Consider the following 106,432-nt stretch of genomic DNA (forward strand, 5'->3'; position numbering starts at 1 on the left):
CGACTTCTCCGGCCTCGACTACCACCGCTGGGGCGAGTACGTGACCGGCCCGAACCGTCTCGTCGCCACCGACCACTACCTGATCCCCGAACATGACAGCGAAGTAGAGTGGCCCGCGCAGGTGGCGTTCGGCGCCGACGCCTCCCGCGGCCTCGCGGGCGGCTCGCCGTGGCTCCTCATGGAGCAGGCCGCGAACTCCTCGGCCTGGCGCCGCGGCTACTTCGCCAAGCGGCCCGGCGACCAGCTCCGGCACTCGCTGTCCTATGTGGCCCGCGGCTCCGAGGGCGCGATGTTCTTCCAGTGGCGCGCATCGAGGTACGGCGCCGAGCGGTACCACTCGGCGATGCTCCCGCACGGCGGCGCGGACTCGCGGGTGTTCCGCGAGGTGAAGCGCCTCGGCGCGCAGCTCAAGCGGCTCGCCGAGGTCAAGAGCTCCACTGTGGTCTCCCGGGCGGCGGTGCTCCTCGACTTCGCGTCGTCCTGGGCCGCCAAGACCCCGGGCCAGCCGTCCGCCGACATGGCCACGTACCGCGAACTCCGCCGCTGGCACGCGGCCCTGTGGCGCCGCGGGGTGACCACGGACCTGGTGAACCCCGCGTGGGACCTCTCCGCCTACGAGTTCGTGTTCGCCCCGCACCTGTACCTGCTCGACTCGGACGCGAACCTCCGCGCCTACGCCGAGGGCGGCGGCACGCTCGTCATCGGGCCGTACTCCGGTGTCGTGGACCGCAACGACCGCGTCCACCCCGGCCTCCCCGGGGCGATCCGCGACCTCACCGGCGTGCGGGTCGAGGAGTTCGTGCCGCTTCCCGAAGGCGCCGTGGCGCTCCTGGACGACGGCACCGAGGGCCGCACCTGGACCGAGGCCGCCCACGCCCTCGACGCCGAAGTCCTCGCCTCCTTCACCGGGTTCCCGTCCACGGGCGCGCTCTTCCGCCGCCGCGTCGGCGCGGGCGAGGTCTGGTACCTCGCGACCCGCCCCGTGGACCTGAACCCGCTCCTGGACCGCCTGGGCCTCACCGCCGACGTCCCCGAAGGACTCGAACTCGTGCGCCGCCGCCACGAGGACGGCCGCACGTACCTGTTCGCCATCAACCACACCGCCGCGCCGCAGCGGTTCGACTCCTCCGGCCACGACCTCCTCACCGGCAGGCCCTGGACCCCCGCCACCGCGCTCGCCCCCGGCGAGGCGGCCGTCATCCGAGAATGAGCTGCGGCCCGAACGCGATCACGATGAACCGGGCCGCGCGGCCGGTGAAGCACACGGTCGCGAACACCGGCGTGCGCATCGGCGTCCCGGCGATGTAGATGCTGGTCGCCAGCAGCGGCGGCAGGCCCACGAACGCGCTCAGCAGCAGGATCGGCAGCGTCAGCGCGGGCTTCTCCAAGAGCGCCGTCAGCATCGCCGCGGCCGTCCGCAGCGGTACCCCGAGCGCCCTGATCCGCTGCCGCAGTGCCGAGACGGGTTGGTCCGCGTTCACGACCCGCTTGCGGCGCCGGTGCTCCGAGACCCGCGCGACCCACCGCTGCACGCGGCCGGACCGGAACACCCCGCGGGCGCCCAGGAAGATCACGGTCTTCCCGGCGGTCTGCCCCACCGCGGCCGTCAGACCCAGGCCCACCGGGCCGTAGCCCGTGACCGCCGCGACTCCGATGAGGTACGGCTCGATCGGGGTGATCGGCACGAACGCCGACACGAACGCCGTCACCAGCGTCGAGAGGTACGCCGCGATCACGCGCGCGCCGACTCGACCGCGACCAGCCGCCCCACCGCGACGAGCGAGGCGACCTTGACGACCATGGCGGCCCCGGCGAACAGCGCCGGCCACAGCGGGGTCGGCGACAGCAGCACCAGCACCACCAGCCCGCTCGTGTTGAGCGCCTTGGCCGGCGGCGACCAGTTCCACCGGTACACGCCGCGGTGGACCTCGTGGAAGTAGTTGGGGCCGCGGATCGTCCAGAACAGGAAGCTCAGGCTCAGCATGCAGTCGACGACCATGAACTGCACCAGGAAGATCCCCACCGGGAGCGCCATCTCCGGCAGCAGCACCAGCAGCGCGGCCGCGCACAGCGAGGTGCACGCCCGGTCCGACACGATGTCGAACACCGCCCCGGCCCGCGTCTCCTGCCCGAGCCACCGCGCCGTCATCCCGTCCAGCACGTCCCCGACCCAGTACACGAGGTACGCCGCCACCGCGAGCCACACGCTCTCCAGCACGATCGCCGGCAGCGCCAGCCCCATCGCGACCACCGTGCGCACCAACGTGACCGCGTTCGGCACGTTCACAAGCCGCGTCCCCGCGACGACCCCGCCGTCGAAGCCGCGAGCGGCAGTTCGCGCGATCATGCCGTATCCGATTCACTCGAAGGGTCACAGCTGTACTACGAGAACCCTAACCCTTCACGGCAAACCCTTGTCCACCAAGCATTCACGCAACAGCAGCCACGAGCATGAACACCGCCGCCACCGCGAAGCACAGAATCGCCGCCTGGATCTTCCGGAATTTGGAGAGCGCCAGCGTGGACAGGAACGAAAGTTCCGCTGCCGCGGCCTCGAGCTGCCGGGCCGGGCTCGAGGAGGTCTCAAGCGTCCTGGCAACGATCTGCTGAGCGGATCTGTTCGCCCCGTTGCGGATCCCGCTGGTGCCGGCGAGTCTAGGCCAAACGACGGCTCCGAGCGACGTGATTGCGAGCAGCATGAATCCAATGCCGATCCAGGACATGGCGACTGAGAAACCGAAGTGCCCGTTTAACAAGGGAGATGTAACGAACAGCGCCGTGATCGGTATCGCGCCGGCCGCCAGCAGTGCCGCTTTCGTGTCGGCATGTGACACGTTGACACGGGCGTGGTCGATCTGCCGGTGCACCTCGCTGAGCGCTTGCTGGATCGCTTCCGGGGAGGGGGGTTTCATGTTGCACTCCAAGGGTCCGCCTGTTACCCAACAGCATCGCATAGTTGGACGTGTGGGCGATCCCCGCGAATGGGTTCCTGCGATGCTTCTCGATCGCCTCGCAGTCCATAAGGTCCTTCTCTCGACCTAGAAGGATCTTGTAGTCGACGATCGTCCGGAGCGGAAGGAACTTAAGTCCGGCGATCTCATCCGCTCCTAGCAGCAGTGCGCGGGTGTCGAGGTAGGGCGGCAGCCAGGTGTCAACCACCTCGATCGCGCCCCCGTAGAGGTGCGCGACGGTGTGCCCGGTCATAGGACTGAGCTGCAACGGCGTCGTGCCGTGCTGTTCGGCCTGGTCGAGCGCAAGGTCTACGGCGTTGTACCAGGTTCGGCTGCCTGGACGGACCAGGATGTCCAGATCAGAAATCTGGTCCTTGATCCCCTCAATGTGCAGGCGGGCGCTCCCCGCGATCAGAAACTCATTCGGGTCGAAGTCCTCCGGCACATGACGGAGAAGCAGTTCGAAGAGTTGGGGCACTTCGAGGCCGTGATTCTGGGGCTCGGATAGATGCTCGATCGGCACGAGTGCAGGTTACGCGATCACTGTACTCATTCGGGCGGTAACTGATCCGGCGGCTTGTATTCCACACTTTTCGGGTTTTCATGGTCCGCTCGGTGTGATGCCGCTTGACGTTTCGTGTTCTCCTGGTACCGCACGGCCATGTACCAGAACACGGCGCGGGCGGTCACGGCCACGGCCGAAACGGCGAGGGCTCCGGCGTACAGGTGGATCGGGTCGAGGCCTGTCACGATGGCCTCCTCACAGTGCCTTGTCGTTGCGTTGGGCGATGGCCTCGAACGGGGCGAGGTCATGGATCGTGATGCGCTGGCGGCCGATGCTCACCGCGTTCCGCCGCTTGAGGGGGCGCAGGATCGCCGAGACGGATTCGCGGGAGATGCCGGCGAGCGAGGCGAGGTCGCGCTGGTTGAAACCGGTCAAGTGGAGGCCGTCGTCCCGTTCGGTGCCGATGCCCGACCGGGCCAGCTCGATCACCGCTCGGGCCAACCGCTGCTCGGCGCTGGTGATCGACTCGACCCTGGCGCCGAGCTCCTGGACGCGTTCCGCCAGGCGCTCGGCGACCGCCAGGGCGAGGGGCCCGCCGTCGGTGATGAGTTTCGAGAAGGTGTCCGCGGGGATGAACAGGGCTTCGATGTCCGTGAGCGCCACCAGATCCGCCGAGCGCGGTCGGCGGGTGAGCGCGGCGAGTTCGCCCACCAGGCGGCCCGGGCGGTGGATGCCGAGAATGCACTCGGGATCGTGGCTCACCGATTTGGCGTAGCCCTCGATGATGAACAGGACGAAGTCAGTCCTGTCGCCGTCGCGGACGAGCAGCGTCCGCGACGGGTACGACAGGCGGTGGACCCCCGGGCCGAGCGAGTCGAAATCCGACTCGTCGATTAAGGGCTCGCGTCTCGAATCTGTAGCCAAGTCCATACAGTTGAGTGTATTTCTGCACTTACCTGCGGGATTGCTCGAGAACATCGAGTGTCCTCGATCAGACCGAATTCCGTTCTTCCAGGGGCGGAAGGGGATCAGGTTACGACGGCGTCTTCTCCGGCTCGATCGCCTCGGTCGGGATCACCGGGTGGCGCAGGCCCGGGTGGTCGGTCGGGAGGGTGGCCTTGATGACCCAGCCGCTGATGGCGAGGCAGAGGACGAGGAGGGGCCAGGAGAGGACGATCTGGGCCACGCCGCCGCCGATGACGGCGAAGTCGTCGCTGTCGGAGTTCCAGAACGGGGTGAGGACGGCCACGCGGAGGGCGTACATCGCCACCCAGGCCCACGACGCCAGCGAGTACGCCCGCAGCAGCGCCGGGTCGAGGCGCCACTGGGTGCGCTGGCCCAGGAGGCCACCGACGATGAGGCCCAGGAGCGGCCGACGGAAGACGATGAAGCCCGCCCAGACGAGGGCGCTCGCGGCGTTCGAGACGATCCGGGGGAGCAGGATGTCCTGCGCGCGTCCTGTGTAGAGGACGATCAGGGCCGCGACCGCGACGCTGAGGAGGCCGAGGACCACCGCCCGCGGCCGCTTGCGTTGCGCAAGTCTCACGGCCGCGATGGCCCCGGCCGCGACGAGCGAGGCCGATGCGGCCCATGCGATCGAGTTCCCGGTGAGGAGCCAGGTGAGGACGAACACCACAAGCGGGGCGGTGGCGTCGAAGGTGCCGCGCTTGCCGCCTAGTAGGCTGACGAGCGTGTCTTGCCGCACAGTATCGGACAACTCCCGACCCTCACCTCTCGACCCGGTATCTCAGGCAAGGCTACCCTAACCGCAGTGGCCAGCCGGGCTTCAGGCCCGCAGCCCCACCTACGGACGGATTGGCACGGTACCGGATGCTCGGCACACATCGGATCACGGAATCGCAGCTCGTCGACCTGCTCCGCCGGGCCCGAAAAACCGACTTCGGCAGGTGGAACAAGGGCGACCTGACGCGCGCCATGACCGACCTCGGCTGGCAGGTCCGCTCCGCCGAGGTCGACATCGGCATGTGGCGCGCCGAGACCGGCTACGACACCGGGAACGCCATCGCCGACTCCATCCCGCCCCAGACCCCCGTCACCGGCCGCGCCGACTTCTACTCCATCGAGGTCATGGTCCTGCGCTCCGCCGAACGCGGCCGCCAGGGCGAGAACCACCGCACCCTCATCTTCCGCGAGGTCCTGCGGACCATGATGTCCGAACTCGGCGCCCCCGAGATCCGCGGCGGCGACGGCGGCCCCTGGATCCGCTGGTACCGCGACGGCCTCATCTTCGAACTCCACCTGCGCCGCTTCCACGGCGGCGTCACCCTCCGCCTGCTCTCCCCGGACCTCTTCGAGCAGCTCGAAGCCCACGCCATCGGCAAGGGCGACATCTCCGGCTGGGCCGCCTACGCCCGCTCCGGCACCCGGCCCCCCGAGCCCGCCTGCCACGACATGGGCGAGTTCACCGAACGCCTCTCCTCCCTCCTCCAGGACATGGCCGCCGACGTCCCCGTCGTCGACACCTCCGGCACCGTCCTCCTGCGCACCGGCGACTGGTCCGCCCGGTACGTCGCCGCGTTCGTCGACGACGGCCTCCGCGTCGAGGCCAGCGCCGCCGTCTCCGGCTCCTGGCGCTCGGGCCTGTCCAACCTCCCGAGCATGGGCTTCCGCGCCCCCAGCGGCACCCAGCCGAACTGGTCGCGGACGTTCAACTCCACCGACCGCACCGCCACCAACCAGGCCGCCCACATGATGGTCGACGCCCTGCGGGCCTTCGGTATCCAGGACCTCTTCGACATCGTCTACGACGGCTTCACCGCCGACGGCGAGCGCATGTACCTGCCGGTCCTCGGCATCGGCAACGGCGAGAACCCCTACTAGCGCCGCCGCCCGCCTCCTAGCCGCGCGGCTAGAATCGGGGCATGATCGTCGACCTCCGCTCCGACACCGTGACCCGCCCGACTCCGGGCATGCTCGAAGCCATGACCAGCGCCGACGTCGGCGACGACGTCTACGGCGAGGACCCCGCCGTCAACGCCCTCGAAGCCGAAGCCGCCGCGCTGTTCGGCAAGGACGCCGCCGTGTTCACCCCCACCGGCTCCATGGCCAACCAGATCGGCCTGCAGCTCCTGGTCCGCCCCGGCGAAGAACTCCTCTGCGACGTCAAGGCCCACGTGGTCAACTTCGAGATGGGCGCCGCCGCCGCACTCGGCGGGATCTCCACCCGCACCTGGGCCGGCGCGAACGGCCGCGTCGACGCCGACCTGGTCGAACCCCTCATCAACCGGCCCAACCCCTACGTCACGGTCACCCGCGCCATCGCCGTCGAGAACACCCACAACATCGGCGGCGGCACCGTCCAGCCCCTCGCCGAACTTCGGCGCCTCAAGGACCTCGCCGACGCCTACGGCCTCGGCACCCACCTCGACGGCGCCCGCATCTGGAACGCCCACGCCGCGACCGGCGTCCCCTTCGACGAGTACGGGCGCCTGTTCGACACCGTCTCGGTCTGCCTCTCCAAGGGCCTCGGCGCCCCCGTCGGCTCGCTCCTCATCACCGACGCCGAGCGCGCCCAGCGCGCCCGCGTCATCCGCAAGCGCCTCGGCGGCGGCATGCGCCAGGCCGGGTTCCTCGCGGCGGCCGGCCGCTACGCGCTGGCGAACCACGTCGAGCGACTGGGGGAGGACCACGCCCGCGCGAAGCACCTCGCCCGCTCGCTGGAGCCGTTCGGGATCTGCGACGCCGCACAGGTGGAGACCAACATCGTGCTCGTGCGCATCCCCGAGATCGCCAAGGTCGCGGCCGCGGCGGCCGACCAGGGCGTGAAGATCTCGGTGCTCGGGGCCGACTGGGGCCGGATGCTGACGCACCTGGACGTGGACGACGCCGGGATCGAGCACGCGGTGAAGGTCCTGGGCACGCTGCTGGGGAAGTGACCGAAGGGACGGTTGCCGATCGTCCCGCCGTTGGGTAGGTTAGGCATGCCTTTATTAGTCCTGCCTAACCTGCCGGAGGTCGGTGCGTGTACGCCTGCATCTGCCACGCGGTCCACGAGAACGAGGTCCGCGCCTGCATCAGCGCGGGCGCGCACACCGAAGAGGCCATCGGCGAGGCGTGCGACGCCGGCACGAGCTGCGGGACCTGCCACGAGCGCTTGGTCGACATGATCGAGAGCTATTTCACCGACTCGGTCCCCGCGGTCGCCTGACACCACCGCTTTATCGGGATTTGCCCGTCCCTTTAGGATGTCCTCCGTTAGGATAGGTTGTCCTATTTTAGGTATTCCTGGCTGGATATAGTCCCCCTCTCCGTCCTACGCTGGGGTCACCGGTCGCCGGACCGGCGACACCTGAACGACCGGGAAGGACCAGCCATGCAGGGCGACAAGCAGGTCATCGAGTTCCTCAACGAGCAGCTGAGCGCGGAGCTGACCGCGATCAACCAGTACTTCCTGCACTACAAGCTCCAGGAGAACTGGGGCTACACGAAGCTGGCGAAGTACACGCGCGCCGAGTCGATGGACGAGATGCGCCACGCCGAGATCCTCACCGACCGCATCCTGTTCCTCGACGGCATGCCGAACTACCAGCGGCTGTTCCCGCTGCGCATCGGCACCACCGTCAAGGAGGTCTTCGAGTGCGACCGCCAGATCGAAGTCGAGGCGATCGACCGCCTCAAGCGCGGCATCGCGCACATGGAGTCGGTCAAGGACTTCACCTCGCGTGACCTCTTCGCCTCGATCCTCAAGGACGAGGAGCACCACATCGACTACCTGGACACCCAGCTGGAGATCCTGGAGAAGATCGGCGAGCCGCTGTACATCCAGTCGCTCATCGAGCAGCCCGAAGAGGCGTAGGCGCCGAGACTCTTGGCGGGGGCCGGCTTTCGCCGGCCCCCTTTCTTCTTGCGGCAGAGCCCCTCACATCTCCGCCACAGTGGTAGGTCGCCGCCTTGACAGCGCCGACGCAAGGATCGTAACATATCAATACTTTGAATGAAAGTTTCCGAGAGTTTCGGAAATCGTCGTTCGGAGACCCCAGTCGCGGGCCGGCACCTCACGACTCCCGGCCTCGGCGTCCCCTCACTCCGCAAAGGAAGCGTCCATGCCGACACCCTCCCCCCGCGCCTCTCGCCGCGCCCTCCTCGCGGGCGCGGCCGCCGCGGGCGGCGCCGCGGTCCTTCCGCTCGCGACCGCGGGCCCCGCGCACGCCGACGACCTGCTCCTGTCCACCGACTTCTCCTCCGGCACCACCGAGGGCTGGTACCCCCGCGGCGCCGTCGCCCTCTCCGTGAACGCCGAGGGGAACCTCCTCGTCGAGGGCCGCACCGCCACCTGGAACGGCCCCGCGATCGACATCACCGCCCACATCGAGGTCGGCGTCCGCTACCAGCTCCGGGTCCTGCTGCGCCTGCCCTCCGGTACCGACGCCGCCGACCTGCGCACCACCGTGCAGCGCGACGCCGCCGGATCGACCGCCTACGAGACGGTCAGGTGGAACACCGCCGTCACCCCCGACGCCTGGACCGAGTTCACCGGCACGTACTCGATCACCCAGCCCGCCGACCTGCTCCAGTTCTACGTCGAGTCCGACTCCAGCCTCACCCCCGTCCTCGTCGACGACTTCACCCTCACCCGCATCCAGGAGCCCGAGATCCAAGACCTCCTCCCGCTCAAGGACTTCCTCGAGTGCGACTTCCCGATCGGCTGCGCCGTCGAGCCGCCCGAGGTCGTCGGCAAGCCCGCCGAACTCCTCGCCAAGCACTTCGCGCAGGTGACCACCGGCAACCAGATGAAGCCCGACGCAATCCAGCCGACCGAAGGCGTCTTCACCTTCGATCGCGCCGACCAGATCGTGGCCTTCGCCGAGGCCAACGGCATGCGGATCTGGGGTCACACGCTCCTGTGGCACAACCAGACCCCCGCGTGGTGGTTCCTCGACGCCGCCGGGAACCCGCTCCAGCCCACCCGCGCCCACCGGGCGCTCCTGCTGGCCCGCTTCGAGGCCCACGTCACCGCGCTCGCCGAGCACTACGGCGACCGCGTCTGGGCCTGGGACGTGGTGAACGAGGTGGTCGACCCCGAGCAGGCCGACGGCCTGCGCCGCTCGCGCTGGTACGAGGTCTTCGGCGGCGGCGCCTACATCGGCGAGGTCTTCAAGATCGCGCGCCGCGTGCTGCCGCGCAAGGTGAAGCTCTTCATCAACGACTACAACACCGAGTTCCCCGACAAGCGCGAGGCGCTCTACAACCTGGTGCAGGACCTCAAGCGGGGGCGCGTCCCGGTCGACGGGGTCGGCCACCAGGCCCACGTCGACTACAAGCGCGACCCGCAGCTCCTCGGGGAGTCCATCGACGCGTTCCGGCGCCTGCGGGTGCTCCAGGCCGTCACCGAGCTCGACGTCTCGGTCTCGGACTACATGGAGGAGTCCCTGCCCTCGACCCCGCCCGAGCGCCTGGCCGCCCAGGGCCGGTACTACCAGGAGCTGTTCGCGGTCCTGCGCGCCCGCGCCCGCCACCTGGAGTCGGTGACGATGTGGGGCCTGTACGACGCGGTGTCGTGGCTGCGGACCTGGCCGGTCTCGCGCCCGCACGAGGCGCCGCTGTTCTTCGACGACCGCCTCCAGGCGAAGGCCGCCTACTGGGGCGTCGTCGACCCGGCGCAGCTGCCGCCGGAGTAGGGCCGTCCGGGAGCGGGGCATGCAGATCCGGGGCCCCGCTCCCGGACTCACTCGGCCGGGTGAACGCGGCAAACGCGGTCATGTCGGACCCCCTTCGTAGACTTGACTCCAGGGGTCCCTTTAGGGGGATATATCGGTTATTACGGATTCGTTCCCTTGCGCCGCATCATGACGTGCGGGATGCCGTCCTCCAGGTACTCCTCGCCGTACTCGGCGAAGCCGAACTTCCGGTAGAACCCGGTCGCGTAGGTCTGCGCGCCGAGCACCACGTCGACCTCCGGGCCGAGGTGGTCGAGCGCGGCCCGCATGAGCTTCGCGCTCAGGCCGGTCCCGCGGTCCGGCAGGGCCGCGCAGACCCGCCCGATCTTCCACACCCCGTCGCCGCGCAGCACCCGCAGGCACGCCGCCGCCCCGTCCGCGCCGTCCACCCAGAAGTGGACCGTCGCCGGATCGATGTCGGCGTCGTCCAGGTCCGGGTACGCGCACTCCTGCTCGACCACGAACACCGCCTGCCGCAGCCGCGCCAGGTCGTACACCGTCCGCCCGTCCAGCTCCGCGACGCGCCCGCTCCTGACCTCGCCCATGTCCGCCATCACGCTCTCCTCCCGCTACGCGTACTCTTCGGCGATCTCGCGCGCCCGGTCCCGGGCCGCCTCGATCGCGTCCGTCACCGCCGAGCGCGCCCGGTGGTTCTCCAGCTGCCGCACCGCGCTGATCGTCGTCCCCGCCGGGGACTCGACGGCCTCGCGCAGCGCCACGGGGGAGTCGCCGCTCTCGCGGAGCATCCGGGCCGCGCCGAGCGCCGTCTGCGTCACCAGCTCCTTGCTCACCTCGCGCGGCAGTCCCATGAGGACGCCCGCCTCGGTCATGGCCTCGGCCAGGTAGTAGAAGTACGCCGGGCCCGAGCCCGAGATCGCGGTGACCGCGTCCTGGTGCTTCTCGTCCACCACGAGCGTGCGGCCCAGCGGCGCGAACAGCTCCTCGACCGCTTCGAGGCACCGCGCGTCCGCGTGCGTGCCGGGGGACAGGACGGTCATCGCCTCGTCCACCAGCGCCGGCGTGTTCGGCATCGCCCGCACCACCGGGGTCGCGTCGGGCAGGCGCTTCTCGAAGAACGCCACCGGGAGCCCCGCGCAGATGCTCACCACCGGCGCGTCCGGCCGGAACGCGCCCGACAGCTCGTCGAGCAGCGCCGCCGCGTCCTGCGGCTTCACCGCCACCACGACCACGTCGGCCGCCGCGACCGCGACCGCGTTGGGCTCCACCCGGACCCCGTACTGCTCCCGCAGGGCCGCCGCGCGCTCGGCGCTGCGCGCCGTGGCGACCACGGCCTCGCGCGACCAGCCCGCGCGCAGCAGGCCCGACACGATGGCCTGCCCCATCTTCCCGGCGCCCAGCACCGCGACCTTCCGCATGGCCTCTCCTCACGCAATCGACTGCCCATCGATTGTGCCTCGCCGACGGGCAACGCGAAAAGTAGATGTATTGCGCGTTTCGTCCCCTCGGGAACACCCAAGCTGCCACGATAATCGGACTCAGGCACTCAACGGGCGATTGGGGCGTTATGGACGTTCTCGACTTGGCGCGGATCCAGTTCGGCGTCACGACCGTCTACCACTTCCTGTTCGTGCCCGTCACCATCGGCCTCTCGCTCGTCGTCGCGATCCTCCAGACCATGTGGCGCTCCACCGGCAAGACGGTCTACCTGCGCGCCACCAAGTTCTGGGGCAAGCTCTTCCTCATCAACATCGCCATGGGCGTGGTCACCGGCATCGTCCAGGAGTTCCAGTTCGGCATGAACTGGTCGGCGTACTCGCGCTTCGTCGGGGACGTCTTCGGCGCCCCGCTCGCCTTCGAGGCGCTGGTCGCGTTCTTCCTGGAGTCGACGTTCATCGGCATCTGGATCTTCGGCTGGGACCGCCTGCGGCCCGGCCTCCACCTCGCCTGCATCTGGCTGGTGGCCTTCGGGACCGTGGCCTCGGCCTACTTCATCCTCGCCGCCAACGCGTTCATGCAGAACCCGGTCGGGTACCAGCTCAACGAGACCGCCGGGCGCGCCGAGCTCACCGACTTCGGCGCCGTCCTCACCAACCCGGTCGCGCTCGCCGCGTTCCCGCACACCGTCTTCGCCTCCTGGCTCACCGCCGGCGTCGTGGTCGTCGCCGTCTCCGGCTACCACTTCATGCACCGCCGCGACCTCGACGTGCACCGCCCCGCGATGCGCCTGGGCGTGCTCACCACGCTCATCGGCGGCCTCGGGCTGGTCCTCTCGGGCGACTCCCTCGGCAAGGTCATGACCGCGACCCAGCCGATGAAGATGGCCGCCGCCGAAGCGCTCTACCAGACCACCTACAGCGCACCGTTCTCCGTGCTCACCATCGGCTCCCTCGACGGGCGCCACGGCACGCCGATCATCGAGATCCCCGGGCTCCTGTCGTTCCTCGCCACCGGCTCCTTCAGCGGCCGCGTCGAGGGCATCAACGACCTCAACGCCCAGTACAACGACCTCTTCGGGCCCGGCGACTACATCCCGTACATCCCGCTCACCTACTGGACGTTCCGCGCGATGATCGGCTTCGGGCTCCTCGCCATGGCGATGGCCGTCATCGTGTGGTGGTCCACCCGCCGCGGCCGCCTGCCCGCGCACCGCCTGTTCTGGCCCGTCGTGATGTGGATGGCACTGACCCCGTTCCTCGCCAACAGCTCCGGATGGATCTTCACCGAGATGGGACGCCAGCCGTGGGTGGTCTTCAGCCTGTACCAGACCAGCGAGGCCGTCTCGCCGCGCGTCGGCGCCGCCACCGTCCTCACCTCGCTCATCGGGTTCACCCTCGTCTACCTCATCCTCGCCGTCATCGCCCTGAAGCTGTTCTTCAAGTACGCGAAGGCGGGCCCGCCCGCCGAGGAGACCGCCCTGGCCTCCTCCAGCCCCTCCGACGACCCCGACAAGCCGATGGCCTTCGCCTACTAGCCGAGGACGCCCAATGGAACTGACGACCATCTGGTTCATCGCCATCGCCGTGCTCTTCACCGGCTACTTCGTCCTGGAGGGCTTCGACTTCGGCGTGGGGATGCTCCTGCCGGTGCTCGGCCGCGAGGAGCGCGAGCGCCGCGCCATGATCAACACCATCGGCCCGGTCTGGGACGGCAACGAGGTCTGGCTCATCACCGCCGGCGGCGCCATGTTCGCGGCGTTCCCGCACTGGTACGCGAGCCTCTTCTCCGGGTTCTACCTCCTGTTCTTCCTCATCCTCCTCGGGCTCATCGTCCGCGGGGTCGCCTTCGAGTACCGCGGCAAGGGCGACACCGCCCGGTGGCGCCGCCGCTGGGACGCGTGCCTCGTCGCCGGCTCGGCCCTCCCGGCGTTCCTGTGGGGCATGGTGGTCGCCAACATCGTGCGCGGCGTCCCCCTCGACGCGAACTTCGACTACACCGGCTCGTTCTGGGGCCTGCTCAACGGCTACGCCCTCCTCGGCGGCCTGACGATGCTGCTCCTGTTCGCCACCCACGGCGCCTACTTCCTGCACCTGCGCACCACCGGCGACCTCAGCGCCCGCGCCCGCGCGATCGGCCTGCGCCTCGGCGCGGCCACCGCGGTGCCCGCGCTCGCGTTCCTGGTCTGGACCCAGGCGGCCCACGGGAACGGCGCCTCGCTCGTCCTCGTCGTCGGCGCGGTCCTCGCCCTCGTGGCGGGCCTCGCGCTCGACTTCAAGGGCCGCGGCGGCTGGGCCTTCGCGGCCACCGCCCTGACGATCGCGCTCGCCTCGGCCGCCCTGTTCTGCGCGCTGTGGCCCGACGTGCTGCCGTCCACCGGCGACCCTGCCAACGGCCTGACCGCGCAGAACGCCGCCGCCACCGAGAAGACCCTCGGCATCATGACCTGGGCCGCGGTCGTCTTCCTGCCCATCGTCCTGCTGTACCAGGGATGGACCTACTGGGTCTTCCGCAAGCGGGTCTCGGTCGACCGCATCCCCGAGGAGAGGATCCCCGTCGCATGACGCAGCTCGCCCCGAAGCCCGCCGCCGGCGCGTTCGACCGCCGCCTGCTCCACCGCGCCCGCGGCGCGTCCGTCTACATCGGCGTGTGCGCGGCGCTCGGCCTGGCCCAGACCGCGTGCGTGGTCGCCGGGGCCTGGCTCATCGCCTCCCTCGTCGCCGGGGCGTTCGCCGGAGGCGAGGACCTGGCGGCCCTCGGGCCGCGGCTCGTCGCGCTCGCCGCCGTCCTCGCCGCCCGCGCGCTCCTCGCCTCGGTCCAGGAGGCCGCCGCGAACCGCGCCGCCGCCGGGGTCAAGTCCGACCTGCGCCGCCAGGCCCTCGCACGCCTCATGCGCCTGCCCTCCGGCACCCGCCACTCCGGCGAGACCGCGAACCTCCTGGTCCGCGGCATCGACGCCCTGGACGCCTACTTCGCGCGCTACCTGCCCCAGCTCGTGCTCGCCGCGATCGTGCCCGCCGGCGTCCTCGTCGTCATGCTCATCGCCTACCCGCCCGCCGCGCTCATCGTCCTCGTCACGCTCCCGCTCATCCCCCTGTTCGGGATCCTCATCGGCCACTACACGAAAGCCCGCGCCGACCGCCAGTGGGCGGTGACCTCCCGGCTCGCGCACCACTTCGCCGACCTCGTCGCCGGGCTCCCCACCCTGAAGGCGTTCGGCCGCGCCGCCAAGCAGACCGGGGCCATCGAGGTCACCACCGGCGAGTACCGGCGCCGCTCGATGTCGCTGCTGCGCGTCGCGTTCTGCTCCGCGCTCGTCCTCGAACTCGCCGCGTCCCTGTCCGTGGCCGTCGTCGCCGTCACCGTGGGCGTCCAGCTCGTGGACGGCGGCCTCGCCGGCCAGGCCGGGCTCCAGACCGCGCTCCTCGTCCTCATCCTCGCCCCCGAGGCGTACCTGCCGCTGCGCAATGCCGGGGCCCACTACCACGCCAGCGCCGAAGGGCTCGCCGCCGCCGAACGGGTCTTCGCGATCCTCGCCGAGCCCACCGAGGAGGGGACCGGACCCGCCGAAGCGGGCGAGCCCACCGACGCGCCCGCCCTCACCAGCGCCCCGCACATCGCGCCGCCGCTGCGCCGCGCGCCCACGATCATGTTCCGCCGCACCGTCTTCGCCTACCCCGGCCGCGACCCGCTGCCCGAACTCAGCCTCACCGTGCCCGCCGCGCAGACCACCGTCCTCACCGCCCGCTCCGGCGCGGGCAAGTCGACGCTCCTCGCTGCGCTCCTGGGCTTCCGGCAGCCGGTGGGCGGCTCGATCGCCTTCGACGGCACCGACCTCGCCCGCCTCGACCTGGAGGCCATCCGCCGCTCCGTCTCCTGGCTGCCCCAGAAGCCGGTCCTCATCGACGGCACCGTCGCCGACAACGTGCGCCTCTCGGTGCCGCACGACGCCTCCGACCCCGCCGTCGCCAAGGCCATCGCCGCCGCGCACGCCCCCGACGGGCGCCGCCGCGTCACCGCCGGCGGCGCCGGGCTCTCCGCCGGGGAGGCCGCCCGGGTCGGGCTCGCCCGGCTGCTGCTGCGCGCCGACCTCCTCGACACGCCGGTCCTGCTCCTGGACGAGCCGACCGCGCACCTCGACACCGACACCGAGCGCGCGGTCCTCGAATCCTTCGCGCCCTACCGCGAGAACCGGACCGTGCTCATCGCCTCGCACCGCGACGCGGTACGGGCCATCGCCGACCGAGAGGTGGACTGGTAGTGGTCAGTCGTCGTTCGTATTCGCAGTGGCGCAACACGATCGCCCTGCGGCTCGGCCTCGGCGCCGTCCTCGGCGCCCTCGCCCAGCTCAGCGCCCTCGGGCTCCTCGCGGTCTCGGCGTACCTCGTCTCCCGCGCCTGGGAGCAGCCGCCGATCCTGTACCTCATGGTTGCGATCACCTCGGTGCGCGCGCTCGGCATCGGCCGCGGCGTCCTGCGCTACGCCGAGCGCCTGACCTCCCATGACGCCGCCTTCCGCGGCCTCGAACGCCTCCGCGTCGCCGTGTGGCGCAAGCTGGTGCGCCTCGCGCCCGCCGGGATGCCGGTGTGGCGCTCGGGCGACCTCCAGGCCCGCCTGGTCGACGACGTCGACGGCACCGGCGACCGGTGGCTGCGCGGGACCCTCCCGCTCACCGCCGCGGTCATCACCGCCGTCGTGGCCGTGGTCCTCCAGACCGCGATCCTGCCCGCCGCCGGGGCCGTCCTGGCCCTGACGCTGCTCGCCGCGGGCCTCGCCGGGCCCGCACTCGCCTCCTGGTCCTCGCGGTTCGCCCTGCGCGCCACCGCGGCCGAGCGCGGCGAGCTCACCGAGAACGTCCGCGCCTGCCTCCACGGCCGCGAAGAGCTCGTCGCCGCCGGCACCGACGCCGTCGCGCTCGAACGCGCCCTCGACGGCGACGAGCGCCTGCGCCGCGCCCACGCCCGCATCGCCTGGTCCGCCGGGCTCGGCCAGTGCGCCGGCCTGCTCGCCATGGCCGCCGCCGTCGCCGGCGCACTGTGGACCGGCATCCCCGCCGTCGCGGCCGGGACCCTCGACGGGGTCCTCCTCGCCTGCCTCGCGCTCGTCCCGCTCGCCGCCTTCGAACCCGTCCTCGCCCTCCCCGCCGCGGCCCAGCAGACCGCTGCCGCCAAGGAGAGCGGGCGCCGCCTCGTCGAGATCACGCAGGCCCCCGACCCGCGCCCGGACCCCGTGGAGCCCATGGAGTTCGAGCCCAACCCGCTCGGGGGCCCGCCCTACATCGAGATCAAGCGGCTCTCGGTCGCCTGGCCCGGCGCCGACCGGCCCGCCATCGCGGGCTTCGACCTCAAGATCCAGCCCGGCGAGCGCGTCGCCGTCATGGGCCCCTCCGGCTCGGGCAAGTCCACGCTCGCCGCCGCCCTCATGGGCTTCCTGCCCTACGAGGGGTCGCTGCGCTTCGGGGGCGTCGAACTCGCCGAGTACGACGGCGACGACGTGCGCCGCACCGTCGGCCTGTGCTCCCAGGACGCCCACGTCTTCGACACCACCCTCGCCGAGAACCTGCGCCTCGCGCGCACCGGCGCCACCGACGACGAGCTCGTCCGGGCCCTGCGCTGGGCCGGCCTGCGCGACTGGTTCGACGGCCTGGACCTGGGCCTGGCCACCCGTCTCGGCGAGCACGGCCGGGCCGTCTCCGGCGGCGAGCGCGGCCGCATCGCCCTCGCCCGCTGCCTCATCGCCGACCGCGAAGTGCTCGTCCTCGACGAACCCGACGCGCATCTCGACGCCGCCACCGCAGAACGCGTACTCAGGACGGCCGCCGCCGCTCTTGAAGGGAAGACCGCGATCATCATCACCCACCGGCCGCTGCCCCCCGGGGTCGTCGACCGGACCGTCCACCTGCGGCCGCCCGTGCCGACACCGCGTGACGCGCCGCTCAGTTCGCTTCTGGACCTGGCCCCCCGTGGGTAGACTCCCGGAACGGTGCTACCGGCTCTCCCCGGTGGAAACGCCCAGACGGCCCCGCGCGGGGCCTTCCGACTCGCCTAAGGCATTGATGCAGCAGTGAACACGTCTGCTCCCACATCCGGACCGAAGCCTCCCAGCTCAGGGCAGCGCTGGCCGCAAGGATGGACCAAGCTCCACGTCTACCTGACCGATCTCGACGAGGTCAAGGCGGTGGCCGAGTCGTACCGGCCCGTCATCGACCTCGCCGCCGACAAGCCGGTCCCGCACGAATGGCTCCACGCGACCGTCGCCTCGGTCGAGTGCGACGCCGCCGGGATCGCCGACGACGTCCGCGACAAGCTCGTCGACCGCCTCCGGGAGCACGCCTCCCGGGTCCCCGCCTTCAAGCTCACGGTCGGGCCCGCGCTCGCCGCCACCGGCGGCGTCCTGCTCGACACGTTCCCCGGCACGCACTTCGACGCACTGGTCGCCACCTGCGTCGACGCCGTGAACGCGGTCGTCGAGGGCGGCGTCGGCCGCCCCTGCGGCGGACCGGGCCACGTCTCGCTGTCGTACCGCGCCGACACGGTCGGCGTCGACCCCCGCCGCGGCGCCATCCAGAACAGGCTCCGCGACGTCCGGCCGGGTCGGACGGAGATCACAGTCACGGGCGTCGAACTCGTCCGGGTCATCCAGAGCGAGGACGCCTCGTCCTACACCTGGGAGCACGTGGCACGGATTCCCTTGGGCGCGTAGGCATCCCATTTCCCGAACGGGCGTCGCCAGGAGGCGGCGCCCGTTCCGGTTGACGCTTGGGACGCGAATCTGACACCATTTTGTCACTGCCCTGTGGCCTACTGTTGAGGCACGTGTCAGAGACCGGCCACGTGACGTTCAGGCGTGGTCGACGCGGACCCGCCTCCCGCGCGCCGGCATGCAGTCCCGGTTGACCCCGGATCGGCGAAAGCCGCAAGTGTCAGGAGGTGTCGATTGTTCGCAGCCGATGACCGTCGTATCGCGACCCGAGCGACAGCATTCGTCCGACCGGTCGAGGAACTGGTGGAGCCCCGGCCGTTCGACCCGCTGACCAGGACCCGCACCGAGGTCACCGAACCGTACGGCTACTTCACCGACCTCGACTCCGGCCACGTCCTCCACGGCGGCGAGATCCGCCCGGCCTACGCCCTCGGCGCCCCGACCCCGCTGGAGGTGTGGCGCCGCAACCTGGAGATCGTCACCGCGATCCTCACCGCCGCGGGCGTCGACTTCTTCGCCGTCCCCGGCTTCAGCCTCACCCGGCCCGTCCTCGGCGCCGCCGCGGCCGACCGGCAGCGGGTGTGCACCGCGCTCGCGATGCTCTGCGAGTCCACCGGCGGGCGCCTCTCGGTGCCCGAGCCCGCGTTCCGCGAATCCGAACTCGGCCTGAGCAAGCCCGAGTGGGCCCGCCGCGCCGACATGGGCGACGTGCCGCTCGTGCGCGCCTCCTGGCTGTGGACCGACCCCGGCCGCGACCTCCTCTTCGGCCCCGACTACGGCTGCGACGTCGAGTTCTGGACCGAGACGGGCGATGGACACCTGCTGGCGCCCAGGCACAACCGCATCAGCCCCGTGGTCCGCCAGAGCGGCGCCCGGGTCTCCGCCCCCGGCCGCCTGTTCACGGCCCTCGCCGGCGGTGCCCACGCGGACCTGCCGCACCTGCCGACCCGCACCGAGTTCGCGCGCCCCGGCCCCGACCACGTCGGCTTCCCCGTCGACGTCGTCTACACCTGGGTCGACGGCGCCGACCACGCCTGGCGCCGCCGCCGCGCCGACGCCGACCATTCGCCGTACCACGCCGAGTCCGACAACGACGCGCGCTACGTCGACCGCGAGGAGCTGCGGTTCTCGCTGCGGTCGCTGCACCTGAACGCGCCCTGGGTGCGCCACGTCTACCTCATCACCGACCGCCAGCGCCCGCACTGGCTGGAGGAGGGCCCGGGGCTGACGGTGGTCGACCACCGCGACCTGTTCGACGACCCGGACGCGCTGCCCACCTTCAACTCCCACGCGATCGAGACGCAGCTGCACCGCATCGAGGGGCTGAGCGAGCACTTCCTGTACTTCAACGACGACATGTTCGTCGGCCGCCCGGTCGGCCCGCAGATGTTCTTCGAACCCAACGGCCTGGCCCGGTTCTTCCCGGCCCAGACGTTCATCGACATGGACCCCGTCAGCCGCGCCGACTCGCCGCCCAACGCGGCCTTCAAGAACGACCGGGCGCTCATCGACCGCGCCTTCGGCCGCACCGTGTCGCGCATGATGAAGCACGTGCCGTACCCGCTCCAGCGCAGCGTCCTCGCCGAGATGGAGAAGGAGTTCGACGAGGAGATGGAGCGGACCGCGCAGAGCGCCTTCCGCGACGTCACCGACGTCTCCGCGGTGACGCTCCAGCACTACTACGCGTACCTCTCGGGCCGCGCGGTCTCCGGGCAGGCCCAGGACGCCTACGTGGAGCTGGGGATGCCCGACGTGGCCGAGCGCCTGGAGCTGCTGCTGGAGCGGCGCGACCGGGAGACGTTCTGCATCAACGACGCCGGGCTCCCGCCCGAGCTGGTCGAGGAGCGCTCGGCGCTCATGCAGCGCTTCCTGGAGGCGTACTTCCCCGTGGCCTCGCCGTGGGAGAAGGGCCTGGCGCTCTAGGGGAGCGAGAAACCCGCACGACATCCGGGGATGTCGTGCGGGTATAAGGCCGCCTACTTGAGGCCGCGCCGCTCCAGGAGCGGTTCGATCTCGGCGTCGCGGCCGCGGAAGCGGCGGAAGGACTCCATCGGGTCGATGGACCCGCCCCTGCTCAGCAGCGTGGCGCGGAAGTGGTCGCCGTTGGCGCGGGTGAGGCCGCCGTGCTCCTTGAACCACTCGACGGTGTCGGCGTCGAGGATCTCCGACCAGATGTACGAGTAGTACCCGGCGGCGTAGCCGATCGAGATGTGCGCGAAGTACGTCGAGCGGTAGCGCGGGGCGATCTCGGGGAGGTGGATTCCGGCCGACTCCAGGGCCCGGCGCTCGAACGCCTCCACGACCGCGTACGGGTCGTCGCCGCCCTCGGGCACCTCCTCGGGGGCGAGGCGGTGCCACGCCTGGTCGAGGATCGCGGCGGCCAGGTACTCGGTGGAGGCGAAGCCCTCCCCGAACCCGCTGGCGGCCTTCCACTGCGCGATGAGCTCGGCCGGGGCGGCCTCGCCGGTCGCGTGGTGGCGCGCGTAGTTCGCCACGACCTCGGGCCAGTCCTCCCACATCTCGTTGACCTGCGAGGGGTACTCGACGAAGTCGCGCGGGGTCGAGGTCATGGAGGTCTTCGGGTAGCGGCAGGCCGACAGCAGCCCGTGGAGGGCGTGGCCGAACTCGTGGAACAGCGTGGTCACGTTGTCCACGGAGATGAGCGCCGGCTGGCCCTCGGAGGGCTTGACGATGTTCAGGTTGTTCACGACCACGGGCTTGTCGCCGGTGAGGTCGGACTGGACGACGAGCGGGTTCATCCACGCGCCGCCCTTCTTGGAGTCGCGGGTGAAGAAGTCGCCCACGAACAGGCCCAGCGGCTCGCCGCCGTCCAGCACCTCCCACACGCGGGCCTCGGGGTGGTACCCCTGGAGGTCCTCGCGCAGCGCGAAGGTGAGCCCGAACTCCAGCTCGGCGGCGTGGAAGACCCCGTCGACCAGGACGCGGTCGAGTTCGAGGTAGGGCTTGAACGCCTCGGCGTCGAAGCCGTACTTCGCCTGCCGCACCTGCTTGGCGTAGAACGACCAGTCCCAGGCGGCGAGGGCGAAGTCGCCGCCCTGCGCGTCGATGACCTCCTGGAGCTCGGCGGCCTCGCGGCGGGCGTTGCGCACCGACGCCTCGGCGAGCCCCGACAGCCGCTCGGCGATGATCTCGGCGTTCCCGGCGGTGCCGTCGGCGGCGATGTACGCGGCGAAGTGCTCGAAGCCGAGCAGCCGCGCCTTCTCGGCGCGCAGGCGGATCATCCGCAGGAGGGTCGCGGCGTTGCCCCGGCCGCGGCCGATGGTGGCCTTGTAGAGGCGCTCGCGCAGGTCCCGGTCGGTCAGGTCCTCCAGGAGGGGGTGGCGCGAGAAGTTCGACTGGGTGATGAGGAAGCCGTCGAGGCCGCGGTCCTTCGCGGCGGAGGCGGCGGCGCCGATCTGGTCCTCCCCGAGGCCGTCGAGCTCGGCGGCGTCGGTGACGTGGACGGCCGCGTCGTTGATGTCGGCGAGGATGACCTGGTTGAACGTGGAGGCGAGCTCCGCCAGCTCGGTGTTGATCGCCGCGAGGCGGTCCTTGCCCTCCCGGTCCAGGGCCGCGCCGCCGCGCACGAACTCGGTGCGGTACCGCTCCAGCAGCCGCTGGTCCTGCTCGTCCAGGCCCAGCTCGTCCCGGCGCTGCCACAGGGCGTCGATGCGCGCGTACAGCTCGGCGTTCAGCAGGATCTTGTCGGCGTGGGCCGCGAGCTTGGGGCTGATCTCCGTCTCGATCGCGTTGATCTCGTCGTCGGTGTCGGAGGAGTTCTTGTTGAAGAAGACGATGCTGACGCGCTTGAGCACGCCCAGCCCGGACCGCTCCAGGGCCACGACCGTGTTGTCGAAGGTCGGCTCGGCGGGGTCGGCGGCGATCGCGGCGACCCGCTCCAGCTGCTCGGCCATGCCGGCCTCGAACGCGGGCAGGTAGTGCTCCGCGCGGATCGCCGCGAACGGCGGAAGCTGGTACGGCAGGTCTGAGGGGGACAGGAACGGGTTGTCGGTCACGGAGGCTCCTCGCTCGTCGGACATGGCGGTGGGCCGAATCCTATTGCGGTCACCTGCCGCGCGGCAAGTGCATTGGCCGGGTGCACGAAGCAGCAGCCGACAACCTCACCGAACCGGCGCCGCCCGGATTAATATCGAGCCCATGCCTGATTCGAGCCCCCTGTACGTGGCCAGCGACGTCCACGGCCACTACGACGCGCTCGCCGAGGCGCTGCGCGGACGCGGGCTCGTCGACGGGGACGCGAAGTGGACCGGCGGCGACGCCCGCCTGTGGATCCTCGGCGACCTGTTCGACCGCGGCGAGGAGGGCGTGGCGGTGGTCCGGCTGCTGCGGCGCCTGGCCGGCCAGGCCGCGGCCGAGGGCGGCCACGTCGACACCCTCATCGGCAACCACGAGGTGCTGGTGCTCGGCTCCCGGCGCTTCGGCGACGTCGCGTTCACCGACGTCGACGGGATGGACCGGCAGTTCCTGCACTGGTGGGTCCTCAACGGCGGCTTCGAGGACGAGCTCGGCGACCTCACCGAGGACGAGGTGAAGTGGCTGGAGTCGCGCCGCGTCATGCACGTGGTCGACCGCTCGCTGCTCGTCCACTCCGACTCCGAGTCCTACCTCGCGTACGGGCGCAGCGAGGAGGCGGTGAACTCGGCCGTGCGCCGCATCCTCGCCTCCGACGAGCCCGAGGAGTGGTGGCAGCTGTTCCGGGAGCTGACGCGCCGCCACGAGTTCCTGGGGGAGGAGGGCCCCGCGCGCGTGCGCGGGATGCTGCGCTCCTTCGGCGGCGACGAGCTCGTCCACGGCCACTCCACGATCCCCGACACCACCGACCTCGAACCGTCCCAGGTCACCCAGGCCCGCCGCTACTGCGACGGCCTCGTGCTCAACGTCGACGGCGGCGTGTACCAGGGCGGCAAGTGCCTGGTGGTCCGCCTCAACTAACGGCCCCCTACGCCTTTCGCCACCGATCGTCACCCCCGCGGTGTCACCGCGCGGGCGACCCAGATCAGTCGTCGCTGGGCAGGCCCTCTCAGTCGTCGCTCGGCAGGCCCTTTCAGTCGTCGCTCGACGATGTGAAGAAGTACAGGCGCGGCACGGGCGGCGGCGTGGCCGCGCGGCCCGCCCGCGACTCCAGCCACAGGCTCACGGTCCCCGCCGCGGCGACGCCGAGCGCCGCCCATCCGGCCAGGGGCGAGTAGGCGACCGCGTACCCCAGCGCGGCGGCCAGCGCGGTCGCGATCGCGGCGGTCAGGAACGCCCTGCGGAAGGCGCGCCGGTGCTCACGGCGCGCGACGACTCGGTTGTGTCTCATATCCGACACAACGATCGAGACCCTTGAATCGACACGTTGCATGTGCAGGTTTCACGAGTTCGGGCGACCGAAACCACGCATAACCCCAGATAGAAGACAGTGGACCGGACCGCCCGAGCAAGACTGTAAGCACGCTCCACCAGAGCGTCACATTGGCAGTTCGCGGCCGTTGTGCCCGGACCCGAAAGACGGTAGACACATAGTGTCGGGGCGCCGCGTGCGACACGTTCCGGTGCCGCGACGGCGGAACCGAACCTCGTGCGGGTCAAGACAACCGAGCACTGCTGACGACGGCCGCACCGCGCCCCGGCCCGTCCCTCCGATCCGGGGGGCAGGCCGCGAAACCACAACCGCATACCGCACGCAACTGCGAGACATCGAAGTCCCGAAGCAACGTGTAACTCCTATATAGACGGTGGGGTCTGACATGGAGTCCGAAACGCAACCTATGGGGCGGCGCGTCGCCTATTGGCGACAGCGCCGCGGCATGTCCCAGCAGGTCTTCGCCGACCGCATCGGCAAGTCCAAGAGCTGGGTCGACAAGATCGAGCGCGGCGTCCGCCGCCTCGATAAGTACTCCGTCATCACCGAACTCGCCGAAGCGCTGAGCGTCGACTCCGCCCAGCTCCTCGGCCGCGAACCCGGGCGCCGCCCGGGCCTCGGCGGATGCCTCGACCAGGTGGAGGTCGAGTCCATCCGCCAGTCGCTCGAACGCTACGAGCGACTGGGCCGCTTCCTCGAAGCCGCCCCGATCGACCCGACGCCCATCCCCGAACTCAAAGGGGCCGTGAACTACTGCTGGCTCGCCTTCGAGAAGGGCCACTACCCGGTCGTCGCCAGGTCGCTCATCCAGCTCCTGCGCGACACGCCCGTCGCCGAGGACCGGCCCGTCGGCGGCACCAGCGCCGACGCCGCCGAACTCATGACGCAGGTCTACCAGATCGCGTCCACGGTCCTGCGCAAGCTCGGGGAGGCCCAGCTCGCCTGGCTCGCCGCCGACCGCGCCATCTCCGCCGCCAACCGCGGCAACGACCCGCTCCTGGCCGGCATCGCCACCACCCGGGTCGCCAACGCCCTCCGCTCCCTCGGCCGCTACCAGGCCGCGCTCGACCTCAACGTCCAGGTCGCGCACGGCCTCATCTCCGAGGCCGGCGGCGAGTCCTCCAGCCCGGCCGCCATCAGCGTCTACGGCGCGCTCCTGCTCCAGGGCGCCATGGCCGCCGCCCTCGCCGGGGACGCGACCACCAGCGACGACCTGCTCGACAGCGCCTCCCGCGCCGCCGGCATCCTCGGCCGCGACGCCAACTACTACTACACGTCGTTCGGGCCCACGAACGTGCTGCTGCACCGCGCCGCGGCCTTCGTCGAGCTCGGCGAGGGCGCCGACGCGCTCGCCGTCCACGAGTCCATCCCGCCCGCCGCGCTGGCCGACCTCGTCGCCGAGCGGCGCGCGCACCACTACCTCGACATGTCCCGCGCCTGCGTGCAGGTCGGCGACATCGAGCGGGCCGGACGCCACCTGGTGACCGCCGACCGCAACGCCCCGGCCGAGATCCGGTGCCGCCCGCTCGCCGTGGACCTCATCGACCAGATCCTGCACCGCTCCAAGGGCGAACCCGCCCCGGACGTGCGCCGCCTCGCCGAGGAGGTGGGCGCCCTCAGCTGAGGGGCCGTCGGCCGCTCTGGCCGGCCCCTCCCGTCGCGCACGGTGCGCGAGTGCGCCCGGAGCCGCCGCTGCTCAGGCTCCGGGCACACCCCTCACCGCGCGGCCCGATCCGTCAATAGACTCACGCGTATGCGCACGATCAGCGAGATCACCGCGGCACTCGACGACCTGTACCCGCGCCACTGGGCCGAGGACTGGGACCGGGTCGGCCTCGTCCTGGGCCGCGGGGGGAACTCGGTCCGCCGGGTCCTCTGCGTGGTCGACGTCGTCCCCGAGACCGTCATCGAGGCGATCGAGGCCGACTGCGACCTCATCGTCGCCCACCACCCGCTCCTGCTCCGCGGCGTCTCCAGCCTCGACCCCGCGGCCGACTACAAGGGCGACCTCGTCCACTCCCTCATCGAGTCCGGCATGGGCCTCTACGTGGCCCACACCAACGCCGACGTCGCCAACCCCGGCGTCTCCGACGCCCTCGCCGACCGGCTGGGCCTGCTCGACCTGCGGCCCCTGCGCCCCCTCGACGGACCCGAGCACCACGGCACCGGCCGCGGCTCCGGCCGCATCGGCCGCCTCCCGCGCACCCTCACCCTCGCCGAGCTCGCCGCCCGCGCCGCCGACGCCCTCCCGCGCACCGTGTGGGGCGTGCGCGCCGCGGGCGACCCCGACCGCCCCGTCAGCACCGTCGCCGTCTGCGGCGGCGCCGGGGACTCCCTCCTCGCCGACGCCGCCGCGGCCGGCGCGAACGCCTACCTCACCGCCGACCTCCGCCACCATCCGGTCAGCGAGCACCTCGCCCGGAGCGGCCCGGCCCTCATCGACGCCGCCCACTGGGCGACCGAGCGGCCCTGGCTCGATACTGTTGCCGAGCACCTGTCCCGACTGGTCGACGACGTCCGCGTCTCCGACCTCGACACCGATCCGTGGACCATCCACCAGAAACCCGGGGTGAACTGAGTTGAAAGCCGACCTCTTCGATCAGCGGAGACTGCTCGAACTCCAGGCGGTCGACACCACCCTCACCCAGCTGGCGCAGCGCCGCAGGAAGCTCGACGCCGATCCGGCGTTCGCGACCGCGACGCAGCGCTTCCGGGCCCTGGGGGACAAGGCCGCCAACCTGACCGGCGACATCGCCGACCTCGACCGCGACATCGACCGCGTCGAGCGCGAGGTCGACCTCGTCAAGAACCGCGCCGCCTCCGACCGCGACCGCATGGCCGCCGGCGCCAGCGCCAAGGAGCTCGAAGGGCTCCAGAGCGAACTCGAGTCCCTCGCCCGCCGCCAGGCCAGCCTCGAGGACGACGAGATCGAGCTCATGGAGCGCCGCGAGGCCGTCGACGCCGAACTCGCCGAGGCCCGCCGCCAGCTCGGCGAGGCCGAGACCGTCCTCGCCGACGCCCAGGCCGACCGCGGCCGCCTCCTCGGCGAGATCGAGTCCGAGACCGCCGACGCGACCTCCAGCCGCCAGGCCCTCACCGTCAACATCCCCGACCGCCTCGTGGAGCTCTACGAGCGCATCCACGCCAAGCAGCCCATCGCCGCCGCTGAACTCGTCGGCCGCCGCTGCGGGTCCTGCCGCATCGAGAAGTCCCCGGCCGACATGATCCCCATCAAGGCCGCTCCCATCGACGAGGTCCTGCGCTGCGAGGAGTGCGGCTGCGTCCTCATCCGCACCGAGCTCCCCGGCTCCCGCCCCGCGACCCTCGCCTCCGAGGACGAGCTCAAGAAGTACCAGTAGGCACGCGAGACGAAGGGGCGGAACGCGACCGCGTTCCGCCCCTTCGCATTCGTCTACACCTTGCTGAACGCCGCCCAGCGCTCGACGATCCCCGCCGCCGCGCCGCCGTCCACGGCCTTCGACGCCAGCTCCAGGTTCGCGGCCAGCAGGCCCCGCCGGATCTTCACGTCGTGCAGGTCCACCCCGTCGACGAGGCCCTGCCGCGAGGCCAGCGCCGCCGCCGCGTTGATGAGCACCGCGTCGCGCACCGGACCCGCCTCGCCGGCGAAGAACCGCCGCGCCACGGCGGTGTTGAATTCGAGGTCGCCGCCGCGCAGCGCCTCGGGGCCGGCGTTCTCCAGCCCCACTTCCTTGACGTCGATCGAGCCCTGCGAGACCCGGCCGCCCGAGGCGATCCACTCCGACGTCGTCGCCGACGTCGAGATCTCGTCCAGGCCGTCGTCGCCGCGGACCACGAACACCGACGCGCCGCGCGCCGCGAACACCTGCGCCATGAGCGGCGCCTTCACCGGGTCCGCGCAGCCGATCAGGCCCGCCTGCGGCTGGCCCGGGTTCGTCAGCGGCCCCAGCAGGTTGAACACCGTCGGGATGCCCAGCGCGGCCCGGATCGGACCGGCGTGGCGCATCCCCGGGTGGAACGTGCGCGCGAAGGCGAACCCGATCCCCACCTCGCGCACCGACGCCTCGACCCGCTCGGCCGTGGCCTCCAGGTCGACGCCCAGTGCCTCCAAGAGGTCCGCCGAGCCCACGTTCGAGGACGCGGACCGGTTGCCGTGCTTGATGACCGGCACGCCCGCGGCCGCGACCACGACCGCCGCCATCGTCGAGATGTTCACCGAGTTCGAGCCGTCGCCCCCGGTGCCGACGATGTCGACCGCCACGCCGAGGTCCGACAGGTCCAGGCGGGTCGTCTCCGCGAGCATCCGGCCCGCGATCGCACCGATCTCCTCGGGCGTCTCACCCTTTGAGCGCAGCAGCACCGCGAACGCCGCCAGCTGCGCCGGGTCGGCGTTGCCGGCCATGATCTCAGCCATCGCCCAGTCGGCGCTGGCCTCGTCGAGGTGGTCGCCGCCGGAGAGGCGGGCGAGGACATCGGGCCAGGTCGGACTAGGCATGCGGGCTCCCGGGAGAGGAATATAAGGCGGCGCGCTGCGCCGGCGCCGAGCCCGATGCCCGGCTGACCAGCAAGTCTACTACCGTCTGCCCGGTCGTCACGGGGTTGAGCGGGTGCTTGAGGACCGCGTCGGCCCGCGACCACGCCGCCAGCCACCGGTCCGCGTCGCGCGCGACCACGACCGCCAGCGTCGGCGGCGCGTCGAACTCGTCGCGCAGCTGCCGGGCGATCCCGAGGCCGCCGGCGGGCTGCGCCTCGCCGTCGAGAAGGACGAGGTCGATCTCGTACTTGTCGATGAGGGCCACCGCCTCGTCGTACTCGCCGGCGACGGCGTACTCGATCCGGACGCCCTCGGCCGGCGCTTCGCCGATGGCCGAGCGCATCTGCTCGATGACCGCGGGTCGATGACTGTAAAGGAGGACTGCGTACTCAGCCGTTGAGGTGCTCACGCTTCGCATATTAAACGGGCCACACCGAAATGGGAAGCCCGGCGCGGCCACTTCCGTCTGCGGGAGTGCCTACAGTAGGCGAACCGCGAATGACCTGGGCACATGCGGCGGCGAGACCGGAAGCCTACTCCGCGCGACACGCGCGAAACGCACACCCCATGCGCAGCTTGAGCGCGCCGGACCGTAATAATGTGCCCGTGACTGCCGCCGAAGCAACTATCGACCCCAGCCGAATCCACTCACTGACCCGGCCCAATGTCGTCAGTGTCGGCACCATCGTGTGGTTGAGCAGCGAACTCATGTTCTTTGCGGGCCTGTTCGCGATGTACTTCTCGATCCAGGCCGCCGCGCCGGCGATGTTCGAGGAGGGCTACCACCACCTCGAGATCCCGTACGCGCTGGTCTTCACGGTGATCCTCGTGGCCTCGTCCGTCACCTGCCAGCTCGGCGTCTTCGCCGCCGAGCGCGGCGACGTGTACAAGCTGCGGCTGTGGTTCGCGATCACGTTCATCATGGGCCTGGTCTTCGTGCTCGGCCAGGTCAACGAGTACCGGAACCTGGTCGGCGAGGGGCACTCGATCTCCTCCGACGGCTACTGGACCATGTTCTACCTGACCACCGGGTTCCACGGCCTGCACGTCACCGGCGGCCTGATCGCGTTCATCGTCTACCTCATCCGCACGACGATGGGCCGCTTCAGCCCCGCCCAGGCCACCGCGTCCATCGTGGTGTCCTACTACTGGCACTTCGTCGACGTGGTCTGGATCGCGCTTTTCGCCGTGATCTACTTCCTTCCGATGGCCCAGTACTGAGACTGACCGGCCGCCCGCGCCTCCCACCCGGACGCGCCCGCGGCCCGAGGCAACAGGTCTCGGCCCCGCGCCGAGGCACATCCGAGAAACGCGACGGCCGCCACCCGGAGGCGGCCGCCGGCCGAGTGAAGGCCCCCGACAGGGAGCCCCCGCCCGGTCCGAGAGCTAGATAAAGGTGAGGCAACAACCGTGGCTGCATCAGCGAAACGCCGGCGAGGCTGGCGCAAGCGCCTCGGCGCGCTGGCCAGGTTCACCGGCGCACTGGTGATCGTCGGTGGGCTCTACTCGGTGTTCTCGCCGAGCCTGTACGCCCAGGAGGCCGAGGACAACGCGATCGACTCCGAGGTCGTCAAGGGCCAGGAGCTCTACGACACGAGCTGCATCACGTGCCACGGCGACGACGGCGAGGGCATCGAGGGCCGCGGCCCCAGCCTCATCGGCGTCGGATCGGCGGCCGTCGAGTTCCAGGTGAACACCGGCCGCATGCCGATGGCCGCCCAGGGCGCCCAGGCCCCGGACTCCGACTACCCCGTGTTCACCGAAGAGGAAGCCGAGTGGCTCGGCGCCTACATCGAGTACCTCGGCGGCGGGGCCTCCGTGCCCGACGACCTCGCGGCGCTGGTCGAGAACGCCGACGTCGGCGAGGGCGGCGAGCTCTACCGGGTGAACTGCTCCTCCTGCCACGGCTACGCCGGCGGCGGCGGCGCGCTCTCGTCCGGCGCGCACGCGCCCGCGCTCACCGGGGTCTCCGACGAGGAGATCTACCAGGCGATGCTCACGGGCCCGCAGAACATGCCGGTCTTCGCCGACAACGAGCTCACCCCCGAGCAGAAGGCCGACATCATCGCCTACGTCCAGTACGTCGTCAACGACGACCGGGACCCGGGCGGCGTCTTCACCCTGGGACGGTACGGCCCCTCCACCGAAGGTCTGGCCATCTTCCTGGTCGGCATGACTGCGCTCCTGCTGACCACGCTCTGGATTGCAGGTAAATCGTGAGTGCCCACAACGACAGCGCCCGTGACGAGGTCGAGCCCGTCGACCTCTCCGACCCGAAGCTGACCCGCTTCGAGGTCTACAAAGAGGGCCTGCGCCGCGACGACATCGAGATCATTCACTACGAGCCGCGGTACCCGAAGCCGGGCACGCGCCTCGAGAAGCGCATGGAGCGCATCGTCGGGGGCCTGTTCCTGCTCTCGGGCCTGTTCGCCACGCTCTTCGTGGTCGCCTTCATCTGGTGGCCCTGGGAGTACGAGGGCGCCGCGACCTGGCGCGACCCGCAGACCTGGTACACCCCGGTCATCGGCTTCACGCTCGGGTTCTCGCTGCTGTTCTTCGCGGTCGGCGTCCTCACCTGGGCCAAGAAGCTGCTCCCGATCGAGGAGCTGGTGCAGGACCGCCACGACGGCGGCTCCTCCAAGGAGGACCGGCGCATCGCCGAGTCCACCGTGGACACCATCGTCGACGACATGGGCCTGCGCCGCCGTCCGTTCCTGGTGAAGACCGCCCTGCTGGCCGCCGCGCCGCTCGGCCTCGCCGCGGTCGCCCCCCTGGGCGCGCTGCTCAAGGACCCGGGCGACATGTACACCGTCACCGGCTGGAACGCCGAGCGGTACAACGACGGCGACCCGATCCGCCTCATGATGAAGGACGGGGCGCTCGTGCGGCCCGACATGGTCTCGGCCGGCGGCCAGATCACCGTCTACCCGGCGATCGACCACGGCGCGACCAACCAGTTCCCGACGGCGCCGACCCTGCTCATCCACCTGCGGGAGGCCGACGCGGCCACGCTGCGCGGCAACCTGTACCCGATGTACCAGGACGTCGAGGCCCTCTGGGGCAACTTCGTCGCCTACTCCAAGATCTGCACCCACGTGGGCTGCCCGGCCTCGCTGTACGAGCAGCAGAGCCAGCGCCTGCTGTGCCCGTGCCACCAGTCGCAGTTCAACGTGGTCGACAACGCCGCCCCCGTGTTCGGCCCGGCCACCCGGCACCTGCCGATGCTGCCGATCACGGTCGACGACGAGGGCTTCTTCGTCGCCACCTCGGACTTCCTGGTGCCCCCGGGCCCGGCGTTCTGGAACCGCCCGTCCCTCCCCGAGGAGGATGAGAAGTGAAACGCCGCAACGGCTCCAACGACAGCCTGCTGACGAAGGCGGGCGGCGAGCTCGACGACCGCTTCAAGCTCGCCGGCCCGGCCCGGGTCCTGTTCAACAAGGTCTTCCCGGACCACTGGTCCTTCCTCCTGGGCGAGATCGCGCTGTTCTCGTTCATCCTGCTGCTGCTCTCGGGCACCTTCCTGGCGCTGTTCTTCGAGCCGTCCATGGTCGAGGTGACCTACCACGGGGCGTATGTGCCGCTCCAGGGCGTCGAGATGTCGAAGGCGTACGAGTCCTCGCTGGACCTGTCCTTCGAGGTCCGCGGCGGCCTGTTCATGCGGCAGATGCACCACTGGGCGACGCTGCTGTTCATGGCGTCGATCCTGGTCCACATGCTCCGGATCTTCTTCACCGGCGCGTTCCGCGCGCCGCGCGAGACGAACTGGATGATCGGCATCCTGCTGTTCTGGGTCGGCTTCTTCGAGGGCTTCTTCGGCTACTCGCTCCCCGACGACGGCCTCTCCGGAACGGGCCTGCGCATCATGGAGGGCATGACCGCCTCCGTGCCGTTCATCGGCCCGTGGGCCTCGGCGGCGCTGTTCCGCGGCCAGTTCCCGGGCACCGACGTGATCTCGATGATCTACATCATCCACGTCTTCATCTTCCCGCTGATCCTGCTGGCGCTCATCACGGTCCACGTGGCCCTGGTGTTCATCCAGAAGCACACGCAGTGGCCCGGCCCGGGGCGCACCGAGCACAACGTGGTCGGCTTCCGCATGTTCCCGAACTACGTCATGAAGCAGGTCGGCTTCATGCTGTTCATCTGGGGCGTGGTCGCCGCGATGGCGGGCCTGTTCCAGATCAACCCGATCTGGCTGTTCGGCCCGTACGAGGTCTCGGTCGTGTCCTCGGCCTCGCAGCCCGACTTCTACGTCATGTACCTGGACGGCCTCATCCGCCTGTTCCCGGCGTGGGAGTTCCGGGTGCCGCCGTACTTCACGCTGCCGGCGGTGTTCTGGCCGGCGATCGCGGGCATGGGCCTGTCGGTGCTGCTCCCGCTGGTGTACCCGGCGCTGGAGCGGCGGTTCACCAAGGACCGCGGGCACCACAACCTGCTCCAGCGCCCCCGCGACAACCCGGGCCGCACCAGCCTCGGTGTCATGATCGTGGTCTTCTGGGTGATCGGCGCCGTCTCCGGCGGCAACGACGTGTTCGCCGAGCGGTTCCACATCAGCCTGAACGCGATGACCTGGGCCGGGCGCATCGGCATCGTGGTCCTGCCGATCATCGCGTACTACATGACGTACCGCATCTGCCTGGGCCTCCAGCAGCACGACCGCGAGGTCCTGGCGCACGGCCTGGAGACGGGCATCCTCATGCGCGACCCGAACGGGCGCTTCTACGAGGTGCACCAGCCGCTGGCCGAGCCGGACGAGCACGGGCACACCGAGCTGGAGTACAACGGCTGGGTGGTCCCGAAGAAGATGAACCGCGTCGGGGCGCTGCCGCCGACGGACCGCGGCTTCTTCAAGTCGATCGAGGAGCCGTCCGACAACGGCGCCGCGCGCGACGAGATCGAGTCGGGCAAGCACTGAGCAAGGCATAGCGAACGGGCCCCGCCGGAAGGCGGGGCCCGTTCGCCGCGTCTCAGTACCGGTCGACGGTGGTGATGAGCTTGTCGGCCAGCTCGTCGGGGTCGAGCTTCTCGCGGGCCAGGGCCAGGTACAGGGAGTCGAGGTCGGGGTAGCCCAGGGACGAGGCGACCCCGTGGAGCGGCTGCTCGCCGGCGAGGCCGCGCCCGCGCGCGATGAGCGAGCGCCACAGCCGGTTCTTGCCGGCCTTCAGCTCGTCCTCGAAGCGCTGCATGGGGATCACGGGGAGCTCGCCGGTGGAGTCGCCGTCGTCGACCGCGCCGAACCAGTCGTTGATGTGGAGCTGCGCCTCGGGGGTCTTGGCGTGGTCCAGCCACTGCTTCGAGGGCCCGTAGGGCTGCTCGGCGGTGAGGACCAGCTCGACGGTGTCGCCGTCGCGCAGCGCCCGGGAGAGCTGCGCGATCTCGCCGTTGACGTACGCGGCGATGAGCCGGTGGCCCTTGGACGGGCCCGAGCAGTACGCCACGTCGACCGGGGTGGACGCCTTGGGGACCGTCAGCTGCCCGCCCTCGCCGGTGAAGACGAGGATGTCCTGGTCGGCCAGGTCGCAGCGGAGCGAGTCGAGGAACTGGCCGGAGTCGGCGACCTCGGTCTGCCAGTCGAGGAGGCGCTGGAGCCAGGGGAGCTGGATCTCCATCTGGTCGCCGCCGGACTGGCGCAGCCCGGCGACGATGCCGACCTCGGCGGTCTCGTGCATCTCGCGGGTGCGGATGAGGAACTCGATGGGCTGCCCGCCCGGACCGGCGACCGCGGTGTGGATCGACTGGTACAGGTTGAACTTCTTGGCGGCGATGAGGTCCCGGAACTTGCCGCCCACCGGCTTCCAGAGCTTGTGGATCGCCCCCAGCGCCGCGTAGCAGTCCGTCAGGGGCCCGTCGACGACGATGACCAGGCGCGGCGGGTCGGCCGGGCCGGTGCCCGGGTGCTTCTGCATCTCGCGGTACACCGAGTACGGGTGGCGGGGCCGGTCGAGCAGGCGCGCGGCGACCTTGAACTCGCGCAGGGCCCGGCGCACCTGCGGGGCGATGTGCTCGACCTGGCGCTTGCGGTCGGTGTCGGAGCCGATGTGCTCCTTGATCCGCTGGAACACCTCGGGCTGGAGCGTCTCCAGGACGATGTCCTCCAGCTCGCGCTTGATGACGTAGAGCCCGAGCCGGTCGGCGAGGGGGATGAGGACGTCCTGGGTGGCCTCGGCGATGCGGATCTGGCTGGGGCGCTTCTTGAACTTGATGGTCCGCATGTTGTGCAGGCGGTCGGCGAGCTTGATGATCATGACCCGGATGTCGCGCCCGGCGGTCAGCACGAGCTTGCGGAACGTCTCGGCCTCGGCGGCCGAGCCCAGGTGGATCTTGTCGAGCTTGGTGACGCCGTCGACCATCACGGCGATCTCGTCGCCGAAGTCGCCGCGGAGCGCTTCGAGGGAGTACGGGGTGTCCTCGACGGTGTCGTGGAGGAGCCCGGCCGCAATCGTGGGCGTGTCGACGCCGAGGTCGGCGAGGATGGTGGACACCGCGATCGGGTGGGTGATGTAGGGCTCGCCGGAGCGGCGGGCCTGGCCCCGGTGCATCTGCTCGGCGATCCGGTACGCGCGCCGCACCAGCAGCAGGTCGGGCTGCGTGAAGTGGGCGCGGTGCGCCGCTTCGAGCTGCGCGACCTTCCCCGCGAGGTCCCACGGGTCGTCAGGTCGGGCAGTCCGAGTAGCCGAAAGCAATGCGCGCAACATGAAAGCCTCCGATGCCCAAGGTTGACCGCATTCTAGATGTACAACGATTCCTGGAGAGAATCGACACTAGACACTGTCGGATTTCGGCAGGGCCGCCGCAGCGGGCGGATGACACAGCGTACCGGAGCGCGGGCCCCTCCGGAAACCTCAAGTGCCGCAGATGGATGCGAGACGACTCACGTCCGTTTCGCCGGGACCGTGCGATTCCGGTGCGTGGAACCGTCGGTTCCCTTGGGACAGCGGAGCGTCCGCGCCCTCATCTCACCATGCGGACGGCTCGCGGCGCCACGAGGACGGGTCGTGGGGCACCGATCCGGCCAGGCGCTCGGCGCCCGCGAGCGGGGTCGCCCACGTGCCCTCCACGAGCACCAGGCGCACCTCGGGCCGGCCGAGCCAGTCGAGGAGGAGCCGGGCCTCGGCCGCGTGGGCGGCGTCGAGGACGTCCTCGGCGGGCTCGACGCTCCGGGAGGTCTCGCGCAGCTTCGCGATGTACGGCATGGGGTCCGCGCGCGGCGGCGTCCTCACGGCCCCGGCCAGGATCCCGTGCCGGATGACGGCGACCTCCCAGCCGCCGCCCTTGGCGCGGCCCGCGGCGACCATCTCCCCGGCCGCCACGAAGTGCCTGACGCGCTGCGAGGCCGCGGCCAGGGCGAGGTAGGCCCCGAGCTCGTCGCGGCGCTCAGCGGCCGCCTCGAACCGCTCCGAGGCGGCGAGCTCCGCGAGGCGCTCGCCGACCGCCGAGGCGATCGGGGCCGGGTCGCCGTCCATGGCCCGCGCGGCCCGCTCCACGAGCGCGGCGTACTCCTCGACGCCGACGGTGTGGCGGCACGGCTCGGCGCACCTGCCGATCTCGCCGAGCACGCACGTGGGGGACATCCGCTTGGGGGACAGGCGGGTCCGGCACGAGCGGATCGGCAGGGCCGCCTCGATCGCGCCGATGGCCGCCTGCGCCTGCGTCCCCGAGGCCGGCCCGAGCCGGGGCGTGCCGGGCGCGGGCGGCTTGCGGGAGACCTGGAGCCGCGGGTACGGCTCCTCGGTGAGGCGCACCCAGCTGCGGTGCTCGGGGAACTTCGCGGCCCGGTTGTAGGGGGGCTTGCCCCCCGCGATGAGGCGCAGCTCCGCGACGCCCGCCTCCAGGCGGTGCGCGCACTCGACGACCTCGACGCGCTCGGCCGAGGCGAGCATGTCGCGCAGGCGCCGGCGCTGCTCGGCCGCCGAGAAGTAGCTGCGGACCCGGCTCGCGACGTTCACCGACACCCCGATGTACAGGGCCCGGTCGTCGGCGTCGCGGAAGATGTACACGCCGGGGCCCTGCGGGAGCCCGTCGGCGAGGTGGCGCTTGCGGTTCTGGAGCTCGGAGGGGATCGCGCGGCAGAACTCGCCCAGCTCGGCGTCGGTGACCACGCCGTGGCCGCTGGCGCGCTCGATGAGGCCGTGCAGCACCGCGACGGTGGCGCGCGCGTCGTCCAGGGCCCGGTGGTTCGGGGTCACCGGCGACCCGAAGAGCCGCGCGAGCGTGCCGAGGCGCCGGTTGGGGACCTCGCTCTTCTCGGTGAGGCGCCGGGCCAGGACCACGGTGTCGACGACGGGGGGACGCGGCCAGCGGGTGTCGGTGAGCTCGCAGGCGTGGCGCAGGAACCCGATGTCGAAGCCCGCGTTGTGCGCCACGAGCGTGGCGCCCTGCGCGAACTCCAGGAACATCGGCAGGACCGTCTCGATGCCCGGGGCGTCGGCCACCATCTCGTCGGTGATGCCCGTCAGGCGCGTCACCCGCGGATCGATGGACTCGCCGGGGTTGACCAGGGTCGAGAATTCGCCGACGACCTCGCCGCCCTTGACCTTGACGGCGCCGATCTCGGTGATCCCGCACGCGTCCGCGGCGAGGCCGGTGGTCTCCAGGTCGACCACGCAGAACACGACCTCGCGCAGCGGGGTGCCGAAGCTGTCGAGGGCCGGCTGGCTGTAGCCGGGGCCGCCCTCGTCCGACGGGCCGGCCGATCCGCCGCTTCTGTACATACCGGCAACCCTAGGCGCGGCCTCCGACACCGTGCCGGTCGCGGTTGTTCGAACGTCGCCGGCGCCGCAGCGCCGACCTCACCCGGTCGCTCGTGCGCGCCGACCGCCGCGCCATGCGCGCGCTCTGCTCGGCCCGGTCCGCGCTGAACCTCGCGATGAGCGAGGCCGGCCAGAACATCGCGCGGTACTTCACGCGCGGCTCGGCCTGCCTGTCCAGCTCCGCGTACAGGTCGCGCAGCGCGTCGGCGAGCCCGCCGGGGTCGGCGCCCCGGGGGGAGTACCGGTGCAGCGCCATCGCCGAGCCGAGCGCGTTCGCGGCGTCGCGCGCGCCCGGCGCGGCCGTCGCGAGGACGCCCGCGGCCTGCCGCGGCGTGTACGACTCCGGGATCGACACCCCGTAGTCCATGGCGAGGTCCATCGCCTCGTCCCACGCGGTGGCCGCCGTCAGGTTCGCGGTCTTCAAGCGCCGCTTGCGCACCGCCCCGCGCCACAACGCGGGCAGGAACGGCACGGCCAGCAGCAGCAGGAGCGACAGCCACGCGGGGTGGAACGGCAGCGCCGCCCCGCCGGTGGAACCGGACGCGTCCGTGCCGGGCACCTCGGTGCCGCCCTCCTCGGGCGGGAGGGTCTGCCCGGCGTCGTCGGTCGGCGCCGCGGTCGGGTCCTCCGGGGAGACGTCGTTCTCGCTGGGCTCCTCGACCGGGTCCTGGCCCTCGGCGGGCTCGGTCGCCCACGGGAAGGTCACCGATCCGGGGACGCCCGTGGCCGGGGTCGGGTCGAACGTGACCCACCCGGGCCCGTCGTAGTACACCTCGACCCACGCGTGGTAGTCGTGGCTGGTGAGCACCCACTCGCTGCCGTCCAGGCGCGTGCCCTGCGACAGGCCCACGACGACCCGCGCGGCCACGCCGGCCTCGCGGAGCATCCACGCCATCGCCGCGGCGTACTGCTGGCAGTAGCCCTGCTTCGTGTCCAGGAAGTCCAGGATCGCCTCGTCGTTGCCGGCGTCCTCGGTCTCCAGCGAGTACGTGAAGCCGTTCGCGACCGACAGGAACCGCTGGATCGCGAGGACCTTCTCGTGCACCGTGCCGGCGCCCTCGGTCTCGGCGGCGACGATCGCGCTCAGCTCGGGCACGTCCGGGTGGGCGGTGTTGGCCTCCCACCGGTCGTCCCCGGGGTCCATGCCGCCCGCCGCCGCGAGCGTCTCGGCGTCCGGCGCGGGATCGGTGTACCTGACCTCGTACCGCGCCACGTCGCCCATGTCGGAGCCGTCGCCCACGATCACGCCGGTGTCGGGGTCGACCCGCCAGTCCCCGGGGACGTCCAGCGACACCGGGTCCCCGTAGACGGGCGCCACCGGCGCCTCCAGGACCAGGTTCTCGATGTCGGCGGTGTACACGTTGAGGTTCGTGTCCCGGTCCAGCGAGTCGAGGTCCTCGGTCCCGTCGTACTCGTTCGGCGCGAAGCCGTCGCTGGTGAGCTCGTCGAGGACGTGCATCTTCAGGTACCGCGGGTTCGGGTCGTCCGTGGTCACCCGCAGGACGTCGACCTCCTCGGGCCGCGTCAGGGAGCCCGAGAGCTGCGCCCACGGGTTGACGTCGCCGAGCCCGTACGACTCGCCCCCGCCGCCGATGCCGTCGGCGACGTTGTCGATGAGCCCGGAGGTGTTGGCCGGCACCACGGTCAGCCCCAGCAGCGTCAGCGCCACGAACCCGGTCGCCGACCAGCGCGCGGTCCGCGCCAGCGGCGAGGGGAACGACCGGCCGACCAGCTGCCCGGTCCCGGTGAACCGGTGCCCGAACGAGGAGACGCGCCGCAGGTTGTCGTCGCCGAGGATCCACAGGTACGCCACGGCCGGGAGGATGAACCAGAACCACGCGGTCGCCTCGGGGGCGACCGAGACCGGCACCAGGTACATCGTCAGCAGCGTCAGCCCCGCCAGGGCCGGGGTCCGCAGGCCCACCACGAACATGTCGTGCAGGATCGCCACGACCCCCACGCCCAGGATCGTCAGGAACATGATCCCGCCGGTCGCCTCGACCGGCGGCGTGTTCGCGATGATCGACTGGACGCCCTCCTGCACCAGCAGGCCCCAGTTCGCGAACGTCGCCGGCAGCGGCACGATGAACAGCAGCCCGGTGCCGTCGCCGAACCCGGCGGTGAGCACCACCATGAGCGCGGCGGCCATCGCGAGCGTCTGCAGGCCCTGCCCGCGCCCGGCCGCGCGCATGAGCGAGCCCGCCACCGCGATGACCGCGATCGTCAGCATCACCGGGAACGCCCAGCCCAGGCCCTCGAAGATCCCGATGAGCGGCGTCAGCGTCAGGGCCAGGGAGGCGGCCGCAACTACCGTGGCGTGGCGCTGTCCGTTCATGCGAGGGTCCTCCACGCGCTCAGGCGGGTCCACACCCGGCGCAGCTCGGTCCCGGCCACGACCGGGATCACCTGCCAGCCCGCGCCCGCGAGCGTCGCGAGCGCCTGCCCGTGCTGCTGCGCGAACACCTGCTCGCGCGGGTCCACGCGGCTCGACGCGGCCTTGGGGATCCACCGGACCGGGTCCACCACGAGCGCCGTGCAGTGCCCGCCGCGCCGCGCCAGGCGCGCCAGCGTGGCGGCCTCCTCCGGCGTCAGGTGCCCCAGGAACGCGACGATCCCCGACACCGAGCGGGCCCGCTGGGCCTTCTCGACCATGGCCGCGACCGGCGCCTCGGGGGCCGCGGCCACCGTCGCCAGGTACCGCATCGCCTGGCCGTAGTCGCCCTGGCGGCACTCGAAGTCGCGGTGCGCGGTGATGAGCCACGGGTCGATGCCGTCGCGCGCCAGCCGCACCGTCGCCGACGCGGCCGCGTCGACCATCCACTCGAAGCTCGACAGCTCGCCGCGGTGCGCGCCGCGCCGCACGTCCAGCAGGACCGCGGCGTTGTTCTCCCACGGCTGCTCCTCGCGGCGCACCATGAGCTGCCCGCGGTGCGCGCTGGCCTTCCAGTGGACGCGGCGCATGTCGTCGCCGTTGCGGTACTCGCGCACCGCGATGTCGTCGTTGCCGGTGATCGCCACCGTGTGCGAGGCCGACTCGCCCGAGGACATGCCCGCGCCGCCCGGCAGCAGCAGGCTCCGCAGCGGCTGGATGCGCGGGGTCACGATGAGCTCGGTGGTCACCGGGAACTCCTGCACCGAGACCGCCAGCCCGAACGGGTCCGAGGTCCGCACCGTCAGCGGCCCCAGCTCGTACGCGCCGCGCGACCCGGGCGTGATCGTGTAGTTGACGACGCTCCGCGCGCCCGGCGCGAGGCGTTCGAGCACCAGCCGCGGCCGGTTCCCCAGCCGGTACGGGATGCGGTCCTCCAGCATGAGCGCCGCCGGGCGGCTGCGGCCGATGTTCTGGATGCCCAGGCGCACCTGCGTGGCCTGCCCGGCCTCCACCTGCGCCGGGTTGAGCACCCGGTTCGACTCCAGCGAGGGCCGCGTCCACCGCAGTACCAGGAGGCCGCCCAGCGGCGCGACGGCGGCCAGGACGGCGGCGCGCAGCAGGTCGCCCTCGCCCACCGCCAGGGCGGTGAGGCCGACGACCACGCTCACCGCCAGCAGCGTCTTGCCGCGTCCGGTGAGCTCCACGCCTAGAACCTCCCCGGGTGCGACACCACCGGGACGTGCCTCAGGATGTCCGAGACGATGGCCTTCGTGTCGCCCCCGCCCATCGTGGTCTCCGTGGTCGGAATGAGGCGGTGCGCGAGCACCGGGACGGCGAGCTGCTGCACGTCGTCGGGCAGCGCGAAGTCGCGCCCGTCCATCGCCGCCAGCACCTGAGTGCACCGCAGGAGCTGGAGCGTCGCCCGCGGGCTCGCCCCCAGGCGCACCTGCGCGTTCGTGCGGGTCGCGCCCACCAGGTCCACCACGTACCGCTTCAGCTCCGGCGCCAGGTGCACCGCCCGCGCGGCCGCGATCATCCGCACGACCATCTCCGCGTCCGCGATCGGGCGCAGCGCGTCGAGCGGGTTGTACTCCTCGCGGCGGTCCAGCAGCGCCAGCTCCGCGTTGATGTCCGGGTACCCGATCGCCAGGCGCGCGGTGAACCGGTCGCGCTGCGCCTCGGGGAGCGGGTAGGTCCCCTCCATCTCCACCGGGTTCTGGGTGGCGATGACCATGAACGGGCTGCGCAGCTTGTACGTGTTCCCGTCGACGGTGACCTGCCGCTCCTCCATGCACTCCAGGAGCGCGGCCTGCGTCTTGGGGCTGGCGCGGTTGATCTCGTCGCCGAGGATGAGGTTCCCGAAGATCGCGCCCGGCTTGAACACGAAGTCGCGCTTCTCGGGGTCGAAGATGCTCACGCCCGTGACGTCCGAGGGCAGCAGGTCCGGCGTGAACTGGATGCGCCGCACCGAGCAGTCGATGGAGCGCGCGAGGGCCTTGGCCAGCTGGGTCTTGCCGACGCCCGGCACGTCCTCCAGCAGCAGGTGCCCTTCGGCCAGCATGACCGCCAGCGCGAGCTTGATCGTGTGCGACTTCCCCTCGATGACCCATTCGACGTTCGTCAGGATGGCCTCGGCCGTGGCCTTGAACTCCTGGGGCGAGAGCGGCGCGGGACCCTGTGCCTGCGGCGTGCTCGGGAGCGGCATCGCGCCGTCGGGCTGCTCGGGGGACGACTCGAAGGTCAACGGTCCTCCTGGGGAGTCGGTGAGGTGGGTGTGCGGCGTGCGCCGGAACCGCCGCGTTCTGGCCATCCTACTCGGACCCGCCCAGACGATATGTCCCGCGCCACCAGGGGACCGGTCGGCTACACTGAGGGCATGACTCGGCGATTCGAGCTCCTTACCTAGCCGTGCGGGACAGATCCCAGCACGGCCACCCCAGCGTGTCTGGGGTTTTTTGCTGTCTAGGGTCAGTACCCGGAGAACGCCGACCGTACCCAGAGCCGCTTCAGGACACCAGGACGAGCCATGACCGAACCCGCACACCGCTACGACGCCCAGCTGGCCAACGAGATCGAACCGCGCTGGCAGGAGCACTGGGAGGCCGAGCGGACCTTCCGCGCCCCGAACCCGGCCGGCGAGCTGGCCGAGCCGGGCCACCCGCGGTCCGGCGCCCCGAAGAAGTTCGTGATGGACATGTTCCCGTACCCCTCGGGCGCGGGCCTGCACGTCGGCCACCCGCTGGGCTACATCGCGACCGACGCCTACTCGCGGTACCTGCGCATGGCCGGGTACAACGTCCTGCACCCGCTGGGCTTCGACGCGTTCGGCCTGCCGACCGAGCAGTACGCGGTCGCGACCGGCCGCCAGCCCGCGGAGATCACCGCCGAGAACATCGACCGGTACCGGCGCCAGCTGCGCATGGTCGGCATGGGCTACGACAACCGCCGCGAGTTCGCGACCACGGACCCGGACTACTTCAAGTGGACCCAGTGGATCTTCCTGCAGATCTTCAACTCCTGGTACGACCCCGAGGCCGACCGGGCCAGGCCGATCGGCGAGCTGATCGCCGCGTTCGAGTCCGGCGCGCGCGCGGTCCCCGGCGGGCGCGCGTGGGCCGACCTGAGCGCCGTCGAGCGCCGCCGCGCGGTCGACGACCACCGCCTGGCGTACGTCACCGAGGCCCCCGTGAACTGGTGCCCGGGCCTGGGCACGGTCCTGTCGAACGAGGAGGTCACCGCCGAGGGCCGCTCCGAGCGCGGCAACTTCCCGGTCTACACGCGCACCCTGAAGCAGTGGATGATGCGCATCACCGCCTACGCCGACCGGCTGCTGGCGGACCTGGAGGGCCTGGACTGGACCGAGTCGCTGAAGTCCATGCAGCGCAACTGGATCGGCAAGTCCACCGGCGCGTACGCCGACTTCGCGACCTACGCGGGGGACATCCGGGTCTTCACCACCCGCCCCGACACCCTGTTCGGCGCCACCTACATGGTCCTGGCCCCCGAGCACCCGCTGGTCGACGCCCTGACCGCCGAGACCTGGCCCGCGGACGTGCCCGCCGCCTGGACCGGCGGCGCCGACACCCCCGCCGGGGCCGTCGCCGCCTACCGCGCCCAGGCCGCCGCGAAGACCGACGTCGAGCGCCAGGCCGACGCCAAGGAGAAGACCGGCGTCTTCACCGGCGGCTACGCGACCAACCCCGTCAACGGCGCCACCGTTCCGGTGTTCATCGCCGACTACGTGCTGGCCGGCTACGGCACCGGCGCGATCATGGCCGTCCCCGCCCACGACGAGCGCGACTTCGACTTCGCGACCGCCTTCGGCATCCCGATCGTCCAGGTCGTCGCCGGCGAGGACGAGTGGGACCGCGAGAAGGCGTACACCGCCGACGGCGTCGCCGTGAACTCCGGCTTCCTGGACGGCCTGCGGGTCGCCGAGGCCAAGGACCGCGTCATCGCCTGGCTGGCCGAGCACGGCCGCGGCGAGCGGGCCGTGACCTTCCGCCTGCGCGACTGGCTGTTCAGCCGCCAGCGCTACTGGGGCGAGCCCTTCCCGATCGTCTACGACGAGACCGGCCTGCCCGTCGCCCTGACCGAGGACCACCTGCCGGTCGAGCTGCCCTACCTGGACGACTTCTCGCCCAAGACCTTCGACCCCGAGGACGCCGACTCCGCCCCCGAGCCGCCCCTGGGCCGCGCCAAGGACTGGGTCGAGGTCGAGCTGGACCTGGGCGACGGCCCCAAGCAGTACCGCCGCGAGGTCAACACCATGCCCAACTGGGCCGGGTCCTCCTGGTACGAGCTGCGCTACACCGACCCCCAGGCCGCCCACGTCCTGGCCGACCCCGCGAACGAGTCCTACTGGATGGGCCCGCGGGACGCCGAGGACGTCGGCGGCGTCGACCTGTACATCGGCGGCGTCGAGCACGCCGTCCTGCACCTGCTGTACGCCCGCTTCTGGCAGAAGGTCCTGTTCGACCTGGGGCACGTCTCCAGCCGCGAGCCGTTCCGCCGCCTGTTCAACCAGGGCTACATCCAGGCGTACGCCTACACCGACGACCGCGGCGTGTACGTCCCGGCCGAAGAGGTCGAGGAGCAGGCCGACGGCGTGTACACCTACAAGGGGGAGAAGGTGAACCGCGAATACGGCAAGATGGGCAAGTCCCTGAAGAACGTCGTCACCCCCGACGAGGTCTGCGAGTCGTACGGCGCCGACACCTTCCGCGTGTACGAGATGTCGATGGGCCCGCTGGCCGACTCCAAGCCGTGGGAGACCCGCGCGATCGTCGGCTCCCAGCGGTTCCTGCAGCGGCTGTGGCGCAACATCGTCGACGAGGAGACCGGCGCGACGGTGGTCGCCGACGTCCCGGCCTCGCCCGAGACGCTGCGCGAGATCCACAAGGCCGTCGCCGGGGTCCGCGAGGACTACGAGCACCTGCGCATGAACACCGCCGTCGCCAAGCTGATCACGCTGAACAACCACGTGACCGGCCTGAGCCCGGTGCCGCGCGAGGCCGCCGAGGCCCTGGTGACCATGGTCGCGCCGATCGCCCCGCACATCGCCGAGGAGCTGTGGGAGCGCCTGGGCCACACCGGGGGCATCGCGTACGTCGACTTCCCCGTGGCCGACGAGCGGTTCCTGGTCGAGGACACCGTGACCTACCCGGTCCAGATCAACGGCAAGGTCCGCGGCCGCATCGAGGTCGCGGCGGACGCGGATGAGGACGCCGTCAAGGCCGCCGCGCTGGCCGAGGAGAAGGTCGCGGCGAACCTGGCCGGCAAGGACGTCAAGAAGGTCATCGTGGTGGCCGGCAAGATGGTCTCGATCGTCGCCAAGTAGTACGGAGCGAGGGGCGGGAGCGGAGATCCGTTCCCGCCCTTCGTCACGCTTCGGGCAGGCCGCCGCCGCGGTACGTGTACGCCTTCGTGCGGTCGTCGTGGAGCGTGTACAGCAGGAAGAGGTCGAAGTCCAGGCTCGCGAGGGCGGCGAGGACCTCCACGCCGAGGAGGGCGACCCCTCCGCGGGACCGCCCGAACCGCTTCGCGGGGACGCCGCGAGGCAGTATTGACCAACATCAATGCACCCGCTAGGCTGTCCTCACCCCGTTGGGAGCGCTCCGCTCCTGCGGGCCCTTCCTTCTGAACAGCCTCGTTCCCTCACGGCGCGGCACCACCCTGAGGAGTCCTCCGTGCTGCTTTCCCGACCGCACCTCTCAAGACAGCGCCCTTCAAGGCAGCGCCGCCGGGCGGTGATCGCTGGAGTGGTCACCGTCGCCACCGCCGCGCTCGGCCTCGGCCTCTCCACCCAGTTCGCCAGCGCCCAGACCACCCTGCGCGGGGCCGCCGATGACCTGAACAAGGACATCGGCGTCGCCGTCAGCTACAACCTGCTCCAGAACAACGCCCAGTACCGCAACCTCGTCGCCACCGAGTTCAACTCGCTCACCGCCGAGAACGCGATGAAGTGGGACGCGACCGAGCCCAGCGACGGCAACTACACCTTCACCCAGGCCGACGCGATCGTCGACTTCGCCGAGGACAACGACCAGACCGTCCACGGCCACACCTTCGTCTGGCACCAGCAGACCCCCTCGTGGGTGCAGAACCTCTCCGGCACGGCCCTGCAGACCGCGATGGTGGAGCACATCAACACCGTGGCGAACCGCTACGAGGGGCGCGTCGACTCCTGGGACGTCGTCAACGAGGTCGTCAGCGACTCGAACGGCGCCATGCGCGACTCGTTCTGGCTCCGCGGCCTCGGCGAGGGGTACATCACCACCGCGTTCCAGACCGCCCGCGCGGCCGACCCGAACGCCGACCTCTACATCAACGACTACTCCATCGACGGCATCAACGCCAAGTCGAACAAGGTCTACTCGATCGCCCAGGGCCTGAAGAGCCAGAACATCCTCGACGGCGTCGGCTTCCAGGCGCACCTCATCCTCGGCCAGGTGCCGAGCGACATGGAGGCGAACCTCCAGCGGTTCGTCAACCTGGGCCTGAAGGTCCGCATCACCGAGCTCGACATCCGCATCCAGACCCCCGCGGACGCCAACGAGCTCCAGCAGCAGGCCAACGACTACCGGCGCGTCACCGAGATCTGCGCCGAGCTGGCCGACTGCTCGGGCGTCACCGTGTGGGGCGTGCGCGACGGCGACTCGTGGGTGCCCGGGGTCTTCCCCGGCTACGGCGCCCCGCTCCTGTTCAACGACGACCTCTCGAAGAAGCCGGCGTACAACGCGGTGCTCGACGCCCTCGGCGGCGACGGCAACGAGGAGCCCACCACCTCCAACCCGGTGACCACCACGCCGCCGCCCTCGGGCAGCGGCTGCACCGCGACCCTCTCGGTCCAGAGCCCCTGGAACACGGGTGCGACCTACTCCGGCACCGTGAAGGCCAACCAGAACCTCACCGGCTGGACGGTCACGTGGACCTGGCCCGGATCGGAGCGGATCTCCAACGCCTGGAGCGTGCAGGGGAACCTCTCCGGGGCGACGGTGACTGGCTCGAACGTCGGCTACAACGGCACGGTCGCCTCCGGGCAGACCACGACGTTCGGCTTCAACATCACCAAGGCGAACGGCTCCACGGCCTCGGTGCCGACGGTGACCTGCACGCCCGCCTGACCCGCTGACGCGGGACCCCGACCGCACTCCTTCGCAGAGAAAAAGGCCGGGCCCGGACGCCACCGCGTCCGGGCCCGGCTGCGGGCTTCGCGCCTAGCCGAGTTCGGCCTGGAACATCCAGCTCTGCTTCTCGAGCTCGGCGGTGATGCCGATGAGGAGGTCCTGGGACACCGGGTCGGCCGACTCGGTGGTCTCGATGCGCTCGCGCATGTTCGCGATGATCGCGGTGTAGGCGTCGATCATGAGCGACACGACCTCGGTGTCGGAGATGGTGCCGTCGTGGATCTTGGGCACCGACGAGGTCTCCGCGACCGTGGCCGCGCGCCCGTCGGCGCTGACGCCGATCGCTATCGCCCGCTCGGCCACCAGGTCGGCGGCGTTGCGCGCCGACAGCACGATCTCGTCGAGCTGGAGGTGGAGCGAGCGGAAGTTCTTGCCGTAGACGTTCCAGTGCGCCTGCTTGCCGACCAGTGACAGATCGATGAGGTCGACCAGGGCGCCCTGGAGCGCCTTCGCGGTCGTGTCGCGGTTCTCGTCGGAGAGGCTGGAGCGGACGGTCGACATATCGGTGCACCTCGCAGAGTTCCGGCAGAGTCAATGGCGATCGTAGCCGTACCCGGCCCGCGCGGGGCCAAACTCGCCCGGTCCGGTCCCTTGGCGGGGGATGATGCGGGGTGCGCGGAGAGTCGTCTCCCCGGGTCGCAATTTGTTGGGCTAGTCGATAAACTAATGCGTACCGCGCCGTTCCCGGCCCGGCCCACTCGCAACCCTGAACGAGCAGGAGCAACGAATGCCTTACCGCCCGCCGCTGGTCGCCCGCGAGTTCTTCGTCGCCGACCCCCCGGAGCTGCCCCAGCGCGCCAACGGCGAGCAGGGCCTGTCGGCCGTCACCAGCGCCGAGGTCGTCAGCACCGGCGCCGACTTCGCCCTGCTCAAGGCCCGGACCAGCGCCGACGAGGAGCTGTACGTCGCCATCGCGGTCGCGGGCGAGGGCGTCGTCGGCACCCGCCTCGCGGCGGACCCGGCCGCCCGCCCGGCCGCCGAGAAGATCATCGAGCTGGTGCACCCCGGCGACTTCGCCGGAGCGAAGGTCACCGTCGACGCCGGCACCGTCGTCGTCGACGCCGGGTCCGTGCGCGCCGTGGCGACCCTCGACTCCTGGTCCCTGACGTACACCGACGCCGCCGGGAGGACCCTCGTGGCCCAGAACCCCGGCGAGGAGGACATCTCCGGGCGGCTGCGCACGCTCCCGTTCGGACGCTCCCTCGTCGACGGCGAACCCGCGGCCTACCACGAGTCGTTCACCGCCGCCCCCGACGAGGCGTTCGCCGGCTTCGGCGAGCGCTTCGCCCCGCTCAACGCCCGCGGCCAGCGCCCGCTCATGTGGAACTTCGACGCCTTCGGCTCCGAGTCGATCCGCGCGTACAAGAACGTCCCGATCTACGTGTCGGACCGCGGCTACGGCATCCTCGTCAACTCGGGCGCCCCCGTCGAGTTCGACATGGCCCAGCAGACCCACGCCGCCGTCGAGATCATCGTCCCCGACGACGTCCTGGAGTACTTCGTCATCGCCGGCACCCCCGCCGAGGTCCTCGACCGCTTCGACGGCCTCACCTCCCGGCCCTCGCTGCCCCCGAAGTGGGCCTTCGGCACCTGGATCTCCTCGGGCTTCTTCGTCGACAACGAGGAGCGGGTCCTGGAGCGGGCCAAGCGCATCCGCGAGCGCGGCATCCCCTGCGACGTGCTCCACCTCGACACGTTCTGGCAGCACGAGCCGCACTGGTCGGACATGCGGTGGGACCGCGAGAACTTCCCCGACCCGCGGCGGATGCTCGCCGAGCTCGCCGAGCAGGGCTTCAAGGTCTGCCTGTGGATGAACTCATACATCTCCCACAAGTCCCCGGTCTTCGCCGAGGGCGACGAGCGCGGCTACTTCCTGCGCGACGCCAAGGGCGAGACCTACGTGGCCGACGTCTGGCACGGCTCCCACCAGCCCTCGGGCATCGTCGACTTCACCAACCCCGACGCCGTCGCGTGGTGGAAGGACCTGCTGCGCGGCCCCCTCCTGGACGGCGCGGCCCTGTACAAGACCGACTTCGCCGAGGGCGTGCCCGCCGACGCCGTGGCCTTCAACGGCATGACCGGCACCGAGCTGCACAACGTCTACACGCTGCTCTACAACGACGCCGTGGTCGACGTGACCCGCGAGGTCAACGGGCACGAGCTGGTGTGGGCCCGCTCCTCGTTCCTGGGCGGGCAGCGCCACTCCGCGCAGTGGTCGGGCGACGTCCAGACCACCTGGGCCGGCCTCGGCGGGACCATCCGCGGCGGCCTCTCGCACGGCCTGTCGGGCGTCCCGTTCTGGTCCCACGACACCGGCGGCTTCAACGGCACCCCCACCGACGACCTGTACATCCGCTGGGCCCAGTTCGGCGCGCTCTCGCCGCTGCTGCGCTACCACGGCACCACCACCCGCGAGCTGTGGGAGTTCTCCGAGGAGGCCGAGCGCCTGGCCGTGGCGTCGCTGAAGCTGCGCTACTCGCTCGCGCCGTACCTCTACACCGCCGCCGTCAAGGCGTCCCGGACCGGCGAGCCGGTCCTGCGCGCCCTCAACGTCGACGACCCGTCCGACCCGGTCTCGTGGACGGCCGACCAGGAGTTCCGCCTCGGCACCGACCTCCTCGTGGCGCCGGTGAACGACCCGTCCGGCGAGCGCAGGGTCTACCTGCCGCGGGGCACGTGGATCGACTTCTGGACCAAGGAGGTCCACGAGGGCGGGCGCTACATCGACACCAAGCACGACCTGGAGACGTTCCCGGTGTTCGTGCGCGCCGGCGCGATCATCCCGCGCGTGGAACCGGGCGCGACCATCGGTGAGGAGCCCTTCGCGGGCATCACCCTCGAGGTCTGGGGGACCCCGTCCGAGGGCATCCTCATCGCCGACGTCGACGGCGACACCATCGTGTCCGTCGAAAAAGTTTCTGAAACTTTGGTGACCCTGGTTTCGACCGGCCCGGCCGACATCGCTAATGTGAGTGTCATCGATGTTGCGGGCAAGCCCGCGAATGTGGAGCTGGAGCGTAAGTAGATGACCCTCGTGGCCGGAGTCGACTCATCGACGCAGTCGACGAAAGTGTTGTTGGTCGAAGCCGAGACCGGCGAGATCGTCGACTCCGGTCGCGCCTCCCACCCGGACGGCACCGAGTGCCCGCCCGACGCCTGGTGGGACGCCCTCCAGGAGGCCGGGAAGGGCCTCCTGGAGCGCGCCGACGCCGTCGCGGTCGCCGGGCAGCAGCACGGCATGGTCGCCCTCGACGCCGACGACCGCGTGGTGCGCCCCGCCCTGCTGTGGAACGACGTCCGCTCGGCCCCGCAGGCCGAGCGCCTCACCGCCGAGCACGGCGGCCCCGAAGCCTGGGCCGCCGACACCGGCCTCGTGCTCGCCGCGTCCTTCACCGCGACCAAGCTCGCCTGGCTCGCCGAGCACGAGCCCGAGCACGCGGCGAAAACCGTTTCGGTGATGCTCCCGCACGACTGGCTCACCATGAAGCTCCGCGGCGCGAGCGCCGCCGAGGCCACCACCGACCGTTCCGACGCCTCCGGCACCGGCTACTGGTCCCCGCGCACCGGCGGCTACGTCACCGAGCGCCTGGTCCAGGCGTTCGGCCGCGAACTCGCCCTCCCTCGGGTCGCCGCGCCCAGTGAGATCGTCGGCCGCACCCCCTGGGGCGCGGCCGTGGCCCCCGGCACCGGCGACAACGCCGGCGCCGCCCTCGGCCTGGGCCTGGGACCCGGCGACGTCGCCGTCTCCCTCGGCACCTCCGGCACCGTCTTCGGCGTCGCCGACGTCCCCGCGAACGACCCCTCGGGCCTCGTCGCCGGGTTCGCCGACGCCACCGGCCGGTTCCTGCCGCTGGTCTGCACGCTCAACGCCGCCCGCGTCCTCGACACGTTCCGTACCCTCCTGGGTGTGGACCACGCCGGGTTCGACGCCCTCGCCCTCGCCGCCGCGCCCGGGGCCGGCGGGCTCACCCTCCTGCCCTACCTCGACGGCGAGCGCACCCCGGCCCGCCCCAACGCGACCGGCGTCCTCGCGGGGATCACCACCGGCGCCACCCGCGCCGACCTCGCCCGCGCCGCCGTCGAAGGCATGCTCTCGGCCCAGGCCGACGGCCTCGCCGCCATGGCCGCGCAGGGCCTCGAAGCCCGGCGCGTGCTCCTCATCGGCGGCGCCGCCGCCTCCGAAGCCGTCCGCCGGATCGCCCCCGCCGTGTTCGGCGTCGACGTGGACGTCCCTCCCGCCGCCGAGTACGTGGCGCTCGGCGCCGCCAGGCAGGCGGCCTGGGCATTGTCCGGCCGCGGCGAACCGCCGCAGTGGAAGAACGGGGACACGGAGCGGCTCACCGGCACCGCCGCGACCGTGGCCGACCAGTACGCGACCCTGAGGAACGAGACCGCCTCATGGGACCAGCACCGATAGCAAAGGAACTGATCATGACCGACAAGTACGCACCGGTGCCCGAGGACAAGTTCTCCTTCGGCATCTGGACGGTCGGCTGGGCGGCTCAGGACGTGTTCGGCTCGGCCACCCGCGCCGACATGGCCGCCGACCGGGCCGTCCGCGAGCTCGCCGAGATCGGCGCCTACGGCGTGAACTTCCACGACAACGACGTGTTCGCGTTCGGCGCCGCCGAGTCCGAGCGCGACGCCAAGATCGCGGCCTTCCGCAAGGCCCTCGACGAGACCGGGCTCAAGGTCACCACCGCGACCACGAACCTGTTCGGCCACCCGATCTTCAAGGACGGCGGCTTCACCCACAACGACCGCGACGTCCGCCGCTTCGCGATCAGCAAGGTCATGCGCAACATCGACCTCGCCGCCGAGCTCGGCGCCGAGATCTACGTCGCGTGGGGCGGGCGCGAGGGCGCCGAGTCCGGCGGCTCCAAGGACGTCCAGTCCGCGATGGCCCGCATGAAGGAGGCGTTCGACACCCTCGGCGACTACGTCGTCGAGCAGGGCTACGACATCCGGTTCGCCATCGAGCCCAAGCCGAACGAGCCCCGCGGCAACATCCTGCTGCCGACCCTCGGCCACGCCATCGCGTTCATCAACGAGCTCGAGCGCCCCGAGCTGACGGGCATCAACCCCGAGATCGGGCACGAGGAGATGGCCGGGCTCGACTACGCCGCCGGCATCCGCCAGGCGCTGTGGCACGGCAAGCTCTACCACATCGACCTCAACGGCCAGACCGGTCCGCGCTACGACCAGGACCTGCGCTTCGGCGCCGGGAACGTCGGCGGCGCCTTCTGGACCGTCGACGCCGTCGAGGAGGGCATCGCCAAGGGCCAGTACACCGGCCCGATCCACTTCGACTTCAAGCCCCCGCGCACCGAGGACGACAAGGGCGTGTGGGTCTCGGCCGCCGCCTGCATGCGCAACTACAAGATCCTCCAGGAGAAGGTCAAGGCGTTCCGCGCCGACCCCGAGGTGCAGGAGGCCCTCAAGGCCGCCCGCGTCGACGAGCTCGCCGTCCCCACCCTCGGCGAGGGCGAGACCTGGGCCGACCTCAAGCACGTCGAGGTCGACGTCGAGGGCCTCGCCGCCAAGGGCATGGCCTTCGAAGCCCTCGACCAGCTCGCCCTGGAGCACCTGTACGGGGTGCGCTAGACACGTACGGAGAACGGAACAGGGCCCGGAGCTTCAGCTCCGGGCCCTGTTCGCAACCCCACACCCATCAGTAGGATCCGCGCCTCGCGGCGCTGTCACCCTCAGGAGGATTCGATTTCCCCTTGCACCGAACACTACGGAGGGGCCCTCCGCGCATCCGGTGAGAACGATGAGAGGTTGATTGGAACCGCGCGCTAGCGCCGCACGGGCACCGGCGCCGCGGGCGGGTCGGCCGGGACCGCGAGCGGCTTCTGCCAGATGCCCACGTCGTGCCAGCCACCGAACTTGTAGCCCGCCGCGTCGATCCGGCCCACCAGCCGGAAGCCGAACGCCGCGTGCAGCGCCTCGCTCCCCGGGTTCGGGCTCGTCACCAGCGCCATGACGCTGCGGAAGCCCTGCGACTCCAGGCGCGCGAACAGCTCCCGGTACAGGGTCGAGCCGACGCGGCGCCCGCGCTGGCCCTCGGCCACGTACACCGTCGCCTCCGCCGTCCAGTCGTACGCCTGCCGGGGGTTCCACGGCTTGGCGTAGGCCAGGCCCACCAGCTCGCCGCCGTACTCGGCCGCGAGCCACGGGTAGCGCGACCCGTAGGACGCGAGCTCCTGCTCCCAGTCGGCCGCCGACTGCGGCTCGGTGCGGAAGTTCGCGGTGCTCTCGGCGATGTAGTGGTTGACGATCGCGGCGATCGACACCGCGTCCGAGGACTCGGCGAAGCGCACGGCGACCACGTCGGTGCTGGTCATGGCCGAATCCTATCGAGCCGGGCGCCGCGCGCCGACCCGCGTTCCCGCACTCCGGGCGTCCGCCGCAGGGGCGTTGGACACACCGGACGGCGTTCTCACCGCACGGCGTCCTCACCAAACGGTCGAGGGCCGCCACGCCACCATCGTCGGGCGCAGCCCGCCGGTCGCCCGGAAGTCCTCCACTGCCCGCGCCAGCGAGCTCAGGGCGATGTGCGCGTCGGGCGGGAAGACGCTCGCGGTGTCCATGTCCCGGTAGAGCCGGATCTGCGGCGCCCAGCGCCGGTCGGAGTACGACACCCATGCCCCCGGGCCGTAGTCCTCGCCGCCGGGCCCGTAGTACGAGAGCGCGCCGACCTCGGTCTCGCGGTCGGCGATGATCTTGAGCCCGTGGTCGGGCCGCCCGCCGGGCTCGTAGCCGGGCCGGTCCCGCACCAGCGCCGTCGCGACCTGGACCAGGTCGGCGGCGACGATCGTCGCGACCGCGGCGGCCACCCCGTCCGGGTCGTACGCGAGCAGGATCTGGGTCCCGTGGTCCCTCGTCTGCAGCCTGAACTCGGCGCAGTGTCCGGCCACGTGCTTGCCCGCGGGGCCAGCGCTCATGGGCGGCGCTCCTTCCGGGACGGGAGAGGCAGGCGGGCCGGAGTGAGAATCGTGTTGGTATTCGACTCGGAACGCCATGGCGGACACCGCACCTCATGTTTGTCGGAGTGTGTGAACGACAGTACGTGCGCCGTCAGGCGGTTTGTGCGATCAGTCGGGAAGTTGACAGAAACGCCGTGATATGTCGTGACAACCTGTCCATGCAAGAAATAGATTCCACTCAGGAGCCGAGCCCCCCTCGCCACCCGGACCGGCTCCCCGCCCCGCGCGCCCACGCGGCAAGATGGACCCCATGCGAGTGGAGCTTCTGGGACCGCTGCGGATCACCGGCGACGACGGCGCCGAGGTCCCCGTCCCGGCCGGCCGCCAGCGCGCCCTGCTGGCCCGACTCGCCCTCGACCCCGGCCGCCACGTCACCGCCGACGCCCTCATCGACGCCCTGTGGCCCGACGAGGCGCCCGCGAACGCCGCCGGCGCCCTCCACACCCAGCTCTCCCGGCTCCGCCGCGTCCTCGGCGACCGCGTCGTCCACGGCCCCGGCGGCTACCGCCTCACCCGCGTCGGCACCGATGTCGAGGAATTCGAACGGATTGCGGCCCAAGCCGAATCGGCCTCCAGAGAGGACTCGCCCGCCGCCGTCCGCGACCTCGCCGAGCGCGCCCTCGCCCTCTGGCGGGGACCCGCCCTCGCCGACCTCGAAGGCCGCGGCCCCGCCGGCGCCGCCGCCGTCCGCCTCACCGTCCGCCGCGAAGCCGTCGCCGCCCTCCACATCGAGGCCCGCCTGCGCCTCGACGGCGCCGACGCCGTCCTCGCCGACCTCGCCGCCCGCCACGCGGCCGACCCCCTCGACGAACCCGACGCCGCCCGCTACATGCGCGCTCTCGCCGCCTCCGGCCGCCGCGCCGACGCCCTCGCCGTCTACGAGCAGGTCCGCGCCAAACTCGCCGACGACCTCGGCGTCGACCCCTCGCCCGTCCTCGGCGAAGCCCACCTCGACGTCCTCCGCGGCATCGAACCCGTCGTCCCCGAGACCCGGCCCAACGGCCTCCCGCAGCCCCTCACCGCCTGCATCGGCCGCGAGGACGAGCTCGCCGAACTCCCCGCGCTCCTCGACCGCCACCGCCTCGTCACCCTCACCGGCCCCGGCGGCACCGGCAAGACCCGCCTCGCCGTCGAGGCCGCCCACCGCCTCGCCGCCGCCGGGCGCACCGTTCGCATGGTCGAGCTCGCGCCCGTCACCGACGCCGGGAAGCTCCCCGAAGTCCTCCTCGACGCCCTCGGCCACAGCGAGTCCGTCATCGCCCGCCGCGGCGACGAGCCCGAGACCCGCCTCGCCGAAGCCCTCTGGGGCCGCGACCTCGTCCTCGTCGCCGACAACTGCGAGCACGTCGTCGAGTCCGCCGCGGCCCTCCTGGCCCACCTCCTCGCCCGCGTCCCCACCCTCCGCGTCATCGCCACCAGCCGCGAGGCCCTCGGCATCCGCGGCGAGACCGTCGTCGGCGTCGGCCCCCTCCCGCTGCCCGACCGCGACGACCCCCTCGACGCCGTCCGCGCCCACGCCGCGATCCGCCTCTTCGAGGAGCGCGCCCGCCAGAGCGACCCCGCCTTCACCGTGGACGCCGCCAACGCCGCCGCCGTGGTCGACCTCTGCACCGCCCTCGACGGCCTCCCCCTCGCCATCGAACTCGCCGCCGCCCGCCTGCGCGCCCTCACCGTCGACGACCTCGCCGCCCGCATCGGCGACCGCTTCGGCCTCCTCGCCCGCGGCCCCCGCACCGCCGAGCCCCGCCAGCGGACCCTCCGCGCCGTCGTCGACTGGAGCTGGGACCTCCTCGACCCGCGCGAACGCGACGTCCTCGCCCGCATGTCCGTCTTCAACGGCTCGGCCGACCTCGACGCCGCCTGCGCCGTCTGCTCCGCCGACGCCGACGACATCGCCGGCCTCGTGGAGAAGTCGCTCGTGCAGCGCCTCCCCGGCGGCCGCTACCGGCTCCTGGAGACCGTCCGCGAGTACGCCGCCGCCCGCCTCTCCGAGGCCGGCGAGACCGCCGACCGCTACGAGCGCCACGCCGCCCACTACGCCGGCCTCGCCCTCGCCGCCGAACCCCACCTCATGCGCGCCGAGCAGGTCGAATGGCTCGACCGCCTCGCCGCCGACCACGGCAACTTCACCGCCGCCGTCCGCCGCATGATCGCCGCCGGGAACGCCGCCGCCGCGCACCGCGCGGTCACGCCCCTGTCCTGGTACTGGTGGATGCGCGGCCACCGCCGCGAAGGCCAGGAGCTCGCCCTGCGCGTGCGCGCCATGCCCGGCGACGTCGACCCGATCCACCGCGCCGAGATCGTCCTCGCCGGCACCTGGGGCCTGTGGTCCGGCTGGCTCGACCCCGCCGAGGTCGAGGCCGAGTTCGCCGCCGCGCAGGCGCTCTGCGAGGCGCACGGCCTCTACGACCGGGACCCCCTGCTGCGCATGATCCCGCTCATCCGGGCCCTCCTCGCCGATGACGAGGACGCCCTGCGCGCGATCATCGCCGCCCTCGACCCCGAACGCGACGCCTGGGTCCGCGGCATCGGCCTGCTGTTCGCCTCCGAGTACTCCGAGCGCGCCCGCGGCGCCGGCGCCGCGCTGGCCGACCTCACCGAGGCGAACCGGATCTTCACGCGGCTAGGGGAGCGGTTCGGGCTCATCATCACCCTCCAGGGCCTCGCGGCCGAGCGCATGGCGAACGACGACTACGAGGGCGCCCGCGGGCTCCTCATCCGCGCGCTCGCCGCCGAGTCCGAGTTCGGCGCCGACCTCGCGGAGTCGGTGATCGCCGAGTACCTGTGGCGCCTGGACGCCCGGCACGGGGACGACCCGGCCGCGGTCCTGGAGAAGATGCGCGAGATCGGCGCCCGCGCCGAGCGGATCGGCAACGCCGAGAACGTCATCGCGGCCAGCACCTCGGCCGCGATCTGCCTGCACCGCCTGGGCCGGCTCGAAGAGGCCCGCGACGAGCTGCTGCTCGCCGAGACCCTGCTGCCGCAGTTCCTCGACTTCTCCGAGGTCGCCGTGCACCTGTACCGCGAACTGGTGAAGGTGGCGCACGACGGCGGCGACCCGGAGCTGGAGGCCCGGGCCGCCGCGATGCTCAGCGAGAGCAACTGGCCGTTCAGCTCGTGAGGCGCCTGCGGTAGGCCCGCAGCGACAGCGGCACGAACACCGCCAGGATCGCGGCGCACCAGCCGAGGAGCGCGAGTGTCTCGGCGCCGGGCGCCTCGCCCGCCAGCAGCACCCGCATGGTGTCGGCGAGCGCGGTGAGCGGGTTGACCCGCGCCCACCACTGCACCGGCCCGGGCAGCGTTTCGATCTCCACGAACATCGTCGAGGTGTACGCCAGGGGCATGAGCAGGCTGACCATCCAGGTCTGGATCTGCTCCTCGGACTTCGCGGTCAGGCCCACCAGGACCATCGTCCACGAGCACGCGGAGAGGAACAGCACCACCACGAGCACGGTGGCCGCGACCCCGACGGCGCCGCCGTCGGCGCGGTACCCGATCGCGAAGGCGACGCCGCCGACGATGAGGAGCGCCCACAGGTGCTTGACCATGTCGGCCGCGACCCGCCCGGCCAGGAGCGCGAACCGCGACACCGGCATCGCGGTGAGGCGGTCGAACACGCCGGTCTTCAGGTCCGCGAACAGGCCGAGCCCGGTCGAGACGATCGCGAAGAACAGGCCCATCGCGATGAGGGTCGGCCCGGCGTAGTCGAGGAACGCCTGCCAGGTCCCCATCATCTGCCCGCCCATGAAGAACGTGATGGACAGCAGGATCATCATCGGGATCATGATGAAGTCGACGAGCTGCGCGGGCTGGTTCCTGACCGACACGAGCGAGCGCGCGGTCATCGAGGCGGCCTGCGCGAGCGGGCCGCGCGTCGTGGTCCAAGTGGTCGTGGTGGTCATGCCGCCGCCTCCGCCTTCCGCTCGTCGTGCTCGGTCTCGGTCCGGTGCCCCGTCAGGGTCAGGAACACCTCGTCCAGGGTCGGCTCGTGGAGCCCGAACGCGGCCAGGTCGGTCCCGGCCTGCACGACTCGGGCCATGACCGCGGTCGCCTCCCCGGGGTGGGCGACCGGGACGGCCACCTCGTCGTGCTCGATCCGCGGCGCCGCGCCGACGGACCAGTTCGCGAGCTCCGCCAGCTGCCGCAGGGCGTCGGGCCGGGCCGGGCGCATCCGCAGCACCAGGCCGCCGACGGCCTGCTTGAGCTGGGTGGGCGAGCCCGAGGCGATGACGCGGCCCTTGTCGATCACCGCGATGGCGTCCGCGAGCTGGTCGGCCTCCTCCAGGTACTGGGTGGTGAGCAGGACCGTGGTCCCCTCGGCGACGAGTTCGCGAACGACCGCCCACAGCCCGGTGCGGCTGCTGGGGTCGAGCCCGGTCGTGGGCTCGTCGAGGACGAGCACTTCGGGGCGGCGCACGATGGACGCGGCCAGGTCGAGGCGGCGGCGCATGCCGCCGGAGTAGCCCTCGACTGGCCGGGACGCGGCGTGGGCCAGCTCGAACCGCTCGATGAGCTCGTGGGCGCGGCTGCGCGCCTGCGACCGCGAGGCCCCCAGGAGCCGGGCGATGAGGACGAGGTTCTGCTCGCCGGTGAGCGCGGCGTCGAGCCCGGCGTACTGGCCGGTGAGGCTCAGGCGCTCGCGGACCTTCGCGGCGTCGGCCGCGACGTCGAGTCCGAGGACCCGGGCCGTCCCGGCGTCGGGGAGCGTCAGCGTCGACAGGACGCGCACGGCCGTGGTCTTGCCGGCCCCGTTGGGCCCGAGCAGGCCCAGGACCGTGCCGGGGGCCGCGCCGAGGTCCACGCCGTCGAGGGCGCGGACCTCGCCGAAGGACTTCACCAGCCCCCGGACTTCGATCGCGTACTTCATGAAGGGCGCCTTCCTGCTGTTCGGTGGGTGTGGAACCAGCCTGGCGCCCTTGCCTTTCACCCGCCTTTCACGGCGCTTTCACTACGTCCGCGCCGAGTGAAAGCGGCCCGTTCACGCCGGTTCGGGCAGCGCGTCGACCAGGAACCGCGCGACGGCGGTCATCTCCGCGGCGGCGGCCTCGTCGCTCGTCCGGCGCTCGTCCCAGGCGCCGAAGACCGCCGCGATGTACCGGTGGCCGGCGCCGACCGCGCCGGTCGAGACGAGGAACAGGTCGGGCTTGCAGCAGCCCCAGCCCTGCTTGACCGCCCAGTCGAGACCGTCCGCGGCCGTGGGGATCCCGAAGGTCTGGTCGTAGCCGTCGGACCCGAGTTCGGTGGTCGCCGCCATCGCGTCGACGATGACGTCCCGCTCCTCCGCCGGCACCTCGGCGAACAGGAACTCGTACATCCGCACGATGTCGGAGGCGGAGATGCGCACGTCGCCCCAGCGCCCCCAGTCCGGCGACGGCGCGGTGTGCTCCAGTCCCATCTCGGCGGCCAGCTCCTCGATCACGGCCGGCCCCTCCACGACGCCCCACAGCTCGTTGGCGATCGGGTCGTCGCTCCTGGAGATCATCTCGGCCACCCGGGCCGGGTCGGCGCCGCTGCGCAGCGCGCCGACGGCGATGAGGACCTTGGCGACCGACATGCTGTAGTGGACGTCGTCGGGCCGGTAGCTGAGCAGGTACCGGTCTTCAGCGGTGTCGTAGAGCACGAACGAGAACTCGCCCGCCAGCCCTGCTTCGGCCACGAAGTCCGCCGCCAGGGACTCGGGGGTCGCCGCCTCCGGAGTCGGCTCGGGGGCGAACACGATGTCCCCCTTCGGTTCGGGCAGTGCGGCGAGGACGCCGAACGTGAGCGCGACGACCGCGACGGCGGCGACCGCCACCGCGATCGGCTTCCGACCGACGACGCTGAACCGTTGCGGCATGCGGCACCCGTCTTCCGGCGTAGGGGAGGGCCGTTCTCGGCAGTCGGGAGTCTAGCAATCCGCAGGTGGCGGCCGCGGAACCCGGACTTTCGGCGGGGGCCGACCGGCGGGGGAGGAAGGCCGCGCGGCAGCCGTTCGGCGGGGGCGCCGCGCCGGGAGCACGCCGAAGGGCCGCCCCCGCGGAAGCGGAGACGGCCCTGAAGCTGCCCGGCTAGCCCTTGATGGCGCCGGTGATGATCGCCTTCGTGAAGTGCTTCTGGATGAACGGGTACATGATGACGATCGGGACGATCGTGCACACGACCACGGCCATCTTCAGCGCCGCGGTCGGCGCGGCCTCGGCGGCCTGGTACTGGCCGATGTCGGCCCCGGGCATGCCCTGCGTCGACATGAGCATCCGCTGGAGCACCACCTGGATCGGCTGGGTCTCCAGGCCCGGCGTGTACAGCACCGCCTGGAAGTACATGTTCCAGTAGCCGACCGCGTAGAACAGGGCGATGACCGCGAGGATCGCCTTGGACATCGGCAGCACGACCTTGAACAGGATCCGGAACTCGCCCGCGCCGTCCATCTTCGCGGCGTCGATGAGCTCGGCCGGGACGCTGTTCATGAAGAACGAGCGCAGCACGATCAGGTTGAACGCGTTGAGCGCCATCGGCAGGATCAGCGACCAGTACGTGTCGAGCAGGCCCAGCTTCTGCACCACCAGGTAGCTGGGGTACATGCCCGGGCCGAACAGGAACGTGAACAGCACCAGCATCAGCAGCGGGCGGTGCGCCAGCGAGCCGGGCCGCGAGAGCCCGTACGCCGCGCCGATGGTGAGGATCATGCTCAGGGCGGTGCCGCCCGCGGTGAGCAGGACCGTCAGCAGCAGCGAGTTGGTGAGCGCGCCGCCGCCCAGGATCTCCCGGTACGCCTGGGTGCTGACCTCGGTGGGGATCAGCAGCAGGTTGCCGCCGGCCTGCTGGAGGGCGGCCTCGCTGGCGAAGCTGGTCGCCACGACGGCCCAGATCGGGAGGACGATCGCGGCGGCGTAGCAGATGAGGAAGGCCGCCTTGACGAACTTCCCGACGAAGGACGGCTCCTCGTCCCACGCGGCGCGCTGGCTCCTGCGGCGGAGCTTCGGTCGGACAGCAGCGGTGGTCATGACTTCTGGTAGATCCCTTGCTCTCCGAGGCGGTGGGCCACGTTGTTCGCGACGAGGATCAGGATCAGCCCGATCACGCCCTTGAACAGGCCGGCCGCGGTGCCGAACGAGTACTGGCTGGTGAGGATGGCGCGGTAGTAGACGAACGTGTCCAGCACCTCGGTGGTCTGGTAGCCGACGGCCTCGCGCTGCAACTGGTACTGCTCGAATCCGACGGTGAGGATGTTGCCGATGTGGAGGATCAAGAGCAGCACGATCACGGGCCGGATGCCCGGGATCGTGATGTGCCACATGCGCCTCCAGCGTCCGGCGCCGTCGACCGCCGCGGCCTCGTACAGGCTCGGGTTGATCGAGGCGAGCGCCGCCAGGAAGATGATCATGCCCCAGCCCGCGTCCTTCCAGGCCCACTGGAGCCAGGCCAGGAAGGTGAACGTCCCGGGGTCGGACATGATGTCGAGCCGGTCCCCGCCGAAGCCGAGCAGCCAGTTGCTGGCCAGGCCGTCGGCACCGAGGACCTGCACGAAGATGGTGACGACCAGGACCCACGAGAAGAAGTACGGCAGGTACACGATCGACTGGAAGACGCTGCGGACCTTCGTGGACACCACGCTGTGCATGATGAGCGCCAAGGCGATCGACAGCGGGAACAGGAACACCAGGTTGAGCGCGGAGAACTTCAGCGTGTTCAGCAGCGCCGGCACGAAGTACGGGTCGGAGAAGAGCCGCTCGAACCAGGCGAAGCCGACGAACGGGTTCTCCCAGAAGCCCCGGTAGGGGCTGTAGTCCATGAACGCGATGATGTTCCAGGACGAGGGCCAGTAGAAGAACACCGCCAGTTGCGCCAGCGCGGGGGCGGTCATGAGCAGCAGGGGCCAGTCGTGGCGCAGCCGCTGCTTGACCGTGCGCTTGCGTTTGAAGTCGGGACGACCCCCTGCCCGGCCGGAAGCCGGGGGCGCTGAGGTCTGGAGTGCTGTCATCGCTTGTGTGTCCAGTCAGTGCGGTGAACGGGGAAGGGACCGGGCGGCGGTGGGAGGCACCGCCGCCCGGACGAGGGTCTTACTTGCCCTGCGCCTGGTCGTACGAGCTCTGGAAGTGCTCGCGGGCGGCCTCGCCGCCGGAGTTCAGGAAGGTCTCGACCATGTCGGGGATCGAGGACAGCTCGGCGCGCCCGTAGGCGATGTCGTCCTGCTGGTCCAGGAGGGTCTGCGAGGCGGTCTTGTACTCCGCCGGGCCCTCGACGCGCAGGCCCTTGAAGATGTTCTCCTCGGCGAAGTCCTTCACCGACGCGTTGTACTCGAAGCGGCGCTGGACGAGGTCGGGGTCGCCGGACAGGAAGGTCTGGACCTGGCCCGACATCTCCTTGAAGTTGACGGGGGCCTGGACGGTGGCGATGCCGGCCTCGGTGCGGACGGGGAAGCCGTCGTCGCCGTAGTCGAAGTGGGTGCCCTCGACGCCGTACTGCAGGAGCTCGTACTCCTTGGTGCCGTAAGGCGCGGAGCAGAAGTTCATGACGTCGAGCAGTTCCTTCACCTGGTCCTCGGAGAGGTCCTTGTTGAAGAAGGTCCAGCCGCCGACGGACTTGCTGACGTAGCGGATCGGCTCGCGGCCCGAGGCGCCGATCGCGCCGATCGGGTCGACCTGGCCCTCGGCGGTGCCGCCGAGGACCTGGTTGGTGTAGTCCGACCACCACGAGATGCCGTCCTGGGACATGAGGATGGTCCCGGCCACGTGCAGGGCGTGACCGTCCAGGGTCCCGGTCGGGGTGTCGGGGTGGATGAGGCCCTCGTCCCAGCAGGTGCGGCGGAAGGTGAGCCACTCGGTGTACTCGGGGCGCTCGCAATTGTGCACCAGCTTGCCGTCGATGTAGGCCCAGCCGGGGCTCGACGCGAGGCCGAACCACTCGGGGGTCACGTAGTCCAGGCCCAGGAAGGCCCACTTGCCGTTGGCGCCGTCGGACCAGGCGCGGGCGACCTCGAGGACTTCTTCGACGGTGGTCGGCATGGCGAGGCCCGCGGCTTCGAGCAGGTCGGTGCGGACGAACATGCCGTTGCCGGGGCCGCCGTAGAAGCTCTGGGGGACGCCGAAGACGCGGGCGGACTCGGGGTCGGCGGTGTCGGTCGACCAGACCGACTGGCCCCACGAGAGGGTGGGCTCCCCGGCGAGGAGCGGCCAGCGGTCGCTGATGTCGCCCTTGACGATGTCGGTGAGGTCGTAGAAGGTGTTGACCACCGTCTCCTGGAAGTTCGGGTGGGAGTCGGTCATCCACCCGAACATGTTGATCGCGTCGCCGAACTCGTTGGCCTGCAGCCACTGCACCGAGGTCTGGGCGAAGGTGTTGCCGTCCGCGTGGCGGAGGTTGACCTTGGTCCCGCCCCACGCCTCCTGGAGGGCCGCGAAGTACGGGTCGTCGCCGGAGGGGGGAGTGCCCCACATCGGGACGGTGATCTCGTACTCGCCGCCGGCCTCGGCCGTCTCGACGCCGTCGACCGGCTCGGGGTAGGAGGTGAACCCGGAGGGGTGGTTCGGCGGCTCGCCGACGAGGTCGGGCTCGACCGGGAGGGGGAACTCCTTGTACGTGGGCAGGAAGTCGAAGCCTTCCGTGGCCTGCGAGGAGCCCGCGCCCGATTCGATGTCACTGCAAGCGGCGACGACGGGCAGGCCCGCGGCCCCGGCGGCGCCGAGACCGGCCACCTTGAACAGGGAGCGACGCCGGAGGGGCGACCTGTCGGAGGGAGTAGCCACGTTGCTGTCCTTTCGGTCTGACTGTTTCGCGAGGGGGTAAGCCGGTAATTAGTTCGGCTATTCGATAAACTAAAGTAGCGCACAGTGTCGGGCCCCACAAGCGGGGGGTCAGGCGAAACGGGCGCGGATTCATCACGATTCGGGAACGGGCCTTGTAGTTGAACGTGCACATAGACCACTGTCAGGGACTGCCCGACGACCGCTTGTCGCCATCCACGACAATGCCCGAGGACACCACTGCCGGCACCGGTGCCGGCGAGGCCGGGCCACGAGCTCGCAACAGGAGGAGAACATGGCGATGCGCATAGCGGCGAAGTCCGCCGGTCCGGGCGAGGCCGAAGAGGAGCCCGGCCGCGCCAAGCGCGCCGACTTCACCGATGTGCGGGCCAACAACCTCGGCTTCGTGCTCCGGCAGGTCAGGGCCGAGGGCCGGTGCTCGCGCGCCGACCTCGCGGCCAAGACCGGGCTGAACAAGGCCACGGTCTCCTCGCTCGTCGCCGAGCTCATCGAGCGCCGCGTCCTGCGCGAGTCCGGCTCGGTCATCGGCAACATCGGCCGCCCCGCGGTCCTGCTCTCGGTCGACACCGGCTACTACGCCTCCCTCGGCGTCGAGGTCAACGTCGACTACATGACCCTCGTCGCCGTCGACCTCGCCGGGAACCGCCTCCTGTCCTGGCGCCGCGCCCACGACGGCGCCCGCTCCACGCCCGGCAAGTCGGTCTCCGCGCTCGCCGGCCTCGCCAAGCGCGCGGTCGACCGCATGGACTCCGAAGGGCGCCAGATCCTCGGGCTCGCCGTGGCCGTCCCCGGCATGATCGACAACGACGGCGTCGTCCAGCGCGCCCCGATGCTCGGCTGGTCCGACTTCGACCTCACCGGCCGCCTGCGCCAGGCCATGCGCGACCCCAAGTACACCGTCACCGCCGACAACGACGCCAACCTCGGCGCCGTCGCCGAGCAGCGCTTCGGGTCCTGGGCCGGGGTGTCCAACATGATCTACCTGACCGGCGAGATCGGACTCGGCGCCGGCCTCATCGTCGACGGCGAGCTCCGCAGGGGCGCGACCGGGTTCGCGGGCGAGATCGGCAACCTCCTCATCGAGGTCGACGGCCGCGTCGGCCGCGTCGAGGACTTCGCCGGCATCCGCGCGGTCCTCGACGAGCTGTCCGAATCGGACGACATCGCCGGGACCGAGGTCGAGGCGGAGGTCGAGGACATCGTCACCCGCGCCCGCGCCGAGGAGCCCCGCGTCGTGGCGGCCCTCGACCGCATCGGCCGCTCGCTCGGCGCCGGCATCGCGCTGGCGGTGGACCTGCTCAACCCCGAGGCGGTCGTCCTCGGCGGCCACTACCAGGCGCTGAGCACCTGGATCGGGCCCGCCGCGGAGACCGAGCTGGCCGCGCGCACCCACGCCTCGGGCGCGGGCGGGGCCGAGATCGTCGTCTCCGCGCTCGGCCACGAGGCCCCGGCCCTCGGCGCCGCCACCGGCATCCTCAACGACATCGACGCCGGCCTCATGCCGACCCCGCTGGGCCGCTAGGCCCGGCGCCGCTCCGGTTGTTTCGGAACTGTTACCACGTTCGTTTCCCCAGGTAGATCCTGACGCAAACGGACGAAAACCATCATTCATGCACGCCGCGCCGCCCCGCCCGCCTTGACCGGCGGGCGGGGCCGGGTGTAGAAATCTTGCATTCCTCAATCGAAGCGCTTCGACAAGCTTCTTCAATGAAACTCCCGCGACCAGGTCGAACACCCCGGTCTTCGAAGCGCTTCGATGACGCAAGACACAGCCAGTGACAGCGACGTCCGAGCAAGGAAGACCCTCATGACCGACAGCGATCCGCGTCCGCCCTTCCGCGACCCGTCCCTGCCCCGCCAGGAGCGCGTCGCCGACCTCCTCGCCCGGCTCACCCTCGACGAGAAGATCGGCCTGCTGCACCAGTACCACCGGCCCGTCGAACGACTCGGCATGGGCCCCTTCAAGACCGGGACCGAAGCCCTCCACGGGCTCGCCTGGCTCGGCGAGGCCACCGTCTTCCCGCAGGTCGTCGCCCTCGGCGCCACCTGGAACCCCGGACTGGTCGAGCAGGTCGGCGCCGCCGTCGCCGACGAGGTCCTCGCCTTCCACCACGACGACCCCGCCAAGGTCGGCCGCAACGTGTGGGCCCCCACCGTCAACCCACTGCGCGACCCCCGCTGGGGCCGCAACGAGGAGGGCTACTCCGAGGACGCGTGGATGACCGGCCTCATGGGCGGCGCCTACGCGCGCGGCCTCAAGGGCGACGACGGGTCCGTGTGGAAGACCGCCCCCACCGTCAAGCACTTCCTCGCGTACGGCAACGAGGCCGACCGCTGCACCACCTCCTCGAACATGCCCCCGCGCGTCCTGCACGAGTACGAGTTCGCCGCCCACCGCCCGGCACTGGCGAGCGGCGACGCGGTCGCGGTCATGCTCTCGTACAACCTCGTCAACGGCCGCCCCGCGCACGTGACCCCCCTGGTCGGCACCGAGCTGCGCACCTGGACCGCCGACGAGGTCTTCGTCGTCTCGGACGCCTACGCGCCCAACAACCTCGCGCAGCTCCAGGGCTACTTCGAAGACCTCCCCACCGCGTACGCCGCCGCCGTCAAGGCCGGCCTCGACTCCTTCACCCAGGATGACGACCGCGCCGAAGGCGTCCTCGCCCACCTCGTCACCGCCCTCGACCGCGGCCTCCTCGACGAGGCCGACATCGACACCGCCGCGCGCCGCAACCTCCACGTGCGCTTCGGCCTCGGCGAGTTCGACCCCGAGGACCCCTACGCGCGCATCGGCCGCGAGTCCGTGAACTCGCCCGAGCACCGCGCCCTCGCCCGCGAGGCCGCCACGCAGTCGATCACCCTCCTCAAGAACGACGGCATCCTGCCGCTCCGGGCCCCGAAGAAGATCGCCGTCATCGGCCCGCTCGCCGACGTCCAGATGCAGGACTGGTACTCCGGGACCCTCCCGTACGCCGTCACCGCCCGCCAGGCCCTCGCCGAGCGCGCCGAGGTCCTCTACTGCGAAGGCGTCGACCGCATCCGCCTGCGCCACAAGACCGGCTACGTCACCGCCGTCGAGGACGGCGCCGCGCTCGCCCTCACCGACACCACCGGCGCCGCCGCCCAGTACGACCTCTTCGACTGGGGCGGCTGGTCCTACACCGCCCGCTCCGTCGCCACCGGCCGCTACGTCGACGGCCGCCTCGACGGCACCGTCGGCGCCGACTCGCCCGGCCCCCACGAGTTCGACGTCCACGAGACCTTCAAGATCGTCGAGGTCGAGGGCGGCAAGGTCGCCGTGCGCCAGATCCACAAGGGCGAGGACGCCGAGACCGGCAAGTGGTTCGCCATCGAGGACGGCCGCATCGTCCTCACCGGCGACCAGACCCGCGCCGCCGAGTTCGACTTCGAGTTCGTCGTCAAGGCCCGCACCGTCGCCGCCGACCTCGCCCGCGAGGCCGACGTCGTCGTCGCCGTCCTCGGCGACCACCCCCTCGTCAACGGCCGCGAGACCGAGGACCGCCGCGACCTCCGCCTCCCCGACGCCCAGGAATGGCTCCTGCGCGACCTCGTCGCCGCCAACCCGAATACCATTTTGGTCATGTCCTCCTCCTACCCCTACGCCGCGAACTGGGCCGCCGCGCACGTGCCCGCCGTCGCGTGGTCCGGCCACGGCGGCCAGGAGTGGGGCAGCGCGCTCGCCGACGTCCTCTACGGCGACCGCGACGCCGAAGGGCGCCTCCCGCAGACCTGGTACACCGACGCCGCCGAGCTCCCCGCGATGCTCGACTACGACATCGTCGCCTCCGACGCGACCTACCTCTACTACCTCGGCCAGCCCCTCTACCCGTTCGGCCACGGCCTCTCCTACGCCGACTTCAAGTACGCGAACCTCAAGCCCGGCAAGGACCACGCCGGCCCCGGCGACGTCCTCGAAGTCACCGTCGACGTCACCAACACGTCCGAGCGCGACGGTGTCGAGACCGTGCAGCTCTACTCCCACCAGTGCGGCTCGCGCGTCAAGCAGCCCCTGCGCCAGCTCCGCGCGTTCCAGAAGGTCCGCCTCGCCGCCGGCGAGACCCGCACCGTCCGCTTCGACGTCGCCGTCGACGACCTCGCCCACTGGGACAACACGACCGGCCGCATGATCGTCGAGAAGAGCCGCCAGCGCCTCATGGTCGGCCGCTCCGCCGCGAACATCGTCCTGTCCGCCTCCGTCCGCGTCGACGGCACCACCGTCGGCCCCCGCGACCTCTCGCAGCCGCTCGCGGCCGCCTCCAACGACGCCTACGCGGGCGTCCTGTGGCGCGACGAGACCCGCGCCTCCGGCGACGTCATCGCCGCCGAGGAGGCCGGCGGCTGGATCATGCTGGGCGACTGCGACTTCGGGAGCGGCTTCACCTCCGTCACCGCCCGCGTCTCCGGCCACGCCTCGCAGCTCCAACTGCGCGTGGACGACCCGCTCGACGGCGACGTGCTCGCCAAGATCGACACCCCCATGACCGCCGGCGTCTACGACTACGCCGACGTCACCGTCGACTTCGGCGGCGCCGAGGGCGTCAAGGACCTGTACGTGACCTTCGAGTCCGGCCCCGTCCGCCTCGCGTCCCTGACCTTCGGCGGCGAGTCCTAGTGGCCGGCCCTGGCCGCGGCGTCACGATCGCCGACGTGGCCGCCCGCGCCGGGGTCGCCGCGAGCACCGTCTCGTACGTCCTCAGCGGCAAGCGGTCGATCTCCCCGGAGACCGCCGACCGCGTCATGCACGCCGTCGCCGACCTGGGCTACCACCCGCACGCGGGCGCGCGCTCGCTCGCCTCCCGGCGGGCCGGGGTCGTGGCGATGATGCTCCCGCTGCGCGACGGCATGCACCTCCCGGTCCTCATGCAGTTCGCCTCCGGCGCCGTCACCGAGGCGCGCTGCCACGACCAGGACGTGCTGCTCATGACCGCCGACGAGGGACCCGCGGGCCTCGCCCGCGTCGCCGCCTCGGCCATCGTGGACGGCCTCATCCTCATGGACGTCGAAGTGCGCGACCCGCGCGTGGAGACCCTGCGCCGCCTCGGCCTCCCCAGCGTCCTCATCGGATTCCCGGCCGACGCCGCGGGCCTGACCTGCGTCGACCTCGACTTCACCGCCGCCGGCCGCGTCTGCGCCGAGTACCTGCGCGAGCGCGGCTGCGGCGACATCGCCCTCCTCGGCGCCTCCGAGGCGGTCTACGCCCGCCGCACCGGCTTCGCCGAGCGCGTGCGCGAGGGCTTCCTGGGCCGCTCCGGCCCCGGCGCCACCGTGCAGCCGTGCCCCGACGACCCGGTCTCGGTGCAGCGCACCGTGAAGGAGCTCCTGGCCGCGAACCCGGCGCTGAACGGGATCGCCGTCCACAACGAGCCCGCGGTCGGCCACGTCATGCACGCGCTGGCCGACGCCGGGAAGCTCGTGGGGGAGGACTTCCACGTGGTCGTCATCGGCCCCGACGAGGTCGCCGAGCGGGTGCACCCGCAGCTCCCGTCCGTGCTCGTCCCCGCCGAGACCCTCGCCGAGACCGCGGTGCGCCACCTCATGCGCAAGCTCGACGGCCTCGACGTGCCCGACTCGACCCTGGTGGAGCCGCAGCTCACGATCAGGTAGGACAGTGAAACCCGCGGCCCGCTCGTCCTCGGGACGACCGGGCCGCGGTCCGCTCTCCTGCCCCGACACGCGGAACGGCGGCCCGGGGATGGTGGTCCCCGGGCCGCCGTCCTCCTTAAGGAGAGTGCGGTCTCGGTGCGGCACCGCACGATCGCGCTCGCGAGGAGCAGTGTCGGCAGTACCTTCGGCAGCGCCTGAACGGCTGCGCCGCAAGGGCGTCACCGCCGGCAGCGCCCTAGCCGACGTCGAGCCCCTGGTCCTGGAGCCAGTCCAGCGAGTCGACCTTCTCGTCGTCGATCAGCACCTCGAAGTGCAGGTGCGGGCCGGTCGAGTTGCCGGTGGTCCCGGCGAGGATCAGGGCGTCGCCCTTCCCGACCTCGTCGCCCACGTCCACGAGCACCTCGGAGGCGTGCGCGTAGCGGGTCTGGACCCCGTCGCCGTGGTCCACGTAGACCACGTTGCCGTAGCCCCCGGCCTCGTAGCCCACGTACGTCACGGTGCCGGCGCCCACGGAGACGATCTCGTCGCCCTCGTTGTTGCCGAAGTCCGTGCCGCCGTGCATCGAGCCGTTGCGCATCCCGTAGAAGGAGGTGATCGACGCGGTGGACGGGAGCGTCCACGGGTTCTTCGCGGCCTCGGCGGCGGCGGCCTCCTCGGCGGCCTTCGCCGCGGCGGCGGCTTCCGCCTCCGCCTGCGCCTTCGCGGCCGCTTCAGCGGCGGCCTGCGCCTCGGCCTGCGCCTGCGCCGCGGCGGCGGCAGCGGCCGCCTCCTCCGCGGCGTGCTGGGCGGCCATGTCCGCCAGCACGGCGTCGACCTTCCAGTCGGCCTGCACCACCGTGGCGTCCATGTCCACCTCGGCGTCGGCCGCCTGCGCGGCGGCCTGCCCCGAGAGGGCCGACACCACCCAGCCGGTGACGATGGCGGCCGCCAGACCCCCGCTCACGACACGCCAGGTGTGACGTTCGCGACGGATGCGGCGGCGCCTGGCCACCGCCCGGAGTCGACGGCTGGTCAGTTCGCGTCCTGCGTTCTCGCAGGTGTCATCATGCTTGCCCATAGCGTCGGGAAACCTATCCGATCCAATCCGGACAAACCCGCCTCGACCTGCGAAACAACGCCCGAACTGGTCCCCTTGCGGAGGAGGTCGGCACCCGGGGGCGGCCGCGCCTCCTCCGAAAGGAGGAGGCCGCTCACGGAACGTGAACACCTCCTCGCAAAAGGTGTCTTCGCTTATATCGGCATGACCGTGACCCAGACCGCCGCCTAAACTTGTACGGTCTGCGGCCGAAGCACCTGCTTCATTCCGCGCCGCCGCCTTCCTGAGGAGTGCCCCATGATCACCGCCACCGGTCTCGAGCTGCGCGCCGGATCGCGCATCCTCCTGTCCGGGGCCGATCTGCGGGTCCAGCCCGGTGACAGGATCGGGCTCGTGGGGCGCAACGGCGCCGGCAAGACCACCACCATGAACGTCCTCGCCGGGCTCACCCAGCCCTACTCCGGCAAAATCGAGAACAACGGCCCCTTCGGGTACCTCCCGCAGGACCCGCGCTTCGCCGACCTCACCCAGACCGCGAGCAACCGCGTCCTCTCCGCCCGCGGCCTCGACCAGCTCCTCGCCGACCTCGCCAAGACCGAGGTCGAACTCGCCGAGGTCGCCGACGACGCGCTCCGCGACAAGCTCGTGCGCCGCTACTCCCGCCTCGAAGAGCAGTTCTCCGCCCGCGGCGGCTACCAGGCCGAGTCCGAGGCCGCCCGCATCTGCTCCAAGCTCGGCCTCGAGGACCGCATCCTCGCCCAGCCCCTGGAGACCCTCTCCGGCGGCCAGCGGCGCCGCGTCGAACTCGCCCGCATTCTCTTCTCCGACGACGGCGACGGCATCCTCCTCCTCGACGAGCCCACCAACCACCTCGACGCCGACTCCATCACCTGGCTCCGCGGCTTCCTCTCCGGGCACAAGGGCGGCCTCGTCCTCATCACCCACGACGTCGAACTCCTCGACGAGGTCGTCAACACCGTGTGGTTCCTCGACCCGACCCGCTCGGTCATCGACCAGTACAACCTCGGCTGGAAGGCGTACCAGCGCCAGCGCGCCGAGGACGCCGAGCGCCGCCGCCGCGAGCGCGCCAACGCCGAGAAGAAGGCCGCCACCCTCACCCGGCAGGCCGCGAAGCTCGGTGCCAAAGCCACCAAGGCCAAGGCCGCCAAGGGCATGCTCCGCCGCGCCGAGGCCATGATCGACAACCTCGAAGAGGACCTGCTCCAGGAGAAGGTCGCCGACGTGCGCCTCCCGCAGCCCGCGCCCTGCGGCAAGGTCCCGCTCACCGCGGCCGGCCTGTCCAAGTCGTACGGCTCGCTGGAGATCTTCACCGGCGTCGACCTCGCCATCGACCGCGGCTCCCGCGTCGTCATCCTCGGCCTCAACGGCGCCGGCAAGACCACGCTCCTGCGGATGCTCGCCGGGACCCTCGAACCCGACACCGGCGAGGTCCTGCCCGGCCACGGGCTGCGCATCGGCTACTTCGCGCAGGAGCACGACACGCTCGACCACACCGGGACCGTGCTGGAGCAGATGCAGTCCGCGGCCTCCGCCAACGGCGCCGACCTGCTGGAGCCCGAGCTGCGGAAGATCCTCGGCGCGTTCCTGTTCCCCGGCGACGACGTCTACAAGCCGGTGAGCGTCCTCTCCGGCGGCGAGAAGACCCGGCTCGCGCTGGCGAGCCTGGTGTCCTCGGGCGCGAACGTGCTGCTGCTCGACGAGCCCACGAACAACCTCGACCCGGCCAGCCGCCAGCAGGTGCTCGACGCGGTCGACGGCTTCACCGGCGCGATCGTCATGGTCACCCACGACCCGGGCGCGGTCGAGGCCCTGCGCCCCGAGCGCGCGATCCTGCTCCCGGACGGCGACGAGGACCTGTGGTCCGACGACCTCATGGAGCTCGTCGAACTGGCGTAGCCGCCCCTCTCTGACACGACCGCGCCTCGCGGCGGCTCACGCTTTCGGGCGACAGATCCGCCGCGGGGCGCGGTTTTCGTCGTACCCGGGCGGGAGGATCGCACCTCATACTTCCCCGGGAGGGTGGGGGCTTGGGATGGTAACGCGTCGGCCCGCGGCCGTGCTCAACCCGAGGCCGTGCTCATCCTGAATACATGAGCACGATCGCCGCGCACGCGCCCGCGGCCGCGCTGATGAGCGGGGCCCGCACCGACCTGGTCCGGTCCGCCAGGGCCGTCGCTCCCACGACCAGCCACGGGCACAAGGCGATCCATCCGTACTCGGGGTGCTCGGGGTCCGCGCCGCTGAGCGGCGCGATCATGAGCGCCAGCAGCGGGCCGATCATGAGCGGCCACGCCGAGCTGTAACCGAAGCGCCGCAGGCTCTCCACCACCGCCGGGCCGCACGCGACCGCCACCAGCGCCGGCATCAGCGCCACCCACCACAGCTGCCCCGGGTGCGCCGCGACCTCGCCGATCGCCGCGTTGTACGTGTCCACCAGCCCGTAGGGCCACGAGGACCCGAACGCCGCCGACACCGCGAGCACCGCCAGCGCCGCCCCCGCCGACACCAGGATCTGCACCGGCCGCCGCCGCACGAAGTACAGGCACAGCAGCGACACCGCGAACCACGCCGCCCCGTACGACAGCAGCGCCGCGATCCCCAGCAGCCCGCCCGCCGCCGCCGCGCCCCAGAACGCGTCCGCGCCCCTGACCCGCCGCTCCGACGCCGTCGCACCGCACGCGAGGACCGCCGCGCACGCGGCCGCCGCCACCCCGTCGACGCCGAGCGTCGCCCAGGCCGCCCACGGCCCCAGCACCAGCACCGGCGCGATCGCCCGCGCCGCCACCGGCCCCGACACCGACTTCACCGCTACCAGCACCAGCGGCACCGTCAGGCACGACAGCGCGATCACCGTGATCGCCAGGCCCGCTTCGGAACCCGTGTACGAGACCAGCAGCGCCACCGCGCTGCGCGCCCCGGCCGTCGCGGTCGACGTCGTCGTGGGGTCCACATTGGTGTGCAGCGCCGCCGACCACGCGATCGACGCCAGGTAGGAGAGCACCAGCAGCGCGTGCCACGACATCCGCGCCGCCGCCGGCCGCGAGGCGACCGCGAGGACCGCCGCGGCCGCGAACGGCGCCGCCACCATGCCCGGGGTCACCCGGAACGTGAGGTTCTGCGCCGGCCACCAGGGGAGCGACGCGGGCCCCACCACGTCCGAAGTAGAGGCCGCCAGGGACGCCAGCGTGAGCACGACCAGCGTGAGGCACAACCAGATCCCGAGGTCCCGGACCCGCGCCGGGCGCCGCCGCGCCGGGGCGAGGGCCTCGGCCCGTCCGGAGAACGAGTGCTGCGGTGCGGTCACCCCACGAAACTATCGGGTATCCGACAGAAACATCCGCCGAGCGACAGAACTCCGGCAAACTTCACAACACACCTCGATCACCCTCCGTGTCCGGGAAAGGACTCATGACCCCCGAATCCAATCCACCAGACGGCGGCGCCTCCGATGCAGCGGGCGCCGCGAAGACCGACCCGAACCGGCAGGTCCGCGGCGACGAGCGCCGCGAGCTCACCGAGCGCGTCACCGCCGCCTACGACCAGGGCCGCAGCATCCGGGACATCGCCTCCGGGATAGGTCGATCGTACGGTTTCGTGCACCGCCTGCTGGCCGAAGCGGGCGTCGACTTCCGCACCCGGGGCGGCGCCCGCAAGGGCGGGCGGAAATAACCGGGCCCCGGTCGGGCGTTGCACGTTCGGATACGAACGACGGAGAAACGCCCAAGCCACACACCGGACTGCCGAAACCCCGGACGACGAACGCACTTGGGCTCTGCACACGGGAGGCCCAGTGTCATCGATGGGACCCGCCGGCTGGGACGCCATGCGCTCGATGCGGCGCGCGGACGACCTCAAAGGCGTCACACTCACCCGCGGCGTGAAACGCCGCATCCTGCGCTTCGCGCACCCCTACCGGCGCGACATCGCCCTGTTCATCGGGCTCGTCACGCTGATCGCGGCCATCGGGGTCGCGACGCCCGTCCTCGCGGGCGACATCGTCAACGAGCTCACCGGCGCCGGCGGCACCCAGCGCGGCGTCGTGACGATCGCGTCGGTCATCGCCGGGCTCGCCCTCGCGGAGGGCCTGCTCAACCTCGCCATGCGCTGGTACGGCGCGAAGCTCGGCGAGGGCATCATCTTCGACCTGCGGCGGGCCGTGTTCGACCACGTCCAGTCGATGCCGGTCGCGTTCTTCACCCGCTCGCAGACCGGCGCGCTGGTCTCGCGGCTGAACAACGACGTCATGGGCGCCCAGCGAGCGTTCACGAGCACCCTCTCGGGGCTCGTCTCGAACGGCATCGCCGTCGCGCTCATCATCGGCGTCATGTTCTTCCAGTCCTGGCAGATCACCCTGCTCTCGCTGGTCCTGGTCCCTGTGTTCATCGTCCCCGCGAAGTGGGTCGGGCGGCGCCTGGCGGCGCTCACCAAGGAGTCCTTCGACCTGAACGCGGCCATGAACACCCAGATGGCCGAGCGGTTCAACGTCGGCGGCGCGATGCTCGTGAAGCTCTTCGGCCGCCCCGAGACCGAGTCCGAGGAGTTCGCCGGGAAGGCCGACCGCGTGCGCGGCATCGGCATCACCACCGCGATGTACGCGCGCACCTTCATCGTCGCGCTCACCCTCGTCGCCGGGCTCTCGCAGGCCCTCGCGTACGGCCTCGGCGGCGCCCTGGTGTTCGCCGGGCAGTTGAGCGCCGGCACGGTGGTCACGCTCGCGCTGCTGCTCACGCGCCTCTACGGGCCGCTGACGGCCCTGTCGAACGTGCGCGTCGACGTCATGAGCGCCCTCGTCTCCTTCCAGCGGGTCTTCGAGGTCCTCGACCTCAAGCCGCTCATCGAGGAGAAGGAGGACGCCCGCGAGCTCCCCGGCGGCGCCGCCTCGGTGTCCTTCCGCGACGTCGGGTTCCGCTACCCCGGCGCCGACCAGGTCTCGCTCGCGAGCCTGGAGGACCTGGCCCGCCCCGACCGCTCCGACTCCGGCCGCGACATCCTCCGCGGCGTCTCCTTCGACGTCGCCCCCGGCCAGCTCGTGGCCCTCGTGGGCCACTCCGGCGCCGGCAAGACCACCATGGCGAGCCTGGTGCCGCGCCTGTACGACGCGACCTCCGGGTCCGTGGAGGTCGGCGGGATCGACGTGCGCGACCTCAAGGCCGACTCGCTGGCGGCCCACATCGGCATGGTCACCCAGGACGCGCACCTGTTCCACGACACCGTCCGCGAGAACCTCGTCTACGCCCGGCCCGGGTCCACCGACGAGGAGGTCTGGGAGGCCCTCGACCGGGCCCAGATCGGCGACACCGTGCGCCGCCTCGAATCCGGGCTCGACACGGTCGTGGGGGAGCGCGGTTACCGGTTCTCCGGCGGCGAGAAGCAGCGCCTCGCGATCGCGCGGGTCCTGCTCAAGGCCCCGCCGATCGTCATCCTCGACGAGGCCACCGCCCACCTCGACTCCGAGTCCGAGGCCGCCGTCCAGCGCGCCCTCGACACCGCCCTGGAGGGCCGCACCTCGCTGGTCATCGCCCACCGCCTCTCGACGGTGCGCCGGGCCGACAAGATCGTGGTCCTGGAGGACGGCCTCGTCGCCGAGTCCGGCACCCACGACGAGCTGGTCGACCGCGGCGGCATCTACGCCGACCTGTACCGCACGCAGTTCGTGGGTTCGGGCCTCGGACCCGAGGCGCCCCTCTCCACCGCGGCGTGAGTGACATGGACCATACAAGCTCCTGGCGAAACGGCGTCCCCGCAGCTCCCGGACGTGGATACGAGGCGCGTTCAGTGCTGAGGGGTTCGGTGAAAGCAGGCGTACTGTAGGGTCCAGAGGCCACTTCGGTTCAAAATCGGCCGAAGTGGTGAAGCGCCAGCAATGGCGGCACACCTCAGACCGCGACGCGCCCCCCACTAGGTCGTCAAACCCCCTGGAACGGGTGGCCGGCGGGTCTGAACATCAACATCGCAAGGAAATGCAGTAATGGCGCAAGGCACCGTTAAATGGTTCAACGCGGACAAGGGCTTCGGCTTTATCGCTCCTGACGGCGACGGTCCGGACATCTTCGTCCACTTCACCGCGATCACGGGGAACGGCTACCGCACCCTGGAAGAGAACCAGCGCGTGGAGTTCGAGGTCGAAGCCGGCAAGAAGGGCCCGCAGGCCGCGAACCTGCGAGCCCTGTAGGCAATCGAGCACGAGGCCGCTGCCCTTCCCCGCGAAGGACAGCGGCTTCTCTGCTGCACGGGCCCGCGGCGAAACCGGATTGAACCCGTCGCACCCGCACTGCACACTGGGGCGGTGAAAATCATCGAGTTCGGCGCGGCCGACAAGGATCTGATCGATCAGACGTACGCGATCATCACCGCGGCGCACGACGCCGACACCCCCGAGAACCCCGCCTACACCGAGCGCTTCTTCCGCACCCTCTTCTCCCACGTCATGCCCGGGCGCGAACGCCACTGGTTCGCCGCCGTCGGCGACGACGGCCGCGCCGTCGGCTACGCCCGCGTCAACTTCTTCACCGAGGAGAACCGCGAACTCGGCTTCTACGAGACCGCCGTCCACCCCGACCACCGCGGCACCGGGGCCGACGCCCTCCTGCGCGACCGGGCCGAGCGCCTCTGCACCGAGCACGGCCGCACCTCGGTCATCACCGCCGTCCCGATCTTCTGGGAGGGCGGCCCCGACCGCGACGATGCCCCCGCCCGCACCCTCGAAGCCCGCGGCTACACCCGCGCGCTCACCACCGTCAACCGCCGCAGCCCCGTCGACCCCCTCGGCGCCGACGAGGAGGAGCGCCGCTACACCGAGGCCCTCGCCAAGGCCGGCGACGCCTACGAGGTCCGCCAGTGGATCGGACCCGTCCCCGACGACCTCGTGGACACCATGTGCCGCATGGAGACCATGATCATGGCCGAGATCCCCATGGGCGAGATCGAGGCCGAGCCCGAGCGCATGGACGCCGAGAAGCTCCGCGGCAAGGAGGCCGTCTACGCCGCCGAGGGCCGCACCTGGTACCACTCCGTCGCCGTCGAGCGCGCCACCGGCGAGGTCCGCGCCTGGACCGAGATCGCCACCGACGACGGCGACGACGTCAACGGCCTCCAGGGCATCACCATCGCCGACCCCGCCCACCGCGGCTACCGCCTCGGCCTGCTCCTCAAGCTCGCCAACCTCCGCATGCTCCGCGAGCACTCCCCGTCCACCCGGTGGATCTGGACCGACAACGCCGACGTCAACGCCCCCATGATCGCCATCAACGAACTCATGGGCTACGAGACCGTCGACGCCAACGCCGAATACCAGCTCAAGCACCGCGCCTGACCCGCCGGGCGCCCTCGGGACCCCGGGGGCGCCGCCACCGGACCGTGCTATCCACCGGACCGTGCATTTCACCGGAGCATGCAATTCACCGGAGCGCGCACCCCACCGGACCGCACTCCACCACCTGTCCGATTCTCGTCACGGAACCCCGAAACTGGACGCTCCCGGCCATACTCGTCAGTATGCAGTTGACCCCACTGAACCCCAGCGACCACGACGGCGTCGGCGCGGTGCTCGGCCTCGTGAACGCGGTCCGGAACGCCGACGCCCCCGAAGGCCCCGGCATCGTCGAGCAGTCCTTCCGCGCGGGCCTGCGCCAGGAGCGCCCCGGGCTCGACATCGTCCACTTCGCCGCCACCGAGGACGGCACCCTCGTCGGCTACCTCGGCATCGGGCTCATGGTCGGCGACAACCCCCACCTCGCCATGGCCGAACTCATGGTCCACCCCGACCACCGCCACCGCGGCCACGGCCGCGCCATGCTCGACCACTACACCGAGTACGCCTCCAGCCGCGGCCGCACCGACCTCACCGCCGGCACCCTCACCACCTGGGGCGACGGCCCCCGCCGCCCCGAGGCCGGCGTCGCCTTCCTCGAACGCAACGACTTCACCCTCGCCCTCGTCAACGTCCGCCGCCGCGCCCGCACCGACGCCCTCGCCCCCGAGGACGAGCAGCGCCTGTGGGCCGAGGCCCGCGCCGCCTCCGAGGCCGACTACGACCTCCGCACCTGGACCGGCCCCGCCCCCGACGACCTCATCGAGTCCATCTGCCGCCTCGACGCCAAGAGCCGCACCGAGATCCCCCTCGGCGACATCGAGATGGAGGCCGAAGCGGTCGACGTCGCCCGCGCCCGCGCCAAAGAGGCCGCCACCGCCGCCGTCCACCAGGTCCCCGTCAAGGCCGCCGCCGTCCACCGCGCCACCGGCGAGGTCGCCGCCATCACCGACGTCCACGCCTTCGAGGACCCCGCCGCCGTCCACGCCTCCCAGGGCATCACCATCGCCGACCCCGCCCACCGCGGCCACCGCCTCGGCATGCTCGTCAAACTCGCCAACCTCCGGCGCCTGCGCGAGCAGTTCCCCCGCGTCGCCGAGATCTGGACCGAGAACGCCGACGTCAACGACCGCATGGTCGCCATCAACACCGCCCTCGGCTACGAGGCCGTCGACGCCCTCAGCGTCTACCAGCGCCGACTCCGGCCCTGAGCCCCGGACGCGCGGCCGCCCGATTCCGAAATTCGGTTGCCGCGCCCCGGCGCGCCTGTCCAGACTGGTCGCATGAGTGACATCCAGATCCTTGAGCTCGACCCCGCTGACGGCGACCTCGTCTCCGGCGCGTTCGAGGTCCTGCGAGCCGCCCACGCCGCGGACGCCCCGGAGGCCCCCGCGCCCCACGAGGGCAAGTTCCGGCTGGGTCTCCTCCACCCCGTACCCGACGAGGACCAGACGGTCCTCATCGCCGTCCGCGACGGCGCCGTCCTCGGCCTCGCCGACGCCGGCTACCCCAACCGCGAGAACCTGCACTTCGGCTGGGCCACCATCACCGTCCACCCCGAGCACCGCCGCCAGGGCGTCGGCTCGGCCGTCCTCGACGCCTTCATCGCCGACGCGAAGGGCCGCGGACGCACCACGCTGACCCTCGACACCCGCCTCACGTGGGAGGACGGCGTCGAGCGCTCCGAGGCCGGCCGCCGCTTCGCCGAGAAGCACGGCTTCGAGGCCGCCCTCACCTGGATCAACCGCCGCTGCGCCGTCGACGCCCTCGACCCCGCGCTCGAGCAGGAGCTGCTGGAGAAGTCCCAGGCCGCCGCCGGCGACGCCTACGAGATCGTCTCGTGGATCGGGCGCACGCCCGAGCACCTCCTCGACACCATGGCCCGCATCGACTCCACCATCCTCGCCGAGGTCCCCCTCGGCGACCTGGAACTCGAACCCGAGACCATCGACGCGGAGCTGAAGAACGCCAAGGCCGACCGCAACGAGGCCATGGGCGTCATTCCGATCCAGACGGTCGCCCTCGACCGGGCCACCGGCGAGGCCGTCGCCAACACCGCGGTCTTCGTCTACGACGACCCGGAGTACACGGACGCCTTCCAGGGCATCACCATCGTCAACCCCGAGCACCGCGGCCACCGCCTCGGCACGCTCCTGAAGATCCTCAACCTCCGCCTGGTGCGGGAGAACCACCCCGGCGTCCGGACCATCTGGACCGACAACGCCGACGTCAACGCCCCCATGATCGGCATCAACGTGATCCTCGGCTACGAGATCCTCGACGCCGGCGCCGAGTTCCAGCGCAAGCTCGACGCCTAGCCGCGACCCCGAAATGGTGTCTCCAGGCACAAGCCGACCGTGAGAGTGGCGACCGCTTCTCACGGTCGGCTATTGTTCTTAGCTGGCCCTAGTTCTTCATTGCAGAGGCCCGATCAGGCGCGTCCCGCCCCATCACCGTCGGCTCATGGTGAAACCGATATTCCGCGGAACGTGCGTCATTTACGAAGTCGTTCTCGCGGAAGGCGAACCATGACTCTTGACCAAACTGTGCCCGATGCTGCCGTCAGTGAATCCGGCACGGCACTCGAAACCATCGAAACCCCCGCAACCTCCCAGCCCGAGGCCGTCGTGAGCGAGTCCGCTCCGGCCCCCGAGGCCGCCCCGGAAGCGGCCCCGGCCGAGTCCGCGGAGGAGTTCACCGTCGAGGTCGACGAGATCGACGCGGTGCCCGCCGGGCCCTCGTTCGACGAGCTCGGACTCCCGGAGAAGATCACCGCCGCGCTGGCCGAGCAGGGCCTCGTGACGCCCTTCCCGATCCAGGCCGCGACGATCCCCGACGCCATGGCCGGGCGCGACATCCTCGGCCGCGGCCAGACCGGCTCGGGCAAGACCCTGGCCTTCGGCCTGCCGACCCTGGCCCGCCTCGCCGCGGGCGGGCGCACCAAGGCCAAGCGCCCCCGCGCCATCATCCTGACCCCGACCCGCGAGCTGGCCATCCAGGTCGCCGAGTCGCTCCAGACCTTCGGCGACGCCGTCGGCATCGAGATGAAGGTCGTCTGCGGCGGCACCGCGTTCTCGCGCCAGATCGACGCGCTGCGCGCCGGGGTCGACATGCTCGTCGCCACCCCGGGCCGCCTGCGCGACCTGATCCGCCGCGGCGAGTGCTCGCTGGAGGACGTCGAGCTGGCGATCCTCGACGAGGCCGACCAGATGGCCGACATGGGCTTCCTGCCCGAGGTCGAGGAGCTGTTCGACCAGCTGCCCAAGGGCGGCCAGCGGATGCTCTTCTCGGCCACGCTGGAGCAGGAGATCGACGTCCTGGTCCGCAAGTACCTGTCGGAGCCCGTCGTCCACTCGGTCGACCCGCCGGCCGGCTCGGTCACCACCATGACCCACCACCTGCTGCTCATCGGGCCGCGCGACAAGGCCACCATGACGGCCGCCGTCGCCGCCCGCCCGGGCCTGACGATGGTGTTCGTGCGGACCCAGCTCGCCGTCGACCGCATCGCCGAGGAGCTGCGCGAGCAGGGCGTCAACGCCGAGGGCCTCCACGGCGGCATGACCCAGGCCGACCGCTCGAAGGTCCTGGACCGGTTCAAGGAGGGGCGCCTCGACGCGCTCGTCTGCACCGACGTCGCCGCGCGCGGCATCCACGTCGACGGCGTCGACATGGTCCTCCACGTCGACCCGCCGAAGACCCACAAGGACTACCTGCACCGCGCCGGCCGCACCGCGCGCGCCGGGCAGTCCGGCCACGTGGCGACCCTGGTGCTCCCGCACCAGAACCGCACGATGTTCAGCCTCATCGAGCGGGCCGGGGTGGACGCCAAGCGCCACTACGTGAACGACAACTTCGACGCCGAGCTCACCGAGCTCATGGGCGCCCGGAACTTCACCGACCTGCGCGCGGTGTCCTCCGAGCACCAGGCGTCGCGCAACGACGACGAGGTCAAGCGCCTGGAGCGCCAGATCGAGCGCCTGAAGGAGGACGCCGAGGGCCTGCGCGCCGAGGCGACCCGCCTGCGCGAGCAGGCCGAGCGCGAGATCATCGAGGGCCCGTCCAAGCGCCGCGACGACCGCGGCCCGCGCCGCGACCGCGACGGCGGCGACCGCGGCGGCTACCGCGGGAACCGCGAAGGCGGGCGCGGCGGTTACCGGGGCAACCGCGAAGGCGGCGACCGGGGCGGCTACCGCGGGAACCGCGAGGGCGGCGACCGCGGTGGGTACCGGGGCAACCGCGAAGGCGGCGGCTACCAGGGCAACCGCGGCGGCGGCTACGGCGACCGCGACAACCGGGGCGGCGGCTACGGCGACCGGAACCGCGGTGGCTACGGCGACCGCGACGGCGGCCGCGGCGGCTACCAGGGCAACCGTGAAGGCGGCGGCTACCAGGGGAACCGCGGTGGCGGTTACCAGGGCAACCGCGACGGCGGCGGCTACCGCGGCAACCGCGAGGGCGGCTTCCGGGGCGGCGACGACCGCGGCCGCGGGGGCTACGGCGACCGGGACCGCGGCGAGCGCCGCGGCTACGGCGACCGCGAGCGCCGCGACCGCTGGTAGGCACCGGCACTGAGCGACACGAAGGCCGGCGGGGGGACCACCCCCGCCGGCCTTCGGCGTTCCCGTGAGGGAACCGGGATCGGCGGCGGGACAGTACCCTTGTCTCACCGCCTCCTCCCTCCGAAAGGTCCTGAATGGACGCCGCCTCGCGCTCGGCCGCCGCTCTCGGCATCGACTTCGGCACCCACAACACGGCCGCCGCGGTCCTGCGCGCCGACGGGCGGCGGCACCAGATCCTCTTCGACGGGCATCCCCTGCTGCCGTCAGGGATATACCTCGACCACGATGGTTCACTCCTGGTCGGCCGCGACGCCGCCCGGGAGGCCCGCCGCTCCCCCCACCGGTACGAGCGCAACCCCAAGCTCCGCCTCGGATCGCCCTCGATCCTGCTGGGGGACAGGGAAATCCCGATCGGCGACGTGGTCGGGGCGGTCATGCGGCGGGTCCTCGCCGAGTGCACCGCCGTCGCGGGCGCGCCCCGCTCGGTGACGATCACCGTCCCCGCCGCCTGGGGCCCGGCCCGGCGCCAGATCGTCGGCGACGCCGCCCTCGCGGCCGGTTCACCCGTCCCGCTGCTGCTGTCCGAACCGGTGGCGGCCGCCCGCTACTTCGCCGAGGTCCTCGGGCACGACGTCGCCCCGGGGCAGGCCGTGGTGGTCTACGACCTCGGCGCCGGGACGTTCGACGCCGCCGCGGTGGCCGCGACGCCGGACGGCTTCGACGTGCTCGCGGTCGACGGCTCGGACCGCGTGGGCGGCCACTACCTCGACCAGGCCCTGGTCGACTACCTCGGCGGCCGGTTCGCCGGGACCGAGGAGCGCGCGGCGGCCTGGCGCCCCCTCATCGACCCCGACGCCGGAAGCGAGACCCTGCGGGCCCGCTTCGCCCTCTACGACGAGGTGCGCGAGGCCAAGGAGCGCCTGTCGCGCCGCTCGACCACCGAGGTCCTGGTGCCGGGCTTCGCGGCGGACGAACTGCTGACGCGGGCCGAGCTCGAACTCCTCGCCCGGCCGCTCCTGGCGCAGACCGTGGCGATCACGAAGGCCGTCGTCCGCGAGGCGCGGCTCGCTCCCGAGCAGGTCGCGGGCGTCTTCATGGTCGGCGGCGCGAGCCGGATGCCTCTGGCCGCCACGATGCTCCACCAGGAGCTCGGGATCGCGCCGACGATGATCGAGCAGCCCGAACTGGTGGTGTGCGAAGGCGCGGTGGCGGTTCCGGACCGGCCGAGCGCTCCGGCGCCGGTGCTCGGGGCGACGGCGGTCCAGCCGGTCGCTCCATCGGCTGCGGCCGCGGCGCCGATGTTCCCCGGCGCCCGGGTCTCCGCGGTGCCCGCGCCATCCCCGCAGCCGACCGCGGTCCTGCCGCTCGCACCGCAGCGGCCCCGCCGGGGCCTGCCGATGGCGCTGCTCGCCCTCGCCATGGTCCTCGCCGGAACCGTGATCGGCGGCGGCGCATGGTGGTTGAGCTCCCTCGACGGCCAGGCCGCGGAGGAGAACCCGAGCGGATCGGTGTCTTCGACGGCAGAGTCGACGGCGGAGTCCGCCGCGTCGTCCGAGGAACCGGCCCCGCAGTCCTCGAACAGCCCCGAGCCGGACCCGACCTCCGAGGCGCCGAAGGCGATCACGGGCACCGTCTACTGGGACTGCCCGCAGTCGCGCACGTACTGCCGCGACCAGGGCGGGGAGCCGGGCATCCGCGCCGCGGCCGACGACGTGACCGCGATCGGCTACGCCGCGGTCGGCACCGAGTTCACGCTGGTCTGCTACGACACGGCCGAGCTCATCACCCCGCGCGGCGACGAGGGCGAGGAGGGCTACTGGGACTACCACCCGGGCAAGGACGCCTCCGATGTCATGGTCGAGGTCGAGATGGGCGGCGGCGAGACCGGGTTCATCCCGTTCGTGTGGCTGGTGATCGACCCGGCCGACGTCAACTCGCTGGGCGGCCTGGAAGCGTGCTGACGAGGGCGAGGCCCGGGCGGGCGGCGGCGGTGCCGCCCGCCCGGACGCGTCACGCCGCCGCGGGCGCCGGTTCGGCGGTCTGCGGCACCCCCTTCTTGTTGAGCCACAGGCTGTCGAGCGCGAGCAGCCCGCCGCCGGAGAACCCGATGGCGATCGAGGCGGCGGCGAGCACGAGCACGTACTCGTAGCCGCCGTCCCTGGAGAAGAACCCGCCGTCGAGGTGCACGAAGTACATCGCGCCGAGCATGACGCCGGCGAGGGCGAGCCCCACCAGCGGTAGGAGCGCTCCCACAATAAGCAGCGCGCCGCCGACGAGCTCCGAGAGGACCGTGAAGTAAGCGGACAGCGTGGGTGCCGGGATGCCCATGCTCTCCATGCCCTGCGCGGTCGCGTCGATGCCCTGGTTCCACTTCTGCCAGCCGTGGGCGATGAAGACGATGCCGAGCACCACCCGCCCGATCAGCAGTCCGAACGGTTGGAGTCTTGCGATCATGTTGCCTCCCATAGAGGTTGCCGCCCATGTCAGGCCGTCGCGGGATCCGGACGGCGGTCGGCGCGACCCGGGCGGGCATAGTTGATTTTTCAACTAACCCAGGGAGCATATCAACAAATATCTAGGTATGTAAATATTACACGTCTTCAGAAGACTGCGTCGATTTGCGCGCTCCATCCCAAGCAGCGGAAGAGAGCGGCAGGAGTACCCTGCCGCCCCCGGCCGACCGCGCTACTCCCGCCGCGTCCTCGGCGACGAGCTCGAACGGCCTGCCGATGTCGTCCCTCCGGTCACCCCTCGGCGACCGCACGGTGCAGGTCCACGCCGCGATCGGCCAGCGCCTTGCGGACCGCGTCCGGGTCGGGCTCAGCCGCGAAGAGCGGCGCGATGAGCTCCTTCGGTTCGAACGGCCGACCGTCCGCGCCGACGAGTCCGGTCCCCTCGCCCCATCTGACCTCGTACTTCATCTCCTGCGAGCGCATCGCCGCCATCGCCACGATCGAGGCGAGGCCGCCGGCAGGGAAGCCCCGCCGGTCGAGTGCGAGGAACAGCTCGTCGCGCCTTCCGGTCTCGATCTCGCCGAGCAGCGCGTCGAGGCTCGCCCGCGAGGAACCGAGCAGTCGGCCCATCGCCCGGTAGGCGAGGGTCGCGCGGTTGCGGTGCATGCGGAGCTCCAGGCGTTCGGCCGCCTCCTCCCAGGTGCCGCGGACGGTGCCGGGCACCGACCACATGGCGTCGACCGCGGCCGCGATCGCCGCGGCGTCCGCGAAGACGCCGATGGCCGGGGCCTCGTCGCCGGGTCGGAGGTCCCCGGGGACGTCGACCACGGCCGCGACCCGGCGCGCCAGCGGCGGATGGGTGGCGTTCCACGCGCGCGCGGCCGTCAGGGGTTCGGCGCGCAGGGCCGCCCGCCGCTCGTGCACGCTGTCGAGGTACTGCACGAAGCCTCCGACGATGTCGAAGGGCAGCAGCCCCGCGTCGATGGCCGGGAGCAGATGCGTCCGGTCGAACTCGGGACCCAGGCGGTCGAGCACCTGCGCCTCGGCGAGCGTCGACCAGGTGTTCGCGCCGCCCGCGAACCGCGCCGCGGCCTGGTCGCCCACGAGCACCCGCGCCGCCGTGATCCGCGAACTCACCGCGAAGCACAGTGCGGCGTAAGGCCACAGCGCCAGATTGAGCGGGTTCAGGGCGTACTTGGCGAACACGGTCTGCAAGTAGAGGTGCCAGGACCAGACCTGGCCCTCGATCGACGCCGACGACGAGGCGGAACCTGCCAGGTGGCTGCCGAGGAACGCCCGGAACTGCCCGAGCGTGCGCGGCGTGACGACCTGGAGTCCGATCAGGAGGGTGTAGTGCGTGCGGCCGTCCCGCTTCTCGTGCTGCGAGTAGACCGTGGAGAGGTGGTCGACGAGGAGTACGTCGGGAACGGCGCCGCCCACCGCGGCGGCGGTCTCCTCGATCAGCGCCCACAGTGCCGGGGCCTGCTCGCGGTCCACCGGCTCGCCCCGCAGGGGAGCCCAGACGGCGCGGACCGCATCGAGCAGCGGGGCCAGGAGGGTCACGGCGACGAGCGCGCCCGCGGCCAGGCCGATCCAGAGGGGGTAGTCGCTCGCGAGCGCGACGACGAGCGCGCCGAACAGTGCGGCTGACAGGAGCGCCCAGGGCACGAAGCCCCATTGCAGTGCCAGGCAGAGCACGCATGCGAGTTTCGAGGCGGTTCGGGGCGCGAGGGATCGGTGTGATGGAGAGGGGCTCACGCCGGAATCGTAGACGAGCGGTCCTCAGTGGCGGCGGACCGCCTCTTCCACGAGTTTGAGGATGCGCGTGATGTCGAGGTCGTCGCGGCCGGTGGCGAGGTAGCGGACGAGGCCGTCGTACATGAGCTGGAGGAACCCGGCGAGGACGTCGATGTCGACGTCGGTGCGCAGCACGCCGATCTCGCGCTGGTGCTCCAGGCGCTCGCGGCTGGCCTCGGCGATCGCCTCCCGCCGCCTGCCCCACGCCTCGGCGAACTCGGGGTCGGTGCGCAGGCGCCGCGCCACCTCGAGCTGGGTGCCGAGCCAGCCGGAGATCTCGGGCTTGTCGGCCCCGGCCGTCAGGTCCTGCATGACCCCGACCAGGCCCCGCTCGGCCACGGTCGCGGCCATCTCGGCCGCGTCGACCGAGGCGACGGCGAGGAACAGGGCGTCCTTGTCGCGGAAGTGGTGGAAGATCGCGCCGCGGGAGAGCCCGGTGGCCTCCTCCAGCCGCCGGACCGTCGCGCCCTCGTAGCCGAACTTGGCGAAGCACGAGCGGGCGCCGTCCAGGATCTGCTGGCGGCGCGAGTCGAGGTGTTCTTGGCTGACGCGAGGCACCCGGCAATCTTGCCACCTGGGATTGGCCGCGGGCCACGGTGTCGCCTACCGTTGTCCCCATGGACAGGCGCGGACGGCGGGGGAGCGGCGCATGAAGCTCAGTGACTTCTGGGACCGGATGGAAGAGACCTTCGGCGCCGGCTACGCGAAGTCGGTCGCGGCCGACCTCACGCTGGGGCAGCTCGGGGGGCGGACGATCGACCAGGCGCTCGCCGACGGCGAGAACGCGAAGGCCGTGTGGATGGCGGTGTGCCGGGCGTGGCCCGAGCGGGTCCCGGCGCGGCTCGTGCGGTAACCGGCGGTTCCCTCGTCTTGCGAGATGCGCCCTGTTCGAACAAGCCGTTGACCTACGTTGTCGGTGGGTGCGGCTACCGTATTCGACATGGCTAAGCAGACAGGATCCAAGGGAGGCGGGATGAATTCCGCTCAGGACAAGGCCAAGGCGCTCGATCTCGCGCTGGCCCAGATCGACAAGCAGTTCGGCAAGGGCTCGGTCATGCGGCTGGGCGAGAAGCCGAAGCAGAATGTCAAGACCATCTCGACCGGATCCATCGCGCTCGACGTGGCCCTCGGGGTCGGCGGCCTGCCGCAGGGCCGCATCATCGAGATCTACGGCCCGGAGTCGAGCGGTAAGACCACGATCGCGCTCCACGCGATGGCGAACGTGCAGGCCGAGGGCGGTGTGGCGGCGATGATCGACGCCGAGCACGCGCTCGACCCGATCTACGCCGAGAAGCTGGGCGTGAACGTCGACGACCTCCTGGTCAGCCAGCCCGACACCGGCGAGCAGGCCCTGGAGATCGCCGACATGCTGGTCCGCTCCGGCGCGGTCGACCTCATCGTCATCGACTCGGTGGCGGCGCTCGTGCCGCGCGCCGAGATCGAGGGCGAGATGGGCGACTCGCACGTGGGCCTCCAGGCCCGGCTCATGAGCCAGGCGCTGCGCAAGATCACCGGCGGCCTGAACACCACCGGCACCACGATGATCTTCATCAACCAGCTCCGCGAGAAGATCGGCGTCATGTTCGGCTCGCCCGAGACCACCGCCGGGGGTAAAGCGCTCAAGTTCTACGCCTCGGTGCGGCTCGACATCCGCCGGATCGAGACGCTGAAGGACGGCGGCGAGGCCGTCGGCAACCGCACCCGCGTCAAGGTCGTCAAGAACAAGGTCGGCTCGCCGTTCCGCCAGGCCGAGTTCGACATCCTGTACGGCATCGGCGTGTCCAAGGAGGGCTCGCTCATCGACATGGGCGTCGAGCACGGCATCGTCAAGAAGTCGGGCGCCTGGTACACGTACGAGGGCGACCAGCTCGGACAGGGCAAGGAGAAGGCCCGGGCGAACCTCAAGGAGAACCCGGACCTGGCCCTGGAGATCGAGAAGCGGATCAAGGAGAAGCTCGGCGTCGACGCGGCCGCCGCGGACGCCCCTGCCACGATCGAGGACGAGATTGCAGAAGCCCCGGTCGACTTCTAAGCCGAACGACCCGGAAGCGGCCCGGCAGTACTGTCTCGATCTGCTGTCGGGCCGGCCCCGGACGCGTACCGAACTCGGGGACGCGATGCGCCGCAAGGGCTTCGAGGAGCACATCGTCACCGAGATCCTGGAGCGCTACGCCGAGGTCGGGCTCATCGACGACGCGGTCTTCGCCCGCGCGTGGGTCGAGTCCCGCCACCGCTCGCGCGGCCTCTCGAAGCGCTCGCTCGTCGGCGAGCTGCGCCGCAAGGGCGTGGACCCGGACTTCATCGACGCCGCCGTCGAGCAGGTCAGCGACGAGGACGAGCGCGAGGCGGCCCTGGAGCTGGCCCGCCGCCGCTACCGCTCGCTGGCGGGCCAGAGCGACGATGCGGTGCTGCGCAAGCTCGTGGGGATGCTCGCCCGCAAGGGCTACAACTCCGGCATCGCGATCCCCGTGGTCAAGCAGGTCCTGGCCGAGGCCGAGAGCGACGCCGCCGAGCTCCTGGACGAGAACGCGCACTTCGAGTAGCGAGCACGGTTGGACCGCGGTCTGCGGGAGCGATCGCTGCGACCGATCCGCGTGAGCGGCGGCAGCAGACGAGCCAGGCGGGCCGACACCGGCGGTGCCTGGGGTGCCCGCGAGGCGGGCGGCGCTGAGCGCCCCCCGATTCGAGTGTGGCGCGGGGGTCCGACAGTGTCGGACCCGGCGGGCACTGTTGCAGCCGGGGGCGGGTCCGGATCGAGGAGTCCTCGTGTTCACTTGCGCCCCCGTTTTCAACTGTCACTCGGGGGTGTGACACCACGGTGCGGCGGGGCGCGAGTTGCGCCACGGGTCCGAGGCTGGTCCGAGGCTGCTGCGAGACGGGTACGACGCGGTGCGGCGGGGCGCGAAGTGCGGCACGGGTCCGAGACCGGTGCGAGACGGGTACGACACCGGAGCGCGGCGGACATGGCACCGGAGTGACCTGTGGGGTTGGCGGGGTCGGGGTGTTCCATCATCCGGAACGCGGCAGGTCGGTAAGGAGTCGTTAACGCGATCGACATACGATGGCCGCGACGACGCAGCGCCGCGCCCGGTCCTCCGTTGCTCCTTACCTTTGCGAGGTACCCATGACCGAACCGAAACCCGTGGTGGTCATCGCCGACCAGCTCGCCCCCGCCGCGATCGAGGTCCTCTCCGGCGACTTCGACGTCCGGGAGATCGACGGTACGAACGTGGACTCGCTCCACGCCGCACTGGTCGAGGCCGACGCCGTGATCGTCCGCTCCGCCACCACGATCGACGCCGCCGCGCTCGAACACGCGCCCAAGCTCAAGGTCGTCGCCCGCGCGGGCGTGGGCCTCGACAACGTCGACCTGCCCGCCGCCACCGAGCGCGGCGTCATGGTCGTCAACGCGCCGACCTCGAACATCGTGTCCGCCGCCGAGCAGGCCATCACGCTGCTGCTCGCCAGCGCCCGCCACATCGCGCGAGCCGACGCGTCGCTGCGCGCCGGCCGCTGGGACCGCAAGAAGTTCACCGGCGTCGAGATCCAGGGCAAGACCCTCGGCGTGGTCGGCTTCGGCAAGATCGGGCAGCTCGTCACCACCCGCATGCAGTCCTTCGACATGGACGTCGTCGCCTACGACCCGTACGCCCAGCCCGCGCTCGCCGCGAAGCTCGGCGTCCGCCTGGTCGACCTCGACACGCTCCTGTCGGTCGCGGACTTCATCACCATCCACCTCCCGAAGACCCCCGAGACCGTGGGGATCATCGGCGAGGACGCCCTGACCAAGGTCAAGCCCGGTGTGCGGATCGTCAACGCCGCGCGCGGCGGCCTCATCGACGAGGACGCGCTCGCCGCGGCGCTCCAGGACGGCCGCGTCGCCGCCGCGGGCCTCGACGTGTTCGTCAAGGAGCCCTGCACCGACTCGCCGCTGTTCGCGCTCGACAACGTCGTCGCCGCGCCGCACCTGGGCGCCTCCACCCGCGAGGCCCAGGACAACGCGGGCCTGGCGGTCGCCAAGAGCGTCAAGCTCGCCCTCTCGGGCGAGTTCGTGCCCGACGCCGCGAACGTGCAGGCCGGCGGGGTCGTCCACGAGGACGTCCGCCCGCTGCTGACGCTCGCCGAGCGCCTGGGCCGCACCTTCAACGCGCTGGCCGGCTCGGCCGTCCAGTCCGTCACCGTCGAGGTCCGTGGCGACGTGGTCGCCCACGACGTCTCGGTGCTCCAGCTCGCGGCCTCCAAGGGCCTGTTCGTGGACGTGGCCGACTCGGTCACCTACGTGAACGCGCCGCTCGTGGCCGAGCAGCGCGGGGTCGAGGTCGGGCTGTACACCTCGCCGGAGTCGCCGGAGTACCAGACGCTCCTGACGCTGCGCGGCGCCATGGTCGACGGCCGGGGCCTCCAGGTCTCGGGCACGATCAGCTCCGGCCCGCACGGCGGCCCGCGGCTGACCGACATCGACGGGTTCGAGCTCGACATCGACCTGGACGGGTCGCTGCTGTTCCTGCGCTACACCGACCGCCCCGGCGTCGTCGGCCTCATCGGCGGCGCGATCGGCGACCTGAACATCAACATCGCCGCGATGCAGGTGGCCCGCAAGGCCGCCGGGGGCGAGGCCGTCATGGCGATGGCCCTCGACGCGCCGGTGCCCGCCGAGGTGCTCGACCACGTGAAGGACTCGGTCGGCGCCACCGGTGCGAAGGGCGTCACGCTCAAGGACTGACCTCGCGGGCAGGGGTTCCCGGAAGGCGTTCCATCTGCTGAGAGCCGTTCGTCGGAATGCGGGACGGGTGCGTTATGGTGAACGCACCCGCCCCGCATTCCCCGTCTCCGGGCTCCATTCCGGAGGGATCCGGTCGTGCAGTCGGACGGGTCCGAGTGCGCGGAGCGGGACGCAACCGAAACCAGAGAGGCACCATGAGCAGGATCGCGGTCATCGCAGGCGACGGCATCGGGCAAGAGGTCATCGCCGAGGCGCAGAAGGTGCTCGCCGTGGCCCTCCCCGGCTACGAGTACACCGAGTACGACCTCGGTGCGCGCCTGTACAACCGCACCGGCGAGGTCCTCCCCGACAGCGTCCTGTCCGAACTGGACGAGCACGACGCGATCCTCCTGGGCGCCATCGGCGACCCGAGCGTCCCGCCGGGGGTCCTCGAGCGCGGCCTGCTGCTCAAGCTCCGCTTCGAGTTCGACCAGTACGTGAACCTGCGCCCGAGCCGCCTGTACCCGGGCGCGTCCTCGCCGCTGGCCGACGTCAAGCCCGGCGACATCGACTTCGTGGTCGTCCGCGAGGGCACCGAGGGCCTGTACACCGGCGCCGGCGGCAACCTCCACACCGGCTCTCCTGCAGAGATCGCCACCGAGGAGTCCCTGAACACCCGTTACGGCACCGAGCGGGTCGTGCGCGACGCGTTCGAGCGCGCCCGCCGCCGCCGCGGCCACCTCACGCTCGTCCACAAGACGAACGTGCTCGTGCACGCCGGCGGCCTGTGGAAGCGGACCTTCGACGACGTGGCCGCCGAGTACCAGGACGTGACCACCGAGTACCAGCATGTGGACGCGGCGGCGATGTTCCTGGTGAACCGCCCGCACACGTTCGACGTCATCGTCACCGACAACCTCTTCGGGGACATCCTCACCGACATCGCCGCGGCCGTCACCGGCGGCATCGGCCTGGCGGCGACGGGTTCGATCAACCCCGACCACACGCACCCGTCGACGTTCGAGCCCGTGCACGGCTCGGCCCCGGACATCGCCGGGCAGGGGATCGCCGACCCGGTCGCCGCGATCTCCTCCACCGCGCTCCTGCTGGAGCACCTCGGCCGCGCCGACGCCGCCGTGGCCGTCAACGCCGCCGTCGAGCGCGAGCTCGCCTCCCGCGACGGCGCGACCCCGATCCGCACCGGCGAGGTGGGCGACCGAGTAGCCGCCGACGTCGCCGGACAGCTCAGCTAGACCCAAGCAACAGCTTCAGCGCCCGGCGGGCCCGCGCTCAACCAAGCGCCTCGCCGGGCGTTTCTCCATGTCGCGACCCTGGTCCGAGCCTGCCGCCCGACCACCTGAACGAGCGGTAAGTTAGTCGTCAGGACCAGTGACGCCAAGTACACACGACCTTGTGAATCCGAAGGACAGATCATGACCACCGACGGTCTTCCCGACCTCCGGCGCGAGCCGCACCCGAACCCGACCCCGGACGCCGAGCGCGAGCGCATCCTCGCCGACCCCGTCTTCGGCACCGTGTTCACCGACCACATGTTCCAGATGACCTGGACCGAGGGCCGGGGCTGGCACGACGCCGCCCTCAAGCCCTACGGCCCCCTCACCGTCTCCCCGGCCGCCGCGGTCCTGCACTACGCCCAGGAGATCTTCGAGGGCCTCAAGGCGTACCGCCACGAGGACGGGAGCATCGGCCTGTTCCGCGCCGAGGCGAACGCGCACCGCCTCAACATCTCGGCGACCCGCATGGCCATGCCCCACCTCCCCGAGGAGTGGTTCCTCGCCTCGATCCGCGAGCTCCTTGCCGTCGACGGCGACTGGGTCCCCAGCCAGGACGAGGCCACGCTCTACCTGCGCCCGTACATGATCGCCTCCGAGGCGTTCCTCGGCGTGCGGCCCGCGAAGGAGTACACGTACCTCCTCATCGCCTCCCCGGCCGCCGCCTACTTCAAGGGCGGGCCCAAGCCCCTGACGCTGTGGGTGTCCGACGAGTACAACCGGGCCGGCCCGGGCGGCACCGGCGCGGCCAAGGCCGGCGGGAACTACGCCGCGAGCCTCCTGCCGCAGTCCGAGGCCATCGAGCACGGCTGCGACCAGGTGATCTTCCTCGACGCCGTGGAGTACAAGTACGTCGACGAACTCGGCGGCATGAACCTGTTCTTCGTCTACGAGAACGAGCGGGTCCTGTACACCCCCGAGCTCGGCACCATCCTCGCCGGGATCACCCGCGACGCCATCATCACGCTCGCCACCGAGGCCGGCTGGGAGGTCCGCGAGTCCCGCTACGCGCTCGACCGCTGGCGCACCGACGCCGAGTCCGGGCAGCTCACCGAGGCGTTCGCGTGCGGCACGGCCGCCGTCATCACCCCGGTCGGCACCGTCAAGGGCCGCGACGGCGCCTTCACCATCGGCGGCGGCGAGGCCGGCAAGTTCACCATGCAGCTGCGCCAGACGCTCCTCGACCTCCAGTACGGCCGCACCGAGGACGACCACGGCTGGATCACCAAGGTCTGACCGGGCCGAACACCACCGCGCGGGCCCCGCGGCCGCCCACCCGGCACCGGCCCGCGTCCCGGCCGAAAACCGGACAGACAGCGGTCCCCTTCCCGTACCTTTGAACCACGTGTGTCAGGGGCTCGGGGAGGGGACGCGTTGGCTGAGGTCACCATTCGGCTGAACCGGCTGGGGCTGGAGCACGGCCGCATGTGGCAGGCCGTCCTCGCGGCCGTCGCCATCGCGCTGCCGGTCGCGGTGTGGCTCGGACTCGAACGCGCCCTTGGTGACTCGGTCCAGAACATCGGTGAGGGCGACACCCTCTTCCTCCAGTCCTACCCCGTCGCCGGCGCCGGCCTCGAATACGAGCTCCCCGGCAGCGGCTGGACCAGCCCCGGCGTCCACTTCGCCGACCAGCGCCAGAACTTCGTGCTCGACCACCTGACGGCCTCCGTCGAGGTCGACTCCGGCGTCGACAGCCTCGAACGCCTCCTCGACCGCCGCGTCCAGACCGTCATCGCCCAGAACGGCTACGTGTACAACAACGTCCGCCCCTACGAGCACGCCGGGGCCGGACTCGCCGGCTACCGCGCCGACATCATCGGCATCGACAGCGCCGGCTCGATCACCGTGGTCGGCAACGACAAGGGCGCCGCCGCGATCCTCGTCCTCATCGCCCCCGGCGCCGACCCCGGCGCGAAGGACCTCGACCCCGACCCGTACGTCGCCACGTTCACGCTGGAGGGCAAGTGACCGTCCGCACCGAGCGCATCGTCGTCGAGAGCCAGGGCGCGTTCATCCGCATCCGCCGCCCCGCCTACTGGCTGTTCGTCGCCTGCCTCGTCTACGGCCTGCTCGAACTCGGCCGCGTCTTCTCACCCGACTACGGCGACATCGCGACCGCCCTGTGGGCCTCCATCGCGGTCAACGCCGTGCTCGCGGTCGTGTTCCTCCAGATCCTCTCCCGCCTGGACCTCTTCGAGCGCGAACCTCCCACGGTTCGTGCCGCCGCGATGGCCTGGGGCGGCATCGTCGCCGTCGCGCTCTCCATGCTCGCCAACAACGCCGCGCTCGTGGTCCTCGCCGAACTCGCCGACGCCAAATGGGCCCGCACGTGGGGGCCCGCGATCATCGGCCCGGTCAACGAGGAGTGGCTCAAGGCCCTCGGGGTCGTCATGCTCGTCCTCATCGTCCGCGAGCACTTCGACCGCTCCATCGACGGCCTCATCTACGGCGCGCTCGTGGGCCTGGGCTTCCAGATCGTCGAGAACCTCACGTACGCGGTGAACTTCGCGGCCCTGAACCCCAACTCCGACATGGCCGGGGCCCTCACCGTCACGTTCACGCGCGTGCTCGTCGCCGGCCCGTTCTCGCACCCGCTCTACACCGGCGCGGCCGGGCTCGGCATCGCGTTCTTCGTGACCCAGACCCGCCGCCGCCTCGGCACCCGCCTCGGGGTCATGATCGGCCTGTTCGCGCTGGCCCTGGGCATGCACGGCCTGTGGAACCTGCCGATGCCCGACGCGTTCCCGGCCGGGCTGCGCATCCCGCTCACCTACGGCAAGGGCCTCATCATCCTGGGCCTGTTCATCGTCCTGTACCGCTTCGCGGCCCGCGCCGAGTGGCGCTGGTTCGTCACCACCATGTCCGACGAGGACGAAGCGGTCATCACCACCGACGACCTCACCGAGATGCGCTCGCTGCGCTCGCGGCGCCGGGCCCGCAAGCGGGCCGAGAAGCGCTGGGGCAAGGACGCCTCGGCGCTCCTGCGCCAGCTCCAGCGCGAACTCGTCAACCTCGCCACGCTCGTCGCCCGCGACCAGCGCCGCGGCGAGGACCGGCCCGACAGCCCCGACGTGGCGGCCGTCAAGCGCAACATCACCGCGATCAGGACCGAGCTCGACCAGAAGAAGGGCGCCGCGAGCGCGAAGAAGTCCTGAGCGGCCCTGGGCCAATGACCTAGCCGCCGACCGGGCCCTTGCGCGGCACCGGCGGGAACGCCGTCCGCGGCGCCTGCTGGGCCTGGCCGCTCGCCGACTCGCTCGGAGCCTCCGTCGCGGACTCGGCGGCCGACTCGGTCGGGGCCTCCGTGGGCGCCTCGGTCGGCGCCGCCGTCGCGGACACCGACTCGCTCGCGGTCGGCTCCTCGGTCGGGGCGTCCGTGGTCGGCTCCTGCGTGGGCTCCTCGGTGGTCGGCTGCTCCGTGGGCTCCCCGGTCGGCTCCTCCGTGGCCGGCGGGTCGGTCGGGCTCTCCTCCTCGGTCGGCACGGCCGTGTCGTCGCCGCCGCCGATCGGCACCAGGTCCGGGTCGCGCCCGTTGCCCGTGCCGGCGCCGGTCCCGCGGTCCTGCGAGGCCGTCCCGGCGGGCGGCCCGTCCGCCTCGGGCTCGGCGCCGTCGCCGCCGCGCGGGGCCTCCGGCGAGGCCGTCTCGCCCGCCTCGGCGTCCTGCCCGGTCGTGTCCGCGCCCAGGCCGAACCAGCCCTCGATGATGTCCGCGTCGTCGCCCCCGCCCATCCCGGGCAGGCCCGGGACCGGCTCGCCGCGCACCAGCGCGCCCGTGACCATCACCCCGCCCGCGACCGTCGCGACCGCGATCACCCCGATCCGCCGGAACCGCTTCGAGCGGCGCAGGTCGTATCCGAGCGAGCGCACCGCACCCGAGGTCTCGCGCCTGATGGCACCGAAGATTCCCACCTGTCCCCACCGTCCGTTCGTGATCCGTCACCGGGACTAACGAGGGAGGCGGGACCGGGTTACCGACAGGTCACCCGTGCGGGGGTCATGCGAAGACCCGAATCCTTTCGGGTCGCCCGCGCCTCAGAAGTCCCGCTTGACGGCCTTCACCAGCAGACCCGCGAAGACCTCCAGGGCCGCCGGGTCCACGTCCGCGCGCGACGCCTCCAGCGCCGCCCCGGCCTCGGCCGCCAGCGCCTCGATCCGCTGCTCGGTGTCGGCCAGCGCCCCGGTGTCCATGAGGACCGCCCGCAGCCGCGCCACGCCCTCGGCGTCCAGGCCCGGGTCGCCCAGGCTCGCGTCCAGGGCCGCGGCCTGGGCCGCGTCGGCCGCCGCGGAGGCCCGCGCGACCAGGAACGTGTGCTTGCCCTCGCGCAGGTCGTCCCCGGCGGGCTTGCCGGTCTGCGCCGGGTCGCCGAACACGCCGAGCACGTCGTCGCGGAGCTGGAACGCCTCGCCCAGCGGCAGCCCGATCGCCGAGTAGTGCCCGCGCACCCGCTCGTCCGCGCCCGCCAGCGACGCGCCGATGAGCAGCGGCCGCTCGATCGTGTACTTCGCGGACTTGTACCGGGCCACCTTCGCGGCGGTCGCCTCCGAGACGTCCCGGCGCACCTCGGACAGGACGTCCAGGTACTGCCCGGCGCTCACCTCGGTCCGCATCAAGTCGAAGTCGCCCCGGGCCGCGGCGACCTTCGCGAACGGCATCCCGGCCGCGCAGAACAGCTCGTCCGACCAGGCCAGGCACAGGTCCCCGAGGAGGATCGCGGCCGCGGCCCCGAACTCGCCGGGCCGCCCCGACCAGCCCTCGGACTCGTGCAGGGACGCGAACCGCCGGTGCACCGCGGGCGCGCCGCGCCGCGTGTCCGAGCCGTCGATGAGGTCGTCGTGCATGAGCGCCGACGCCTGGAGCAGCTCCAGCGACGACACGCACGCGACCAGCTCGTCCGAGTCCTCCAGCCCCGCCCCGCGCGCGCCCCAGTACGCGAACGCCGGGCGCAGGCGCTTGCCGCCGCCGAGCACGAAGTCGCGCACCGCGTCGGCGTAGGCGCCGAGCCGTTCGTCGATGCCGCAGAGGACCGCGGCCTGCCGGTCCAGGAAGGCCGCCAGGGCCGCGTCGACGCGCTCGTTGAGCTCCACGCCCCGAACGCTAGACGAGCTGCGGCGCGTCCCACCTGTTGGGTGTCCTCGAGTGCAGGTCAGCACACGTGTACCAGGACGGTTACCGTTGAGCGCATGACACTCGGGACGCCCAGCGTGATGCCGGTCAAGGCCGCCAAGATCGGCGACCTCCTGCGCACCGGCGAGCCCAAGTTCTCCTTCGAGCTGTTCCCCCCGCGCGACGAGCGGGCCGACGGCGTCCTGTGGCGGACCATCCGCGACCTGGAGCGCCTCGGGGCCGACTACGTCTCCGTCACCTACGGCGCGGGCGGCTCGACCAGGCAGAAGACCGTCGAGACCACCAACCTCGTCAACGCCGAGACCACGCTGCTCACCATGGCCCACTGCACCGCCGTGGACCACTCCGTGGCCGAGCTGCGCAACCTCATCGGCCACTTCGCGAACGTCGGCGTGCGCAACATCCTCGCCGTGCGCGGCGACCCGCCCGGGAACCCCCGCGCCGAGTGGGTGCAGCACCCCGAGGGCATCCTCCACGCCCGCGAGCTCGTCGAGCTCATCAAGGAGTCCGGGGACTTCAGCGTCGGCGTCGCCGCGTTCCCCGACGGCCACCCGCGCGACGTCGACTGGGACACCGGGGTGCGCTACTTCGTGGAGAAGTGCCGCGCCGGCGCCGACTTCGCGATCACGCAGATCTTCTACGGCGTCGAGGACTACTTGCGCCTGCGCGACGCCGCCGCGAAGGCCGGATGCGACCTGCCGATCGTCCCCGGCATCATGCCGATCACCAACATCAGGCAGATCGAGCGGTTCGCGGTCCTCACCGGCATGGACTTCCCGTCCGCGCTGGCCGACCGCCTCCACGCCGTCGGCGACGACCGGGACGCGATCCGCGACATCGGCGTGGAGGTCGCCACCGACATCGGCTCGCGGCTCCTCGCCGAGGGCGCCCCCGGGCTGCACTTCACCACCCTGAACCACTCGCGCTCGACGCGCCGCGTCTGGCAGAACCTGCGCCCGTAGGGAACCGGGACCGCGGGCCCGACCGCCAGGCACCTGACTGCGCCACCGGACCGTGCCACCAAACCGCGCCGCCATACCGTGCCGCCAGACCGTGCCACCTGCCCGAGGGATTGCGGTCACCCCGGCAACACGTAGAGTCCTCTACTATGTCCGATGCTGCGAATTCACGCGTGATGCCGTCTGCTACAACAGGACCCATGCGCACCCGAGTGCCCGCCGACTCCCTCGTAGGCCGGGTCATCCTCTCCACGCGGTTCAAGCCCGGCGCTGTCGTCGGCGTCGGCCTCGCCGCCAGCCTCTTCGTGCCCTTCTGCGTCCTCGCCGGCGGGCCGGTCGTCCTCGTCTCCCTGCCGCTCATCGCGGTCACGGCGATGTGCGACGCCTCCTACACCCTCCTCGCCGCCCGCTCCACCAGCCTCTCCCGGCGCCTCCTGGTCCTCGAACCCCTCGCCGCCCGCCTCGCCGAGGCCTCCTGGCTCCTCGCCCTGTGGTTCCTCGGCGCCCCCGGCTGGGCCGTCGCCGTCACCGGCGCCCTGTGCTGGATGTACGTCCTCACCCGCCTGCGCGCCCGCCAAGTGGGCCTCAACGACCTCGGCATGGTCACCCTCGGCGAGCGATCGGTCCGCGAGGTCGTCGTCGCCGTCGGCTTCGGGGCCTGCGGCGTCATCGCCGTCGCGGGCGGCGGCCAGTACGCCGCCTGGTCCGAGGGCGTCGTCACCATCACCATCACCGCCTGGATGCTCATGGCCGCCCTCGGCCTGCTCCAGCTCGTCATCGTGGTCGCCGCCGCCCTGCGCAACGACTGACCGGAATACGCCCGGGCCCGGCGCTGTTGAGGGCGGCATGCGCTACGACGACATCACCGACGACCAGATCGCCGCCTTCATCGACTCCGACGCCCGCGGGCGCCAGGTCCCCGAGGAGACCCAGCGCCTGCGCGACGCCGAGGAGATGCTCGCCGCCAAGGACCCGCACGCGGCTCTGAAGTTCCTGGAGCCGCTGCTGCGCGACCACCCCGACCACCCGGACGTCATGCTCATGGCCGCGCGCGCCTACTTCAAGTCCGCGCAGCTCAACAAGGCGCTGGCGCTCACCGAGAAGATCGTCGAGGACAACCCGGCGGACTTCTACGCCCGCCTGCTCCTGGGCCGGACGCTCCAGCGCCTGGGCCGCCACGACGAGGCCCGCGGGCACCTGCGCCTGGTCGACGAGGTCACCGAGTAGCCGCCCCCACGGGCGGCGAAGCGCGGCCGCCCGTGCAGGTGCGTTCGAACACCGCATGAAGCGGAAGCGAAGGGGAAGGGTCGCGAGCCTCCGGGCTCGCGGCCCTTTCCCATTGCTGCGCAAGGATTCCGCTGTCGGATGGGCGACACTCCGTAGTGAATCGCTGATCGTGCGCGAAGTTGGGGGTTGGAAATGTCGTACCCCTGTGGTTCCATGTTTCTCGAACGCAAGTTCGAACAGGTTAAGGAGGCCACCATGGCTGCTTCCCGACCCGGAGCCACCCGATCGACTTCGAGCGTGTCGACTTCAACCGCGCCATCTTCAACCCTGTCGACCGCCGGAACCGGCTCGCCCCGACTCGTGCAGGCCGGCACCGTCTCGAACTCACGGCTGCGCATCCCCGCCGACCAGCTGCCCAACCGCTCACCGCTGCAACTGCTCGCCACCGCCCGCGCCGACCTCGACGACGCCGCCGAGCGCGTGCGCCCCGGCGAGCGCTACGCCGAGGCCCACATGGCCGCCCTCAGAGTCGCCGTCGCCGTCCTCGCGGTGCGCGCCGGCGACGCCACCGGCAGGCGCCGCCCCGGCCGCCCGTCGAGCACCTGGGAGCTCCTGCGCAACGTCGCGCCGGAACTGGAGGAGTGGGCCTCCCACTTCGCCCGCACCGCCCGCAAGCGGGTGCTCGCCCAAGCGGGCATCCCCGACATCGTCACGGTGGAGGAGGCGGACTCCATCGTCGCCGACGCCCGCCGCTTCCTCGACGTGGTCGTCAGACTGCTCGGATTCAGCGCGCTCGCGCGCTGAACTCCGGGCGGTCGCGGCGAGACGGACCCTCCGTCCTCCCGCCCGGACGGGCCCGCTGACGGCCCGCTCCGCCGGGTGACCCCCGCCGTGCCTCGCGATACGCGCGCGCTTTCGCAACCCCCGCGGTTATACGATTGTCGCCAGCCCCGCCGACCGGCCACCGGTCGCCGGCGCGGCGCCGTGACAGATCGCCCCAGGCCCGCCTTCGGACGCGGTCCGGGTCTCCACAGCCAGGGAGTTTTGAACCCGTGTATCGGACACACCTCGCCGGCACGCTGAGTGCCGCTGACGTCGACCAGCAAGTCACCCTCGCCGGATGGGTGGCGCGTCGCCGCGATCACGGTGGGGTGGAGTTCGTGGACCTGCGCGACGCCTCGGGCGTCGTCCAGGTCGTCTTCCGCGACTCGGAGGCCGCCGAACTGGCCCAGCGCCTGCGCAACGAGTTCTGCGTCTCCGTCACCGGCACCGTCGCGCGCCGCCCCGACGGCAACGAGAACCCCGACCTGCCGACCGGCGAGATCGAGATCAACGCGACCGCGCTCCAGGTCCTCTCCGAGGCCGCGCCGCTGCCGTTCCAGATCGACGACCACGTGGACGTCTCCGAGGACGTGCGACTGCGCCACCGCTACCTCGACCTGCGCCGCACCGGCCCCAGCCACGCGATCCGCCTGCGCTCCAAGGCCAACCACATCGCGCGCAACCTCCTCGCCGAGGACGGCTACGTCGAGATCGAGACCCCCACCCTCACCCGCTCGACCCCCGAGGGCGCCCGCGACTTCCTCGTGCCCGTGCGCCTCCAGCCCGGCACCTGGTACGCCCTGCCGCAGTCCCCGCAGCTGTTCAAGCAGCTCCTCATGGTCGGCGGCTTCGAGAAGTACTTCCAGATCGCGCGCTGCTACCGCGACGAGGACTTCCGCGCCGACCGCCAGCCCGAGTTCACCCAGCTCGACATCGAGGCGTCCTTCGTCGACCAGGACGACATCATCGACCTCGGCGAGCGCATCGTCGCCGCCCTCTGGTCCGAGCTCGCCGGCCACGAGGTCCCGCTGCCGATCCCGCGCCTCCAGTGGCACGACGCCATGGACCGCTACGGCTCCGACAAGCCCGACCTGCGCTTCGGCCAGGAGCTCGTCGAACTCACCGACTACCTGCGCGGCACCGAGTTCCGCGTCTTCGCCGGCGCCATCGAGGCCGGCGGCTACGTCGGCGCGGTCGTCATGCCCGGCGGCGCCGGCCAGACCCGCAAGGAGCTCGACGGCTGGCAGGACTGGGCCAAGGCCCGCGGCGCCAAGGGCCTCGCCTACATCACCTTCAACGCCGAGACCGGCGAACCGAAGGGCCCCGTCGCCAAGAACCTCTCCGAAGACCACCTCGCCGGGCTCGCCGACGCCGTCGGCGCCAAGGCCGGCGACGCCGTGTTCTTCGCCGCCGGCACCGACCGCCGCGGGGCCCAGGAGCTCCTCGGCGCCGCCCGCCTCGAAGTCGGTCGGCGCACCGGCCTCATCGACCCCGAGGCGTGGGCGTTCTGCTGGGTCGTCGACGCCCCCATGTTCGAGCCCACCGACGACGGCGGCTGGACCGCGATCCACCACCCCTTCACCTCGCCCAACCCCGAGTGGGTCGACAAGTTCGAGACCGACCCGGCGAACGCGCTCACCTACGCGTACGACATCGTCCTCAACGGCAACGAGCTCGGCGGCGGGTCCATCCGTATCCACGACGCCAAGGTCCAGAGCCGCGTCTTCGACGTGCTCGGCCTCACCCACGAGGACGCCCAGGAGAAGTTCGGCTTCCTCCTCGACGGCCTCAAGTACGGCGCCCCGCCCCACGGCGGCATCGCCCTCGGCTGGGACCGCGTCTGCATGCTCCTGTCCGGGACCGACTCGATCCGCGACGTCATCGCGTTCCCGAAGGCCGGCGGCGGCGTCGACCCGCTGACCTCGGCCCCGACGCCGATCACGCCCGAGCAGCGCGCCGAGGCCGGCATCGACTACGTTCCGGAGCCGGAAGAGGAGGAAGCGGGTACCGACCCCGTTGCCTCTTAGCCCTACGATGTCGTAGTGCGCGGCCCGAGCCGACGGCTCGGGCCGCACTCGTTCCCGGCGTGCCGGGCCGCCCCTCAGCGTCATCCGATTTGGCAGGAGTCCTTGAGAAGTGGCCGCGGCCCGGTGACGGCTGATATATGTAACATCCGGCCGATGCAGGAGTAAGAGGAGCGGTTCGACGTGCAGAGCGGGACCTCGGTGGCGGGGCGCTACCGATTGGACGAACGGCTGGCCGCGGGCGGCATGGGGGAGGTCTGGAAGGGCACCGACACCCGGCTCGGACGCACCGTGGCCATCAAGATCTTGCACGCCGGACTCTCCAACAGCGACAAGTTCCGCGCCCGCTTCCAGCTCGAGGCCCGCGCCGTCGCCGCCCTCCAGTCGCCCGGCATCGTCGCCCTCTACGACTACGGCGAGGAGACCACCGACGAGGACGGCCTGGTCTCCTACCTGGTCATGGAACTCGTGCGCGGCCGCTCCCTCGCCGAGATCCTCAAGGACCGCGGCACGCTCCCGCCCGCCGAGGTCATGCAGTTCGTCGCCGCCGCGGCCGACGCCCTGGAGACCGCGCACCGCCACGACATCATCCACCGCGACATCAAGCCCGCCAACCTCCTCGTCGACGAGGAGACCGGCGCCGCCAAGATCGTCGACTTCGGCATCTCTGCCGCCCGCGGCGCCTCCGGCCTCACCGAGACCGGCACCGTCATGGGCACCCTCGCCTACGCCTCGCCCGAGCAGCTCAACGGCGCCGAGCTGACCGGCGCCAGCGACCTCTACTCCCTCGGCATCGTCGCCTACGAGGCCCTCATGGGCCGCCCGCCGTTCGTCTCCGACACGCCCGTCGCGGTCATGAACGGCCACATGACGCAGGCCCCGCCGCCGCTCTCCCGCGACATCCCGCCCGGGGTCGCCCAGGTCGTGCTCCAGTCCCTCCAGAAGGACCCCAAGGCCCGCTACGCCTCCGCCGCCGACATGGCCCGCTCCGCCCGCGAGGGACGCGTCATCACCGGCAGCATCCCCGTCGCCGGAGGGACTCCGCCCGACGGCGACCAGACCCAGTACTTCGGCTCCGACCAGACCGCCCTCATCGGCGGCATGGCCGCGGGCGCGGGCGGCGACACCGCCGCCCAGCCCACCAGCCAGCTCGGCCAGCCGGAGGACAAGAAGCGCACCGGCCTGTGGTTCATCGTCATCGGGGTCATCCTGGCGCTGGCCCTCATCGGCGGCCTCATCTGGTGGATCAACGCCAACAACGACGCCGGCCAGATCGAGGACGGCGACTCGCCGACCCCCTCGGCCTCGGTCAGCGAGTCCGAGGAGCCGACCTCCGAGGAACCCTCCACCGAGGACGAGACCGACGACGACTACGACCGCACCTCCGACGAGGAGACCTCGGAGCAGCCCACCTCCGAGGAGCCGAGCTCCGAGGACCCCACTTCCGAGGAGCCGACCACGGAGGAGCCCACCTCCGAGGAGCCGACCACCGAGGAACCCACCACTGAGGAGCCGACCACCGAGGCCGGCACCGACGGCGTCTGAACCGACGACAGCGGCCCGCGGATGCGATCCGCGGGCCGCTGTCGCATATTCACCTTCAGATCGGCCGGTAGCGCACCACCTTGTCGGTGCCGTTGCCGTTCGAGGTGGTCACCCACAGGTAGCCGTCCGGTCCGAGTTCGACCGTGCGGATGCGGCCCAGCGTCGAGACGAGCTCCGCGACCGGTTCGCCCGCTTCGCCGTCCGCGACCGGGACCGTCCACAGGCGCTGGCCGCGCAGCGCCGCGACGTACGCGGTGCCGTCCACGACCTCGGCCCCCGAAGGCGACGCCTCCGCGGTGGTCCAGGTGGCGATCGGGTCGACGAACTCCGGGCCCCCGCCGGTGCCCTCGACCTCGGGCCAGCCGTAGTTGCCGCCCGCCACACCGAAGTTCAGCTCGTCCCAGGTGTTCTGGCCGAGTTCGGAGAAGTACATGTCACCGTCCTCGTCCCACGACAGGCCCTGCACGTTGCGGTTGCCCCACGTGTAGACCGGCGAGCCCGCGAACGGGTTGTCCTCGGGCACACTGCCGTCCGGGTTCACGCGCAGGATCTTCCCGCCGAGGCTGTCGAGGTCCTGGGCGTTCGCGGTGTCGTTCGCGTCGCCGGTGGTGATGTACAGCTTGCCGTCCGGCCCGAACGCCAGGCGGCCGCCGTTGTGGTTGAGCGCCGAGGGGATGCCGGTGACGATCGGCTGGGGATCGAAGGTGTCGAGCGTGAACCGCATGACCCGGTTGTCCTCCTCTGTGGACAGGTACGCGTACACCCAGCCGTCCGTGGCGAACGTGGGGGAGACGGCCAGGCCCAGGAGCCCGCGCTCGTCGAACGAGCCGGTGCCCCCGGCGACCTCCAGGGTCCCCAGGACCGCGGGGTCGGCGTCGGTGCCGATGCGCAGCACGTCGCCTGAATTGCGTTCGGCGACGAGCCCCGAGATCCCGTCGGGGAGGAACGCGAGCCCCCACGGGATCGTGAGGCCGGTGGCGACGGTGTCGCCGTTCGCGAAGTCGAACCCCGGTGTCTGCGCCGGGTCCTCCTGCGCGGAGGCGGTCGTGGCCCCCGCGGCGAGGGCGAGCCCCGCCAGGGCCGCGCCGATGGCGGGCAGTCTGCGTCGCATGGATGCTCCTTGTCTCTCGTGGTGCCGGTACGGGAAGCGGAGAAATCATGATATAGATGTATTTCAATGGAATTGCCATCGTAGACTCGGTTCGCCCGCTGTGTCCAGGTCTCGCCGTCGCTGTACCCCACCGCGTTGAAGGCGTCGCTTAAGCTCGGACCAGGAACGCGGAATCCCCAGACCCCAGGAGCACACCCATGCGCACCCGAACCTCCGTACGCCTCGCCGGCGTCGCCGCCGTGGCCGCCTTCGGCCTCGGCCTGGCGGCCTGCGGCGACGGCGAGAACGACACCGCCGGCGGCGGCACCGGCGACGGCGGCGACAACGCCGTCGCGCTGAGCCCGCAGGAGGCCGTCGCGGCCGCCTTCCAGGGCCTCTCCGACGACTCCTACAAGATGGAGTCGACCATGACCCTCGACGGCGCCGAGTTCGTCACCATGACCACCGTCGTGGACGGCGACAACGCCCAGTCCACCGGCGACATCCTCATGAGCGCCATGGCCGGCGCCTCCGGCGAGGAGATGGAGCCCGGCCTCGCCGAGCTCTTCGGCGACATGCACACCGAGACGATCCTGGTCGGCGAGACCGCCTACATCCAGATCACCGGCGGCATGTTCGACGGCCTCACCGAGGAGTACGGCGAGGACGTCTGGTTCACCGCCGACGTGACCGAGGGCGACATGGCCGAGGTCTACTCCCAGTTCGGCGGCATGGACCTCGCCTCCCAGACCGAGAACATGCTCGCCAGCCTGGAGAACGTGGAGGAGACCGGCGACAACACCTACACCGGCACCCTCGCCGCCGACTCCGAGGCCCTGAGCGCCTTCACCGAGGGCGCGACCGCCGCCGACACGGCCGCCCTGGAGTCCATCGAAGTCACCGTGGCGCTGGACGACGACGGCCTGCTCGAGACCATGTCGATGACCCTCCCCGAGACCGAGGGCATGACCATGGTGATGACCAGCGAGGTCGTCGAGATCGGCGGCTCGTACGACATCACCGCCCCCGCTTCGGAGAACCTCGTCCCGTTCGAGGAGTTCATGGGCTCAGGTCTCTAGTCCGCCGCTGATCCGTATGCGACAGGCCGCCGCACCGACCGGTGCGGCGGCCTTCGGTGTGCGCGGGCCCGGCGGCGTCCCCTCGCTTCTGCGTCCGGCTCCGGCGGATGCCTTACGCTGAAGGCGAGATGGACGCACCTGGCCTGTTCGAAATCGCCCAGCCGCCCGATCCGCAGCACGCGCGCGGGAGCGGCATCCTCGGCACCGGCGCGGCCACCGGCGACGAGCCGCTGGCCGTGCGCATGCGCCCCCGCACCCTCGACGAGCTCGTGGGGCAGGACCACCTCCTCGGCGCCGGCTCCCCGCTGCGCCAGGTCGTGGAGGGCCGCCAGCCGCTCTCGGTGATCCTGTGGGGCCCGCCCGGGTCCGGCAAGACCACCATCGCGCACCTCGTCGCCCAGTCCGGCGACCGGCGATTCCGCGCCATGTCGGCCCTGAACTCCGGCGTCAAGGACGTGCGCGCCGCGATCGACGAGGCCCGCCGCGTGCGCCGCACCGGCGGCCCGCAGACGATCCTGTTCATCGACGAGGTCCACCGCTTCACCAAGACCCAGCAGGACTCCCTGCTCGGCGCCGTCGAGGACCGCACCATCACGCTCCTGGCCGCCACCAC

The 106,432-nt window shown here is 71.5% G+C and carries 89 protein-coding genes and 1 pseudogene (1 of these 90 only partly in view); 56 read left to right on the plus strand and 34 right to left on the minus strand.

The features are described 5' to 3' along the window. On the plus strand, positions 1 to 1,210 hold the 3' portion of the coding sequence (locus tag BLS99_RS23855) for a beta-galactosidase (protein WP_218126832.1). Its footprint begins 770 nt before the window's first position; only the last 1,210 of its 1,980 coding nucleotides appear in the window; the start codon falls outside the window, past its left edge; its stop codon occupies positions 1,208 to 1,210. On the opposite strand, the gene BLS99_RS23860 is transcribed toward BLS99_RS23855, so the two are convergent. The 3 genes from BLS99_RS23860 to BLS99_RS23870 all read right to left on the minus strand — a co-directional run bounded on the left by BLS99_RS23860 (position 1,197) and on the right by BLS99_RS23870 (position 2,912). Next, on the minus strand, positions 1,197 to 1,736 hold the full coding sequence (locus BLS99_RS23860) for a hypothetical protein (protein WP_091054236.1): 540 nt from the start codon (positions 1,734 to 1,736) through the stop codon (positions 1,197 to 1,199). The genes BLS99_RS23855 and BLS99_RS23860 overlap by 14 nt on opposite strands. Next, entirely contained in the window at positions 1,733 to 2,347 is a 615-nt protein-coding gene (locus BLS99_RS23865) for a CDP-alcohol phosphatidyltransferase family protein (protein WP_091054237.1), read from the minus strand. Before BLS99_RS23865 ends, BLS99_RS23860 begins: the two co-directional genes overlap by 4 nt. An 82-nt stretch (positions 2,348 to 2,429) precedes the next feature. Next, complete coding sequence (locus tag BLS99_RS23870; RefSeq protein WP_091054238.1) at positions 2,430 to 2,912, minus strand: Pycsar system effector family protein; 483 nt, start codon at positions 2,910 to 2,912, stop codon at positions 2,430 to 2,432. A gap of 319 nt (positions 2,913 to 3,231) precedes the next feature. On the opposite strand from BLS99_RS23870, the gene BLS99_RS23875 reads away from it, so the two are divergent. Then, on the plus strand, positions 3,232 to 3,459 hold the full coding sequence (locus BLS99_RS23875; RefSeq protein ID WP_091054239.1) for a hypothetical protein: 228 nt from the start codon (positions 3,232 to 3,234) through the stop codon (positions 3,457 to 3,459). Between the two features lie 41 nt (positions 3,460 to 3,500). Here the strand turns inward: BLS99_RS23875 and BLS99_RS25880 are convergent, their stop codons facing one another. From BLS99_RS25880 to BLS99_RS23885, 3 genes are all read right to left on the minus strand, one after another. Next, positions 3,501 to 3,701 carry a hypothetical protein gene (locus BLS99_RS25880; RefSeq protein ID WP_143034936.1) on the minus strand — a complete coding sequence of 67 codons (201 nt, stop codon included), beginning with the start codon at positions 3,699 to 3,701 and terminating at the stop codon, positions 3,501 to 3,503. A gap of 10 nt (positions 3,702 to 3,711) precedes the next feature. Next, positions 3,712 to 4,386: a Crp/Fnr family transcriptional regulator gene (locus BLS99_RS23880; protein WP_176953511.1), complete on the minus strand. Its 675-nt coding sequence runs from the start codon at positions 4,384 to 4,386 to the stop codon at positions 3,712 to 3,714. A 103-nt stretch (positions 4,387 to 4,489) separates the two neighbouring features. Continuing rightward, on the minus strand, positions 4,490 to 5,161 hold the full coding sequence (locus tag BLS99_RS23885; protein ID WP_245712389.1) for a DUF3159 domain-containing protein: 672 nt from the start codon (positions 5,159 to 5,161) through the stop codon (positions 4,490 to 4,492). Positions 5,162 to 5,286: 125 nt separating this feature from the next. On the opposite strand from BLS99_RS23885, the gene BLS99_RS26440 reads away from it, so the two are divergent. From BLS99_RS26440 to BLS99_RS23910, 5 genes are all read left to right on the plus strand, one after another. Next, entirely contained in the window at positions 5,287 to 6,297 is a 1,011-nt protein-coding gene (locus BLS99_RS26440) for a TY-Chap domain-containing protein (RefSeq protein WP_091054242.1), read from the plus strand. Positions 6,298 to 6,341: 44 nt separating this feature from the next. Continuing rightward, the gene (locus tag BLS99_RS23895; RefSeq protein ID WP_091054324.1) at positions 6,342 to 7,352 is read left to right on the plus strand and encodes a GntG family PLP-dependent aldolase; all 1,011 of its coding nucleotides are present in this window, start codon (positions 6,342 to 6,344) and stop codon (positions 7,350 to 7,352) included. An 86-nt stretch (positions 7,353 to 7,438) separates the two neighbouring features. After that, the gene (locus BLS99_RS23900; protein ID WP_091054243.1) at positions 7,439 to 7,624 is read left to right on the plus strand and encodes a (2Fe-2S)-binding protein; all 186 of its coding nucleotides are present in this window, start codon (positions 7,439 to 7,441) and stop codon (positions 7,622 to 7,624) included. 165 nt (positions 7,625 to 7,789) lie between these two features. Next, entirely contained in the window at positions 7,790 to 8,272 is a 483-nt protein-coding gene (gene bfr, locus BLS99_RS23905) for a bacterioferritin (RefSeq protein ID WP_091054244.1), read from the plus strand. Between the two features lie 247 nt (positions 8,273 to 8,519). Beyond that, entirely contained in the window at positions 8,520 to 10,094 is a 1,575-nt protein-coding gene (locus BLS99_RS23910) for an endo-1,4-beta-xylanase (RefSeq protein WP_091054245.1), read from the plus strand. Positions 10,095 to 10,234: 140 nt separating this feature from the next. Here the strand turns inward: BLS99_RS23910 and BLS99_RS23915 are convergent, their stop codons facing one another. Both BLS99_RS23915 and proC read right to left on the minus strand, forming a co-directional pair. Then, the gene (locus BLS99_RS23915; RefSeq protein ID WP_218126834.1) at positions 10,235 to 10,687 is read right to left on the minus strand and encodes a GNAT family N-acetyltransferase; all 453 of its coding nucleotides are present in this window, start codon (positions 10,685 to 10,687) and stop codon (positions 10,235 to 10,237) included. A gap of 15 nt (positions 10,688 to 10,702) precedes the next feature. Then, a complete protein-coding gene (gene proC / locus BLS99_RS23920) occupies positions 10,703 to 11,509 on the minus strand; it encodes a pyrroline-5-carboxylate reductase (protein ID WP_091054246.1) in 807 nt (268 codons plus the stop codon). Positions 11,510 to 11,658: 149 nt separating this feature from the next. On the opposite strand from proC, the gene BLS99_RS23925 reads away from it, so the two are divergent. The 6 genes from BLS99_RS23925 to BLS99_RS23950 all read left to right on the plus strand — a co-directional run bounded on the left by BLS99_RS23925 (position 11,659) and on the right by BLS99_RS23950 (position 20,153). Then, positions 11,659 to 13,065, plus strand: coding sequence for a cytochrome ubiquinol oxidase subunit I (locus tag BLS99_RS23925; protein WP_091054247.1), 1,407 nt, complete (start codon positions 11,659 to 11,661; stop codon positions 13,063 to 13,065). 13 nt (positions 13,066 to 13,078) lie between these two features. Beyond that, a complete protein-coding gene (gene cydB, locus BLS99_RS23930) occupies positions 13,079 to 14,092 on the plus strand; it encodes a cytochrome d ubiquinol oxidase subunit II (RefSeq protein WP_091054248.1) in 1,014 nt (337 codons plus the stop codon). Then, a complete protein-coding gene (gene cydD / locus BLS99_RS23935; RefSeq protein ID WP_176953512.1) occupies positions 14,089 to 15,789 on the plus strand; it encodes a thiol reductant ABC exporter subunit CydD in 1,701 nt (566 codons plus the stop codon). The genes cydB and cydD overlap by 4 nt, the downstream gene beginning before the upstream one ends. Then, positions 15,789 to 17,498, plus strand: coding sequence for a thiol reductant ABC exporter subunit CydC (gene cydC / locus BLS99_RS23940; protein ID WP_176953513.1), 1,710 nt, complete (start codon positions 15,789 to 15,791; stop codon positions 17,496 to 17,498). Before cydD ends, cydC begins: the two co-directional genes overlap by 1 nt. A 93-nt stretch (positions 17,499 to 17,591) precedes the next feature. Continuing rightward, positions 17,592 to 18,230, plus strand: coding sequence for a 2'-5' RNA ligase family protein (locus BLS99_RS23945; protein ID WP_143034937.1), 639 nt, complete (start codon positions 17,592 to 17,594; stop codon positions 18,228 to 18,230). Positions 18,231 to 18,533: 303 nt separating this feature from the next. Continuing rightward, a complete protein-coding gene (locus tag BLS99_RS23950) occupies positions 18,534 to 20,153 on the plus strand; it encodes a stealth family protein (protein ID WP_091054251.1) in 1,620 nt (539 codons plus the stop codon). A gap of 53 nt (positions 20,154 to 20,206) precedes the next feature. On the opposite strand, the gene BLS99_RS23955 is transcribed toward BLS99_RS23950, so the two are convergent. Further along, on the minus strand, positions 20,207 to 22,270 hold the full coding sequence (locus BLS99_RS23955; RefSeq protein WP_091054252.1) for a M3 family metallopeptidase: 2,064 nt from the start codon (positions 22,268 to 22,270) through the stop codon (positions 20,207 to 20,209). Between the two features lie 118 nt (positions 22,271 to 22,388). On the opposite strand from BLS99_RS23955, the gene BLS99_RS23960 reads away from it, so the two are divergent. Further along, on the plus strand, positions 22,389 to 23,183 hold the full coding sequence (locus BLS99_RS23960) for a metallophosphoesterase (RefSeq protein WP_176953514.1): 795 nt from the start codon (positions 22,389 to 22,391) through the stop codon (positions 23,181 to 23,183). 112 nt (positions 23,184 to 23,295) lie between these two features. On the opposite strand, the gene BLS99_RS23965 is transcribed toward BLS99_RS23960, so the two are convergent. Further along, positions 23,296 to 23,553, minus strand: a complete 258-nt coding sequence (locus BLS99_RS23965; protein WP_091054254.1) for a hypothetical protein — start codon at positions 23,551 to 23,553, stop codon at positions 23,296 to 23,298. Between the two features lie 427 nt (positions 23,554 to 23,980). Here BLS99_RS23965 and BLS99_RS23970 point away from each other — a divergent pair, with 427 nt between their 5' ends. The 3 genes from BLS99_RS23970 (at position 23,981) to BLS99_RS23980 (ending at position 26,954) form a co-directional block, all read left to right on the plus strand. After that, positions 23,981 to 25,219 (plus strand): helix-turn-helix domain-containing protein, encoded by a 1,239-nt coding sequence (locus tag BLS99_RS23970; RefSeq protein ID WP_091054255.1) that lies wholly within the window; start codon positions 23,981 to 23,983, stop codon positions 25,217 to 25,219. Positions 25,220 to 25,348: 129 nt separating this feature from the next. Then, positions 25,349 to 26,173, plus strand: a complete 825-nt coding sequence (locus tag BLS99_RS23975; protein ID WP_091054256.1) for a Nif3-like dinuclear metal center hexameric protein — start codon at positions 25,349 to 25,351, stop codon at positions 26,171 to 26,173. Between the two features lies 1 nt (position 26,174). Beyond that, entirely contained in the window at positions 26,175 to 26,954 is a 780-nt protein-coding gene (locus BLS99_RS23980) for a zinc ribbon domain-containing protein (RefSeq protein WP_091054257.1), read from the plus strand. Positions 26,955 to 27,007: 53 nt separating this feature from the next. On the opposite strand, the gene trpD is transcribed toward BLS99_RS23980, so the two are convergent. Together trpD and BLS99_RS23990 are read right to left on the minus strand one after the other, a co-directional pair. Further along, positions 27,008 to 28,069 (minus strand): anthranilate phosphoribosyltransferase, encoded by a 1,062-nt coding sequence (gene trpD / locus BLS99_RS23985; RefSeq protein WP_091054258.1) that lies wholly within the window; start codon positions 28,067 to 28,069, stop codon positions 27,008 to 27,010. Continuing rightward, a complete protein-coding gene (locus tag BLS99_RS23990; RefSeq protein WP_342761295.1) occupies positions 28,062 to 28,451 on the minus strand; it encodes a hypothetical protein in 390 nt (129 codons plus the stop codon). Before BLS99_RS23990 ends, trpD begins: the two co-directional genes overlap by 8 nt. 263 nt (positions 28,452 to 28,714) lie before the next feature. On the opposite strand from BLS99_RS23990, the gene ctaE reads away from it, so the two are divergent. The 4 genes from ctaE (at position 28,715) to qcrB (ending at position 33,023) form a co-directional block, all read left to right on the plus strand. Next, complete coding sequence (gene ctaE, locus BLS99_RS23995; protein WP_091054260.1) at positions 28,715 to 29,329, plus strand: aa3-type cytochrome oxidase subunit III; 615 nt, start codon at positions 28,715 to 28,717, stop codon at positions 29,327 to 29,329. A gap of 189 nt (positions 29,330 to 29,518) precedes the next feature. Further along, complete coding sequence (gene qcrC, locus BLS99_RS24000; RefSeq protein WP_091054261.1) at positions 29,519 to 30,328, plus strand: cytochrome bc1 complex diheme cytochrome c subunit; 810 nt, start codon at positions 29,519 to 29,521, stop codon at positions 30,326 to 30,328. Further along, complete coding sequence (gene qcrA / locus BLS99_RS24005) at positions 30,322 to 31,446, plus strand: cytochrome bc1 complex Rieske iron-sulfur subunit (protein WP_425432634.1); 1,125 nt, start codon at positions 30,322 to 30,324, stop codon at positions 31,444 to 31,446. The genes qcrC and qcrA overlap by 7 nt, the downstream gene beginning before the upstream one ends. Then, entirely contained in the window at positions 31,443 to 33,023 is a 1,581-nt protein-coding gene (gene qcrB, locus BLS99_RS24010; RefSeq protein WP_091054263.1) for a cytochrome bc1 complex cytochrome b subunit, read from the plus strand. Before qcrA ends, qcrB begins: the two co-directional genes overlap by 4 nt. A 52-nt stretch (positions 33,024 to 33,075) precedes the next feature. Here qcrB and BLS99_RS24015 read toward each other — a convergent pair whose 3' ends face one another. The 5 genes from BLS99_RS24015 to BLS99_RS24035 form a co-directional block, all read right to left on the minus strand. After that, entirely contained in the window at positions 33,076 to 34,803 is a 1,728-nt protein-coding gene (locus tag BLS99_RS24015; protein ID WP_091054264.1) for a RelA/SpoT family protein, read from the minus strand. A gap of 261 nt (positions 34,804 to 35,064) precedes the next feature. Beyond that, positions 35,065 to 36,819: a DEDD exonuclease domain-containing protein gene (locus BLS99_RS24020; RefSeq protein ID WP_091054265.1), complete on the minus strand. Its 1,755-nt coding sequence runs from the start codon at positions 36,817 to 36,819 to the stop codon at positions 35,065 to 35,067. A gap of 10 nt (positions 36,820 to 36,829) precedes the next feature. Beyond that, positions 36,830 to 39,193, minus strand: a complete 2,364-nt coding sequence (locus BLS99_RS24025) for a transglutaminase TgpA family protein (protein WP_091054266.1) — start codon at positions 39,191 to 39,193, stop codon at positions 36,830 to 36,832. Continuing rightward, positions 39,190 to 40,434, minus strand: a complete 1,245-nt coding sequence (locus BLS99_RS24030) for a DUF58 domain-containing protein (RefSeq protein WP_091054267.1) — start codon at positions 40,432 to 40,434, stop codon at positions 39,190 to 39,192. Before BLS99_RS24030 ends, BLS99_RS24025 begins: the two co-directional genes overlap by 4 nt. 2 nt (positions 40,435 to 40,436) lie before the next feature. Continuing rightward, positions 40,437 to 41,435 (minus strand): AAA family ATPase, encoded by a 999-nt coding sequence (locus BLS99_RS24035; RefSeq protein WP_091054327.1) that lies wholly within the window; start codon positions 41,433 to 41,435, stop codon positions 40,437 to 40,439. A gap of 321 nt (positions 41,436 to 41,756) precedes the next feature. Between BLS99_RS24035 and leuS the strand changes: the two genes are divergently transcribed. Further along, positions 41,757 to 44,570, plus strand: a complete 2,814-nt coding sequence (gene leuS, locus BLS99_RS24040) for a leucine--tRNA ligase (protein ID WP_091054268.1) — start codon at positions 41,757 to 41,759, stop codon at positions 44,568 to 44,570. A gap of 409 nt (positions 44,571 to 44,979) precedes the next feature. Further along, positions 44,980 to 46,356: an endo-1,4-beta-xylanase gene (locus tag BLS99_RS24045; protein ID WP_218126836.1), complete on the plus strand. Its 1,377-nt coding sequence runs from the start codon at positions 44,980 to 44,982 to the stop codon at positions 46,354 to 46,356. Positions 46,357 to 46,449: 93 nt separating this feature from the next. On the opposite strand, the gene BLS99_RS24050 is transcribed toward BLS99_RS24045, so the two are convergent. Continuing rightward, positions 46,450 to 46,920, minus strand: a complete 471-nt coding sequence (locus tag BLS99_RS24050; protein WP_091054270.1) for a Dps family protein — start codon at positions 46,918 to 46,920, stop codon at positions 46,450 to 46,452. 226 nt (positions 46,921 to 47,146) lie between these two features. Here BLS99_RS24050 and BLS99_RS24055 point away from each other — a divergent pair, with 226 nt between their 5' ends. From BLS99_RS24055 to xylA, 3 genes are read left to right on the plus strand one after another with little or no spacing between them, the layout of a single operon-like run. Then, a complete protein-coding gene (locus tag BLS99_RS24055; RefSeq protein ID WP_091054271.1) occupies positions 47,147 to 49,444 on the plus strand; it encodes a TIM-barrel domain-containing protein in 2,298 nt (765 codons plus the stop codon). Beyond that, positions 49,445 to 50,836, plus strand: a complete 1,392-nt coding sequence (xylB, locus tag BLS99_RS24060) for a xylulokinase (RefSeq protein WP_091054272.1) — start codon at positions 49,445 to 49,447, stop codon at positions 50,834 to 50,836. It abuts the gene before it with no gap. A 14-nt stretch (positions 50,837 to 50,850) separates the two neighbouring features. Next, on the plus strand, positions 50,851 to 52,023 hold the full coding sequence (gene xylA, locus BLS99_RS24065) for a xylose isomerase (RefSeq protein ID WP_091054273.1): 1,173 nt from the start codon (positions 50,851 to 50,853) through the stop codon (positions 52,021 to 52,023). Positions 52,024 to 52,217: 194 nt separating this feature from the next. On the opposite strand, the gene BLS99_RS24070 is transcribed toward xylA, so the two are convergent. Further along, entirely contained in the window at positions 52,218 to 52,766 is a 549-nt protein-coding gene (locus BLS99_RS24070) for a GNAT family N-acetyltransferase (protein ID WP_091054274.1), read from the minus strand. Positions 52,767 to 52,877: 111 nt separating this feature from the next. Further along, positions 52,878 to 53,366, minus strand: a complete 489-nt coding sequence (locus BLS99_RS24075; RefSeq protein WP_176953515.1) for an Imm1 family immunity protein — start codon at positions 53,364 to 53,366, stop codon at positions 52,878 to 52,880. Positions 53,367 to 53,658: 292 nt separating this feature from the next. Between BLS99_RS24075 and BLS99_RS24080 the strand changes: the two genes are divergently transcribed. Beyond that, positions 53,659 to 56,529 carry an AfsR/SARP family transcriptional regulator gene (locus BLS99_RS24080; protein WP_176953516.1) on the plus strand — a complete coding sequence of 957 codons (2,871 nt, stop codon included), beginning with the start codon at positions 53,659 to 53,661 and terminating at the stop codon, positions 56,527 to 56,529. On the opposite strand, the gene BLS99_RS24085 is transcribed toward BLS99_RS24080, so the two are convergent. The 6 genes from BLS99_RS24085 to BLS99_RS24110 all read right to left on the minus strand — a co-directional run bounded on the left by BLS99_RS24085 (position 56,519) and on the right by BLS99_RS24110 (position 63,133). Next, a complete protein-coding gene (locus tag BLS99_RS24085; RefSeq protein ID WP_091054277.1) occupies positions 56,519 to 57,310 on the minus strand; it encodes an ABC transporter permease in 792 nt (263 codons plus the stop codon). The genes BLS99_RS24080 and BLS99_RS24085 overlap by 11 nt on opposite strands. Continuing rightward, positions 57,307 to 58,275, minus strand: coding sequence for an ATP-binding cassette domain-containing protein (locus BLS99_RS24090; protein ID WP_091054278.1), 969 nt, complete (start codon positions 58,273 to 58,275; stop codon positions 57,307 to 57,309). Before BLS99_RS24090 ends, BLS99_RS24085 begins: the two co-directional genes overlap by 4 nt. Before the next feature lie 111 nt (positions 58,276 to 58,386). After that, entirely contained in the window at positions 58,387 to 59,244 is an 858-nt protein-coding gene (locus tag BLS99_RS24095) for a serine hydrolase (protein WP_091054279.1), read from the minus strand. Between the two features lie 211 nt (positions 59,245 to 59,455). After that, positions 59,456 to 60,391 carry a carbohydrate ABC transporter permease gene (locus BLS99_RS24100; protein ID WP_091054280.1) on the minus strand — a complete coding sequence of 312 codons (936 nt, stop codon included), beginning with the start codon at positions 60,389 to 60,391 and terminating at the stop codon, positions 59,456 to 59,458. Beyond that, entirely contained in the window at positions 60,388 to 61,368 is a 981-nt protein-coding gene (locus tag BLS99_RS24105) for an ABC transporter permease (protein ID WP_091054281.1), read from the minus strand. Before BLS99_RS24105 ends, BLS99_RS24100 begins: the two co-directional genes overlap by 4 nt. 79 nt (positions 61,369 to 61,447) lie before the next feature. After that, on the minus strand, positions 61,448 to 63,133 hold the full coding sequence (locus BLS99_RS24110) for a type 2 periplasmic-binding domain-containing protein (RefSeq protein ID WP_143034939.1): 1,686 nt from the start codon (positions 63,131 to 63,133) through the stop codon (positions 61,448 to 61,450). Between the two features lie 292 nt (positions 63,134 to 63,425). Here BLS99_RS24110 and BLS99_RS24115 point away from each other — a divergent pair, with 292 nt between their 5' ends. The 3 genes from BLS99_RS24115 to BLS99_RS24125 all read left to right on the plus strand — a co-directional run bounded on the left by BLS99_RS24115 (position 63,426) and on the right by BLS99_RS24125 (position 68,779). Beyond that, positions 63,426 to 64,673, plus strand: a complete 1,248-nt coding sequence (locus tag BLS99_RS24115; RefSeq protein ID WP_218126837.1) for an ROK family transcriptional regulator — start codon at positions 63,426 to 63,428, stop codon at positions 64,671 to 64,673. A gap of 285 nt (positions 64,674 to 64,958) precedes the next feature. Beyond that, positions 64,959 to 67,787, plus strand: coding sequence for a glycoside hydrolase family 3 protein (locus BLS99_RS24120; RefSeq protein ID WP_091054283.1), 2,829 nt, complete (start codon positions 64,959 to 64,961; stop codon positions 67,785 to 67,787). After that, positions 67,787 to 68,779 (plus strand): LacI family DNA-binding transcriptional regulator, encoded by a 993-nt coding sequence (locus BLS99_RS24125; RefSeq protein WP_091054284.1) that lies wholly within the window; start codon positions 67,787 to 67,789, stop codon positions 68,777 to 68,779. The genes BLS99_RS24120 and BLS99_RS24125 overlap by 1 nt, the downstream gene beginning before the upstream one ends. A 235-nt stretch (positions 68,780 to 69,014) precedes the next feature. On the opposite strand, the gene BLS99_RS24130 is transcribed toward BLS99_RS24125, so the two are convergent. Further along, on the minus strand, positions 69,015 to 69,722 hold the full coding sequence (locus tag BLS99_RS24130; RefSeq protein WP_091054285.1) for a M23 family metallopeptidase: 708 nt from the start codon (positions 69,720 to 69,722) through the stop codon (positions 69,015 to 69,017). Between the two features lie 390 nt (positions 69,723 to 70,112). On the opposite strand from BLS99_RS24130, the gene BLS99_RS24135 reads away from it, so the two are divergent. After that, positions 70,113 to 71,732, plus strand: a complete 1,620-nt coding sequence (locus tag BLS99_RS24135) for an ABC-F family ATP-binding cassette domain-containing protein (protein ID WP_091054286.1) — start codon at positions 70,113 to 70,115, stop codon at positions 71,730 to 71,732. A gap of 181 nt (positions 71,733 to 71,913) precedes the next feature. Here the strand turns inward: BLS99_RS24135 and BLS99_RS24140 are convergent, their stop codons facing one another. Then, positions 71,914 to 73,140 carry a hypothetical protein gene (locus BLS99_RS24140; protein WP_091054287.1) on the minus strand — a complete coding sequence of 409 codons (1,227 nt, stop codon included), beginning with the start codon at positions 73,138 to 73,140 and terminating at the stop codon, positions 71,914 to 71,916. A 104-nt stretch (positions 73,141 to 73,244) separates the two neighbouring features. Between BLS99_RS24140 and BLS99_RS24145 the strand changes: the two genes are divergently transcribed. The 8 genes from BLS99_RS24145 (at position 73,245) to BLS99_RS24180 (ending at position 83,665) form a co-directional block, all read left to right on the plus strand. Then, positions 73,245 to 73,505, plus strand: a complete 261-nt coding sequence (locus BLS99_RS24145) for a helix-turn-helix domain-containing protein (RefSeq protein ID WP_091054288.1) — start codon at positions 73,245 to 73,247, stop codon at positions 73,503 to 73,505. 103 nt (positions 73,506 to 73,608) lie between these two features. Further along, the gene (locus tag BLS99_RS24150) at positions 73,609 to 75,537 is read left to right on the plus strand and encodes an ABC transporter ATP-binding protein (RefSeq protein WP_425432635.1); all 1,929 of its coding nucleotides are present in this window, start codon (positions 73,609 to 73,611) and stop codon (positions 75,535 to 75,537) included. A gap of 267 nt (positions 75,538 to 75,804) precedes the next feature. Continuing rightward, positions 75,805 to 76,008: a cold-shock protein gene (locus tag BLS99_RS24155; RefSeq protein WP_091054290.1), complete on the plus strand. Its 204-nt coding sequence runs from the start codon at positions 75,805 to 75,807 to the stop codon at positions 76,006 to 76,008. Positions 76,009 to 76,122: 114 nt separating this feature from the next. Beyond that, entirely contained in the window at positions 76,123 to 77,148 is a 1,026-nt protein-coding gene (locus tag BLS99_RS24160; RefSeq protein ID WP_091054291.1) for a GNAT family N-acetyltransferase, read from the plus strand. A gap of 182 nt (positions 77,149 to 77,330) precedes the next feature. Further along, positions 77,331 to 78,356 (plus strand): GNAT family N-acetyltransferase, encoded by a 1,026-nt coding sequence (locus BLS99_RS24165; protein ID WP_091054292.1) that lies wholly within the window; start codon positions 77,331 to 77,333, stop codon positions 78,354 to 78,356. Positions 78,357 to 78,428: 72 nt separating this feature from the next. After that, complete coding sequence (locus BLS99_RS24170) at positions 78,429 to 79,463, plus strand: GNAT family N-acetyltransferase (RefSeq protein WP_091054293.1); 1,035 nt, start codon at positions 78,429 to 78,431, stop codon at positions 79,461 to 79,463. Positions 79,464 to 79,772: 309 nt separating this feature from the next. Further along, positions 79,773 to 81,704: a DEAD/DEAH box helicase gene (locus BLS99_RS24175; protein WP_245712395.1), complete on the plus strand. Its 1,932-nt coding sequence runs from the start codon at positions 79,773 to 79,775 to the stop codon at positions 81,702 to 81,704. Between the two features lie 134 nt (positions 81,705 to 81,838). Further along, entirely contained in the window at positions 81,839 to 83,665 is a 1,827-nt protein-coding gene (locus BLS99_RS24180) for an Hsp70 family protein (RefSeq protein ID WP_091054295.1), read from the plus strand. A gap of 49 nt (positions 83,666 to 83,714) precedes the next feature. On the opposite strand, the gene BLS99_RS24185 is transcribed toward BLS99_RS24180, so the two are convergent. The 3 genes from BLS99_RS24185 to BLS99_RS24195 form a co-directional block, all read right to left on the minus strand. Continuing rightward, positions 83,715 to 84,158, minus strand: a complete 444-nt coding sequence (locus BLS99_RS24185; protein WP_091054329.1) for a DoxX family protein — start codon at positions 84,156 to 84,158, stop codon at positions 83,715 to 83,717. 290 nt (positions 84,159 to 84,448) lie between these two features. Beyond that, the gene (locus BLS99_RS24190; RefSeq protein ID WP_091054296.1) at positions 84,449 to 85,855 is read right to left on the minus strand and encodes a M48 family metalloprotease; all 1,407 of its coding nucleotides are present in this window, start codon (positions 85,853 to 85,855) and stop codon (positions 84,449 to 84,451) included. A gap of 84 nt (positions 85,856 to 85,939) precedes the next feature. Beyond that, positions 85,940 to 86,512 carry a TetR/AcrR family transcriptional regulator gene (locus BLS99_RS24195; protein WP_091054297.1) on the minus strand — a complete coding sequence of 191 codons (573 nt, stop codon included), beginning with the start codon at positions 86,510 to 86,512 and terminating at the stop codon, positions 85,940 to 85,942. 91 nt (positions 86,513 to 86,603) lie between these two features. On the opposite strand from BLS99_RS24195, the gene BLS99_RS24200 reads away from it, so the two are divergent. From BLS99_RS24200 to BLS99_RS24235, 9 genes and pseudogenes are all read left to right on the plus strand, one after another. Next, positions 86,604 to 86,807 (plus strand): DUF3046 domain-containing protein, encoded by a 204-nt coding sequence (locus tag BLS99_RS24200; RefSeq protein ID WP_091054298.1) that lies wholly within the window; start codon positions 86,604 to 86,606, stop codon positions 86,805 to 86,807. A 120-nt stretch (positions 86,808 to 86,927) separates the two neighbouring features. After that, positions 86,928 to 87,986, plus strand: coding sequence for a recombinase RecA (recA, locus tag BLS99_RS24205; RefSeq protein WP_091054299.1), 1,059 nt, complete (start codon positions 86,928 to 86,930; stop codon positions 87,984 to 87,986). Next, positions 87,961 to 88,068, plus strand: a pseudogene (locus BLS99_RS27830) (recombination regulator RecX); the annotation flags it as partial. The gene recA and the pseudogene BLS99_RS27830, both read left to right, overlap by 26 nt. A 3-nt stretch (positions 88,069 to 88,071) precedes the next feature. Next, positions 88,072 to 88,497: a regulatory protein RecX gene (locus tag BLS99_RS24210; RefSeq protein ID WP_245712396.1), complete on the plus strand. Its 426-nt coding sequence runs from the start codon at positions 88,072 to 88,074 to the stop codon at positions 88,495 to 88,497. Between the two features lie 581 nt (positions 88,498 to 89,078). Continuing rightward, a complete protein-coding gene (gene serA / locus BLS99_RS24215) occupies positions 89,079 to 90,677 on the plus strand; it encodes a phosphoglycerate dehydrogenase (RefSeq protein ID WP_091054301.1) in 1,599 nt (532 codons plus the stop codon). Positions 90,678 to 90,871: 194 nt separating this feature from the next. After that, entirely contained in the window at positions 90,872 to 91,909 is a 1,038-nt protein-coding gene (locus tag BLS99_RS24220; protein ID WP_091054302.1) for a 3-isopropylmalate dehydrogenase, read from the plus strand. A 180-nt stretch (positions 91,910 to 92,089) separates the two neighbouring features. Further along, on the plus strand, positions 92,090 to 93,184 hold the full coding sequence (locus BLS99_RS24225; RefSeq protein WP_091054303.1) for a branched-chain amino acid aminotransferase: 1,095 nt from the start codon (positions 92,090 to 92,092) through the stop codon (positions 93,182 to 93,184). Between the two features lie 138 nt (positions 93,185 to 93,322). Beyond that, positions 93,323 to 93,916: a hypothetical protein gene (locus tag BLS99_RS24230; protein WP_143034940.1), complete on the plus strand. Its 594-nt coding sequence runs from the start codon at positions 93,323 to 93,325 to the stop codon at positions 93,914 to 93,916. Then, the gene (locus tag BLS99_RS24235) at positions 93,913 to 95,103 is read left to right on the plus strand and encodes a PrsW family intramembrane metalloprotease (RefSeq protein WP_091054305.1); all 1,191 of its coding nucleotides are present in this window, start codon (positions 93,913 to 93,915) and stop codon (positions 95,101 to 95,103) included. The genes BLS99_RS24230 and BLS99_RS24235 overlap by 4 nt, the downstream gene beginning before the upstream one ends. A 19-nt stretch (positions 95,104 to 95,122) precedes the next feature. Here the strand turns inward: BLS99_RS24235 and BLS99_RS24240 are convergent, their stop codons facing one another. After that, a complete protein-coding gene (locus BLS99_RS24240; protein WP_091054306.1) occupies positions 95,123 to 95,857 on the minus strand; it encodes a hypothetical protein in 735 nt (244 codons plus the stop codon). 123 nt (positions 95,858 to 95,980) lie between these two features. Continuing rightward, complete coding sequence (locus tag BLS99_RS24245; RefSeq protein WP_091054307.1) at positions 95,981 to 97,033, minus strand: polyprenyl synthetase family protein; 1,053 nt, start codon at positions 97,031 to 97,033, stop codon at positions 95,981 to 95,983. Positions 97,034 to 97,129: 96 nt separating this feature from the next. On the opposite strand from BLS99_RS24245, the gene metF reads away from it, so the two are divergent. The 6 genes from metF (at position 97,130) to BLS99_RS24275 (ending at position 103,650) form a co-directional block, all read left to right on the plus strand. Next, positions 97,130 to 98,035 carry a methylenetetrahydrofolate reductase [NAD(P)H] gene (metF, locus tag BLS99_RS24250; RefSeq protein ID WP_091054308.1) on the plus strand — a complete coding sequence of 302 codons (906 nt, stop codon included), beginning with the start codon at positions 97,130 to 97,132 and terminating at the stop codon, positions 98,033 to 98,035. A 197-nt stretch (positions 98,036 to 98,232) separates the two neighbouring features. Beyond that, on the plus strand, positions 98,233 to 98,841 hold the full coding sequence (locus BLS99_RS24255) for a hypothetical protein (RefSeq protein ID WP_143034941.1): 609 nt from the start codon (positions 98,233 to 98,235) through the stop codon (positions 98,839 to 98,841). 37 nt (positions 98,842 to 98,878) lie between these two features. Next, complete coding sequence (locus BLS99_RS24260) at positions 98,879 to 99,259, plus strand: tetratricopeptide repeat protein (RefSeq protein ID WP_091054310.1); 381 nt, start codon at positions 98,879 to 98,881, stop codon at positions 99,257 to 99,259. 297 nt (positions 99,260 to 99,556) lie between these two features. Continuing rightward, positions 99,557 to 100,063, plus strand: a complete 507-nt coding sequence (locus tag BLS99_RS24265) for an SAV_6107 family HEPN domain-containing protein (RefSeq protein WP_218126838.1) — start codon at positions 99,557 to 99,559, stop codon at positions 100,061 to 100,063. Between the two features lie 248 nt (positions 100,064 to 100,311). Continuing rightward, the gene (gene aspS, locus BLS99_RS24270) at positions 100,312 to 102,108 is read left to right on the plus strand and encodes an aspartate--tRNA ligase (protein WP_091054311.1); all 1,797 of its coding nucleotides are present in this window, start codon (positions 100,312 to 100,314) and stop codon (positions 102,106 to 102,108) included. 180 nt (positions 102,109 to 102,288) lie between these two features. Then, entirely contained in the window at positions 102,289 to 103,650 is a 1,362-nt protein-coding gene (locus BLS99_RS24275) for a serine/threonine-protein kinase (protein WP_091054312.1), read from the plus strand. A 55-nt stretch (positions 103,651 to 103,705) separates the two neighbouring features. Here BLS99_RS24275 and BLS99_RS24280 read toward each other — a convergent pair whose 3' ends face one another. Next, on the minus strand, positions 103,706 to 104,761 hold the full coding sequence (locus BLS99_RS24280; protein WP_091054313.1) for a PQQ-dependent sugar dehydrogenase: 1,056 nt from the start codon (positions 104,759 to 104,761) through the stop codon (positions 103,706 to 103,708). Between the two features lie 197 nt (positions 104,762 to 104,958). On the opposite strand from BLS99_RS24280, the gene BLS99_RS24285 reads away from it, so the two are divergent. Together BLS99_RS24285 and BLS99_RS24290 are read left to right on the plus strand one after the other, a co-directional pair. Continuing rightward, entirely contained in the window at positions 104,959 to 105,819 is an 861-nt protein-coding gene (locus BLS99_RS24285; protein ID WP_091054314.1) for a hypothetical protein, read from the plus strand. Between the two features lie 128 nt (positions 105,820 to 105,947). Further along, positions 105,948 to 106,432: AAA family ATPase (locus BLS99_RS24290; RefSeq protein ID WP_143034942.1), on the plus strand; the 485-nt coding region annotated here is incomplete at its 3' end.

Source organism: Glycomyces sambucus (genome assembly GCF_900102815.1).
In the GTDB taxonomy this organism is placed as follows: domain Bacteria; phylum Actinomycetota; class Actinomycetes; order Mycobacteriales; family Micromonosporaceae; genus Glycomyces; species Glycomyces sambucus.

What these genes read in the sequence shown, in the direction of transcription:
- BLS99_RS23865 (WP_091054237.1), bottom strand. Translation starts at nt 2,347, where the DNA reads ATGATCGCGCGAACTGCCGCTCGCGGCTTCGACGGCGGGGTCGTCGCG.
- BLS99_RS23870 (WP_091054238.1), bottom strand. Translation starts at nt 2,912, where the DNA reads ATGAAACCCCCCTCCCCGGAAGCGATCCAGCAAGCGCTCAGCGAGGTG.
- BLS99_RS23880 (WP_176953511.1), bottom strand. Translation starts at nt 4,386, where the DNA reads ATGGACTTGGCTACAGATTCGAGACGCGAGCCCTTAATCGACGAGTCG.
- BLS99_RS26440 (WP_091054242.1), top strand. Translation starts at nt 5,287, where the DNA reads ATGCTCGGCACACATCGGATCACGGAATCGCAGCTCGTCGACCTGCTC.
- bfr (WP_091054244.1), top strand. Translation starts at nt 7,790, where the DNA reads ATGCAGGGCGACAAGCAGGTCATCGAGTTCCTCAACGAGCAGCTGAGC.
- BLS99_RS23910 (WP_091054245.1), top strand. Translation starts at nt 8,520, where the DNA reads ATGCCGACACCCTCCCCCCGCGCCTCTCGCCGCGCCCTCCTCGCGGGC.
- BLS99_RS23915 (WP_218126834.1), bottom strand. Translation starts at nt 10,687, where the DNA reads ATGGCGGACATGGGCGAGGTCAGGAGCGGGCGCGTCGCGGAGCTGGAC.
- proC (WP_091054246.1), bottom strand. Translation starts at nt 11,509, where the DNA reads ATGCGGAAGGTCGCGGTGCTGGGCGCCGGGAAGATGGGGCAGGCCATC.
- BLS99_RS23925 (WP_091054247.1), top strand. Translation starts at nt 11,659, where the DNA reads ATGGACGTTCTCGACTTGGCGCGGATCCAGTTCGGCGTCACGACCGTC.
- cydB (WP_091054248.1), top strand. Translation starts at nt 13,079, where the DNA reads ATGGAACTGACGACCATCTGGTTCATCGCCATCGCCGTGCTCTTCACC.
- cydD (WP_176953512.1), top strand. Translation starts at nt 14,089, where the DNA reads ATGACGCAGCTCGCCCCGAAGCCCGCCGCCGGCGCGTTCGACCGCCGC.
- BLS99_RS23955 (WP_091054252.1), bottom strand. Translation starts at nt 22,270, where the DNA reads ATGTCCGACGAGCGAGGAGCCTCCGTGACCGACAACCCGTTCCTGTCC.
- BLS99_RS23960 (WP_176953514.1), top strand. Translation starts at nt 22,389, where the DNA reads ATGCCTGATTCGAGCCCCCTGTACGTGGCCAGCGACGTCCACGGCCAC.
- BLS99_RS23965 (WP_091054254.1), bottom strand. Translation starts at nt 23,553, where the DNA reads ATGAGACACAACCGAGTCGTCGCGCGCCGTGAGCACCGGCGCGCCTTC.
- BLS99_RS23970 (WP_091054255.1), top strand. Translation starts at nt 23,981, where the DNA reads ATGGAGTCCGAAACGCAACCTATGGGGCGGCGCGTCGCCTATTGGCGA.
- BLS99_RS23975 (WP_091054256.1), top strand. Translation starts at nt 25,349, where the DNA reads ATGCGCACGATCAGCGAGATCACCGCGGCACTCGACGACCTGTACCCG.
- trpD (WP_091054258.1), bottom strand. Translation starts at nt 28,069, where the DNA reads ATGCCTAGTCCGACCTGGCCCGATGTCCTCGCCCGCCTCTCCGGCGGC.
- BLS99_RS23990 (WP_342761295.1), bottom strand. Translation starts at nt 28,451, where the DNA reads ATGCGCTCGGCCATCGGCGAAGCGCCGGCCGAGGGCGTCCGGATCGAG.
- BLS99_RS24015 (WP_091054264.1), bottom strand. Translation starts at nt 34,803, where the DNA reads ATGTTGCGCGCATTGCTTTCGGCTACTCGGACTGCCCGACCTGACGAC.
- BLS99_RS24020 (WP_091054265.1), bottom strand. Translation starts at nt 36,819, where the DNA reads ATGTACAGAAGCGGCGGATCGGCCGGCCCGTCGGACGAGGGCGGCCCC.
- BLS99_RS24025 (WP_091054266.1), bottom strand. Translation starts at nt 39,193, where the DNA reads ATGAACGGACAGCGCCACGCCACGGTAGTTGCGGCCGCCTCCCTGGCC.
- BLS99_RS24035 (WP_091054327.1), bottom strand. Translation starts at nt 41,435, where the DNA reads ATGCCGCTCCCGAGCACGCCGCAGGCACAGGGTCCCGCGCCGCTCTCG.
- leuS (WP_091054268.1), top strand. Translation starts at nt 41,757, where the DNA reads ATGACCGAACCCGCACACCGCTACGACGCCCAGCTGGCCAACGAGATC.
- BLS99_RS24050 (WP_091054270.1), bottom strand. Translation starts at nt 46,920, where the DNA reads ATGTCGACCGTCCGCTCCAGCCTCTCCGACGAGAACCGCGACACGACC.
- BLS99_RS24055 (WP_091054271.1), top strand. Translation starts at nt 47,147, where the DNA reads ATGCCTTACCGCCCGCCGCTGGTCGCCCGCGAGTTCTTCGTCGCCGAC.
- xylB (WP_091054272.1), top strand. Translation starts at nt 49,445, where the DNA reads ATGACCCTCGTGGCCGGAGTCGACTCATCGACGCAGTCGACGAAAGTG.
- xylA (WP_091054273.1), top strand. Translation starts at nt 50,851, where the DNA reads ATGACCGACAAGTACGCACCGGTGCCCGAGGACAAGTTCTCCTTCGGC.
- BLS99_RS24070 (WP_091054274.1), bottom strand. Translation starts at nt 52,766, where the DNA reads ATGACCAGCACCGACGTGGTCGCCGTGCGCTTCGCCGAGTCCTCGGAC.
- BLS99_RS24075 (WP_176953515.1), bottom strand. Translation starts at nt 53,366, where the DNA reads ATGAGCGCTGGCCCCGCGGGCAAGCACGTGGCCGGACACTGCGCCGAG.
- BLS99_RS24080 (WP_176953516.1), top strand. Translation starts at nt 53,659, where the DNA reads ATGCGAGTGGAGCTTCTGGGACCGCTGCGGATCACCGGCGACGACGGC.
- BLS99_RS24085 (WP_091054277.1), bottom strand. Translation starts at nt 57,310, where the DNA reads ATGACCACCACGACCACTTGGACCACGACGCGCGGCCCGCTCGCGCAG.
- BLS99_RS24090 (WP_091054278.1), bottom strand. Translation starts at nt 58,275, where the DNA reads ATGAAGTACGCGATCGAAGTCCGGGGGCTGGTGAAGTCCTTCGGCGAG.
- BLS99_RS24095 (WP_091054279.1), bottom strand. Translation starts at nt 59,244, where the DNA reads ATGCCGCAACGGTTCAGCGTCGTCGGTCGGAAGCCGATCGCGGTGGCG.
- BLS99_RS24100 (WP_091054280.1), bottom strand. Translation starts at nt 60,391, where the DNA reads ATGACCACCGCTGCTGTCCGACCGAAGCTCCGCCGCAGGAGCCAGCGC.
- BLS99_RS24105 (WP_091054281.1), bottom strand. Translation starts at nt 61,368, where the DNA reads ATGACAGCACTCCAGACCTCAGCGCCCCCGGCTTCCGGCCGGGCAGGG.
- BLS99_RS24115 (WP_218126837.1), top strand. Translation starts at nt 63,426, where the DNA reads ATGGCGATGCGCATAGCGGCGAAGTCCGCCGGTCCGGGCGAGGCCGAA.
- BLS99_RS24120 (WP_091054283.1), top strand. Translation starts at nt 64,959, where the DNA reads ATGACCGACAGCGATCCGCGTCCGCCCTTCCGCGACCCGTCCCTGCCC.
- BLS99_RS24135 (WP_091054286.1), top strand. Translation starts at nt 70,113, where the DNA reads ATGATCACCGCCACCGGTCTCGAGCTGCGCGCCGGATCGCGCATCCTC.
- BLS99_RS24145 (WP_091054288.1), top strand. Translation starts at nt 73,245, where the DNA reads ATGACCCCCGAATCCAATCCACCAGACGGCGGCGCCTCCGATGCAGCG.
- BLS99_RS24155 (WP_091054290.1), top strand. Translation starts at nt 75,805, where the DNA reads ATGGCGCAAGGCACCGTTAAATGGTTCAACGCGGACAAGGGCTTCGGC.
- BLS99_RS24165 (WP_091054292.1), top strand. Translation starts at nt 77,331, where the DNA reads ATGCAGTTGACCCCACTGAACCCCAGCGACCACGACGGCGTCGGCGCG.
- BLS99_RS24170 (WP_091054293.1), top strand. Translation starts at nt 78,429, where the DNA reads ATGAGTGACATCCAGATCCTTGAGCTCGACCCCGCTGACGGCGACCTC.
- BLS99_RS24180 (WP_091054295.1), top strand. Translation starts at nt 81,839, where the DNA reads ATGGACGCCGCCTCGCGCTCGGCCGCCGCTCTCGGCATCGACTTCGGC.
- BLS99_RS24185 (WP_091054329.1), bottom strand. Translation starts at nt 84,158, where the DNA reads ATGATCGCAAGACTCCAACCGTTCGGACTGCTGATCGGGCGGGTGGTG.
- BLS99_RS24200 (WP_091054298.1), top strand. Translation starts at nt 86,604, where the DNA reads ATGAAGCTCAGTGACTTCTGGGACCGGATGGAAGAGACCTTCGGCGCC.
- recA (WP_091054299.1), top strand. Translation starts at nt 86,928, where the DNA reads ATGAATTCCGCTCAGGACAAGGCCAAGGCGCTCGATCTCGCGCTGGCC.
- BLS99_RS24210 (WP_245712396.1), top strand. Translation starts at nt 88,072, where the DNA reads ATGCGCCGCAAGGGCTTCGAGGAGCACATCGTCACCGAGATCCTGGAG.
- serA (WP_091054301.1), top strand. Translation starts at nt 89,079, where the DNA reads ATGACCGAACCGAAACCCGTGGTGGTCATCGCCGACCAGCTCGCCCCC.
- BLS99_RS24220 (WP_091054302.1), top strand. Translation starts at nt 90,872, where the DNA reads ATGAGCAGGATCGCGGTCATCGCAGGCGACGGCATCGGGCAAGAGGTC.
- BLS99_RS24225 (WP_091054303.1), top strand. Translation starts at nt 92,090, where the DNA reads ATGACCACCGACGGTCTTCCCGACCTCCGGCGCGAGCCGCACCCGAAC.
- metF (WP_091054308.1), top strand. Translation starts at nt 97,130, where the DNA reads ATGACACTCGGGACGCCCAGCGTGATGCCGGTCAAGGCCGCCAAGATC.
- BLS99_RS24255 (WP_143034941.1), top strand. Translation starts at nt 98,233, where the DNA reads ATGCGCACCCGAGTGCCCGCCGACTCCCTCGTAGGCCGGGTCATCCTC.
- BLS99_RS24260 (WP_091054310.1), top strand. Translation starts at nt 98,879, where the DNA reads ATGCGCTACGACGACATCACCGACGACCAGATCGCCGCCTTCATCGAC.
- BLS99_RS24280 (WP_091054313.1), bottom strand. Translation starts at nt 104,761, where the DNA reads ATGCGACGCAGACTGCCCGCCATCGGCGCGGCCCTGGCGGGGCTCGCC.
- BLS99_RS24285 (WP_091054314.1), top strand. Translation starts at nt 104,959, where the DNA reads ATGCGCACCCGAACCTCCGTACGCCTCGCCGGCGTCGCCGCCGTGGCC.